Source organism: Pseudomonas reactans (assembly GCF_013387025.1).
GTDB classification, from domain to species: domain Bacteria; phylum Pseudomonadota; class Gammaproteobacteria; order Pseudomonadales; family Pseudomonadaceae; genus Aquipseudomonas; species Aquipseudomonas reactans.
Genome location: NZ_JACAQP010000019.1, coordinates 1 through 111474 on the forward strand (window position 1 = coordinate 1; position 111474 = coordinate 111474).

The 111474-nt window shown below is 60.1% G+C and carries 111 protein-coding genes and 1 pseudogene (1 of these 112 only partly in view); 50 read left to right on the forward strand and 62 right to left on the reverse strand.

Annotated elements, in window-relative coordinates; translation table 11 throughout:
- Positions 1 to 127: 127 nt before the first annotated feature.
- The 3 genes from HX793_RS19850 to HX793_RS19860 all read right to left on the reverse strand — a co-directional run bounded on the left by HX793_RS19850 (position 128) and on the right by HX793_RS19860 (position 4127).
- Entirely contained in the window at positions 128 to 2536 is a 2409-nt protein-coding gene (locus HX793_RS19850; protein ID WP_177096899.1) for a TonB-dependent siderophore receptor, read from the reverse strand.
- A gap of 92 nt (positions 2537 to 2628) precedes the next feature.
- On the reverse strand, positions 2629 to 3594 hold the full coding sequence (locus tag HX793_RS19855; RefSeq protein ID WP_177052246.1) for a FecR domain-containing protein: 966 nt from the start codon (positions 3592 to 3594) through the stop codon (positions 2629 to 2631).
- A complete protein-coding gene (locus HX793_RS19860; protein ID WP_177052247.1) occupies positions 3591 to 4127 on the reverse strand; it encodes a sigma-70 family RNA polymerase sigma factor in 537 nt (178 codons plus the stop codon). Before HX793_RS19860 ends, HX793_RS19855 begins: the two co-directional genes overlap by 4 nt.
- A 177-nt stretch (positions 4128 to 4304) precedes the next feature.
- Between HX793_RS19860 and HX793_RS19865 the strand changes: the two genes are divergently transcribed.
- A complete protein-coding gene (locus HX793_RS19865; protein ID WP_177052248.1) occupies positions 4305 to 4634 on the forward strand; it encodes a hypothetical protein in 330 nt (109 codons plus the stop codon).
- Between the two features lie 8 nt (positions 4635 to 4642).
- Here HX793_RS19865 and HX793_RS19870 read toward each other — a convergent pair whose 3' ends face one another.
- Entirely contained in the window at positions 4643 to 5278 is a 636-nt protein-coding gene (locus HX793_RS19870; protein ID WP_095013466.1) for a LysE family translocator, read from the reverse strand.
- A 127-nt stretch (positions 5279 to 5405) separates the two neighbouring features.
- Here HX793_RS19870 and HX793_RS19875 point away from each other — a divergent pair, with 127 nt between their 5' ends.
- On the forward strand, positions 5406 to 5777 hold the full coding sequence (locus HX793_RS19875; protein WP_177052249.1) for a PH domain-containing protein: 372 nt from the start codon (positions 5406 to 5408) through the stop codon (positions 5775 to 5777).
- Positions 5778 to 5913: 136 nt separating this feature from the next.
- Here HX793_RS19875 and HX793_RS19880 read toward each other — a convergent pair whose 3' ends face one another.
- A complete protein-coding gene (locus tag HX793_RS19880) occupies positions 5914 to 7095 on the reverse strand; it encodes an MFS transporter (protein WP_177096897.1) in 1182 nt (393 codons plus the stop codon).
- Between the two features lie 179 nt (positions 7096 to 7274).
- Positions 7275 to 7571 (reverse strand): ArsR/SmtB family transcription factor, encoded by a 297-nt coding sequence (locus tag HX793_RS19885; RefSeq protein ID WP_177096894.1) that lies wholly within the window; start codon positions 7569 to 7571, stop codon positions 7275 to 7277.
- A 163-nt stretch (positions 7572 to 7734) separates the two neighbouring features.
- Here HX793_RS19885 and HX793_RS19890 point away from each other — a divergent pair, with 163 nt between their 5' ends.
- The 3 genes from HX793_RS19890 to HX793_RS19900 all read left to right on the forward strand — a co-directional run bounded on the left by HX793_RS19890 (position 7735) and on the right by HX793_RS19900 (position 9763).
- Positions 7735 to 8898 (forward strand): S-type pyocin domain-containing protein, encoded by a 1164-nt coding sequence (locus HX793_RS19890; protein ID WP_177096893.1) that lies wholly within the window; start codon positions 7735 to 7737, stop codon positions 8896 to 8898.
- A 15-nt stretch (positions 8899 to 8913) separates the two neighbouring features.
- Positions 8914 to 9201, forward strand: coding sequence for a colicin E3-like toxin immunity protein (locus HX793_RS19895; RefSeq protein WP_177052252.1), 288 nt, complete (start codon positions 8914 to 8916; stop codon positions 9199 to 9201).
- A gap of 145 nt (positions 9202 to 9346) precedes the next feature.
- Positions 9347 to 9763 (forward strand): hypothetical protein, encoded by a 417-nt coding sequence (locus HX793_RS19900; RefSeq protein WP_306790383.1) that lies wholly within the window; start codon positions 9347 to 9349, stop codon positions 9761 to 9763.
- On the opposite strand, the gene HX793_RS19905 is transcribed toward HX793_RS19900, so the two are convergent.
- The 3 genes from HX793_RS19905 to HX793_RS19915 form a co-directional block, all read right to left on the reverse strand.
- Positions 9702 to 10274, reverse strand: coding sequence for a hypothetical protein (locus HX793_RS19905; RefSeq protein ID WP_177052253.1), 573 nt, complete (start codon positions 10272 to 10274; stop codon positions 9702 to 9704). The genes HX793_RS19900 and HX793_RS19905 overlap by 62 nt on opposite strands.
- A 68-nt stretch (positions 10275 to 10342) precedes the next feature.
- Positions 10343 to 11698, reverse strand: coding sequence for a sensor histidine kinase (locus tag HX793_RS19910; RefSeq protein WP_177096890.1), 1356 nt, complete (start codon positions 11696 to 11698; stop codon positions 10343 to 10345).
- Entirely contained in the window at positions 11695 to 12357 is a 663-nt protein-coding gene (locus HX793_RS19915) for a response regulator (RefSeq protein WP_016979618.1), read from the reverse strand. The genes HX793_RS19910 and HX793_RS19915 overlap by 4 nt, the downstream gene beginning before the upstream one ends.
- 146 nt (positions 12358 to 12503) lie before the next feature.
- On the opposite strand from HX793_RS19915, the gene HX793_RS19920 reads away from it, so the two are divergent.
- From HX793_RS19920 to HX793_RS19940, 5 genes are all read left to right on the forward strand, one after another.
- Positions 12504 to 12770 (forward strand): PepSY domain-containing protein, encoded by a 267-nt coding sequence (locus HX793_RS19920; RefSeq protein WP_016979619.1) that lies wholly within the window; start codon positions 12504 to 12506, stop codon positions 12768 to 12770.
- Positions 12770 to 13315 carry a cytochrome b/b6 domain-containing protein gene (locus HX793_RS19925; protein ID WP_177052255.1) on the forward strand — a complete coding sequence of 182 codons (546 nt, stop codon included), beginning with the start codon at positions 12770 to 12772 and terminating at the stop codon, positions 13313 to 13315. Before HX793_RS19920 ends, HX793_RS19925 begins: the two co-directional genes overlap by 1 nt.
- 21 nt (positions 13316 to 13336) lie before the next feature.
- Positions 13337 to 14605 (forward strand): sialidase family protein, encoded by a 1269-nt coding sequence (locus tag HX793_RS19930; protein ID WP_178905533.1) that lies wholly within the window; start codon positions 13337 to 13339, stop codon positions 14603 to 14605.
- Positions 14605 to 15216 carry a hypothetical protein gene (locus tag HX793_RS19935; RefSeq protein ID WP_016979622.1) on the forward strand — a complete coding sequence of 204 codons (612 nt, stop codon included), beginning with the start codon at positions 14605 to 14607 and terminating at the stop codon, positions 15214 to 15216. Before HX793_RS19930 ends, HX793_RS19935 begins: the two co-directional genes overlap by 1 nt.
- A 71-nt stretch (positions 15217 to 15287) precedes the next feature.
- Positions 15288 to 17309: an LTA synthase family protein gene (locus tag HX793_RS19940; protein ID WP_177059953.1), complete on the forward strand. Its 2022-nt coding sequence runs from the start codon at positions 15288 to 15290 to the stop codon at positions 17307 to 17309.
- On the opposite strand, the gene HX793_RS19945 is transcribed toward HX793_RS19940, so the two are convergent.
- Entirely contained in the window at positions 17310 to 17684 is a 375-nt protein-coding gene (locus tag HX793_RS19945) for a c-type cytochrome (protein ID WP_016979624.1), read from the reverse strand.
- 187 nt (positions 17685 to 17871) lie between these two features.
- On the opposite strand from HX793_RS19945, the gene HX793_RS19950 reads away from it, so the two are divergent.
- From HX793_RS19950 to HX793_RS19960, 3 genes are all read left to right on the forward strand, one after another.
- Positions 17872 to 18252, forward strand: a complete 381-nt coding sequence (locus HX793_RS19950; protein ID WP_016979625.1) for a response regulator — start codon at positions 17872 to 17874, stop codon at positions 18250 to 18252.
- Positions 18253 to 18446: 194 nt separating this feature from the next.
- The gene (locus HX793_RS19955) at positions 18447 to 19061 is read left to right on the forward strand and encodes a biliverdin-producing heme oxygenase (protein WP_177052258.1); all 615 of its coding nucleotides are present in this window, start codon (positions 18447 to 18449) and stop codon (positions 19059 to 19061) included.
- Positions 19058 to 21301 (forward strand): ATP-binding protein, encoded by a 2244-nt coding sequence (locus tag HX793_RS19960; protein WP_177059949.1) that lies wholly within the window; start codon positions 19058 to 19060, stop codon positions 21299 to 21301. Before HX793_RS19955 ends, HX793_RS19960 begins: the two co-directional genes overlap by 4 nt.
- Positions 21302 to 21312: 11 nt before the next feature.
- Here the strand turns inward: HX793_RS19960 and HX793_RS19965 are convergent, their stop codons facing one another.
- Both HX793_RS19965 and HX793_RS19970 read right to left on the reverse strand, forming a co-directional pair.
- Entirely contained in the window at positions 21313 to 22629 is a 1317-nt protein-coding gene (locus HX793_RS19965) for a sensor histidine kinase (protein ID WP_177059938.1), read from the reverse strand.
- The gene (locus HX793_RS19970) at positions 22626 to 23336 is read right to left on the reverse strand and encodes a response regulator (RefSeq protein WP_016979629.1); all 711 of its coding nucleotides are present in this window, start codon (positions 23334 to 23336) and stop codon (positions 22626 to 22628) included. The genes HX793_RS19965 and HX793_RS19970 overlap by 4 nt, the downstream gene beginning before the upstream one ends.
- Positions 23337 to 23500: 164 nt before the next feature.
- On the opposite strand from HX793_RS19970, the gene HX793_RS19975 reads away from it, so the two are divergent.
- From HX793_RS19975 to HX793_RS19985, 3 genes are all read left to right on the forward strand, one after another.
- The gene (locus HX793_RS19975; RefSeq protein ID WP_177059936.1) at positions 23501 to 24289 is read left to right on the forward strand and encodes an MlaA family lipoprotein; all 789 of its coding nucleotides are present in this window, start codon (positions 23501 to 23503) and stop codon (positions 24287 to 24289) included.
- 448 nt (positions 24290 to 24737) lie between these two features.
- Positions 24738 to 26627 (forward strand): alkaline phosphatase D family protein, encoded by a 1890-nt coding sequence (locus HX793_RS19980; protein ID WP_177052262.1) that lies wholly within the window; start codon positions 24738 to 24740, stop codon positions 26625 to 26627.
- Positions 26628 to 26768: 141 nt separating this feature from the next.
- The gene (locus HX793_RS19985) at positions 26769 to 27782 is read left to right on the forward strand and encodes a sensor domain-containing diguanylate cyclase (RefSeq protein WP_177059934.1); all 1014 of its coding nucleotides are present in this window, start codon (positions 26769 to 26771) and stop codon (positions 27780 to 27782) included.
- A gap of 12 nt (positions 27783 to 27794) precedes the next feature.
- Here the strand turns inward: HX793_RS19985 and HX793_RS19990 are convergent, their stop codons facing one another.
- The gene (locus HX793_RS19990; protein WP_033896227.1) at positions 27795 to 28823 is read right to left on the reverse strand and encodes an amino acid ABC transporter substrate-binding protein; all 1029 of its coding nucleotides are present in this window, start codon (positions 28821 to 28823) and stop codon (positions 27795 to 27797) included.
- A 144-nt stretch (positions 28824 to 28967) separates the two neighbouring features.
- On the opposite strand from HX793_RS19990, the gene HX793_RS19995 reads away from it, so the two are divergent.
- Positions 28968 to 29867 carry a LysR substrate-binding domain-containing protein gene (locus HX793_RS19995; RefSeq protein WP_177052264.1) on the forward strand — a complete coding sequence of 300 codons (900 nt, stop codon included), beginning with the start codon at positions 28968 to 28970 and terminating at the stop codon, positions 29865 to 29867.
- Positions 29868 to 29950: 83 nt separating this feature from the next.
- Positions 29951 to 31201, forward strand: a complete 1251-nt coding sequence (locus HX793_RS20000) for a 2-aminoadipate transaminase (RefSeq protein WP_177096888.1) — start codon at positions 29951 to 29953, stop codon at positions 31199 to 31201.
- On the opposite strand, the gene HX793_RS20005 is transcribed toward HX793_RS20000, so the two are convergent.
- Complete coding sequence (locus HX793_RS20005) at positions 31198 to 33222, reverse strand: c-type cytochrome (protein WP_177096886.1); 2025 nt, start codon at positions 33220 to 33222, stop codon at positions 31198 to 31200. The two genes, HX793_RS20000 and HX793_RS20005, sit on opposite strands and share 4 nt — an antisense overlap.
- A gap of 64 nt (positions 33223 to 33286) precedes the next feature.
- Here HX793_RS20005 and HX793_RS20010 point away from each other — a divergent pair, with 64 nt between their 5' ends.
- Positions 33287 to 33925 carry a DUF6622 family protein gene (locus HX793_RS20010; protein ID WP_306790384.1) on the forward strand — a complete coding sequence of 213 codons (639 nt, stop codon included), beginning with the start codon at positions 33287 to 33289 and terminating at the stop codon, positions 33923 to 33925.
- A 70-nt stretch (positions 33926 to 33995) separates the two neighbouring features.
- Positions 33996 to 34715: a hypothetical protein gene (locus tag HX793_RS20015; protein ID WP_177096882.1), complete on the forward strand. Its 720-nt coding sequence runs from the start codon at positions 33996 to 33998 to the stop codon at positions 34713 to 34715.
- 57 nt (positions 34716 to 34772) lie between these two features.
- Here the strand turns inward: HX793_RS20015 and ptaA are convergent, their stop codons facing one another.
- The 8 genes from ptaA to hmpA form a co-directional block, all read right to left on the reverse strand.
- The gene (ptaA, locus tag HX793_RS20020; RefSeq protein WP_177052269.1) at positions 34773 to 35858 is read right to left on the reverse strand and encodes a pyoverdine biosynthesis transaminase PtaA; all 1086 of its coding nucleotides are present in this window, start codon (positions 35856 to 35858) and stop codon (positions 34773 to 34775) included.
- Between the two features lie 145 nt (positions 35859 to 36003).
- Positions 36004 to 36891 carry a heme o synthase gene (gene cyoE, locus HX793_RS20025; protein WP_003194050.1) on the reverse strand — a complete coding sequence of 296 codons (888 nt, stop codon included), beginning with the start codon at positions 36889 to 36891 and terminating at the stop codon, positions 36004 to 36006.
- A gap of 11 nt (positions 36892 to 36902) precedes the next feature.
- Positions 36903 to 37244, reverse strand: a complete 342-nt coding sequence (gene cyoD, locus HX793_RS20030; RefSeq protein ID WP_016979640.1) for a cytochrome o ubiquinol oxidase subunit IV — start codon at positions 37242 to 37244, stop codon at positions 36903 to 36905.
- The gene (locus tag HX793_RS20035; RefSeq protein ID WP_016979641.1) at positions 37244 to 37870 is read right to left on the reverse strand and encodes a cytochrome o ubiquinol oxidase subunit III; all 627 of its coding nucleotides are present in this window, start codon (positions 37868 to 37870) and stop codon (positions 37244 to 37246) included. The genes cyoD and HX793_RS20035 overlap by 1 nt, the downstream gene beginning before the upstream one ends.
- 3 nt (positions 37871 to 37873) lie before the next feature.
- Entirely contained in the window at positions 37874 to 39892 is a 2019-nt protein-coding gene (gene cyoB / locus HX793_RS20040) for a cytochrome o ubiquinol oxidase subunit I (RefSeq protein ID WP_016979642.1), read from the reverse strand.
- A 3-nt stretch (positions 39893 to 39895) separates the two neighbouring features.
- Positions 39896 to 40837, reverse strand: a complete 942-nt coding sequence (cyoA, locus tag HX793_RS20045) for a ubiquinol oxidase subunit II (RefSeq protein ID WP_026000009.1) — start codon at positions 40835 to 40837, stop codon at positions 39896 to 39898.
- Positions 40838 to 41629: 792 nt separating this feature from the next.
- Positions 41630 to 42136: a disulfide bond formation protein B gene (locus HX793_RS20050; protein WP_010206438.1), complete on the reverse strand. Its 507-nt coding sequence runs from the start codon at positions 42134 to 42136 to the stop codon at positions 41630 to 41632.
- 209 nt (positions 42137 to 42345) lie between these two features.
- On the reverse strand, positions 42346 to 43527 hold the full coding sequence (gene hmpA / locus HX793_RS20055; protein ID WP_177096880.1) for an NO-inducible flavohemoprotein: 1182 nt from the start codon (positions 43525 to 43527) through the stop codon (positions 42346 to 42348).
- Between the two features lie 147 nt (positions 43528 to 43674).
- Between hmpA and norR the strand changes: the two genes are divergently transcribed.
- Positions 43675 to 45198: a nitric oxide reductase transcriptional regulator NorR gene (norR, locus tag HX793_RS20060; protein ID WP_016976161.1), complete on the forward strand. Its 1524-nt coding sequence runs from the start codon at positions 43675 to 43677 to the stop codon at positions 45196 to 45198.
- On the opposite strand, the gene HX793_RS20065 is transcribed toward norR, so the two are convergent.
- Positions 45184 to 46092 carry a DMT family transporter gene (locus tag HX793_RS20065; RefSeq protein WP_177052272.1) on the reverse strand — a complete coding sequence of 303 codons (909 nt, stop codon included), beginning with the start codon at positions 46090 to 46092 and terminating at the stop codon, positions 45184 to 45186. The genes norR and HX793_RS20065 overlap by 15 nt on opposite strands.
- 138 nt (positions 46093 to 46230) lie before the next feature.
- Here HX793_RS20065 and HX793_RS20070 point away from each other — a divergent pair, with 138 nt between their 5' ends.
- A complete protein-coding gene (locus HX793_RS20070) occupies positions 46231 to 47106 on the forward strand; it encodes a helix-turn-helix domain-containing protein (RefSeq protein WP_177096879.1) in 876 nt (291 codons plus the stop codon).
- On the opposite strand, the gene HX793_RS20075 is transcribed toward HX793_RS20070, so the two are convergent.
- The 8 genes from HX793_RS20075 to HX793_RS20110 form a co-directional block, all read right to left on the reverse strand.
- Positions 47103 to 49604, reverse strand: coding sequence for a LuxR C-terminal-related transcriptional regulator (locus HX793_RS20075; protein ID WP_177059921.1), 2502 nt, complete (start codon positions 49602 to 49604; stop codon positions 47103 to 47105). The genes HX793_RS20070 and HX793_RS20075 overlap by 4 nt on opposite strands.
- Before the next feature lie 241 nt (positions 49605 to 49845).
- Entirely contained in the window at positions 49846 to 51204 is a 1359-nt protein-coding gene (locus HX793_RS20080; RefSeq protein WP_095013493.1) for a DUF1329 domain-containing protein, read from the reverse strand.
- Positions 51205 to 51230: 26 nt separating this feature from the next.
- Positions 51231 to 53012, reverse strand: coding sequence for a DUF1302 domain-containing protein (locus HX793_RS20085; RefSeq protein WP_177052275.1), 1782 nt, complete (start codon positions 53010 to 53012; stop codon positions 51231 to 51233).
- 484 nt (positions 53013 to 53496) lie between these two features.
- Positions 53497 to 54408 (reverse strand): SDR family oxidoreductase, encoded by a 912-nt coding sequence (locus HX793_RS20090; protein WP_016976167.1) that lies wholly within the window; start codon positions 54406 to 54408, stop codon positions 53497 to 53499.
- 188 nt (positions 54409 to 54596) lie between these two features.
- Positions 54597 to 55502, reverse strand: coding sequence for an alpha/beta fold hydrolase (locus HX793_RS20095; protein WP_177052276.1), 906 nt, complete (start codon positions 55500 to 55502; stop codon positions 54597 to 54599).
- A complete protein-coding gene (locus HX793_RS20100) occupies positions 55502 to 56284 on the reverse strand; it encodes a class II aldolase/adducin family protein (RefSeq protein ID WP_177052277.1) in 783 nt (260 codons plus the stop codon). Before HX793_RS20100 ends, HX793_RS20095 begins: the two co-directional genes overlap by 1 nt.
- Before the next feature lie 150 nt (positions 56285 to 56434).
- Positions 56435 to 57121: an LrgB family protein gene (locus tag HX793_RS20105; RefSeq protein ID WP_177052278.1), complete on the reverse strand. Its 687-nt coding sequence runs from the start codon at positions 57119 to 57121 to the stop codon at positions 56435 to 56437.
- Positions 57111 to 57482, reverse strand: coding sequence for a CidA/LrgA family protein (locus HX793_RS20110; protein ID WP_177052279.1), 372 nt, complete (start codon positions 57480 to 57482; stop codon positions 57111 to 57113). The genes HX793_RS20105 and HX793_RS20110 overlap by 11 nt, the downstream gene beginning before the upstream one ends.
- A gap of 98 nt (positions 57483 to 57580) precedes the next feature.
- Between HX793_RS20110 and HX793_RS20115 the strand changes: the two genes are divergently transcribed.
- On the forward strand, positions 57581 to 58477 hold the full coding sequence (locus tag HX793_RS20115) for a LysR family transcriptional regulator (protein WP_177052280.1): 897 nt from the start codon (positions 57581 to 57583) through the stop codon (positions 58475 to 58477).
- Here the strand turns inward: HX793_RS20115 and HX793_RS20120 are convergent.
- Positions 58458 to 58913, reverse strand: coding sequence for a flavodoxin (locus HX793_RS20120; RefSeq protein ID WP_177052281.1), 456 nt, complete (start codon positions 58911 to 58913; stop codon positions 58458 to 58460). The two genes, HX793_RS20115 and HX793_RS20120, sit on opposite strands and share 20 nt — an antisense overlap.
- A gap of 130 nt (positions 58914 to 59043) precedes the next feature.
- On the opposite strand from HX793_RS20120, the gene HX793_RS20125 reads away from it, so the two are divergent.
- Together HX793_RS20125 and HX793_RS20130 are read left to right on the forward strand one after the other, a co-directional pair.
- On the forward strand, positions 59044 to 59511 hold the full coding sequence (locus HX793_RS20125) for a PAS domain-containing protein (RefSeq protein ID WP_177052282.1): 468 nt from the start codon (positions 59044 to 59046) through the stop codon (positions 59509 to 59511).
- Between the two features lie 58 nt (positions 59512 to 59569).
- The gene (locus HX793_RS20130; protein ID WP_016976174.1) at positions 59570 to 60175 is read left to right on the forward strand and encodes a hypothetical protein; all 606 of its coding nucleotides are present in this window, start codon (positions 59570 to 59572) and stop codon (positions 60173 to 60175) included.
- A gap of 2 nt (positions 60176 to 60177) precedes the next feature.
- Here HX793_RS20130 and HX793_RS20135 read toward each other — a convergent pair whose 3' ends face one another.
- Complete coding sequence (locus HX793_RS20135; protein ID WP_438810856.1) at positions 60178 to 61137, reverse strand: MerR family transcriptional regulator; 960 nt, start codon at positions 61135 to 61137, stop codon at positions 60178 to 60180.
- A 215-nt stretch (positions 61138 to 61352) separates the two neighbouring features.
- On the opposite strand from HX793_RS20135, the gene HX793_RS20140 reads away from it, so the two are divergent.
- Genes HX793_RS20140 through HX793_RS20165 form a run of 6 tightly spaced genes read left to right on the forward strand, consistent with a single transcriptional unit; the run spans position 61353 to position 64281 of the window.
- A complete protein-coding gene (locus HX793_RS20140; RefSeq protein WP_177096877.1) occupies positions 61353 to 61913 on the forward strand; it encodes an antibiotic biosynthesis monooxygenase in 561 nt (186 codons plus the stop codon).
- 57 nt (positions 61914 to 61970) lie between these two features.
- The gene (gene folM, locus HX793_RS20145) at positions 61971 to 62681 is read left to right on the forward strand and encodes a dihydromonapterin reductase (protein ID WP_177052284.1); all 711 of its coding nucleotides are present in this window, start codon (positions 61971 to 61973) and stop codon (positions 62679 to 62681) included.
- Positions 62682 to 62701: 20 nt separating this feature from the next.
- Positions 62702 to 63256 (forward strand): GTP cyclohydrolase I FolE, encoded by a 555-nt coding sequence (gene folE, locus HX793_RS20150; RefSeq protein ID WP_016976178.1) that lies wholly within the window; start codon positions 62702 to 62704, stop codon positions 63254 to 63256.
- Positions 63257 to 63258: 2 nt separating this feature from the next.
- The gene (folX, locus tag HX793_RS20155) at positions 63259 to 63630 is read left to right on the forward strand and encodes a dihydroneopterin triphosphate 2'-epimerase (RefSeq protein WP_003176029.1); all 372 of its coding nucleotides are present in this window, start codon (positions 63259 to 63261) and stop codon (positions 63628 to 63630) included.
- A 23-nt stretch (positions 63631 to 63653) separates the two neighbouring features.
- Complete coding sequence (locus HX793_RS20160; protein ID WP_010206472.1) at positions 63654 to 63950, forward strand: DUF1244 domain-containing protein; 297 nt, start codon at positions 63654 to 63656, stop codon at positions 63948 to 63950.
- Complete coding sequence (locus tag HX793_RS20165) at positions 63943 to 64281, forward strand: HopJ type III effector protein (RefSeq protein WP_177052285.1); 339 nt, start codon at positions 63943 to 63945, stop codon at positions 64279 to 64281. The genes HX793_RS20160 and HX793_RS20165 overlap by 8 nt, the downstream gene beginning before the upstream one ends.
- A gap of 186 nt (positions 64282 to 64467) precedes the next feature.
- On the opposite strand, the gene trxB is transcribed toward HX793_RS20165, so the two are convergent.
- Positions 64468 to 65430: a thioredoxin-disulfide reductase gene (gene trxB, locus HX793_RS20170; protein WP_010206474.1), complete on the reverse strand. Its 963-nt coding sequence runs from the start codon at positions 65428 to 65430 to the stop codon at positions 64468 to 64470.
- A 283-nt stretch (positions 65431 to 65713) separates the two neighbouring features.
- Here trxB and cysZ point away from each other — a divergent pair, with 283 nt between their 5' ends.
- Both cysZ and HX793_RS20180 read left to right on the forward strand, forming a co-directional pair.
- Positions 65714 to 66481, forward strand: coding sequence for a sulfate transporter CysZ (gene cysZ / locus HX793_RS20175; protein ID WP_016976181.1), 768 nt, complete (start codon positions 65714 to 65716; stop codon positions 66479 to 66481).
- Positions 66482 to 66535: 54 nt separating this feature from the next.
- A complete protein-coding gene (locus HX793_RS20180; RefSeq protein ID WP_177059969.1) occupies positions 66536 to 67714 on the forward strand; it encodes a glycosyltransferase family 4 protein in 1179 nt (392 codons plus the stop codon).
- Between the two features lie 334 nt (positions 67715 to 68048).
- Here HX793_RS20180 and HX793_RS20185 read toward each other — a convergent pair whose 3' ends face one another.
- The 7 genes from HX793_RS20185 to rplU form a co-directional block, all read right to left on the reverse strand.
- The gene (locus HX793_RS20185) at positions 68049 to 69152 is read right to left on the reverse strand and encodes an NADH:flavin oxidoreductase (protein WP_177096875.1); all 1104 of its coding nucleotides are present in this window, start codon (positions 69150 to 69152) and stop codon (positions 68049 to 68051) included.
- A 221-nt stretch (positions 69153 to 69373) separates the two neighbouring features.
- The gene (locus HX793_RS20190; RefSeq protein ID WP_016976184.1) at positions 69374 to 69856 is read right to left on the reverse strand and encodes a glutathione peroxidase; all 483 of its coding nucleotides are present in this window, start codon (positions 69854 to 69856) and stop codon (positions 69374 to 69376) included.
- A 101-nt stretch (positions 69857 to 69957) separates the two neighbouring features.
- Positions 69958 to 70422, reverse strand: a complete 465-nt coding sequence (locus HX793_RS20195) for a CreA family protein (protein WP_015885841.1) — start codon at positions 70420 to 70422, stop codon at positions 69958 to 69960.
- Between the two features lie 15 nt (positions 70423 to 70437).
- A complete protein-coding gene (proB, locus tag HX793_RS20200; protein ID WP_025999729.1) occupies positions 70438 to 71556 on the reverse strand; it encodes a glutamate 5-kinase in 1119 nt (372 codons plus the stop codon).
- Positions 71557 to 71667: 111 nt separating this feature from the next.
- Complete coding sequence (gene cgtA / locus HX793_RS20205; protein ID WP_016976186.1) at positions 71668 to 72891, reverse strand: Obg family GTPase CgtA; 1224 nt, start codon at positions 72889 to 72891, stop codon at positions 71668 to 71670.
- Between the two features lie 193 nt (positions 72892 to 73084).
- On the reverse strand, positions 73085 to 73342 hold the full coding sequence (gene rpmA / locus HX793_RS20210; RefSeq protein WP_003176049.1) for a 50S ribosomal protein L27: 258 nt from the start codon (positions 73340 to 73342) through the stop codon (positions 73085 to 73087).
- A gap of 34 nt (positions 73343 to 73376) precedes the next feature.
- Entirely contained in the window at positions 73377 to 73691 is a 315-nt protein-coding gene (rplU, locus tag HX793_RS20215; RefSeq protein WP_007950961.1) for a 50S ribosomal protein L21, read from the reverse strand.
- A gap of 239 nt (positions 73692 to 73930) precedes the next feature.
- Between rplU and HX793_RS20220 the strand changes: the two genes are divergently transcribed.
- The 3 genes from HX793_RS20220 to HX793_RS20230 all read left to right on the forward strand — a co-directional run bounded on the left by HX793_RS20220 (position 73931) and on the right by HX793_RS20230 (position 75776).
- Entirely contained in the window at positions 73931 to 74899 is a 969-nt protein-coding gene (locus HX793_RS20220; RefSeq protein WP_057724030.1) for a polyprenyl synthetase family protein, read from the forward strand.
- Between the two features lie 115 nt (positions 74900 to 75014).
- A complete protein-coding gene (locus HX793_RS20225; protein WP_177059909.1) occupies positions 75015 to 75356 on the forward strand; it encodes a zinc ribbon domain-containing protein YjdM in 342 nt (113 codons plus the stop codon).
- Positions 75357 to 75518: 162 nt separating this feature from the next.
- Positions 75519 to 75776: a PA4570 family protein gene (locus HX793_RS20230; protein WP_003194088.1), complete on the forward strand. Its 258-nt coding sequence runs from the start codon at positions 75519 to 75521 to the stop codon at positions 75774 to 75776.
- A 154-nt stretch (positions 75777 to 75930) separates the two neighbouring features.
- Here the strand turns inward: HX793_RS20230 and bamJ are convergent, their stop codons facing one another.
- Positions 75931 to 76548: a BamJ family beta-barrel-assembly machinery protein gene (gene bamJ, locus HX793_RS20235; protein ID WP_016976188.1), complete on the reverse strand. Its 618-nt coding sequence runs from the start codon at positions 76546 to 76548 to the stop codon at positions 75931 to 75933.
- 105 nt (positions 76549 to 76653) lie between these two features.
- Positions 76654 to 77877 carry an OprD family porin gene (locus HX793_RS20240; protein ID WP_177096873.1) on the reverse strand — a complete coding sequence of 408 codons (1224 nt, stop codon included), beginning with the start codon at positions 77875 to 77877 and terminating at the stop codon, positions 76654 to 76656.
- Between the two features lie 184 nt (positions 77878 to 78061).
- Between HX793_RS20240 and HX793_RS20245 the strand changes: the two genes are divergently transcribed.
- The 5 genes and pseudogenes from HX793_RS20245 (at position 78062) to HX793_RS32045 (ending at position 84448) form a co-directional block, all read left to right on the forward strand.
- The gene (locus HX793_RS20245; RefSeq protein WP_177096871.1) at positions 78062 to 78958 is read left to right on the forward strand and encodes a LysR family transcriptional regulator; all 897 of its coding nucleotides are present in this window, start codon (positions 78062 to 78064) and stop codon (positions 78956 to 78958) included.
- A 109-nt stretch (positions 78959 to 79067) separates the two neighbouring features.
- Positions 79068 to 80495, forward strand: a complete 1428-nt coding sequence (locus HX793_RS20250; RefSeq protein WP_177052290.1) for a YfcC family protein — start codon at positions 79068 to 79070, stop codon at positions 80493 to 80495.
- Positions 80496 to 80529: 34 nt separating this feature from the next.
- Positions 80530 to 82359 carry a CocE/NonD family hydrolase gene (locus HX793_RS20255; RefSeq protein WP_177096868.1) on the forward strand — a complete coding sequence of 610 codons (1830 nt, stop codon included), beginning with the start codon at positions 80530 to 80532 and terminating at the stop codon, positions 82357 to 82359.
- Positions 82360 to 82663: 304 nt separating this feature from the next.
- A pseudogene (locus HX793_RS32040) lies at positions 82664 to 83593 on the forward strand (methyl-accepting chemotaxis protein); the annotation flags it as partial.
- Positions 83585 to 84448: a methyl-accepting chemotaxis protein gene (locus tag HX793_RS32045; protein WP_370636473.1), complete on the forward strand. Its 864-nt coding sequence runs from the start codon at positions 83585 to 83587 to the stop codon at positions 84446 to 84448. The pseudogene HX793_RS32040 and the gene HX793_RS32045, both read left to right, overlap by 9 nt.
- A gap of 640 nt (positions 84449 to 85088) precedes the next feature.
- Here the strand turns inward: HX793_RS32045 and HX793_RS20265 are convergent.
- From HX793_RS20265 to HX793_RS20280, 4 genes are read right to left on the reverse strand one after another with little or no spacing between them, the layout of a single operon-like run.
- Positions 85089 to 85457, reverse strand: a complete 369-nt coding sequence (locus HX793_RS20265) for a glyoxalase superfamily protein (RefSeq protein ID WP_177096867.1) — start codon at positions 85455 to 85457, stop codon at positions 85089 to 85091.
- Positions 85458 to 85486: 29 nt separating this feature from the next.
- Positions 85487 to 86950: an N-acyl-D-amino-acid deacylase family protein gene (locus tag HX793_RS20270; RefSeq protein ID WP_177052293.1), complete on the reverse strand. Its 1464-nt coding sequence runs from the start codon at positions 86948 to 86950 to the stop codon at positions 85487 to 85489.
- A 1-nt stretch (position 86951) separates the two neighbouring features.
- Positions 86952 to 87812 carry a MurR/RpiR family transcriptional regulator gene (locus tag HX793_RS20275; protein WP_177096865.1) on the reverse strand — a complete coding sequence of 287 codons (861 nt, stop codon included), beginning with the start codon at positions 87810 to 87812 and terminating at the stop codon, positions 86952 to 86954.
- Positions 87813 to 87824: 12 nt separating this feature from the next.
- Positions 87825 to 89174 (reverse strand): GntT/GntP/DsdX family permease, encoded by a 1350-nt coding sequence (locus HX793_RS20280; RefSeq protein WP_038842258.1) that lies wholly within the window; start codon positions 89172 to 89174, stop codon positions 87825 to 87827.
- Between the two features lie 248 nt (positions 89175 to 89422).
- Between HX793_RS20280 and HX793_RS20285 the strand changes: the two genes are divergently transcribed.
- The gene (locus tag HX793_RS20285) at positions 89423 to 89803 is read left to right on the forward strand and encodes a lysozyme inhibitor LprI family protein (RefSeq protein ID WP_016976197.1); all 381 of its coding nucleotides are present in this window, start codon (positions 89423 to 89425) and stop codon (positions 89801 to 89803) included.
- A gap of 127 nt (positions 89804 to 89930) precedes the next feature.
- Here HX793_RS20285 and HX793_RS20290 read toward each other — a convergent pair whose 3' ends face one another.
- The 5 genes from HX793_RS20290 to HX793_RS20310 all read right to left on the reverse strand — a co-directional run bounded on the left by HX793_RS20290 (position 89931) and on the right by HX793_RS20310 (position 95047).
- Complete coding sequence (locus tag HX793_RS20290) at positions 89931 to 91376, reverse strand: SulP family inorganic anion transporter (protein ID WP_177052295.1); 1446 nt, start codon at positions 91374 to 91376, stop codon at positions 89931 to 89933.
- 271 nt (positions 91377 to 91647) lie between these two features.
- Positions 91648 to 92541: an NAD-dependent epimerase/dehydratase family protein gene (locus tag HX793_RS20295; protein WP_177052296.1), complete on the reverse strand. Its 894-nt coding sequence runs from the start codon at positions 92539 to 92541 to the stop codon at positions 91648 to 91650.
- A 103-nt stretch (positions 92542 to 92644) separates the two neighbouring features.
- Positions 92645 to 93541 carry a LysR family transcriptional regulator gene (locus tag HX793_RS20300; RefSeq protein WP_177052297.1) on the reverse strand — a complete coding sequence of 299 codons (897 nt, stop codon included), beginning with the start codon at positions 93539 to 93541 and terminating at the stop codon, positions 92645 to 92647.
- A 30-nt stretch (positions 93542 to 93571) separates the two neighbouring features.
- Positions 93572 to 94162 carry an NADPH:quinone oxidoreductase MdaB gene (gene mdaB / locus HX793_RS20305; RefSeq protein ID WP_177059889.1) on the reverse strand — a complete coding sequence of 197 codons (591 nt, stop codon included), beginning with the start codon at positions 94160 to 94162 and terminating at the stop codon, positions 93572 to 93574.
- Between the two features lie 120 nt (positions 94163 to 94282).
- A complete protein-coding gene (locus HX793_RS20310) occupies positions 94283 to 95047 on the reverse strand; it encodes a sulfite exporter TauE/SafE family protein (RefSeq protein WP_016974907.1) in 765 nt (254 codons plus the stop codon).
- 183 nt (positions 95048 to 95230) lie between these two features.
- Between HX793_RS20310 and HX793_RS20315 the strand changes: the two genes are divergently transcribed.
- Complete coding sequence (locus HX793_RS20315) at positions 95231 to 96121, forward strand: LysR family transcriptional regulator (protein WP_177059887.1); 891 nt, start codon at positions 95231 to 95233, stop codon at positions 96119 to 96121.
- Here HX793_RS20315 and HX793_RS20320 read toward each other — a convergent pair.
- A complete protein-coding gene (locus HX793_RS20320) occupies positions 96067 to 97473 on the reverse strand; it encodes an amino acid permease (protein WP_016974905.1) in 1407 nt (468 codons plus the stop codon). The genes HX793_RS20315 and HX793_RS20320 overlap by 55 nt on opposite strands.
- Positions 97474 to 97522: 49 nt before the next feature.
- Positions 97523 to 98773, reverse strand: coding sequence for a kynureninase (kynU, locus tag HX793_RS20325; RefSeq protein WP_177096863.1), 1251 nt, complete (start codon positions 98771 to 98773; stop codon positions 97523 to 97525).
- 144 nt (positions 98774 to 98917) lie between these two features.
- Between kynU and HX793_RS20330 the strand changes: the two genes are divergently transcribed.
- On the forward strand, positions 98918 to 99391 hold the full coding sequence (locus HX793_RS20330; RefSeq protein ID WP_016974903.1) for an Lrp/AsnC family transcriptional regulator: 474 nt from the start codon (positions 98918 to 98920) through the stop codon (positions 99389 to 99391).
- Positions 99392 to 99504: 113 nt separating this feature from the next.
- Here HX793_RS20330 and catA read toward each other — a convergent pair whose 3' ends face one another.
- From catA to HX793_RS20345, 3 genes are read right to left on the reverse strand one after another with little or no spacing between them, the layout of a single operon-like run.
- Positions 99505 to 100434: a catechol 1,2-dioxygenase gene (gene catA, locus HX793_RS20335; RefSeq protein ID WP_016974902.1), complete on the reverse strand. Its 930-nt coding sequence runs from the start codon at positions 100432 to 100434 to the stop codon at positions 99505 to 99507.
- 41 nt (positions 100435 to 100475) lie between these two features.
- Entirely contained in the window at positions 100476 to 100766 is a 291-nt protein-coding gene (catC, locus tag HX793_RS20340; RefSeq protein WP_038845065.1) for a muconolactone Delta-isomerase, read from the reverse strand.
- Positions 100767 to 100778: 12 nt separating this feature from the next.
- Positions 100779 to 101906 (reverse strand): muconate cycloisomerase family protein, encoded by a 1128-nt coding sequence (locus tag HX793_RS20345; RefSeq protein ID WP_177096861.1) that lies wholly within the window; start codon positions 101904 to 101906, stop codon positions 100779 to 100781.
- A 114-nt stretch (positions 101907 to 102020) separates the two neighbouring features.
- Between HX793_RS20345 and HX793_RS20350 the strand changes: the two genes are divergently transcribed.
- On the forward strand, positions 102021 to 102896 hold the full coding sequence (locus HX793_RS20350) for a LysR family transcriptional regulator (RefSeq protein WP_177096859.1): 876 nt from the start codon (positions 102021 to 102023) through the stop codon (positions 102894 to 102896).
- 99 nt (positions 102897 to 102995) lie between these two features.
- On the opposite strand, the gene HX793_RS20355 is transcribed toward HX793_RS20350, so the two are convergent.
- On the reverse strand, positions 102996 to 103979 hold the full coding sequence (locus tag HX793_RS20355) for an AraC family transcriptional regulator (protein ID WP_177059878.1): 984 nt from the start codon (positions 103977 to 103979) through the stop codon (positions 102996 to 102998).
- Between the two features lie 312 nt (positions 103980 to 104291).
- Here HX793_RS20355 and antA point away from each other — a divergent pair, with 312 nt between their 5' ends.
- The 4 genes from antA to HX793_RS20375 all read left to right on the forward strand — a co-directional run bounded on the left by antA (position 104292) and on the right by HX793_RS20375 (position 108799).
- Positions 104292 to 105683, forward strand: coding sequence for an anthranilate 1,2-dioxygenase large subunit (gene antA / locus HX793_RS20360; RefSeq protein WP_177096858.1), 1392 nt, complete (start codon positions 104292 to 104294; stop codon positions 105681 to 105683).
- Complete coding sequence (gene antB / locus HX793_RS20365) at positions 105683 to 106174, forward strand: anthranilate 1,2-dioxygenase small subunit (protein WP_016974896.1); 492 nt, start codon at positions 105683 to 105685, stop codon at positions 106172 to 106174. Before antA ends, antB begins: the two co-directional genes overlap by 1 nt.
- Before the next feature lie 148 nt (positions 106175 to 106322).
- Positions 106323 to 107330, forward strand: coding sequence for an anthranilate 1,2-dioxygenase electron transfer component AntC (antC, locus tag HX793_RS20370; protein ID WP_177059874.1), 1008 nt, complete (start codon positions 106323 to 106325; stop codon positions 107328 to 107330).
- A 71-nt stretch (positions 107331 to 107401) separates the two neighbouring features.
- On the forward strand, positions 107402 to 108799 hold the full coding sequence (locus tag HX793_RS20375; RefSeq protein WP_177096856.1) for an amino acid permease: 1398 nt from the start codon (positions 107402 to 107404) through the stop codon (positions 108797 to 108799).
- A 137-nt stretch (positions 108800 to 108936) separates the two neighbouring features.
- Here the strand turns inward: HX793_RS20375 and kynA are convergent, their stop codons facing one another.
- Both kynA and kynB read right to left on the reverse strand, forming a co-directional pair.
- On the reverse strand, positions 108937 to 109794 hold the full coding sequence (gene kynA / locus HX793_RS20380) for a tryptophan 2,3-dioxygenase (RefSeq protein WP_122725634.1): 858 nt from the start codon (positions 109792 to 109794) through the stop codon (positions 108937 to 108939).
- On the reverse strand, positions 109791 to 110441 hold the full coding sequence (kynB, locus tag HX793_RS20385; protein WP_016974892.1) for an arylformamidase: 651 nt from the start codon (positions 110439 to 110441) through the stop codon (positions 109791 to 109793). The genes kynA and kynB overlap by 4 nt, the downstream gene beginning before the upstream one ends.
- A 318-nt stretch (positions 110442 to 110759) precedes the next feature.
- Between kynB and HX793_RS20390 the strand changes: the two genes are divergently transcribed.
- Positions 110760 to 111104: a cupin domain-containing protein gene (locus tag HX793_RS20390; protein WP_010206533.1), complete on the forward strand. Its 345-nt coding sequence runs from the start codon at positions 110760 to 110762 to the stop codon at positions 111102 to 111104.
- Positions 111105 to 111168: 64 nt separating this feature from the next.
- On the opposite strand, the gene HX793_RS20395 is transcribed toward HX793_RS20390, so the two are convergent.
- Together HX793_RS20395 and HX793_RS20400 are read right to left on the reverse strand one after the other, a co-directional pair.
- Complete coding sequence (locus HX793_RS20395) at positions 111169 to 111339, reverse strand: hypothetical protein (protein ID WP_177052306.1); 171 nt, start codon at positions 111337 to 111339, stop codon at positions 111169 to 111171.
- Between the two features lie 40 nt (positions 111340 to 111379).
- Positions 111380 to 111474: the end of an N-acetyltransferase gene (locus HX793_RS20400; RefSeq protein WP_177052307.1), read on the reverse strand. It continues 445 nt past the right edge of the window; only the last 95 of its 540 coding nucleotides appear in the window; the start codon falls outside the window, past its right edge; it ends in the stop codon at positions 111380 to 111382.

Sequence of the window (111474 nt, forward strand, 5' to 3'; positions counted from 1 at the left end):
CAACTTCAACCACTTGCGCTTCAGATCTCTCGTCAGCGGGAGGCGAATAATACAGCTTTAAAATTCGTGGTCAACCCCCGCATGGAAATTCTTTTTCCTTACCGAAGAGCCCGTCCGGGCGGCACCGTCAGAAGGTGTACTTGAAACTCGTCATGAAGTTACGCGGCGCGCCATAAACACTCCAGCTGTCCGCATACGCATAGTAGCTACGATCAAACACGTTGTTCACATTCAGCGTGGCACTCAGGTTCTTGCTGATGTCGTACCGCGCCATCACATTGGTCAGCGCATAACTCCCCTGCTCGAACGTGTGCAGGTCCATCCCCGTCTTGCTCTGCCAGTTCACGCCGCCGCCCACGGTGACCTTGTCGAATACACCCGGCAGCCGGTAAGTGGTGAACGTCTTGAGACTATGCCGCGGGCTGGTCGTGACAATGCGCTGATCGTCCTGATTGGTGCTCACGCTGTACGCATACCCCGCTGACGCCTGCCAGCCCTCACTCAACTCACCGTTAAGCTCCAGCTCGACGCCTTTGGTGGTCGTGCCTTGTTCCAGGCGGTAGATATCCGGCGCTCGCACGTACACCGCCAAGTTGTCCTGGTCGATCTTGAACAGCGCCAGGCTGGCATTGAGTTTGTCGTCGTTGAAACTGCCTTTTACCCCAACCTCGTAGCCGGTACCTTCCTGCGGGTCGAGGGCTTTGTTGTTTTCGTCGTGAACGCCATAGGCCTGCGGGTTGAAGATTTTGGTGTAGCTGGCGTACACCGCCCACGTCTCGCTCAGGTCGTAGACAATTCCGGCGTAGGGCAGGAACACGCCGTTACGGGTTTCCTTGCTTTCGGTGTTCTGGGACGGGTCGGCGTAAACGCTGACTTCGTTGTTGCGCTTCCAGTCGGTGACACGGCTGCCTAGGATGACAGCAGTGTTGTCGGTGACATGGAATCGCGAGGTCAGGTAGGCGGCGTACTGGTTTTCTTCGATGTGCGTCTTGCCCACCGGCGTGGTGTCAGGGCGATTGGCGCCACTGCCATTCCAGTTGAAAATGTTGGGCACAGTGCCGTCGTAGCCGGTCCAGGAGCCGAACCAACCGCCGTGACTTGGGGTATTTTCGTTGTAGCGCGACATCGTGACGCCAGCGATCAACTCATGCTCGCGCCCAAACAGGCTGAAAGGGCCGGTAAAGTAGGCATCAAGGTTGTTCTGGCGCGGCGTGCCTGACCAGCGGTTTGGATATAGATAGGCGCCTTGCCCGGTGACCTGGTCGATATCACCATTCATATAGTTGATCAGTTCGTCGAATTCATTCTGGGTGTGGCTGACTTCCACTTTGCCACTCCAGCCGTTATCGAACTGGTGCTCTATAGATGTGAAGACGTTGGTCTGCTTGCGGTCGTTGTACGCCCAGTCCGGCGCGCTGTTGGCCGAACGGCTGAAGTTTGTGCGATTGCCATTGCTGTAGAACATCTGGAAGCCGGTGCGCAGCGGGTCGTTGACCTGGTTGTTGATGTAGCTGAAGCCCACCGTGAGCATGGTGGCGTCACTCAGGTCGAACTCGGAAATGCCGTACACCAGTTGCGAGTCGGTGTTGACGCGGTCGACCCAGGAGTTCTGCTTCTTATAGTCCACCACCAGGCGCCCACGAATATTGCCGCTGTCGTTCAAGGGCCCGGATACATCAAAACCGGTGCCATAACGGTCCCAACTGCCCGCCTCGCCAGTGATGCTGGCCTGGGCTTCGGCGGTCGGGCGCTTGCGGATCAGGTTGATGGTCGCTGAGGGCGTACCCGAACCGCTGATCAACCCGGTGGCGCCGCGCACCACTTCAACACGGTCGTACATCGCGGTGTTCTGGGTGGTGTTGTCCAACCGCGCCGAGGTGGGGACGCCATCGATTTCGAAGTTGTTGATCTGAAAACCACGGGACCAGTAAGTATCGTTCTCCGCGCCCACGCCGACGCGCAGCACAGTGATGCCCGGCGTCGCTTCCAGCACTTCGGTAAGGTTGGTGAGTTTCTGGTCGTCGAGGCGCTGGCGGGTGATCACCGTGAGCGATTGCGGGGTTTCTTTCTGGGTCAGGTTCAGCCGCGTCGAACTGCTGGACGAATACGTGGTGTACAAACCGGTGCCTTCGGTCGTCGAACCCGGCGCCATGCCGGAGATCGACACCGCGCCCAATTGCAAAGCCCCGCCCGCACCCGGCTGCAGTTGATAGCGCCCCTCGCCGGTCTGCACCACCGTCAGGTCACTCCCCGCCAATAGCGTTTGCAGCGCCTGGTCAACCGTGTAACTGCCGCGCAGCGCCGCACTGGTCTTGCCGGCGGTGAGCGCGGCATTGCCCGCCAGGTAGATGCCGGCCTGGGTGGCGAGTTGGTTGAGTTGGTCGGCCAGGGCACCGGCTGGCAGATCGTAGGTCTGCACGCTCGATTGTTCAGCGGCTACCGCCAGTGACGCCATGCTCAGGCTGGCGGGAATGGCCAAGGCAAACGCGATAGCCAGCGCCAAAGGTTGTGGTGCGTTACGCAGGAATGAGGACATAAAACAGTTCCGGTCGAAGGAGGCATCAAGCCGTTGTCCTTCTCTAATTCGAATGAGCAGCCAAAACCGGAAGCACGAGATGCAAAAAAATGTCAGCGCGCAACCACCGTGGTCCACCAGGCGAAGCGCCGCTCGATGCGCACGGGCAAGACCTGCTCAAGCATGGCCAGCACCTGATCGGTGTCTTGCAGTGGATAAGTACCCATCACCCGAAGGTGGGCGACCTGAGGGTCGATGCCCAGATGGCCATGTCGGTAGCTGGCCAGTTCACCAATGAAGTCCCCCAGCCGCATATCGTTCGCCATCAGCACGCCTTTTGACCAAGCCTCGCGCCCAGGTTGGGCACGTTGCGTTGCGGCCAGACGCTGTCGATCAAATAGAACGCCCTGCCCCGCCGATAGGACGCGGCGTTGATCAGTATCCCCACAGGCAGCCTCTACGCTGCCCTCGAACACACTGAGCAACGTGTGCCCGTCCAGCTCACGCACGCTGAAGCGCGTACCCAACGGACGCAAGCGGCCTTGGGGTGTTTGCACCACAAACGGTCGCCCGTCCTTGCCGGTGTTGATCAGGACTTCGCCACTATAGAGTTTCAACTCGCGCTGGCCCGCGCTGAAATTCACATCCAACGCCGTACCGCTGTTAAGCCAGATACGCGTCCCGTCAGCCAACCGTTGCTCGCCCAACACCGTGGTGCTGGTATGGAAATCCGTGTTCCAGCCCCCCGACAACCAGCGCTGTTGCCAGCCGGCCCAACCCAACAAAGTGCCGCCCATGAGCACCGACAACCCGCGCAACACTTGGCGCCGCGAACGCTGAGAATGCCGCAGACTCTCCAGCGTCTTGCTAACTCCCACGGCATCGTCCTGCAACGGCGCAAAGCGCTGGCCTACACGTGCGACATAGCTCCAGGCCAGCCGGTTGACGTCACTGAGGGCATGCCATTGACGCCAGGCCTCATGCAACGGCAACGCATCGGGCTCGGCACTCAGGCGGGCGAACCAGTCAGCGGCTTGTTGCAGGGTGGCGTGATCGAGGCCACCGGGGTTGGTGCTCATGACAAGGCACCCTCCAGTTCAGCCTCCAGCACCATGCACTGGAACATGGCCTGGCCAATATATTTGGTGACAGTGCGCTCGCTCACGCCAATCCGCAGCGCGATCTCGCGATAGTTCAAGCCCTCGATCTGAGCCAGGCAGAATGCCTCGGACACCTGGGGCGGCAAGCGATCAAGCATCGCCTGCAAATGCACCAGGGCCTCCAGCACCAATGCGCGATGTTCTTCCGAAGGCACACAGTCTTCAGGCCGGCTCGCCAACACCTCAAGCCAGGCCTGCTCTACCTGCTTGCGTCGGAAGAAATCCACACACACATTGCGCGACAACGTGCTGAGATACGCACGCGCATGTCCATCGCTGCCGAATTCACGCGGATGGCTCAACAACCTGACGAAGACATCGTGAGCCAGCTCGGCGGCATCACTGACATTGCCGAGTTTTCGGGCCAGCCAGCGCTGAATCCAGCCGTGATGGGCCGAATACAGGCTGCCAACACTGAAAGGTGCGGCGACGGGCTCGGGAAGCGGGGGCATACAAAGCCCTACGAATAAGAATTGTTCCCAATGGTAATGAGAAAAACTGGCCACTACAACGAGCAAAAGCCACCGCACTGCAACAGCAGGCGTGTAGCCCAGGTCTTTTTTTTCCGTCACAGAACAGGGATCATCGCCCTCCCCTACTCCCCCCAAAGACGCCGAGGAAGCGAAACCATGGAATTGACGCTGGAAGCGGTTGCGCTCTTTGCACTGAAGCTGGCGCACGAGACGGACGGCGGCAGCCCGGTTTTACGGGATGATCCGGTGATGGAGGGGTATGACCGCGAGGTGTTTGGGTTGTTGGTGCGGCAGGGGGATTTGGGCGGGATTCAGATGAAGCTCAATGAATGTCTGACGCTGGCGCTCGATTCCCTGGGTGGCGCCAATACCGTGATGGGCCGCGAACTGCACCGGCTGGCGGTGGATGCACACCAAGCGTCGACATTGGATGAACTCAACGCCCCGCTCGGCGCACTCAAGGACTATCTCAAAGCCGTCCTATAAAGCACAACTCACCGCCGCCCTTCCACCGCCATCCGCACCGCCAACCCCATCAACACCGACCCCATCAACCAACGTTGCACCACCTGCCACCCCGGCCGAGTGACGAAAAACACCGCGATGGAACCCGCCATCGTGGCAATCACCGCATTGACGCTCACACTGATAAAAATCTGCGTAAAACCCAGCACCAGCGATTGCGCCAGTACACTGCCGTGACCGTTGGGGTCGATGAATTGGGGCAGTAACGACAAATACATCACCGCCACCTTGGGGTTCAGCAGGTTGGTGACCAGGCCCATGGTGAACAGCTTGCGCGGGCTGTCCTTGGGCAAATCCCGCACCTGGAACGGTGAGCGCCCGCCCGGTCGGATCGCCTGCCAAGCCATATACGCCAGGTACATCGCCCCGCCGAAGCGCAGCGCGTCGTAGGCAAACGGCACTGCCATCACCAATGCAGTGATCCCCAGCGCCGCGCACAGCATATAAACCAGAAACCCCAGCGCCACGCCGCCCAATGAGATCAACCCGGCCGTGCGCCCCTGGCAGATCGAGCGGGAAATGAGGTAGATCATATTCGGGCCGGGTGTGAGCACCATGCCGAGTGAAATCAGCGCATAGGCCAACCAGTTGGACAGTTCAGGCATGATGGGGCTCCGTTTTTTGAAACATCTGGCCAAGGTTGCAAGGTTGGCCGCCATGGTAGGGCGTTCAAAATGCCCGCGTTAGATACAGATCCGCGAGCAAAACGGCATACACCCAAGAGGCAGGCCCATGATCGACTTCAACAACAAAGGTTTCTTCAAACTCAAGCAAAACAACGAATACGCTGAACGCGTCGCCGACCTGCTGCTGGACGGCGAAGACGTGGTGGATGCGTACAAGGCCATGCGTGATGGGGTGGTGTTTACCACCAAGCGGATTATCGCGGTGAATGTGCAGGGGATTACCGGAAGCAAGAAGGATTTCACGTCGCTTCCGTACAAGAACATCGTCGCGTATTCGGTGGAGACGTCCGGAACGTTTGACCTGGATTCGGAGTTGGAGATTTACTTTTCGTCGCTTGGGAAGGTGAAATTCGAATTTACCGGGAAGACCTCGATCGTCGAAATCTCGCGGTTGATTTCCAAGCACCTCTTGGGCTGATCAACAGGTAAAAAAAGACCTTGGCGTCCCAAGGTCTTCTTTACTGCAAACCCGAATTGAACAGATGCACCCTGCGTGGTTTGTCCGCAACAAATGAAAATCGCAGTCACCAAAATGGATCATCAGGCTGAGCCCATCACCCTTCTTCCGACACACATCCTCCAAGCACTACCTCACCACTCCCTTGCACCACCTTCGCCAGCAACAGCAATGAAACCAGCACACCTATGGCTCCCACCACCGGTAGAGCGCCCAACATCCCGGATTGAATTACCAATCCCCCCACGATTGCACCCGCCGCCATGCCGAACTGGATCATCGACGTGTAGAAACTGAAGATGATGCTGGTTGATTCTGGCGCCAGGCTGATCAGGCGCAATTGCAATGCAGGTCCCGAAGACCATGCGGACAAGGACCAGGTAATCAGCAGGACGCACATGGCCCAGGCGATGTGCCCGAAGAATGCAAACAGCGCCAACGTTGCGCAATGAATCAGCAGCCCGCCCAACAGGGTGAAGACATAGCCCGACTTATCGGTGAACCGGCCACCCAGTTGCGAACCGATGATGCTGGCCACGCCGCACACCAGCAGCATCACACTGATTTCGCCCTCGGCCATGTATGTAATGCCGGACAGGTACGGGGTGATATAGGAATAGATGATGGAAAACGCGCTGATCCAGAACAGCGTCATTACGTAGAGGATGGAAATCTGTTTGTTCTTGAATAGCTTGAGTTGCTGGATGAGTGGAATCGCTGTTTCGCCTTCGGTATTGGGAATCCAGAGTAGTACTGCGACCAACGAGAATAAAGTAAGCGCACCGATACCGACGAAAATGAACCGCCAATCCATGAGGCTGGAGATAACCCGCCCCAACGGGACACCGACCACCAAGGCCGCGCTGAAGCCCATGACGACAGTTGCGATAGCACTGGCCTTTTTACCCGGTGGCGCCAACAGTGCCGCCAGGGTCAACAGCACCACTTCCACCACGCCAGCGCTAAGGCCCGCGACTGCGCGGGCGACGTTGAGCAGGCTGTAGCTACTGAACGCCAGCATGATCACGTTGGACGCTGCGAACATGAGCATGAACAGGACCAACAGTTTTTTACGGTTCATGCGTGCTGTGAGGGTAATCACAATCGGTGTGCCAACGGCAAAGGCGATAGAGAACACCGTGATCATCTGGCCAATCACCGGGATCGGCAGCTTCAAGTCTTGGGAAATCAGCCCCAGGATCCCAGCGATGATGTATTCGGCCGTCCCCAGCAGAAAACTGATAAACGCGAGCAGGAAAATTCTCATGGCGTTAGACATATCAGCGATTTCCCACAGTTGACGAGTGGGAAGGTTTTCTCGAATCGAATGGGTTCTCGGTGTTCATTACGTCACCCTTGTGCCTGCCCCATGGCGGAGCTGATAGGAAATTTATTCAATTACTCAATTAGCTAATACACTAATCTTTTAGGCAAATAAAAACCTTTAAAACCGCGCCTTCATATCGTTTTCACCGCCTCCGCAAACGCGTCCATCACCCATGGAACACGCTTGAAATAGGTGAACTTGCCGACCCGTAGGGAGGTCAGGAAGCCCGCTTGCACCAGGACCTTCAGATGGGCTGACGCTGTGGGCGCGGAGATGCCCAGCTTTTCGGAGATGTACAGGCCGCAAACCCCCTCATGCTCATCAAACTCGCCTACGGCGAAGTGCAGTTTTGGCTCCTTGAGCAATTCAAGGATCTGCAACCGGTTTGGGTTGGCGAGGGCGTTGGTCTGGATCAGGATTGAAGTCATGGCGAAAAGATTAGTTTATTAGCTAATCGTTTGGCAACAAGAAATGGAAGGCCTCCGGAATGATTTCCCGCAGACTTTCCCACACGCCCTATCGAACAAAGCCAATATCTGCCACCGGCTCCCCCTCGTACGCTCACGCCTTCGCACAAGGAAGTGAGCCGAAATGTCAGAACGCGTTTACCCACCCACAGAAGAAGAGTTACGCAAGCGACGGATCCTGACCCCGCAGCCATCGCGTGTGCCGTACTCGCCATCTGTTGATTACTTCCAGGCATCCCCTGCCCCGCCACCCGCGACAGCCAAACCTCCCGGCAGGGTCTTTATCAAGCCCTGCCAACTGTCTGACGGCATCACTCACTACTTCAACCCAGCCGGTTATGTCCCGCTGGAGTTGATCAAGGAGTACAGCCATTTAAGCCTGTTGGGCGGGCGTGAAGTGGACAGCCGGGGGACGGTTGCCTTACGCAAGATCAGTGGTAGCGCTTTGCCTGCCGGGTTGGGGCAATTGGCATTGCGTTCGGCAGTTTTGGAGTCGGCGGCCACTGCAGTCGTGTCCGCTGCTGGTGGATTGTTGACAGGTTTGGTGGCGCTGGCTTGGCCATCGGAATTGGGCGATAGCGCGCTCTACAGCGAAGCGCAATTGCGCTCGATGCAACGGGCGCGTTCGCAGATGCGGCTGCATGTCGAGCAAAAGGAGGACGGCACGCTCAAGGGGTATGTTTTTTACACAGGCAACAACCCTGACTGGCAGATGATTGATGTGGTGCAGTTCCAACACCGTGGCGATCAGTTTGTGGCGGATTTGGGTGAGGGAGCGGAGCTGATCTGGACACCTGCCGTTGATCCAGGCGACGTGTTAGGTACTCCGGCGTTGGAGGCTGCGCCGCAAGCGCCAGTGATATGGATTTACCCGCCGACGGAGAAAGCGGCGCAGATTCTGGTGAACCCGATTTACCCGCCGGAGTATCGGGATTTCATTCTGGTATTTCCGGTGGAGTCAGGGGTTCGGCCGCTGTATGTGGTAATCAATAATCCAAGGAAAGGGCTCAAAAACCCAGACCATGATTACTTCCCTGCGCCCGAAATCGAAAACATAACAGGCTTCCCTGGTCTGATTCCCCAAAAACCTGTGACACCAAGAAGAGGTGGAGCCGGCTTACGTGAACGCTGGATAGACGCAAAAGGAAGAAAGATATTTGAATGGGACTCCAAGAAAGGCGAGCTGGAAGTCTATCGGAACAGTGATCTAGAACACCTTGGCGCGTTTGATCCTTACACCGCCGAACGTCGAGGCCCAGCGGACCCGAAACGTCGAATCTACAGATAACGAGGAACTCGGAAAATGGTGATGAAAATCAAATTACGATGGTACGAAAAGCACAGCAATGACTTAAAAGCGCATGAGTACTCAGCGGACATCGAAGATTCAGACGTCGTTTTTGAGGCGTTGGGTTTAGCTGAAGAAACTGCGATATATGCAGATGTATTCAACGTATTGCCTAAGTGGCTAGTGATTGTTCAACCGTACTTCCAACACATGATTGAACCCGACCACTTCGACTATCAAATCTCCTTCCGCTACCAAGGCGCCTGGCCACCACCTCCCAAGCAACCTAACAAGGAGTTTTGATGCAATGAGACCTGTACTGCAGAAGCACCTCCTCTACCGCTCAGTCAACACCCGAACCCATGGCGTACGCCACGGGAGTTGCGGCGCTTACCGGTGCGAACGCCACAGCAAAAAAGTACAGCGCACCCTATCAACTCGAGGCTCAATGCACAGCCACCATCAACACGGATTTGATTACACCCCACTATTCCGCTTCCTCCTATCCAAAGTCGGTCATCCCTGGGATCTGGTTTTCAGCGAAGCCAACGCCCGCCTGAATCGCCCGGAGCCGGTGTTCTGGATAGTTGCGCAACATGAAAGCGACAAGCATGACTACGTGAGAACAGATGAAAATAGCTACTACAGCGGCTTGTGTATCGACGAAGCCGGCCTGCTGCAAAAGGTCAATCCACAGCTGACGCCCGAGCAGATGAAACCCATTTGCGATGGCTACACCCACACCTTCAACGGTGTGGTATTCGCCCAGCCTTTACCACGCAAACGGAGGCAAACGCCCGCGTTCATCCCTCCTTCACCTCACTCCCCGCCCCCCCGATCAACACCCGACTCCCCGGATCCGTAATATCAAACACCTGCAGCGCACACGCCGCACGGTTGAGCAGGAACTGAAACTCCACCAAATACACCTTGGCCTTCTCCGGGCTGAACGTGCTCATCACCGGCCCGCAGCTGTAATAAGCCCCATTGCCCTGGCTTCTCGCCGAGCTGGACACGGTGAGTTTCTTGCCAGGGTCCGCCTGAATCTCCAACTGTGGAAACCGCTTGAACCCCGCACTCGCCACCGTTTGGTTCAGCTTGGCGATCCAGTTGAAGACCTTGCCTTCACCGGTATCCATCACAGTGCCGAGAGTTTCCAGGCGTTGGTCGGGGTCGCCTTCGCGGCGGATGGCGAACTCGACGGGGTTGGTGCCGCCGCTGGCCTTCATGATGACCTTGGCGTGCTCCGCATCTACGGCCACGGTTTTCTGGCGCAGTTGAATGCCGTCCTTGAGCAGGCTGGGCGATGAGTCGCGTTGGTTGGATTGGCAGGCGCCCAGCGCCAGGGCGAGGGAGAGCAGCGCGATTCGCTTCACGGGGGATGTCCTTATCGAGGTGAGAGTGAGTAATGACTGGACCCGCGTTTAAACAGAATGTTCCGCCACTATGCCGATTCGTTAAACACCAACTGCGCGCACAATCCACCTTGCTCACGGTTATGCAGTGCCAACCGACAGCCGATCTTGCTCACGATCATTTCGACAATCGCCAAGCCCAACCCCGCGCCATTGGCGTTGCCTCGACTGTAGAACCGCTCGAACAGGCGCCCCATTTCTGCCTCGTCAATGCCCGGCCCCTGGTCTTCCACGCTCAGGCAGTTGCTACCAATCACCACTTTCACCTCGCTGCCCGCTGGGGAGAAGTTGAGGGCATTGGTCACCAGATTTTGCAGCGCAATGGCCAGGGCCACGGGCTCGGTCTCGACCCAGCACTCCTCATTGCCTTCCAGCACCAGCTCCACGCCTTTTTCCATGGCCAACGGGGTCAATTCAGCCAACTCTTCGCGCACCAGTTCGGTGAGTTGCACGGAGATGCACTTGGGGTTGTTCAGTTGCGGTTCGATGCGGGCCATGGTCAGCAACTGGCTGCCGATGCGCGTGGCGCGGTCGACGCCGTTGACCAGAAAGTCCAAGGCTTCGCGGCGTTGCTCCGGTGTCTCGGCGCTTTGAGCGTTTTGCGCGTGGATGCGCAAGATCGCCAAGGGCGTGCGCAACTCATGGGCGGCGTCGGCGATGAAGCGGCGTTCACGCTCGAGTAAATCATCCACTTGGACCAGCAATCGGTTCAACGCGGTCTGCATCGGTTCCAGGTCGTTGGGCAACGGTTTGAGGTGCAGCGGCTGCAGCGTGTCAGTGTTACACCCGCGAATCGACAGGGCCATGGCCCGCAAGGGCTTGAGACCCCAGCCGATGACCAGCCAGATCAATAGCGTCAGCAGCGGCACGCCAATCAATGTCGGCCAAAGGGTGTGGCGCATGATGCGTTGGATCACGCCCTGGCGAATGTCATCGCGCTCGCCCACCCAAATCAGCAAGCCTTGCTGCGGGTCGGCGAGGAGGAAAGCGCACCAGTCGTTGCCATTGTCCATCAGGTCATGGGAGCCGAGGGTAGACGGCGGTGCCGACAACACCGGCGCTTCGGCGGAGCGCACCAACAGTTGGCCGTCCGTGCGCCATATCTGGAAGGTCAGCCGTGTTTCATAAGGATGGGCAACGCCCTCCTCGCCCACACGACTCATGGCCTGGTCAAACGCCTCGTGCAACCGGTCCCAGTCGGCGTCGCCGGGGTCGCGCTGGCGCAGTACACCTTGCAGCAGGCGGGCGCTTTGGGCGAGTTGGGCGTCGTAGACTTCTTCGATTTCGTGGTGACTGTCGCGCAGCACCAGCCAACTGATCAGGGCGTCGCCCAACAGGATCAGCACCAGCACCGGAATGAGGATGCGCCCACGCACCGAACTCATGGCGTGAGCACCAGCACATAGCCAACACCACGCACGGTGCGGATCAGCTCGGTGGATAACTTTTTGCGCAGGTTATGGATCAATACTTCCAACGTGTTGCTTTCCACCCGGTCCTGCCAGCCATACAGCGCACGGGACAAGCGCTCGCGGGTCACGACTTTGCCAGGGCGCACCATCAGTTGGTGCAGCAGTTGGTATTCCATCGGCGTCACGATGATTTCCGCGTCTTGGTAGCGCACTTGCTGGCTCGCCGGGTCAAGGCTGATGCCGGCGTGTTCCAGCAGCGGTTGCGCGCGCCCCTGGCTGCGGCGCAACAGAGCACGCACGCGGGCCTTGAGTTCTTCGACGTCGAAGGGTTTGACCAGATAGTCGTCGGCGCCAGCGTCCAGGCCAGCGATGCGCTCGGCAGTGCCGTCACGGGCGGTGAGAATCAGCACCGGTAAGTCGTGCTGCTCGGCACGCAGTTGCTGCAACAGGTCAAGACCATCCAGGCGCGGCAGACCGAGATCAAGCAGCAGTAAATCGAAGGACTCCGTACGCAGTGCATGCAGGGCGGCGACGCCATCTTGCAGCCAATCGAGGGTATAGCCTTCGGCCGCCAAGGCCACGCGAATCCCCTGGCCGAGGGCACGGTCATCTTCGACAAGGAGTAGTCGCATTGCTGATTCTCTGTAGGAAACGGCGAAATCATGCCGGGTTTTGCGGGGGTTACCCTGGCAAAGATGTTACGGCTCGTTGCCAACTAAGGTTGCACTAAGGTTGATTTTGCACTGTGAAACCTCCCACATTTGCTGAGAGCTTTTCCATGCGCAAAATTCTCCTGCTGTCCCTGATTCTCGCCAGCCCACTGGCCATCGCCGGCCCGCAGTGCACCACGGCCGAGCGCTCGCAGTGGCAAGACGAAAAAGCCTTCCAGGACAAGCTCAAGGCCGACGGCTACACCATCAGTAAGTTCAAGGTCACCGATGGCAATTGCTACGAGATCTACGGCTTCGACAAGGACAAGCGCAAGGTCGAGATCTACCACGATCCCGTCACCGGCAAAGCCGTAAAGACTGAGATCAAGGGCTGATGCCAGGCGAATCCCTGCGCCTGTGGGACCCGTTGGTGAGGCTGTTTCATCTGTCTATCGCCGGGGTCTTTGTCGCCAATTACTTCTTAAACGAAGCAGGCGACGACTGGCATGTCTGGCTGGGCTATTACGCCATGGCCTGGCTGCTGGTGCGTGTGGTGTGGGGATTTGTCGGGCCACGCAGTGCGCGTTGGGTGGACTTTTGGCCTACCCCCAAACGCCTGAATGCCCATGTGCGCTCACTGCTCAATGGCCGGCCGCAGCATCGCCTGGGCCACTCGCCGATTGGCGCGCTGGTGATGCTGTTGATGTTGCTGGCACTGCTGAGCATCGGTATCAGCGGTTTCCTGATGCAGGAAGTGGATGCCCTGTGGGGCGCCGACTGGCCGCTGCAAATCCACGAGACCGCTGCCGATGTGCTGCTGGGCCTGGTGTGTATCCACGTGCTGGCCGCGCTGTTTGAAAGTGCCCAGGTGCGCGACAACCTGCCGTTATCCATGCTCACCGGTCGCAGGAAGCGCCTGCCGGATGAACGTGCGCAGTAATCCTTTATCCACAGGTCTCCTATGCGCTCCGCCTTATTGATTTGCAGCCTGTTGGCGGTATTTTTTGCCGCCTGGCAAAGCCATCCGCCCCATGTGTTGGCGCCGTTTGCTCAGGCGACCCCGAATGCCGCTAAAGTGGCGGCAGCCCCGCAATACACCAGCCGGTTTGTGTCCACGCAGCTCACGGACTTTGTGCACTCTTCGTCCGTCACCGCCCTGCCCGGCGGCGACTTGATGGCGGTGTGGTTCGCCGGCTCGCGCGAAGGCGCCGCCGATGTACAAGTACGCACCGCGCGCTTCGATGCCCACAGCGGCGAATGGGGCGCCGAACAGGTACTGGCCACACGGGAAAGCACCCGCGACGGCACCCAGCGTTATATCCGCAAACTCGGCAACCCAGTGATCGCCCTGGCTCCGGATAAACGCCTGTGGATGTTTTATGTGTCGGTGTCCGTCGGTGGCTGGGCCGCCAGTGCGATCAATGTGATGGTCTCGGATGACCTCAGTGTCAACTGGTCGGCGCCAAGGCAATTGGTGACCTCGCCGTTCTTCAATATCAGCACCCTGGTACGCGCCGCGCCGGTGTTCCATGCCGACGGTTCCATCGGCCTGCCGGTGTATCACGAATTCATGGGCAAGTTTGCCGAGTACCTGTACTTGAGCGCCGACGGGGCCGTGATCGACAAGTTCCGTATCAGCCGCGGCAAGCATTCCCTGCAACCGACCATCGTCCCGCTGGACGGCCAGCGCGCCGTCGCGATGTTGCGTTACGCCGGAGACACTCATCACCGCGTATTGGCCAGCCGCACCCTTGATGCCGGGAAGACCTGGAGCGAGCCCTACCCGCTGGAGCCGGCCAACCCCAACTCATCGTTGGCCGCCGTCGGCACACAAGATGACGGTTTGCTGGTGGCGCTGAATGACCTGCAAGACGGCCGCTTCAAACTCAGCCTTTACGGTACCGACGCCCAGCTCAGCCAGTGGCGCACGGTGGTGCAGTTGGACCAGTCACCGGACCCGCTGGGCCAGGCCTTCTCGCCCGAGGCCTACAAGGCAATCATCGGCGAAGGCTTCCGCGCCTCCAGCGGCGCAAAACGCCTGCCCCTGGAACAACGCTTCCTCAGCAGCCTGGACTACCGCGTATGCAAACCCGCTGGCTGCGATTTCGAATACGAATACCCGTATTTCAGCCGCAGCCCAGACGGCACCTACCACTTGGTGTACTCGTGGAATAACACCTTTATCAAACATGTCAGCTTCAACGAAGCCTGGCTGGCGGAGCGTCTGTGATGGTTTCTGTGTGGCAGGCCCATTTGAGTTTTGTGTTGCTGGGGTTCGCGGTGTTGTGCGCATTGCGCTTCACCACGCCATGGCGGCCGTGGTTGCTGCCGGTGCTGGTGGCGGTGAGTTTTATCCCGATCAACGAGCTGCCATTGGCAGCGTATGTGCGCAGCTTTACCGATGACTTGGCGATCAGCACCTTGGTGTTGCTGGCGTGGGTGGGATTGTGCCGGCTGGGCTTGGTGCAGGCGGTCAATCGCCGCCATCAGGTTCAACTGCTCGCGCTGTTTGGGCTGCTGAGCCTGGCGCTGTACCCGGCCACGTTGGGGCTGACGTATTTCGATCCGTATCGCTGGGGGTTCAACCCTCGGCCGATGATTGTGCTGGTAGCGGTTGCGGCGCTGGTGATGCTGTGGCTACGCAATGCGCTAGCGGTGTGGATGTTGGCGCTGGGCACGCTGGCGTTCGCGCTGCGGCTGAAGGCGTCGGAAAACTATTGGGACTATCTGGTGGACCCACTTTTAGCGGGTTACTGCGTAGTAGCGGGATTAATGCAGTTCAAACTGTGGGAGCGGGCTTGCTCGCGAATGCGGTACATCCGTCAGAACAGCTTTGACTGACCGACCGCTTTCGCGAGCAAGCCCGCTCCCACAGTGGACTTGTGTCGTTTGAGAAATAGGGAAAGATCAATATGAGTGCGTTGCAATCACGCCGCTTGCGCTATGGCGTGGGCGCGATCGGGTTGGTGTTCGTGTTGCTGGCGGCTTTGCGCCTGGTGTTTTTAGTGGGTTTTTCCGGCCTGGCATTCAACACCCCGCAACTGTTGGAAACCCTGGGCATCGGCCTGCGCTTCGACCTGCGCCTGGCGGTGCTGATCTTGCTGCCGCTTGCGGTTTTGGCCTGGCTGCCACGTTGGAACCTCATCACACAGCACGCTCTGCGCTGGTTGGCACGCGGGTATCTGGTGGTCGCACTGGCCGTGGTAGGCCTCGTCTACATCATCGACTTTGGCCACTACGCCTACCTCGGCGTCCGCATCAACGCGACAGTGCTGCGCTACCTGCAAGACGCGCAGATATCTCAACAGATGGTGTGGGAAACCTACCCAGTGCTGTGGATAACCGCTTGCTGGCTGGCGGCCGTCGCGCTGTGGGTATGGGCGCTGGTGTGCCTGGAACGCCTGACCCTGGATCGCCCAAGCACCGTCATCGGCAAGTGGACGCTGGCATCGGTCTCGGTGATCGGTATTGTCGCGGTGCTACTTGCCCTGCTAGGCCGCGTCGCCAACCTGAACCTGGAAAACCCGGTGCCCCTGCGTTGGAGCGATGCGTTCTTCTCTGGCAATAGCCAGGTGGCCGCCGTGGGCCTGAACCCGGTGCTGTTCCTGTACGACACCCTCAAGGTCGGCCAGTCGCAATTCGATGAAGCCCAAGTGCGCGAGCATTACCCGCAAATCGCCCGCTACCTGGGGGTTGATCAGCCCGATGCGCAGCAACTGAATTTTATCCGCGAACAAGGCGTGCAACCCTACCGATTGGCCGGTGAGCGCCCGCCCAATGTGGTTTTCGTGATGCTCGAATCCCTCGGCACCAGTGCCGTCGGTGCCTATGGCAACCCGCTGAACCCCACGCCGAACCTGGACAAACTCGCCAGCCAGAGCTGGTTCTTCAAACACTTCTACGTACCCGTCACCGGCACGGCGAAGACTGTCTGGGCGAGCATCAGTGGCGTGCCGGACGTGACACGCCAGGAGACCGCCACCCGCAACCCGCTGATCACCCGGCAACACACGCTGATCAACGCGTTCGAGGGTTACCAGAAGTTCTACATGATCGGCGGCAACGCCGGCTGGGCGAACATCAATGCGCTGATCCGCCAGAGCATCGACGGCGTGCAGTTGTATGAAGAAAGCCACTGGCGTTCGCCTCGGGTAGACGTGTGGGGCATTTCCGACCTGGACCTGTTCAAGGAAGGCGACCAACTGCTGCGCGCCGTGCCCAAGGACCAACCGTTCTTCGCCTACCTGCAAACCTCCGGCAACCATCGTCCGTTCACCATCCCCAAGCAGAACGATGGGTTCCAGATAAAGGATGTGACTCTGGAACAGGTCCAGGCCGCCGGCTCGCGCAGCGTCGAGCAGTACAACGCGGTACGCCTGTTGGACTACAACATCGGCCGCCTGATGGAAATCGCCAAGGCCGGCGGCTGGTATGACAACAGCATTTTTGTGTTCTTTGGTGACCACAACACGCGCATCAGCCAGATCCCGCATATGGCGCCAGCGTTTGAGCAGCTGGGTTTGGAAAGTAACAACGTGCCGCTGCTGATCCACGCCCCCGGCCTGGAACCTCGGGTGGTTGAACAGGCCGTGGGCCTGGCTGACCTGCTACCTACCGTGGCGGGCATGGCCGGTATGCCGTTTCGCAACGGCGCGATGGGACGCGACATCCAGCAGCCCGCGCCTGAGGGCGAGCGCGTGGTGCCGCTGGTGTTGCGCGAAGGGACTTTTCCGATCATTGGCGGCGTAACAAAGGACTTCCTGTTGCAGATGCAGCACGACGGTAGTTCACCGACATTGCATGACCTGGCGTCGCAAACCCCGCGAGACGACGTGGCCGAACAACACCCCGAAGAGTTTCAACGCTTGCAGGGGCTGACCCGAGGACTGCATGAGAGTGCGCGGTTGATGCTGTTCAGAAACGTGCGCGAGTGATCATTTGGGCTGGAAGGTTTCCAAGTACGCCAGGATGTTTTCGATCTTCTCCTGATCACTGATGCCCCAGAAGATCATCCGCGTGCCACTTACCACCTTCTTCGGCGCCTCGATGTAGGCGGCGAGTTTGTCCCGGGTCCAGACCACGCCGGAGTTTTTCATCGCGTCGGAGTACTGATAGTCCGTGGTGGTCCCGGCGGGCCTTCCGATGATGCCGTTGAGCTCTGGCCCGAACCCACCTCGCGCACCTTCGCCGATGCTGTGGCAGCCGCCGCAGGTCTTGGTGAAGAGCTTGCCGCCGGCCTCGGCATCGCCGGCTGCGAAGGCGGGGCTCGCGTTGAGGACCAAGGCGAGGGTGAACACGGCGTACTTCATGGACGGCTCCACAACAGGTAGAGAGAGGATTATGCCTGTTTGTCCGGCCCCAATGGCCACTCAGGTCATGATTCACGTAGCAACGCAGCCCTCTAAACGACCACCCATCGCCTCAAACACATTCAATCGAACCTATATAGACGTGTTCTACTCCACCTTACTGAACCCTGATGGTGGAGTAAGGATCATGGCTCAGCCATCGATTTTAGTGTTGGAAGACGACGAGATCATTCGATCGTTAATGGTGGATGTACTGGAGGATTTCGGCGCGCTGGTGACGTCGTTTCCTTCAGCGGATGAAGGGATGATTTACCTGGAACGGGGCGATGACCCGGTGGACTTGATTGTCAGTGACATTCAGATGCCAGGTTTGCTCAACGGCTACGACTTGAGCCGGGTAGTGGCGCATCGTTGGCCAACCGTACCGGTGCTGCTCACCTCCGGCAACACTAAACTGGCCGCTCAGCTGGGAGGCTCCGTACGGTTTCTACCCAAACCGTGGAGTGCCGAAATTTTGCTGGAGTGTGTGCAAACAGCGCTGACCCAACAGGGGTCGTCCATGCACTGATAGCGTCACGACATCATTTATACCGAACTTCACGACACGCACTGCGGTCATTAATGAGCAAGGAGCGACTTTTCTGATCCGCTGGTCAGCCTTTTCGCCTTGTGCGTACAGAAGAAGGCTTTGAGGTGTGTAGAATCGTCGCCCATTTCCACGCGTCATTCATGGTCGAAAGGCCCACAGTTCGAGCTTATTGAATGCATTCACAGGCCCATGACGTTGGTGCGCCCTCATTGCTGGAAGCGTTGCGCACAGGCACGGCCCTACTGCATGTGGCGCTGGAAAAGCGTCTGCCGTTTTTCACCGAGCACCTGGATGCGGGCTGGTATCGGCGCCTTTTCCAGGCGTATTACGGTTTTTATGGCCCAGTCGAGTCAGCACTGTACGACAGTGGCTTGATTCCTGACGGCTACGACTGCGCGTTGCGTGTGAAAACGCCGACGCTGGTCAGTGATCTCAAGGCCTTGGGCCTGGATGACCGAGCTGTCGACACCCTGCCCCGTTGCCTTGAACTCCCCACGTTCGACACCCCCGCTGCCTGCCTGGGCGCCTTGTATGTACTCGAAGGCGCGACCCTGGGCGGCCAAGTACTGCGCCGGGAAATGACCCAGCGCTTGAACGTGAATGCCGACAACGGCGGTGCGTTTCTCAATATCTACGGGGTAGAGACCGGCCGACGCTGGAAAGACTTTCTTGATTACCTGGGCGACCAGCCACTGGACGCGCCAGCCAAACAGCGCGCAGTGGACGCTGCCCGATCAACATTCAGCTGCTTTGAGCAATGGCTCGACAGCCAGGAGGTACTGCTATGAAACCCGAAGATTTTGAAGAGCTGCTTGCCAACTGTGCCGACGAGCCCATCCGTTTCCCCGGCGCCATCCAACCCCACGGTGTTCTGCTGACGTTGTCGGAGCCGGACCTGAACATCATCCAGGTCAGCGCCAACGTCGCCACTTTGTTCGGCCATGCCGCCGAGGCGTTGCTGGGCCAGCCACTGCACACGCTGGTAGGCGCAGAGCGCGCCAAGGCGGTTGCCGACATGGCGCAAAACAATACGTTTTTCGATGCGCCACCCTTGCATGTCACGTTTAACGGCGCGGAATTCGAAGGCCTGCTGCATCGCCATCAGCAGGTGCTGGTGCTGGAGTTCGAACCGCTGCTCAAGGATTTCCGCCCACGGGCGCTGAATGGTCGCACCAGTGACCTGGGCAAAATGCTGCAGCGTTTGCAGTCGGCGAAAACCCTGCAAGCGCTATACGAAATCAGCGTGAATGAAATCCAGGCCATGACTGGGTACGACCGGGTACTCATCTATCGCTTTGAAGACGAAGGCCATGGCCAAGTGATCGCCGAAGCGTCGGCGCCGTCCATGGAGCTGTTCAACGGGCTGTTCTTCCCTGCGTCCGACATCCCGGAGCAAGCCCGTGAGCTGTATCGCACCAATTGGCTACGCATCATCCCGAACGCGGCCTACGAGCCCGTGCCCCTGCTGCCCAAGCTGCGCCCGGACACCGGTCAACCCCTGGATTTGAGCTTCGCCACCCTGCGCAGCGTGTCGCCGATTCATTGCCAGTACATGCAGAACATGGGCGTGTTGTCGTCCATGAGTATCTCGCTGATGAAGGGCGACAAACTGTGGGGCCTGATCAGTTGCGGCAACCGTGAGCCGCTGCTGGTGCCTAATGATCTGCGTACGGCCTGCCAGACCATCGGCCAGGTGTTGTCGTTGCAGATCAGCGCCATGGAAGCCCTGGATCTGAGCCGTCAGCGTGAAGAGAAAGTCGAGGCCCTGGCCTTGCTCGATCAAGCGATGAAGCGCTCGGAAGCAAACGTGTTCGACGGCCTGGCACAGCAAGGTCAGTTGCTGATGGACCTGACCCTGTCCGGCGGCGTAGCGATCATCGAAGACAAGCAACTGCACCGCTACGGTAACTGCCCGGAGCCGGCGCAGATCCGTGCCTTGCACAAGTGGCTGCAAGAAGGCGGCGAGCCGGTGTTCTCCAGCCATAACCTGTCGTCGGTGTACCCGCCGGCCGCCGAGTTCCAGCAGGTAGCCAGTGGGGTGCTGGCGATGAGCCTGCCCAAGCCTGTGGATAACGGCGTGCTGTGGTTCCGCCCGGAAGTGAAAGAGAACATCAACTGGAGCGGCGACCCGAAAAAGCCGCTGGACCTGGAAAACTCCGACGCAGGCCTGCGCCTTCGCCCACGCACCTCATTTGAAATCTGGAAAGTGGAAATGGCCGGCATCTCCACCAAGTGGAGCCATGGCGATCACTTTGCCGCCAACGATCTGCGCCGCTCGGCCCTGGAAAACGACCTGGCCCGCCAAGTGCTGCGCGAGCAACAAGCCGTGCGCGCCCGCGATGAGCTGGTGGCGGTGGTGTCCCACGACCTGCGCAACCCGATGACGGTGATCTCGATGCTGTGCGGCATGATGCAGAAGGCCTTCAGCTCTGACGGCCCACACACATCGCGACGGATTTCCTCGGCCATCGACACCATGCAGCAGGCCGCCGGGCGCATGAATGTGCTGCTGGAAGACTTGCTCGACACCTCGAAAATCGAGGCCGGGCGTTACGTAGTGCGGCCAGTGATCCTGGACGTGAGCCAGATCTTTGACGAGGCCTACTCGTTGCTGGCGCCCCTGGCGATGGAGAAAGGCATCGATCTGTCGTTCAACGCCGAACCGGGCCTGCAAATCAATGCCGACCCGGAGCGTCTGTTCCAGGTGCTGTCGAACCTGATCGGCAATGCCATCAAGTTCACCCCGCGCCAGGGCAACATCGGTATCAGTGCCATGAGCAATGGCGAAGAAATCGTGTTCTCGGTGCGTGACTCCGGTGAAGGTATTGCACCGGAACAACTGCCTCACGTGTTCGATCGCTACTGGACTCAAGCGGAAAATAATCCGACCGGCAGCGGGTTAGGACTGTACATCACGCAAGGCATCGTCCAGGCCCATGGCGGCAAGATCGTTGCCGAGAGTGAGGTGGGTCGCGGCAGTGAGTTCCGGTTCACGGTGCCAAAGGTGATTGACGACTCGCATACCTGACGGACCTTGGGCTAAACAGGTAACACCACCACCGCCTCCAACCCTCCCCCCTGGCGCTCGGCCAGGGTCAAGGTGCCGCCATGTTCCAGCACAATCGCCCGAGCGGTGGAGAGCCCCAAGCCGACACCGCCCGTGCTTTTGTTGCGTGACCCTTCAAGGCGATAGAACGGCAGAAACACCTGTTCACGATGCTCAACGGGAATGCCTGGCCCGCGATCGAGAACGCGAACCACCACCTCTCCATTCCTCTGCTGCAACTCAATGTCCGGCGCGGTGCCGTAGTGAATCGCGTTGTCCATCAGGTTGGTCATCACACGCTTGAGGCCCAATGGGCGACCGAAATACACCAGGCGCGGCGGGCCGCGAAAGGTCAGGTCAATGGCCTGGTCGCGGTAGTCGTCGATCAGGGTTTGCAGCAATTCCGCGAGGTCCAGTTGGGTGGCTTGTTCCAGGCGAGCATCGTCGCGGAAGAATTCCAGCGCGGTGTTGATCATGGCCTGCATTTCATCCACATCGCGAAACAGCTTTTGCTGCTGATCAGCATCCTCGATGAACTCCCCGCGCAGGCGCAGGCGGGTCAACGGCGCACGCAGGTCGTGGGAAATGGCCGCGAGCATTTGGGTGCGGTCCTGGATGAAATGCCGCAACTGCGCCTGCATGCTGTTGAAGGCGAGGATCGCCTGGCGGATTTCGTGCGGGCCGACCGGCTCGATGGGCGGTGCCCGAAAGTCCGCACCAAAGCGCCGCGCGCCTTGAGTGAAGTGCTGCAGAGGGCGGGCCAGGCGGCGAGTCGCGACCAGGGTGACCAGCGCGGTCGAGATCAGCACCAGCAGCACCACGATCAGGCTACGTGCACCATCGTCCAGCCCCCAACTGCGCGACGGCGCGCTGAACATCAGCCAGGAGCGGTCAGCTAGTTGCACCAGCAGCGCATAGCGGCCGTTGCCGCCAGGCCAGTCAGACGGTTCATAGGCTTCCATCGGACGAGGTGGCCCTTGGAGCAGATGCTTGAACGCCTGCTCGCCCGAGTGAAAATCAGGGTCGGCCAGAACGGGTAACCCCAATGCCTGGCGCTGCGCGGCCCAGGTCACCCTGAACGCTTCGTCACCTACCGCTTGGGCCAGACGTGAACGCTGCGACAGGTCGGAGGCCTCGACCACGCGCACGACCACGGCGATCCTTTCCAACAACCCGATTTCAGTCAGCGGTGGTCGCGCCCACACACCTGCCATTTGCACAAACAACGCGTTGAAAGCCAATGCAGTCAACATCGCAATCAAGATGGTCAGGGCGATCCAGCGCGCCACAGTATCGCGTGGGCGCCTCATGAGCGGGTCACGCTGGCGGTAAATTGGTAGCCACCGTTGCGCACCGTGCGAATCATCGCCGGGCGCTTGGTATCGAATTCCAGCTTGCGCCGCAGGCGGCTCACTTGTACGTCGATGCTGCGGTCGAACGCGTCGTGGCTGTGACCACGCGCCAGGTTCAGCAGTTGTTCGCGACTGAGCACCCGTTGCGGGTGCTCGACAAACACCAGCAGCAGGTCAAACTCGCCGGATGACAATGGGATCATCACCTGATCGGGCGAGCGCAATTCGCGGCGCGTGAGGTCCAGTTGCCAGCCGGCAAAACGGATCAGCGGGCGCGCGGCATCGCCCAAGGGCGGCCGGCTCTCCCCCGCCCGGCGCAACACCGCGCGCACTCGGGCCAGCAATTCGCGCGCGTCGAAAGGCTTGCTCAGGTAATCATCGGCGCCCATTTCCAGGCCCACCACGCGGTCGCTGAGTTCACCCATGGCGGTGAGCATGATCACTGGCGTGGCGTATTGCTGGCGCAAGCGCTGGCACAGCAGCAGGCCGTTGTCGCCGGGGAGCATCAGGTCGAGGATGATCAGGTCGGCGGGCTGGCGCTCCATGGCCGCCCACAGCTCGATGCCACTGGCCACGGTCTCGACCGCATAGCCGTGCTGCAGGAAAAATTTCTTCAGGAGGGCGAGGACTTCAAGGTCATCGTCCACGATCAACAGGTTGCTCACCGACGGTCTTCACTGGGCTGGGACAAGGTGCCATCTAAAACCATTCGGCGCGGCGCGTCATATATTTCAACCGTGCAATAAAGCGTCAACGCCGCAATAAACCAGACATCTTTGCGCAAGACCGCAATGCCAGCATCGGCTTCCTTTTTGCGGAGACTGTACCCATGCGCTCGCTGACGTACCCCCAGCATCTGGCCCGCCAGGCCGTGCTGTTGCTGACCGTGTCTTACCTGACGGGCTGTGCGAGCCCGGCACCCGTAACGCCCACCACGCAGTGCGCACAGGTGAACTACCCGGTGTATGACCCGGCGGAGCCGGTCAACCGTGGCGTGTTTGCATTCAACCGCGCCGTGGACGACTACGCACTGGCTCCTGTGGCTCGCGGCTATCGCTACCTGCCGGATTTTTTCCAGCAGGGTTTGCATAACTTCGCGAGCAACTTCAGCGAGCCAAAGGTGTTTATCAACGACCTGCTGCAAGGCAACCCCCGGCGCTCGGTCAATACCCTGGGGCGTTTCGCAGTGAACACGACGGTGGGCGTGGTAGGGCTGTTCGACGTGTCCGACAGCCTGGGCATCCCGCGCCACACAGCAGACTTCGGCCAGACATTTGGCGTGTGGGGCATGGGCAGCGGCCCCATCGTCGAATTGCCATTGCTGGGCACCAGCAACAGCCGGGACGCTGCGGGGAAGGTCTTGAGCTTCCTGGTTTCGCCACTGGGGGACAGCGACACAGTGCAAACCCTGGGAACCCTCAGCCTGGTCGGCGGTACGGTCGATACACGGGCATCATTGCTGCCGCTCACCGACAGCCTGCAGAAACTGCCGGATTACTACAGCGCGTTGCGTAATGTGGTGGCGGACAATCGTGCGGCGTTTGTGCGGGAGGGCAAGCAAGGCGCTACCTCTCCCGGTCTAGACAGTTGCGCGAACAGCGCCTCGGATGACTTCTGAAAGCGTCAACCCGCCTTAGCCACATCTTGCAGCAGCGCGTTTATAGCTGAGCCGTTTCGTCCTCTATAAGTTTGGCCTCACTTAGCTCCAACAGGCGAAGTAACCCTCTACTCACTAGAAGGAAACATCCATGCTTAGCGCAATTAATCACTCACTGGGCAGCTTTCAATACTCTCCCCTGCAGCAGGATGATGCAGAGCCCCAGCGCAGGAAGCGCAGCATTGACGCAACACATGCGCAACAGAGCGCCGCTGACCTTGAAGGCCCGGCCGCCAATGATCGGTGCCGTAAAACCGGAGGTGGGCTAGACAGCCTCGGTAGAGGCAATTTGCTTTAAACCGCATTAGACGAAGGGCAGTGCACGGCCCTTCGTACTCTCCCTTAACAAAACCATGACATTCACTGGATTAATCTTGCGGGTTCAATCCAGCCTGGAGATCTTGCCTGCATGCCGCTTACCCACACACTGCCCGCCGTACTGGCTGGACCACTGCTGAGACGCCTCGAACCACGGCGCCTGGTGTTGTGGCTGGTGGGGAGTCAAGCACTGGTATTGACCCTGAGGCTCCATCTGCCCTCACGAATCCTGGAGTTCCCCCTTGACCACTGTCAGGTCGTACCGGTGGGGCGCCATGCGTTTATCCACCTGATCGATGTGACACTGGACAACGCACTGCCCCTGGACGTGGAGATCAGCTACGACCTGCTGTTCGACAACACCGGCATCGCCGACTGGGCACCGCACCTGCTGTACGCCAACGCCCAGTTCCCGAGCTTCGTGCTGCACAGTCGCATCCATCAATTGGTTCACGGCTCATGCCGCAAACCCCATCACAGCGCCGACGAGGGTCTGCTGTGTGTCGATCGCCTGTTGGCCGAAGCCCAAACGCCTGCCGACCGCCCGGCGCTGTTGATGATGAGCGGCGACCAAGTCTACGCCGACGATGTAGCCGGGCCGATGCTGCGGGCAATCCATGCATTGATTGCACGCCTGGGTTTGTTCGATGAATACCTGGAGGGCGCTGTGGTAGATGACAGCGCCAGCCTGTATGGACACAGCGCCAGTTACTACCATCGCGCTGACTTGCTGCCGGCGCTGGACAGCAACGAAACCCTGCGCGAACGCTTCTTTGGCGGTGTGAAAAAGCCGATCTTTACCAGCAGCACCGCTGACAATCACCTGGTGACCTTCGCCGAAGTCATCGCAATGTACTTGCTGGTGTGGTCGCCAACACCCTGGACGCTGATCGCGCCTCAACCTCCGCATCTGAACGCAGAACGAAAGCAGCGTTACGCCCGTGAGCAGGTCCAGATAGAGCGATTCCGCGACGGCCTGCCAGGCGTCGCACGGGTCTTTGCGCACCTATCCACCTTGATGATCTTTGATGATCACGACATCACCGATGACTGGAACCTCAGCGCCCAGTGGGAAGAAACCGCCTACGGCCACCCCTTTTCGAAGCGCATCATCGGCAACGCCCTGCTGGCCTACCTATTGTGCCAAGGTTGGGGCAACCAACCGGATGCGTTTGGGGAACTGATCAACCACACCCAAGCGCTCACTGCTCAGCCGCAAGCCAACCACCTTGACGCCACCGCGCAGGATGAACTGCTCGAAACACTGCTGAAATTTCAACGCTGGCACTACGTACTGCCCACCACCCCTGCCTTGGTAGTGCTCGACACCCGCACCCGGCGCTGGCGCAGCGAATTTACGCTCAAGCAACCTTCCGGCCTGCTGGACTGGGAAGCCTTGAGCGAACTGCAACAGGAACTGCTGGACCACCCCTCGGCCATCATCGTCTCACCCGCGCCGATCTTTGGCGTCAAGCTGATCGAGACGGTGCAGAAAGTCTTCAGTTGGTGCGGCCACCCCTTGCTCGTCGATGCGGAAAACTGGATGGCCCATCGTGGCGCCGCCCAGGTGATCCTCAATATCTTCCGCCACTCGCGCACGCCGGGTAACTATGTGATCCTCTCCGGTGACGTGCACTACTCGTTCGTCTACGAAGTGCTGATCCGCCATCGCGACGCCGGTCCCAGGATCTGGCAGATCACCAGCAGCGGTATCAAGAACGAATTCCCACCACGATTACTGGAGTGGTTCGACCGCCTCAACCGCTGGCTCTACTCACCCCGTTCGCCCCTAAATTGGTTTACGCGCCGCCGTACCATGCAGGTGGTGCCACATATTCCTGAGCATGCCGAAGCCGGTGAGCGGCTATGGAATTCGGCGGGGATTGGCCAGGTGTTTTTCAATGAGCGAGGTCAGCCTGAAGCGATTTACCAACACAATGCGGATGGGAAGGTGCCGACGAGGATGGTGGCGCCAAAATAATAGCCTATAGCCATCAATCGTAAGCCGTACATCTGCCCTATTCAAAGCCTCCAGCCCCCGTTGTACATTAGCCCCAGCCACGGAGTATCGGCGACAACCATGGCAGGCTTCAGGTGCCTGCCTACGCAAGGGAATGCGCAGATGAACGATACCTCCGACAATAACCCGTTAAAGCAGGATTTCTCTCACTTCAACGCCGACATGCTGCACACCGTCCTGGAGCTGGTCAGCGACGGGATCTGGGATTGGAACGCCAATACCGGGTTTGTCTACCGCAACCCAGGCTGGTATGAAATGCTCGGCTATCATCGCCATGCACTGGAGAACAGCGTATTCACCTGGGAGAACGTGATCCACCCGGATGACTACCCCCAGGTGATGAAAGTGTTCGACGACTACATCCACCGTCGCGCCCCTCACTACCAGGCCGAGTATCGTTGCCGCAAAAAAGATGACAGCTACCTGTGGATCGAGGACCGCGGCTACGTGATTGCGCGCAATGAGGATGGCTCGGTGGCGCGCATGGTGGGCGCCCACCGCGATATTCATCTAAGGAAATGCTCCGTCGAACAGTTGGAACGGCGCAATCAATCCCTTGAAGCGCTGGTGGCCGAACGCACCCGCGAGCTGTCACGGGTCAATCAACAGTTGCAACTGCAGTTGGATGAAAACCGCGCCTTGGCCGAAAGGGATGCCCTGACTCTGGTCGCCAATCGCTACCGCCTGGAAAAAGTGCTGCTGGAAGAGTGCGACCGCGCCCAGCGCTTTCGCCTGCCGCTGGCGCTGATCGCCATGGACATCGATGATTTCAAGTCGATCAATGATCGATACGGTCACGGTGTGGGCGATCAGACGCTGGTGCAGGTGGTTGAATGCCTGCAAAGCTGTATCCGCCCAGGTGACCTGCTGGCTCGATGGGGTGGCGATGAGTTTGTGCTGATCCTGCCGAAAACCTCGGTGGAAATCGCAAAAACAATGGCGGCGAGTGTGCGTCTGAAGTTGAAGAACAGCCCGCACCGGGACGACTTCAAGGTCACCCTGAGCCTGGGCGTGGCCGAGCGTCAAACGGAGGAACCCCCCGCCGCCTTGATTGCGCGCGCCGATCAGGCGTTGTATCGCGCCAAAGCGGCGGGGAAGGATGGGGTGTCCGAATGACACCCCAGTGTGTCAGCGAACCGGCGGTGCGTACTGGATGCCGCCGTTGTTCCACAGCGCATTAAGCCCGCGCTTGATCTTCAGCACGCTGCCTTGGCCGATGTTGCGCTCGAACACTTCGCCATAGTTACCCACCTGCTTGACGATCTGAACTACCCAATCCTTGCGCAGTTTCAGGTCCTTACCGTATTCGCCGTCCGCCCCCAGCAACCGCGCGACATCCGGGTTCTTGGTGGTCTTGGCCTGCTCTTCGACGTTCTGCGAGGTGATGCCCATTTCCTCGGCGTTGAGCATCGCGAACAGGGTCCATTTGACGATGCTGAACCACTCGTCATCGCCTTTGCGCACCAACGGCCCCAGCGGTTCCTTGGAGATCACTTCCGGCAACACCACGAACTCATCCGGGTGGGCCATCTTGATGCGCTGGGCGTACAGGCCCGACTGGTCGGTGGTCAGCACGTCGCAACGCCCGGCCTCAAGGCCCTTGGCGCTTTCATCAGCGGTATCGAAGGTGATCGGCGTGTATTTCATGCCGTGGGTGCGGAAGTAATCGGACACGTTGAGTTCGGTGGTGGTGCCGGCCTGGATGCACACCGTCGCGCCGTCCAGTTGCTTGGCTGCGGTGACGCCCAGTTTGTTGTTCACCAGGAAGCCAATGCCGTCGTAATAGGTGACGCCGGTGAACACCAGGCCCATGCCCGAGTCGCGGGAACTGGTCCAGGTGGTGTTGCGTGAGATCAGGTCGATTTCACCGGATTGCAGCGCGGTGAAGCGCTCCTTGGCGGTCAACTGGGTGAATTTCACTTTCGACGCATCGCCGAAAACAGCCGCCGCTACCGCGTGGCACACGTCCACATCGATACCGGTCATCTTGCCCTTGCTGTCTGGTACGCCGAAGCCCGGCAGCCCGTCACTGACGCCGCACTGGATAAAGCCTTTTTTCTGGATAGCGTCCAGGGTCGTGCCCGCCTGGGCGGTGCTCGCCAAGCCCAGCACGGCGGTGGCCCCGATGGCGGCCAAAGTAGTTTTGAATGGGTTCATGCAAGGCGCTCCCTGTCATTCCTTATTATTCGGCGCTCCACAGCCCGCGCCGGTTTATAGTGCTGCCAGGCAGTATCAACGGCTTTGCGCCACTGCCACAAACGACCTTTAGGCAAAGGCTCCTTCCGATTTGGAATGAAGTGCATGATTTCAAAACGCTTGACCCCTTCGATGACGGCCCTGCAATGCTTCGAAGCCGCCGCCCGCCATTTGAGTTTCACCCGCGCCGCCGAAGAGCTGCACCTGACCCAGAGTGCGGTGAGCAAGCAGGTGGCACAGTTGGAAGAGATGCTTTGCCACAATCTTTTCGATCGGGTGCGTCAGCGCCTGTACCTGTCGCCGGCGGGCTCGTTGTACCTGGCCGAGGTGCACAAGATCCTCACCCAGGTAGACATCTCCAGCCGCTACATCCTCACCTACGGCGGCGAGACTGAAGTGCTGCGCATCGCCACCCAGCCGACCTTCGGTGACCGTTGGCTGGTGCCCAAGCTCAAGGATTTCGCGGCGAAACATCCGAATATCCATCTGGACGTGCGCAACGAGCTGGAGCCTTTCGACGTGTTGCAGGCCAAGGCCGACATCGCGTTCTTCTTTGGCCAAGGCTCATGGCCGGGGGCGACCTGCATTGAGCTGTTCCGTGAGGCCGTGGTGCCGGTGTGTGCGCCAGGATTCGTCGCTGAAGGCAGCGATGCGTCGTCGCGCCACACCTTGCTGCAATGCACCTCGCGTCCGGAAGCCTGGCACGAATGGTTCCTGGAGCAGGGCCTGCACTCGCAAAACAGCTACCACGGCCCGCGTTTCGACACGTTCTACATGTGCATCCGCGCGGCGCAGTCGGGTTATGGCGTGGCGCTGGTGCCGCAGTATCTGGTGGCGGATGAACTGGCGCAGGGTAGCCTGATGATTCCGTGGGACTACGCGATGCCCAGCAGTGGCGCGCACTTCATCGCCCATGCCGAACATGCCGGCGAGATTCCCAAGGTGAAAGCCTTCCTCAACTGGATGGTGGAGTACGTCGGCACACATCCCGACTTTCAGTCATGACCCGGCGACTTTATTTCGTTTGCGGCAAGGGCGGGTGCCCGGCTTAGATAAAAACAAGCCCGTCACTGCCGAGTCCCCGATTCATGAGCCGCGAAACCATCAGCCAATCGATTTCCATCGTTCACCCCATCAGCCTCAGCCACGGCAAAAACGCTGAGGTCTGGGACACCTCGGGCAAACGCTATATCGATTTTGTCGGCGGCATTGGTGTGCTCAACCTCGGGCATTGCCACCCCGGCGTGGTCGAAGCCATCCGTGACCAGGCGACTAAGTTGACCCACTACGCGTTCAACGCAGCACCTCACGCTCCCTACATCGAGCTGATGAACCGTCTTACCGCGTTTATCCCGGTGGACTACCCCGTCAGCGGCATGCTCACCAACAGCGGCGCGGAGGCGGCGGAAAACGCGCTGAAGATCGTGCGCGGCGCCACCGGTCGCACCGCAGTGATCGCATTTGATGGTGCCTTTCACGGCCGTACCCTGGCCACGCTCAACTTGAATGGCAAGGTCGCCCCCTACAAGCAAAAGGTCGGTGTACTACCCGGCCCGGTGTATCACCTGCCCTACCCCAGTACCGATAACGGCGTGACCTGCGCCGAGGCGCTGAAGGCCATGGACCGCCTGTTCAGCGTGGAAATCGACGTCAACGACGTAGCCTGTTTCATCATTGAGCCGGTGCAGGGCGAAGGGGGGTTCCTCGCGCTGGACATCGAATTCGCCCAGGCGCTGCGACGCTTTTGCGACGCGAACACTATCCTGCTGATTGCCGATGAAATCCAATCAGGCTTTGGCCGTACCGGCGAGCGTTTTGCTTTCTCGCGCCTGGGGATCGAGCCGGACTTGATCCTGCTGGGTAAAAGCATCGCCGGCGGTGTGCCGCTGGGCGCCGTCGTTGGGCGCAAGGCGCTGATGGACAATCTGCCCAAAGGCGGCCTGGGCGGTACCTATTCCGGTAACCCCATCGCCTGTGCGGCAGCATTGGCCACCCTCGACGCCATGACCGATGAACACCTGAAAACCTGGGGTTCACAGCAGCAAGAAGCCATCGTCAGTCGTTATGAGACCTGGCGTGCACAAGGCCTGACACCCTACCTCGGCCGCCTGACCGGCGTCGGTGCCATGCGCGGCATCGAACTGGCCAACGCCGACGGCACACCCGCACCGAAACAGCTGGCCCAGTTGCTCGGCCTGGCGCGGGACGCCGGTTTGTTGCTGATGCCCAGCGGCAAGTCGCGGCATATCATCCGCCTGCTGGCACCGCTGACCATCGAGCCTGCGGTGCTGGAGGAAGGCCTGGATATTCTCGAGGCCTGCCTCAAGCAGTTCGACTAGTAACGCGCATCGACAGGTTTACCGCCGTTCGGCCAGTCCTTGACCTTGTCCGGGAAGTCCGGGCGCGGTTGGCCTGAGAAATACGCCGCCACGTCCACCGCTTCCTGGTCCGACAAACCACCCTGCCCCAACGGGAATTTTTCGTGAAAGCCGATCGGCATGTTGCGTTTGACGAACGCCGCTGCCGTGTAGGTGCGGGCCATGCCGGCACCTATGTTGAACGATTGATCGCCCCACAGCGGCGGGTAGATCAGCTCTCCGTCGGCACGTGCCAGGCCCTGGCCGTTGTCGCCATGGCACACCGCACATTGCTTGGCGTAGACCTGTTTGCCATTGGCCAGGTCCGGCTTGATCGCCGGGTCGACCTTGCCCACGCCGCGCCCGGCCACCTTGTCTTCGGGGCGGGTGTTGTTTTTCATCCAGTCGAAGTAGGCGACCATCGCTTGCATGTCCGCCGATTGCGGCGGCAGGGGTTTGCCATTCATCGAGCGGCGGAAGCAGCCATTGATGCGCTCTTCCAGGGTCACCACCTTGCCCGCCCGCGGCGCATAACTGGGGAAAAACGCAGAGACGCCCACAAACGGCGAGCCGTCCGCCACCGTGCCGGCGTTGAGATGGCAACTGGTGCAATTGAGTGAGTTGCCGACGTTGTTAGGCAGCAACTTCTTGGTTTGCAGGTGCAGGCGCATACCACGAACCACTTGGTCGGCGTTGGGCGCCGCAAGCAACTCGGCCAGACGCGGGGTTTCGAAGGCCGACGAATCGGTGGTGGCCGGGTTGAGTTGGTCGCGCAGTTTCTTCACTTGGGCAGCGCTGATCGGCGTACCTTCGTTGCCCCAACGGGTGCGTACGAAGCTGAGGATCTCGGCGATTTCCTGATCCTTCAAACGGGCGAAACCCGGCATGGTGTAGACCCGTGGATGCGTCGCCGTTTGTGCGGTTTCCCAGCCGGTGAGGGTGATGTGCAGCAGTGACGTCGGGTTGCTGGACGCAATGCTCGGATTGCCGGCCAACGGTGGGAACAGACCTTTCACGCCCGCACCATCGCTGCGATGACAGTCGCTGCAGAACTGCATGTAACCCAGTCCGCCGCGACTGGTGAACAAATCTGCAGGTGGTACGGCAGGGACCTGTGCCACGGACGGCATCGACAAGTCGTCTTTACCAGGCGGTAGGGATTTCAAGTAACTGGCGATAGCCGTCAGGTCGTAGTCGCTGAAGTGCTGGGTGCTGTGGTGAATCACATCGGCCATGTTGCCGGCGACCGTGGCAAAACGGTTCTGTCCGGTCTTGAGCAGTTGCACGGTGTCTTCCACGGTCCACAGGTTGCGCAGGCTCAGGGCACGCCAATGCTCGACGGTTTCACCGGCCAAGTAGTGCTGGCCGCTGGAACCCTCGTCGCTCATGGCTTTTTCCTGGAACGCAATGCCCCGTGGCGTGTGGCAGGAGCCGCAATGGCCCAGCCCCTGGACCAGGTAGGCGCCACGGTTGAGCTGTTCGTCGCGTGACGGATCCGGCTTGAAGGGTTGTTTATCGAGGAAGGCAAAGTTCCACAGTGCCAGCCCCCAGCGCTGGTTGAACGGGAAGCCCATGTCCGCCGCAAGATTGGCCTGCTGCACCGGCTCGACGCCTTGCATCAAATAAGCGAACAAGGCACGCATGTCGGTTTCGCTCATCTTGGCGTAGGACGGGTACGGCATCGCCGGGTACAGGTTCATGCCCGTCGGCGTCACGCCTTCGCGCATGACGCGGTCGAACTGCTCGAAGGTGTAGGCGCCAATCCCTGTCTCACGGTCCGGCGTGATGTTGCTCGAATAGATCGTGCCCATCGGCGTACTCAGCTCCAGGCCGCCGGCCATCACCTTGCCTTGCTTGGCAGTGTGGCAGGCAATGCAGTCGCCCAGTTGCGCGACGTATTTGCCCTGCTCGATCAGCGAAGCGTCGGGAACGTTGGCGTGCAGGGGAAGAGACAGGCAAAGCGTCGCCCCCAGCAAGGCCAGGCGGGAAAGGGAAAGCGCCATCGCATTAGTCCTTTAATAACCTGGCGTGGGGTGGTCCCCTCGGCGCAGGTCAGTGGTCGTTTTTATGGGTTCATCAGGCCTCTGTGTTGTAACGGTTTTGTGGGCGGGGAGTGTTGATGTGGGTCAGGGGCAGATCGCTGGACAAAGGCGTCAGTACTCAACGACTATCCGCCACCTCCCTACTGCACGGACGCACACCATGCTCGACATCCTCCAAGGCACGCCCCTTTGGGTCTATGCCATTTACCTGTGGATTTGCTACTACGGGATCAAGGCCTACCTGGGTGGACGCGAAAATCGTCGCTCGCTGGTGATCCTTCCGGTGGTGCTGGTGGTGTGGTCGTTGATGTCGCTGGCGCCTTCAATCTTGTCGAGCGGCGCCTGGGTCGCCGGCGTGGTGCTGGGCAGCCTGGTGGGGATGGTGCTGTTCAACGCTGAAGGAGCGCGGCTGGATGCCAATGGCGAGACCCTGCTATTGCCGGGCACCTGGAAAACCCTGCTGATCTCGCAACTGTTCTTTGCGGTGAAGTACTACTTCGGTTACCAGCAAGCCGTGCATCCGCTGCTACTGAGCACGCCGACGATGTTGATGGCAGTTGGCGGCGTATCGGGGTTTACCGTAGGTCTGTTTTGCGGACGAGCCGTAAGGTTGCAGCGGGCGCTGACGGCGTTGCGTCGGGATAAGGGCATTGTGTTGCCTTGACCTGACCTCCCTGCCCCCTGAAAATGCCCGACGCTTTTTTGTCCTCGTTTACTGAAGTAGTGAAATTTCAATGTCCGATTCTTACACCGAAAAATCCGCCCCCGAAGAATCCGTAGTCGCCTTGCACGCCAAAGCCGAGTACGAAAACGCCATCAATCTTTCACAGCATGTGCCCGCCGCCAAGATCATCAGCGAAATGGTGCTGGACGCGTTCCACACGTCCAAGGAAAGCGACCAGATCCGCGAACTGCGCGTGGCCATTCGTCAGGCCCATGACGCCTTCGACGACGACAAGGCCTACGACCTGATGGGCCAGCTCAAGCAACTCAAGGACGCCGAAGCCGCCGATAACGCTGCCCTGGAAGACCTGAGCAGCAAGTTTTCGATCAGCCGCATCCTGTCCAGCTTCAAGGACGATCCTGAATTCCAGGAGTTGGTCTACGGCCTGGCGTTGAAAGTGCTGAACCAGAGCCACCAGGCCATCAGCAACCCGAGCGCCGGCAAGAGCAAGGCCTCACGGCCCAAGAAAGAAGCCGAAGTGTTTGTGATCAGTAAGGATGGCATCAGCGTCACCCTGCCGCTGCGCACGCCGCGGTCCAAGCTGAACGTCGACCGTGAGGCGTTCGAGTTCCTGGGTTTCAGCTTCGTGGGTGAAGGGGATGAAGCGGAGTTGGAAGTTGAGAGTTTTGTGGATAACTCCGGCGCCGAGCAGCCGTTGAGCCGCAAGAGCGTGATCACTGCGCTGCAGCAGCAGACTGCGTTTGATGGGTACAGCATCGCGCAGCAGTAACACCGCTAACCCATGTGGGAGCGGGCTGGCTCGCTCCCACAGTTGTTTTGTGTTACTTCAACTGACCTGCGCTGCAAACACCTCGCGAAACCGCGCCATACCCCGTTTGTCCCCCACCGTGACCCGTACCCACTGCGGCCAGCTGTCAAACACCCGACCAATCATCACGCCCTGCGCCGCCAGCTTCTCGATCACCTGCTCCGCCGGTTGCTTCACGTCGATCATAAAGCAGTTGGCCTGTGACGCGGTGCAGGTGAAACCCCGGCTTTTCAACCACGCCACGGTCTCATCACGCAGTTGATTGTTGAGCGCCTTGCGTTGTGGCAACAGCTTTACGTCCTCCAGGCTGGCAAGACCGCCGAGCAAGGTGGTGCCGGCCGGCACGTTGTCGCCGCCAAATACGGCGAGGCGTTCCAGCAACGCCGGATGCCCGACCGCCAAGCCCAGGCGGGCACCGGCCATGCCGTAGATTTTCGAGAACGTGCGCAGCACCAGCAGGTCGTCGTGGTCCTTGACCCAACTGACCACGCTGGGCACGTCGGCGAAGTCGATGTAGGCCTCGTCCACCACCAGCACACTGCCTTTGGGTTTATTCGCCAACGCGTGGCGGATGGCGTCGACGGGCGTAACGGTACCGGTAGGGTTGTTGGGGTTGCACAGGTAAAGCATGCCGGCCTGAGGATCGGCGGCGAGCATGGCCGGGATGTCGTGGGCGTGGTCGGCATCCAGGCTGACCTCCTTCACGGGTGCCTTGTTCGCCTGCGCCGCCTGGCGCGGCACTTCGTAGGATGGCGCGGCCATCACCAGGCCGCGGGTCTCGGTGGTGAACGCCAACACGGCATAGCGCAAGGCTGCCATCGAACCGGCAAAGACCGCGACCTGTTCTTCGGCAATCCCCTGCTGTTGGGCAAACAGTCCCGCCAACGCATACATATGCCCGTAGGGATAAAGCCCAGCGATGGCGATACCTTGCCGCATCGCCTCACGCGCAGCGCTTGAGGGGCCATAGGGGCTTTCGTTGTAATTGAGCCGCACCTTGTCAGGCTTCGCCGGCGGTGGCGTCGCCATGGCCCAATCGAGGCGCCCCAGCAGGGGCAGGGCTGCGCCCAAGGCGAGAAGAGACCGACGACTAACGCTGACCATGTGGCAACTCCTTGTTGGCGAGGGATGGATTCGCACAGCACGTACAGAAGGGTATGACGATAAAAATACCCGGAGATTTAAACCTGCGCCCAAGAAAAAGCCCCGCGCTTCTCTCGAAGGCGGGGCTTTTTCACTGCGGGACCACTCAGTGAGCGTAAGTCAGCAACAGCTCTTTCGGCACTTGGAAATCCAGGGACATCATCACGCTGAGCGCGGTGATGGTGAAGATCGAGAACACGAACAGCTTGCGTGCCCAGACGGTGTCATCCACCGCCTTGTAGCCGGTCCAGGCCATGTACAACCAGTACATGCCCATGGCGGCGGCGACGGCAAGGTAGCTCATGCCGGCGTAGCCACTGAAGGTCAACATCAAGGTCGCCACAAGGAAGGCCAGGATGTACAGCAGGATGTGTTTCTTGGCGACCTGAATGCCACGTTTAACCGGAAGAACCGGAATCGACGCAGCCAGGTAGTCATTGAAGCGGAAAATCGCGATGGCGTAGGAATGCGGCATCTGCCACAGGCTGAACATCACCAGTAGCGTCAGCGCGGCCATGTCGAAGCTATTGGTTACAGCCACATAACCAATCACCGGCGGCATCGCTCCCGACAGACTGCCCACCAGCGTGCCGTGAACCGACTTGCGCTTGAGGTACAGGCTGTAGAGGCCGACGTAGATGACAAACCCGATCACGGCAAACAGCGCCGCCAGCGGGTTGGCCACCTTGTACAACAACGCCACGCCGGCAACACCTAGGACGGTCGCGTAGATCAGTGCCAGCTTCAGGGAGATAAGGCCCTGGACCAGCACGCGATTCTTGGTGCGCTCCATCTTGATATCGATGTCACGGTCGATGCAGTTGTTGAACACGCAACCGGAAGCTACCACCAGGGATGTGCCGATCATTGCAGCCAGGAAGATGGCCAGATCGACATGTCCCTTGGAGGCCAGGAAGAAACCGCCCGCCACAGAAAGCACGTTACCGAAAATGATCCCCGGTTTGGTGATTTGGATAAAGTGCTTAAGCGACATCGGGTCTTACCTCACTTCGCCATCATGAACGTATGGATGCTGAACATGATCCATATCGACAGGCCAACCAGCAGTACGATTACGATCCCTGCGAACACGAACGCAACCACGTTGTCGCGCTGCTCTTTGGAACGGTCCAGGTGCAGGAAGTACACCAGGTGCACCAGTACCTGAATCACCGCGAATGCCAGCACGATCATCAACGTGATCGACTTCGGCAGGGTCGGGTACATCACCAGACCGAACGGGATGAGCGTCAGGATTACCGACAGGATGAAGCCGATGGCGTACGACTTAACGCTGCCGTGGCTCGCATCATGGCTGTCATGGTCATGGGAGTGTGCATTAGCCATTACAGAGTCCCCATCAGGTAAACAACGGTGAAGACGCAGATCCAGACCACGTCCAGGAAGTGCCAGAACAGGCTCAGGCAGGTCAGGCGAGTCTTGTTGGTGTTGGTCAGGCCGTGCTTATTGACCTGATACATCATCACCGCCATCCACAGCAGGCCGGCAGACACGTGCAGACCGTGGGTACCTACCAGCGTGAAGAACGCGGACAGGAAGCCGGAACGGTGCGGGCCGTAGCCTTCGGAGATCAGCAGGTGGAACTCGTTGATCTCCATGCCGATGAAGCCCAGGCCGAACAGGAAGGTCAGTCCCAACCAGCTCAGTACGCCTTTCTTGTTGCCCTTGTAGAAGGCCAACATGGCGAAGCCGTAGGTGATCGAACTGAACAACAGCAAGGCGGTTTCGCCGAGCACGTAAGGCAGTTCGAAGATGTCGTGGCCCGACGGGCCACCCGCTACGTTGTTTACCAGTACCGCGTACACCGCGAAGATCGACGCAAACAAAATGCAGTCGGTCATCAGGTAGAGCCAGAAACCGAAAACGGTCATCGGCCCCGAGTCGTGGTGATGGTCATCGTGCCCATGGTCATCGACATGGGCGTGTCCAGCATTGGTCACTAAGTTCGACATGGTTTAAGCCTGTTCCAACGAGGTTTCTACACGGTTGGCCGGGATTTTCTTCTCGGCGACCAGGCGAGCGTGTTGCTCGGCTTCGATGCGTTCGATCGTCTCGACCGGCACCATGTAGCCTTGATCATCACGTGCAGCGTGGACAATGAAGTAGCCGATGGTGCCCACCAGGCTCGCGATTGCCAGCCACCAGATGTGCCAGATCATCGCGAAGCCGAACACGGTCAACAGCGCGCCCATCACCACGCCAGTGGCGGTGTTGTTTGGCATGTGGATCGGTTCGTAGTGCTTAGGACGCTGGTACGCAGTACCGTCTTCCTTGGCTTCGGTGAACGCATCAATGGTGTTCGCAGTCGGGATCACGGCGAAGTTGTAGAACGGCGGTGGCGACGAAGTCGACCATTCCAGGGTGTGGCCATTCCATGGGTCACCGGAGTCGCAAGCGTTCTGCTTACGGTCACGGACACTCACGTACAGCTGGATCAGCTGGCAAGCGATACCCACGGCGATCATCACCGCACCGAACATGGCGACGTACAGGTACGGCACCCACTCAGGGTTGGTAGTAGCGTTCAGGCGACGGGTCATGCCCATGAAGCCCAGTGCATAGAGCGGCATGAACGCGACGAAGAAGCCCGAGATCCAGAACCAGAATGCAGCCTTGCCCCAGCCTTCGTGCAGCTTGAAGCCGAACGCTTTCGGGAAGTAGAAGCTGAAACCAGCGATGTAACCGAATACCGCGCCGCCGATGATCACGTTGTGGAAGTGAGCGATCACGAACAGGCTGTTGTGCAGCACGAAGTCAGCACCCGGGATGGCCAGCAATACGCCGGTCATGCCGCCGATGGCGAAGGTCACCATGAAGCCCAGGGTCCACAGGACCTGGCTGGTCATGCGCAAACGACCGTGGTAGATGGTGAACAACCAGTTGAATAGCTTCACCCCCGTCGGGATGGAAATCAGCATCGTCGCCAGGCCGAAGAAGGCGTTGACGCTGGCCCCCGAACCCATGGTGAAGAAGTGGTGCAGCCACACCATGAAGCCCAGTACGGAGATTGCGCCCGATGCGTAAACCATCGAGTGGTGACCGAACAGGCGCTTGCCGGTAAAGGTCGAGATCACTTCGGAGAAGATACCGAACGCTGGCAGGATCAGGATGTACACCTCAGGGTGACCCCATGCCCAGAACAGGTTCACGTACATCATTGGATTGCCACCAAGTTCGTTGGTGAAAATGTGGAAATCCAGGTAACGGTCAAGCGACAGCAGCGCCATGGTAGCGGCCAGAATCGGGAACGAAGCCACGATCAGGACGTTGGCCCAGGTGCAGGTCCAGGTGAAGATCGGCATGTCCATCAGTTTCATGCCAGGGGCGCGCATTTTCAGGACGGTGGCCAGGAAGTTGACCCCCGTCAATGTCGTCCCGAGTCCTGATAACTGTAGGGCCCAGATGTAGTAGTCCACACCCACGCCAGGGCTGTATTGCAGGCCCGACAATGGCGGATACGCAACCCAACCGGTCTTGGCGAATTCGCCGACGCCCAGGGACACGTTGATCAGCACCACGCCGGAAACCAGCAGCCAGAAGCTCAGGGAGTTCAGGAACGGGTAGGCAACGTCACGGGCGCCAATCTGCAGCGGCAAGGCAAGGTTCATCAGGCCGGTGAAGAATGGCATCGCCATGAAGATGATCATGATCACACCGTGAGCGGTGAAGATCTGGTCATAGTGTTCAGGTGGCAGGTAGCCAGGCGAACCCTCGGTGGCCATGGCCAACTGGGTACGCATCATGATGGCGTCGGCAAAACCACGCAGCAGCATGACCATGGCAACGATGACGTACATGACGCCGATTTTCTTGTGGTCGACCGAAGTCAGCCACTCGGTCCACAGGTAGGTCCACTTCTTGAAGTACGTGATACCTGCAAACAGTGCCAGACCACCCAGCGCGATCATGGCGATAGTCACCATTACGATCGGCTCGTGGAACGGGACCGCATCCCAACTTAATTTACCAAACATCGTTTACTCCTCTGCCCCAGCAGTTGAATGCGAGCCCGTGTCAGAACCTTCAACCGCGGCCACTTCTTTCTTCTCGTGCTTGACCGGCTTGCCTGGCTTCATACCTTCGTACTTGTCGACGATTTTCTGAAACAGGTCCGGCTCATACGCGGAGTACAGAGCGACGGGGTTGTTCTGGCTTGGTTTGGTCAGGGCGTCGTATTCAGCTTGATCAAGCTGTTTAGGTGCGGCCTTGACTTCGGCTACCCAGGCGTTGAAACCTTCCTGGCTCGTCGAGATCGCTTTGAATTTCATGCCGGTGAAGCCAGCGCCGCTGTAGTTTGCGGAGATGCCTTCCATTTCAGCTTTTTCGTTGGCGATCAGGTGCAGGCGAGTCTGCATGCCTGCCATCGCGTAGATCTGGCCGCCCAGGGCTGGGATGAAGAACGAGTTCATCACGGCGTCGGAGGTGATCCGGAAGTTAAGCGGAGTGTTCTCCGGGAACTGGATTTCGTTAACGGTGGCGATACCCAGGTCCGGGTAGATGAACAGCCACTTCCAGTCCAGCGCGACCACTTCGATGTTGATCGGCTTGACGTCAGATTCCAGCGGACGGTACGGGTCCAGCTCATGGGTCGACTTATAGGTGATGTAACCCAGGGCGATGATGATGAGGATTGGCACCAGCCACACTGCGACTTCAATCTTGGTGGAGTGCGACCACTTCGGCGCGTAGGTCGCGCTGGTGTTCGACGCGCGGTATTTCCAGGCGAAGGCGAAGGTCATGATGATCACAGGCACCACAACCAACAACATCAGCAGGGTGGCGGTGATGATCAGGTTTCGTTGATCCAGACCGATCTGTCCTTTTGGGTCCATCAAGGTCCACTTGCAGCCTCCCAGCATTAACATCATGCCAAGCAGCGGCAAAAAGCCTAGTAATCGGGGGTACCTGTTTTTACTCATCTCACGACCTCTAAAGCAGCTTGCGCAATGCAGTTGGGTTTTGATCGCCAACACTTCACCCTGCCAAGGGTTGGCATTTCTCTTCGATTGAATAAGAGCCTGCCCATCACGCCATTAGGTGGCGTTTCACGGACCTGCGGTGAGTTCTTATTCGATTTCGTGGTTAAAGGCCTTGTTACAGACCAATTCCATTTGGTGCGGATAGTTGAAAGGCTGTCGGAACCTTGGGGTCGCACAGAGCCGTCCATCTGCCCCTCGACCGCTCCAGTGCTCAAATATTGAACAGCACCGGACATTCAGTGCGGGCGATTGTAGTTAGCTAGCGATGTATAAACCATGTCTTATAAAGAAATAATTTTTATCGATTACAGCAATAATCCTTCACCAATATTGCAAAGGTTCGCGATCTTATCGCGTTCGATTCTCAACAAAAACCACAAAAATTGCCGTGTTATAGGGTAATCCGTTGCAGTCCTTACGCGCTGTAAGGGCATGCCAAACCGATGCAAGCCCCCATAAAACAAGGCATTCGGACATCACCCAATTGCTGGCGCGGCGCGAGGTTCGTGGCCTCGCCGGAACCACGAACTGACAGCACATCTTGGCCGTTTTATGCAAATTTAAGCGGCCGTTTGGCGAGTCAGAAACGTCCTGCGGCAGCTTCCGTGTGACAACATGTCGCACACTGCGCGCACCCAAGATTGTCCCGCGTCACGTTCTATTCACAAATCCCTACAAACAAAAACGCCCCGGTCTTCCTTCAAGAAGGACCGGAGCGTTTCAGGGATGGGCTCAGGCTTTGCGCTGGCGATTCCGGTAAATGCCCAACGGCACCAGGATCACGGTCAGTACGAACGCGACCAGCGCCCACTGCGCCAGGGACAGACCCAGCACGGGTGGATACGGGGTGCTGCAGAAGCCATCGACCTGGAACCCCAGGGGGAACACTTTGGCCAGTGGCAGGTCATCGACGATCGGTTGCAGCACATCAATGCCGCAACTGACCTGGGGGAAGAACTGGGTGTACACGTGGTGACCGGCTGCGGCCACACCGCCGAGGGCGCTGAGTATCACCAGCCCTTCGAAAAACGTGAGCGCCCCTTTGGTGCGCATGGCCGCACCGATGAACGCGAAGATCGCGATCAACAGCAAGGCGTAGCGTTGCAGGATGCACAGCGGGCACGGCGCCTCGCCGAGTACCACCTGCATATAAAGCGCACCGCCGATCAGCGCCAGGCAGATGATGCCCAGCAACACCAGAAAGCGCCGCTCCCTGCCTAAACGCAATTCGTCACTCATTTCCGGTTCCCTTTGTTTGGTTGTGCCAATGGCCGCAAGTTTACACACAGGGAGTGGTTTAAACAGAGGGGGGTTAACGGGGGATTAATGCGCCTTTCTGTAGGAGCGAGCTTGCTCGCGAAAAACGCCAGCGCGCCGTATTCATTCTGGACGGGCGCGTTTTCGTTGGCGATCTTCGCGAGCAAGCTCGCCCCTACAGGGGGCTGGAGTTATTCCAGCGCCGCAGCCGGACCGAAGAATTCGTAGCGGCTTTGCTTCTCTGGCACGCCCAAGGCCTTGAGGTGACGCTTGATCGCGCCCATGAAGCCTTTAGGGCCAAGGAAGTAGGCATCGATATCGCGCTGCTCCGGCAACCACGCCGCAAGCTGTTCCTGGCTGAGCAAACCCACCTTGTCCGCCGCCGGGCTCACACCATCATCCTCGGCGTAGCAATAGAAGCGCTTGAGCTGTGGGTGCTTGGCCGCCAGGGCATCGACCCAATCACGGAACGCATGCACCCCGCCGTTACGCGCGCAGTGGATGAAGTGCACCGGGCGCTGGGTAGCCAGGGCGGCTTCGAGCATCGGCAAGGTCGGCGTGATGCCCACTCCACCGCTGATCAGCACCAGCGGTTTGTCGCTGGCTGCCAGGGTGAACTCCCCCGAAGGCGGAAACAGGTCAATAGTCGCACCGACGTGCAATTGGTCGTGCAGGTAGTTGGACACCCGCCCGCCGGCTTCGCGCTTGACGCTGATGCGGTACAGGCCCGAGTCGGTCAGGGCCGACAGCGAATAGTTGCGGCGCACTTCTTCGCCATCCAGCACCAGTTTCATGCCGATGTATTGGCCCGGTGCAGCGGCAAGAATCGGACCGTTGTCCACCGGGGCAAAGTAGAAGGAGATAATCTCGTCACTCTCCACCACGCGCTTAACGATGATGAACGGCCGCGCCCCCCGCCAGCCACCCGGCGCCTGCGCTTTCTCTTCATAGATCGCCGCCTCGGCGCCGATCAGGATATCCGCCAGTTGGCCATAGGCCGCGCCCCAGGCGTTCATCACCTCGGGCGTCGCAATCTCGCTGCCCAGCACTTCGGAAATCGCGCGCAGCAGGCAGGCGCCGACGATCGGGTAATGCTCCGGCAGGATCTGCAGGGCCACATGCTTGTTGATGATCTTGGCCACCAGGTCGCCCAGTTGGTCCAACTGGTCGATATGCCGCGCGTACATCAACACCCCGTTGGCCAGGGCGCGGGGCTGGTCGCCGGTGGCCTGGTGGGCCTGGTTGAATAGCGGGCGAACTTCCGGGTACTCGGAAAGCATCATGCGGTAAAAATGGGTGATCAGCGCTTCGCCGCCGCTTTCCAGCAGGGGCACGGTGGATTTGACGATGGCACGGTCTTGGGCACTAAGCATGGGAGCCTCCTGGGCTTCTTTACTGATTGTCTTTACCTAATCAGTATTCGTGCCAACTAATAAAGCGTTAAATTTCAATAACTTATTTAATACGTAGTCAATACGACTTCCTACGAAGTATAGTCATAAGGACTACAAGGAGTCATTATGACTGCGCAATCGCTGCTCACCACCCTGCTGCCCCTGGTCGCCGACCTGTCGCGTGAACTACCCGAGGGCGAGCGTTATCGCCGTCTGCTACAAGCCATGCGCGCCCTGCTGCCCTGTGACGCCGCCGCGCTGTTGCGCCTGGACGGCGAATGGTTGGTGCCGTTGGCCGTCGACGGCTTGAGCGCCGACACCCTGGGTCGGCGCTTCAAAGTCAGCGAACACCCGCGTTTTGCCGTGTTGCTGAGCAGCCCCGGCCCTACTCGTTTCGACAGTGACAGCGAATTGCCCGACCCCTATGACGGATTGGTGGATGGCCTTCACGGGCACCTGGAAGTTCATGACTGCATGGGTTGCCCGCTGTTCGTCGACGATCAGCCTTGGGGCCTGCTGACCCTGGACGCCCTCGACACCGAGCGCTTCGAGCGCGTGGAACTGGACGCCCTGCAAGCCTTCGCCAGCCTCGCCGCCGCCACCGTCAACGTGGCCGAACGTATCGAACGCCTGACCCTGCGCGCCGAAATCTACCGCGAGGCCAGCGGCCAGCAGCACAAGGAGATGATCGGCCAGAGCAAACCCCACAAGCGCTTGGTAGAAGAAATCAAGCTGGTGGGCGGCAGTGACCTCACCGTGCTGATCACCGGCGAAACCGGGGTAGGCAAGGAATTGGTGGCCCAGGCCATCCACGCCGCTTCGACGCGCGCGGATAAACCGCTGATCAGCCTCAACTGCGCCGCCCTGCCGGAAACCCTGGTGGAAAGCGAACTGTTCGGCCATGTACGCGGGGCCTTTACCGGCGCGTTGAACGAGCGTCGCGGCAAGTTCGAACTGGCCAACGGCGGCACGCTGTTCCTCGACGAAGTGGGTGAATTGTCACTGACCGTGCAGGCCAAGCTGCTGCGGGTGCTGCAAAGCGGCCAGTTGCAGCGCCTGGGCTCGGACAAGGAACACCAGGTGGACGTGCGCCTGATCGCCGCCACCAACCGCGACCTCGCTGACGAAGTACGCAATGGCCGCTACCGCGCCGACTTCTATCACCGCCTCAGCGTCTACCCGCTGCAAGTGCCGGCGTTGCGTGAACGCGGGCGCGATGTGTTGCTACTGGCCGGTTTCTTCCTGGAACAGAACCGCTCACGCATGGGCCTGGGCAGCCTGCGCCTGACCAGCGACGCCCAGGCGGCGCTGCTGGCCTATAACTGGCCAGGCAATGTGCGGGAGCTGGAACATTTGATCGGACGCAGCGCGCTGAAAGCCTTGGGTAACTGTCGCGAACGTCCGAAGATTCTCAGCTTGAATGCCCAGGACCTGGACCTGCCCGATGTCAGTGCGCCGGTGATCGACGAACCGGTCGATGCGGTGCCCAGCGTGACCGGCGACCTGCGCCAGGCCACCGAACACTATCAACGCCAGGTCATCAGCGCCTGCCTGGAGCGCCACCAGCACAACTGGGCCAGCGCAGCCCGTGAACTCGGGCTGGACCGCGCCAACCTCGGACGGATGGCCAAGCGCCTAGGGCTGAAGTAAGGCTTTCTCGGTGGGGACAGGGGCGGGTTTGGGCTTACGAAAAACCAACACATTGCCCAGCATCACCAGCACCAACCCCGCCAACGCCGGCGCGGTCCATTGGTAGCCCTCGGCAAACGCCGACACATTCAACGCCACGACCGGGAACAGCACAGTGCAATACGCCGCGCGCTCCGGCCCCATGCGCCCGACCAGGGTCAGGTAGGCGGTAAAGCCGATCACCGAACCAGGGATCACCAGGTACCACAGGGCGCCGATGTAGCGCGCGCTCCAGTCCATCTCAAACGGAATCCCGCGCACCACACAGTAGGTCGCCAGCATCAACGAACCATACAACATGCCCCAGGCATTGGTCGTCAGCGGCCTCAGGCCGGCCTTCTGTTGCAGACTCGAGAGCATATTGCCCGCCGAGAAACACATGGTCCCCAACAGTGCCAATCCCAAGCCAAGCAAGGTCTGCGGGCTGGCGGTATGCCCCACCAGCTCCGGCCAGAACAACAAGCCCAAGCCCAGCAAACCCAACCCGCCGCCCATCAACACGTTACGCGCCACCCGCTGGCCGAAAAACACCCGTGCGTTCAGCGCATTCCACAGCGTGGCCGTAGAAAACACCACCGCCACCAACCCGCTGGGAATCCATTGGCTGGCCGTCAGGAAACACATGAAGTTCACGCAAAACAGGCACAGCCCCTGGGCCAGGCAGATCAAATGCCCGCGTCGGCTCATCACCTGCAGCTTGCGGCTCAGCAACAACAGCGCAAACAACACCAGCGCCGCCAAGCCGAAGCGATAGACGATGGACACCGGAATCGCCACCACGCCCAGTTGCCATTTGAGGGCGATCCAAGTGGTGCCCCAGATCAGCACGGTGAGTAAATACAGGGAAAGGTTCATAGCGGGCTCCATCGATTGAGCCACAGTGTGGCCCGCGATTCATGGCGCGCTCTTGCACAATCTTGCGCTTTTGTCGGACGGTGGGCGCACAGCACTCACCGCGCGGAGTAGGATGCAAGGCGTCGGAGAGTACGAACCATGCCTGATCTGGAATCCCTGCAAGTCTTTCAAGCCCTTAACCGCTCGCCCAATGCACGCCTCGAAGCCTGCGCCGAGCTCGGTGACGGCTTGTCTGCAGCCTTGTGGAGCAACCATCACGATGCCCAGGATTACCAGGCGCCCAGCCATCACACCTTGTCGTGCTACATCGGCGGCGGCACCGGCACCTTTCGGCGTGACCAGCCGGGCACCAAGGGCGGGCCCGACAAGCTGTGCATCCTGCCCGCCGAGCACCAGTCGGCGTGGGTGATCAACGGCGAAATCCGCCTGGCCCATGTGTACTTCAGCCCGGAGCAATTCGCCCTGGGCTGCGTCACCCTGCTCGACCGCGAACCGCGCACCCTGCAATTGCGCGAAAGCACCTTCCTGGAAGACGCCAGCCAGGCCCGGCGCTTTCACCAGTTGATCGCACTGAACTGGCACGAACCCGCCGAACGCCTGCTGACCAGCAGCCTGGCCCACGAAATGCTCAGCCATACCCTGCTCAGCCAGGTGGGTGCCCGCGAAGGATTACGGTTGAAAGGCGGGCTGGCGGCGCATCAGCGACGGCTGTTGGTGGAGTACATCGACCAGCACCTGGAAGACCCGATCAGCCTGGGCCAATTGGCCGGGATGTGTGCGCTGTCGGAATACCATTTCGCGCGGATGTTCCGCCAAAGCTTCGGCCTGCCGCCGCACCAATACCTGCTGGCGCGTCGCCTCACCCGCGCCCAGGCCCTGCTGCGCAGTGGCGCCCTGCCCTTGAGTGAAATTGCCTTGATGTGCGGTTTCTCCAGCGCCAGCCACTTCACCCATCGCTTCCGCCAAGCCATGGGCGCCACGCCCGGCGAGTACCGGCAGGCGTTCTGCACCTAGGTCATCAACCCCAATGTCTTGGCCTTGGCCACCGCTTGCGTGCGGCGCTCCACGCCGAGCTTGCTGTGGATACGCCGCGCGTGGGTCTTGACCGTATGCAGGGAGATAAACAGCCGGTCGGCGATTTCCAGGTTGGAGTTGCCCAGGGCGATCAACTGCAGCACCTCCAGCTCACGCTGGCTGAGCGGGCTCTCTACCGCACCCGCCACGGGCGCCTGTGGCTCCATGCCCAGCTCACTCAGTAATCCCGGCGAACGCAGCCGCAGTTCACGAATCGCTTGCTGCACTTGGCAGCGTGCCGCCAACACCAGCCCGGTTTGCAGCGAGCGGCGCGCCAGCGTGGAATCACCAATTTGCCAGGCCACTTCGCCCAGCACCAAGTGCAGCTCGGTTTCCAGGCAGAGCATGCCGCGCTGGTGAGCGGTATCCAGTAGGGCCGTGAGTCGCGCCACCGGCTGATCGGCGCACCCCAGTTTCACTTCCGCCAGCACCAGCAGGTACTCCAGGCGCGGCACCAGTTCCAGGGTGGCCGGCGGTGCCTGCCTGGCCTGGGGCCCACGAAAGTGGCGGAGCACGCGGCGAACCGCTTCCACTGTCAATTCGGCACGCCCCTGCTGCAACCAGAAATGCCCGCTGACCAGCAGCAACACCGCGCGGTACACCGTGTCGGGCACCTGACGCTGTTGCATCAGCCGCTCGGCATCGCGCAGTTGCACAAAGGCCTGGGCGTAATCGCCACGGTTGGCGGCCAGCAGAGCCAGTCCAAGAAATCCGTAAAGCACGCGTTTGTCCTGGCTGTGCAGGCACATCTTCAAGCCCGCCTCGAAACACTCGGCAGCCAGGCTGTCCTGCCCTTGCCGCAACGCCAGGTGCCCGCGCCGCAGGGCGATGCGCCCGACCAAAGGCCCGGCCTTGAGGCGCTGCTTGAGCAGCATCGCCTGCACATTTTCCAGCAGGCTTTGCGCCCGATAAGGGGCGCCACGCTGCTCCAGCAGTTGCGCGTGATCCAGCTCCAACAAGGCCTCGAGCAGCAACGAGCCGTGGGCACGGGCCAGGCACAAGGCTTCGCGACTCAGGGCTTGGGCGACATCCAGTTCACCACGCAGCAAGGCTTGCTGGGTGAGGCCCGAAAGGCACATCAACCGCGACGTCCAGGCGCTGTCGGGCAAGGCTTGCAGCGCTTCGAGGAAGTGTTCGCGAGAACGTTCGGCATCGCCACCCAGATGCAGCAACCAGCCCCACTGCGCCTGCCAGCGCGCCAGCAGGTAGCGCTGTTGCGCCGCCGTCGGTTGCGGCGCGAACCGCGCCAGTTGATGGATGCATTGCGCGGCCTGCTCGAAGCGCCCGGCGAACAGCAACGCCGCCGTCAGCAGCCCGACCAATTGCGCCGAACCGAGCATCAGCTCATCGCCCTGCTGTTCATGCAGGCGCAACAGCAGCATCGCGTTCTGCTGGCGGAACAGGTCTTCGAAACTGAAGTGCTGCAACAGGCTCACCGCCACTTCATATTCTTCGGCGAGCAAGGCGTGTTCAAACGCAGCCTGCCAGTCCTGTTCGGCGGTGAACCATTGGCAGGCCCGGCGATGCCATGAACGCTTGGCTGGCCAGGGCTCGTCACGCAGCAAATCGGCGAGGGGTGGAAAGACCTGCAGCCACTCGGTGTCTTCCCAGGGCTGGATAAACGCGCCGAGGGCCTGCAGATCGTGCAGGTACTGATCACCGTCGCCAAAGCCGAACAGGTGCTCGCACAACCCCGCGTTGAAGCGCGGCAGATGCGCCAGCACGCGCCAGGCTTCGGCCAGTTCGGGTGGCAAGGTGCTGAACAGTTCGTGTTGCAGGTAATCGAGCAAGGTCTTTTCCGGGTGGCCGTCCCCCAGCAAGGCGATGCGCGCGCCGGCACACCAACCAGCACTGAACTGCAACACGCTGTCGACGGATTGCCCCGGGGCATGAGTGAGCAAATGCTGGATCTCGCCCGGGCTGAACGCCAGGTCGGCGCCGCACTCCAGCAATTCGTCGTCGAGCAGCAACCGCGGCCAATTGCACAGCGGCCGACGCCGCGCGCCCAGCCACCAGGTCAGGGCTGGACTGCTGGCGGTCAACAGGCGATCAAGCAAAGCGTCGGTGTCCGGCGCGGGCAAGCGGCAGAAGTCATCGAGGAACACCCACGCCGGGGCCTGCCAACGGGCAAGGTCCGACAGTAGCGTGGCTTCATCGGTGAACGGCAAACCCAGGTTCTGCGCCAGGCGCTGGCAAAGATCGACGGGGCTCAGGGCAATACCATTGAGCGGCAACCAGTACACCGGGCAATCCTTGGGTGCCTGCAACGCGCACTCGGCGAACAGCGCGCTCTTGCCACTGCCACCGGGCGCGCACAGCAACTTGACCCTGACCTGCGCCGCCAGCAAGGGTTCGGCCAAGCGTGGGCGCAACAAATGATGGGCGGACAGCCGAGGCATGAATCCAGGACGGTCCAGGCAGCGTGTCATGGCGGTCATTGCTGCATCCTGCTTTTTTATTGTTATGCAACGTGGCGCCTACCCTAGTCCTGTGGTCGGCGGTTGTTGAAGAAGTATTCAGCGGGGTGATTTCCAGCCATAAAATTCAAGGTATCCACAACCCAATGTGGGAGCGGGCTTGCTCGCGAAGGCGGCGGATCAGTCTATGAATTCGGTGACTGACACTCCGCGTTCGCGAGCAAGCCCGCTCCCACATTGGACCTGCATTTTACATCAAGGATCAACGAACCCCTTCGGCCCTCAATGCGGCCGGGGTGTAGTCCGCAGCCTTGGCCGCGAAGCCAAACACAAAGCTGCGCTTCTCCTCGTTCTTCATGCCCAGCGCGATGTAGCGCCCGGCGATGATGTCGTAGAGGGTTTCCACGGTGTAGGCCGGGGTCTGGTGGTCGTAATAGAACTGCGCATGACCTTCAGCGACACGCCACAGTTGGCCGCGGCCGTCGTAGTGATCCACCAGTGCCACCTGCCAACTGTCTTCATCGATGTACATGTGGCGCTTGGCGTAGATGTGCCGCTCACTCGGCTTGACCGTGCCCACCACTTCCCACACGCGGTGCAGCTCATAGCGGGTCAGGTCCTGGTTGATGTGGCCGGCCTTGATGATGTCGTCGTACTTGAGTGTCGGCTGGTCCAGCTTGTAGCTGTTGTAGGGGATGTACATCTCTTTCTTGCCCACCAGCTTCCAGTCGTAGCGGTCCGGGGCGCCGGAGAACATGTCGAAGTTGTCCGAGGTGCGCAGGCCGTCGGAGGCAGTGCCCGGCCCGTCATACGCCACTTGCGGCGCGCGGCGTACGCGGCGTTGGCCGGCGTTGTAGATCCACGCCAGGCGCGGTTCCTTCACTTGGTCGAGGGTTTCATGCACCAGCAGCACGTTGCCCGCCAGGCGCGCCGGGGCCGTCACCGACTGCTTGAAGAAGGTCAGCACGTTGGCCGCCTTCGCTGGGTCCATGTCCGGGATCAGTTGCGGCACCGCCACTTCCTCTTCGAAGCGGATCGGCGTGTAGCTGCCGTTGGTCTGCGGTGTGGCCTGGGTGATGATGCGGCGCAAATTGCCGCCGTGGTAGCGGGTGATGTGGTTCCAAAGCACCTCCACGCCATTCTTCGGAATCGGGAACGCGTAGTAGCGGTTACCGGTGAACCCTTCCAGTCCATTGCCGTCGTTGATCGGCTTGACGTTCAGCGCACTGCGCTTGATCGACTCATAGATCTCCGGCGGCAGGTTGACCGTGCGGTGGGTTGGGTACACCGGGATCTTGTAGGTTTCGGGGTAGCGCTTGAACATCGCCACCTGGCCGTCGGAGAGTTTGTCCTTGTACTTGTCGACGGTGGCTGCGGTGATCACGAACAGCGGTTTTTCACTGGCGAACGGGTCGGCCAGGAAACCCTTGCTGTCCACCGCACCGGCGTTTTTCGGGATGCCACCGGTCCAGGCCGGGATCGAGCCGTCGGCATTGCCGGCTTTTTCGGCGCCCACCGGGGTCAGGGTGGTGCCCAGCTTGGCCGCCTCTTCCGGCGACACCGCTGCCATTACGTGGGTAGCCAACAGGCTCAGGGCCAACACTGCAATTGTCTTACGCATGGATGCTTGTCCTTCTTTAAGCCAGATCAGAAGTTGACGCCGAAGCTGAGCGCGAGGAAGTCGCGGTCGGTCAGGGTGTTGTAGTCGCCGCCGAAAAAGTCGGTGTAACTGAGGCTGGCGGTGTAGGTGTTGCGATAGTCCGCATCCACGCCGACGCTGATCGCCTTGGCGCCTTTGTTGAACAGGCCATTGGGGCCGTAGCCGGCCACATCATGGGACCAGGACAGGTTGGGCTTGAGGTTGATCCCGGCGATCACGTTGTTGTAGTCCAGGATTGCCCGGGCGCGGTAACCCCATGCGGTGGAGGTGACAAAACCGTCGGTGTCACCCTGAAACCCGTAGGCGCCGTACACCGAGTCGCGGCCGTAACGCAGTTTGGATTTATCTTCCAGGCCTGCAACGTGCACGATGGCCGCTTCACCGACGACCGTGAGGCGTTCAGCGCCCAGCACCTGGTCGAAAAATTGGGTCATGGTGCTCTGGATCTGGGTGATTTCCTTGCGGCGGTAGCCTTTGTTGTCGGAGCCGAAGTTGCTGCGAATAGGTGAGGCCGTTTGGCCGGCGATCGGGTTGACCAGGGCCAGGGTCAGGTCGGTGGTGTTGAGTTGTACCGGGGCATTGGGCCGGTAGCTGATTTCTCCGGTCCACGCCGTGCCGGTGGGCAAGGTGGTGGAGAAGCTGGCGCCGAACAGGCGGATATCTTCAGGGTAATCGAGGTAGTACTGGCCGCGACCGAGCATGGTGCTCTGGGCCAGGGCAGAACCAAAACCGGCAGGCGCGGCAGCGGCGATGCCCCCGATAGTCGCGAGATTGGTGTTGGCCGTGATCGTGCCCACCGTCGGCGTGCGGCTGTGGTAATTCATGAAATACAGACCGTACTCGGTGTCATCGCCCAGCCAACGCAAAGCGGCACCGAACTGGCCGGAATCCCGCGCATCACGGTCGCCTGCACGCTGCACCACCACGCCTTCGCGAGTCACCATGAAGCCTTGGCCACGTGCCGCTGCAATCGGCTGCAAGGGCGCAATCGCCGGGTTGCCCACTGTGTAGTTATTGGTGCAACCGTCCGCCGCCACATCGCCACCAAAGAAAGTGCCGCAGTTATCCAGCACCGTCTGGTCCCATTCCAACTGGTAGAAACCTTCGACAGTCAGTTGGTTGGTCAGGCTTTGTGAAGCAAACAGCATATTGACCGGAATCAACCCTTCCTTGATCTCGGCGCCCGGACGACGGAAGGCGGAAACGTCAATCGGGTTGATACTGTTGATGGAGTTGCCGATGAAGGTACTTTCCCCCCAACTGACCACCTGCTTACCGGCGCGCACGGTGCCCGGCAGGTCACCCAGCGAATAGTTGTGGTAGACGAAGGCATCGAGGATCTGCGCACCGCTGGATTTGGCGCCTTCCTTGCGGTTGTGGTCGCTGATCTGTTTGAACTCGCGGTCTTCGTCCTTCAGCTCGAAGTCGTACCAGTACTTGCCGCGCACGAACACGCCTGTGTCGCCGTACTTCAATTCCAAGTCGTGCAGGCCCTTGAAAATCTTGGAGAAGGTCTCGCCCTTCTTGAAGTTCAAGCGACCGTCATCACCGGTAGACGCCTGGCCGGTGCCGCCATTGACGGTGCCCACCAGTTTTTTATCGGCGTCGCGCATGCCCCAGCTCGCGCCCACCGACAGCGAGGAATCGAATTGCCCTTCGATCTCGCCAATGTTGAACGAAACAGCCTGTGCCTGGGCACAGCACCCCAACGCAACCGCAGCGGCCAGCGCCTGTGGCCTGAAGATGGCGCGCATTGTTGTTATTGTCATGCGTCTTCCCCGGTGAGTGACAGAAGGCCCCACCCTACTGCCGCCCATCAGGAGCGATAAGCGCACCAAGGAGGGATTCGTGTTGTCGCTCGAAAGGATGACAAGGCGCTCTGGCCTGGGCTTCGGGCACAGGCATGCATTGGGTGGATGGTGGGTTATCAGGGGAATGTATGGAGGACTGCGCAACTGTTGCTGATTGCGCAACAGTCCTTGTCACGAATCGGCATTACTCATTTTGTTACAAGCGGCTATTCTTACCGGGCTTTCAGGGCAAACGGCCCGCTTCCACTACCGGAAGAAAAGCCAGATTCAAATGGATTGATGCCTGTTTTCAGTCTGTTACCGGTGTTCACTGACGTTGATTTGTCGCTCCTTGATCCAACGTCTTACTTCGGCCGCTGCCTATGCAGCGGCCTTTTTTATGCCTGGAATAAAACGGGGCGCCCTCAGCGCCCCGTAGTATTCAAGCTTTTTCAAGCAACGATCACAGGCTGAATTTCTGCAAATTGGCCATCATCTCCTTCAACGCCTCGATGTTGTCCTTGGGGTGAGCCGCTCCTTCGAAGTCGCAAATCTGCTGCCAATGCGCCGCCACGTCATCCGGCGAGAAGCCGGATTCCGGATCAAAACCCACGCCCAAGCTGCGCTCCCAGCGGGTCTTGCCGATCCAGCCACCGCCCACTTCAAACAGCCCCGAGGTTTCCTGGCATGCTTCGCTGCCCAGGTACACCACCAATGGGCTGACCAACTCCGGCTTGAGGCGCTCGAACACCTGCGGCGGGATCAGGCCCTCAGTCATGCGCGTGCCGCCTGTTGGCGCGATGGCATTGACCAGGATGTTGTTCTTGCGGCCTTCCAGCGCCAAGGTCCGCGTCAGCCCGTACAGACCCAGCTTGGCCATGCCGTAGTTGGACTGGCCGAAGTTACCGTAGATGCCCGAGGTCGACGCGGTGAAGATCACCCGGCCGTAACCCTGCTCGCGCAGATGGGGCCAGGCGGCGCGGGTCACTTTGTAGGCGCCTTCGACATGCACCCGGTAAACCAGGTCCCAGTCGCTGTCGTCCATTTTGTGGAAGGTCTTGTCGCGCAGGATGCCGGCGTTGTTGACCACCACGTCGATACGGCCAAAGGCGTCGAGGGCGTTCTGCACGATCTTGTCACCGTCGGTGACGGAGTCATGGTTGGCTTCGGCGATGCCACCGGCTTCGCGGATCTGCGCCACCACACGGTCGGCAGCCGAAGCATTGGCGCCTTCGCCCTGGGTGGAACCGCCCAGATCGTTGACCAGCACCTTGGCGCCATGTTTGGCGAACAGCAGCGCATGCGCCCGGCCCAACCCGCCGCCGGCACCGGTGACGATCACGACCTTATCCTGGAACTGCACTGACTGACTCATACCGAACTCCAAAGGCGACAATGGGAATGGGTCGAGTGTCAGGCACGGGAGCTTTGGTCACAATAAAGCCGGCCAGGGCTGAATGGTGTTCGATAAGGCTGGGGGATAATCCTGTGGGAGCTGGCTTGTCGGATCGCCGCACCACTGCGATGCGAGCGCCTCGGTCCTTCAGTTAAACCGCAGTGATGCTATCGCAGGCAAGCCAGCTCCCACATCGGTTGCCCAATCCGATCACGAAACGCCAGGTAGTGCTTGAGCACCTGAACCGGCGCCTCGATCTGCGGGTAGTGGCCGATATTGGCCAACAGTACCGTGTCGGCGTGGGGCACCAACTCGCGGTAACGCTCCACCATATGAGCGCCCGAAATCGGGTCGATCTCGCCATCGATCACCCGCAGTGGTACTTCATCCTGCTGCATCGCTGCCACCCAACGCTCACGCATACGCCGGCGCTGAGGGATGTAGGCAATGAGTTTGTGCAGGATGCGCGTGCCGTCATGGCAGTCGATCAGGCTCCAAAAATCATCCAGAGCGCTTTCGCTGGGGCGGGTGTTGGGGCCGAAGATCTGGCTGAAACTGTTCGCCAAGGCATTGCGCCCAAAGGCACGACCGATCATCCAGCCCAGCGGGCTGAGCAAGAGTTTTTGCACCAGCGCCGGGCGATGGGTTTCGGGAAACAACCCGCCGTTGAGAAACACGCAGCTGGCCATCTGAAAGCGCCCTTCGTAGTGCCGGGCCAGCAGTTCCTGGGCGACGCTGTCACCGTAATCGTGGGCCAGCACATGCACCGGCTGCTCCACGCGCAGGTGCTCCAGCAGGGCTTGTTGCAAATCCGCCTGCTCCAACAGGCAGTAACCGTGGTCGAGTGGCTTGGCCGAGTCACCAAAACCGAGCATGTCGCAGGCAATCACCAGGTTGCGCTGGGCCAGGGGCTGCCACAAGTAGTGCCAGTCCCAACTGGCGGTGGGAAAGCCATGGATCAGCAGCAACGGTTCGCCCTGCCCCGCCACCCAATAACGGATGGTGCGGCCGTGGAAGTCGAACGTCTGGCTGCGTTTGCGCCAGGCTCTCAGCGGGATCTCGGCGAGTGGCATCAGCTTCTATACCCAGGGTCTTGAGTGTCCAGCTTACGCAGCAACGCCGGCCAGGCCAGCGCGCCCCCCATACCTTGTGCGCTCTTTGTGACAGCCGCCACCATCGCCTTGGCGCCAGCGAGAATCTGCGGGCCGATGTTGATCAATTCAGCACCACCGTTTTGCGCCAGCACCTGGATGTCGCAGGCGCGCTGAAACGTGAACATCATCAGGAAGGTATCGGCAATGGTGCTGCCGCAGGTCAGCAGGCCATGGTTGTGCAGCATCAGGAAGTTGTTGTCGCCCAGATCGGCCTGCAGGCGGGCCTTCTCTTCGTGATTCAGCGCCACACCTTCGTAGGCGTGATAGGCCAGGCTCGACAGCACGAATATCGATTGCTGGCTGATCGGCAACACGCCTTGCTTCTGCGCCGCCACCGCAACACCGGCAGTGGTGTGGGTGTGCAGCACGCAGGTTACGTCGTGGCGCACTTCGTGGATGGCGCTGTGGATGGTGTAGCCCGCCGGGTTGATCTCGTAGGGGCTGTCCATCAGCTTGTTGCCGGCCTGGTCGACCTTGACCAGGCTCGACGCGGTGATCTCGTGGAACATCAGCCCATAGGGGTTGATCAGGAAGTCATCAGTGCCCGGCACCTTGGCCGAGATATGGGTGAAGATCAGGTCATCCCAACCATGCATCGCCACCAGGCGGTAGCAGGCAGCCAGGTCGACACGGGTCTGCCATTCGGCAGCGCTGACCTGATCTTTGACATTCTGTGACGATAGAACGGGGGCTAGGCTCACGGCAACGACCTCCTTGGCGCATTTTCTTGTTGTTTTTTTGAGTGATGGGCCAGTCTAGTCAGACGTCGTGGCCGCCGTAGTTGCCTTGGCAGCCAGCTTGATGACCGTACGAGTCAGCGTTGAGAATAGTTGAAATCCGTACACGCGACGTCAGAGAAGTGCCGCCAATAAAGGCGCGGCGAACAGGTTGAGCAGGCCCGTCAACACCATCACCAAGCCCGCGACCGAACCCTCTTCACCGCCCACTTCGTGTGCTCGGCTCACGCCCGCGCCGTGAGCGCCCACGCCGAACAGCGCGCCGCGCGCCAAGGGTGTGCGCAATGGCAACCACTTGAGCAGCACACCGCCGAGCATGGCGCCGAACACACCGGTGAACATCACGAACACGGCCGTCAGTTCCGGCACGCCACCCAGGTCGGACGACACGGGCATGGCGAACGGTGTGGTGATGGAGCGCGGCACCAGGGACATCGTCACCGAGGTATCCAACGCCAGCGCTTTGGCCAAGCCGAATGAGGTGGCGATGGACGCCAAGCTGCCGGCGATCATGCCCAGCAACAAGGCCGACCAGTAACGCGCCAGCAACGTGCGTTGCTGCCAGATCGGCACTGCGAAAGCCACGGTCACCGGGCCCAGCACCAGCATCAACCAGTGGGTGTCGGCGGAGTATTCGGCGTAGGCGGTGTTCATCGGCACCGCCACGGCCAGCAAGAGTACCGGCACCAAGATCAGCGGCGACAACAGGTAACGCCCGGTGCGACGGTAGATCCAGCGGCTGAAAATGTACGCACCCAAGGTCAAGGCGAGCCAGAACACCGGCATCAGCTCAAGCTTCATGGCGCAGCCTCCGGCGGCACACCAGTTCGACGGTGAACGCGGTCACCAGCATCACCGCCAAGGTGCTGAGGCCAATCACCAGCAGGATGCGCCAGCCGTCATTGCGCAACAGGACGCCGTAGTCCAGCAGGCTCATCAGCGCGGGAATGAAGAACAACAACATTTCAGCCATCAATACACCGGCGCCCAATTGCAGGGCCGCCGGTTTGACCAGGCCGCTGGCGAAGGTTGCCAACAGCAGGCCCAGGCCCACCACACCGCCGGGGATCGGCCACGCGAGCCACACGGCCAGTTGGCAACCGAGCAGGTAAATGGCCAACAACACGACCAATTCAACTATCAGACGGGTGAAACGTTTCATGGGTTTTGGTTCCTCGCAGGCCGTCATTTTAGAGACGCGCCCCCCATCCCCACAGCGAATTGTTAGACTGCCGACTATTCCAAACAGGAATCCTGATCATGGAATTCAAACAGCTGCGTAGCTTTGTCGAAGTGATCCACCGAGGCGGTTTTACCCAAGCGGGGAAAACCCTGCACATCAGTCAATCCGCCGTCAGTAAACAGGTGGCGCAACTGGAACAAAGCCTGGGCACACCGCTGTTGGAGCGCACCGGCTCACACATCCGCCTGACCGCCGCTGGAGAAGTGGTGCTGCTACGGGCTGAAGCCATGCTGCGCTTGCAGACGGAATTGCTGAGTGAACTGGATGATATGCAGCAACTGGCCCGCGGCGAGTTGCGCCTGGGCCTGCCGTTGTTGGCGGGGGATACGTTGTTTGCGGGACTGTTTGCCGAGTACCGCAGGCGCTACCCGATGGTCACCATCCAACTGCTGGAAGGCGGCAGCCGCACGATCGAACAGGCGATTCTCAATGGTGAACTGGACGTGGGTGGCTGCCTGAATTCCAGTGATCCGGCCTTCGCCCGGCAAGCCTTCTGCGATGAGCCGCTCGACGCCCTGCTGCCGATGGATCACCCGCTGGCGCAGAACGCCCAGGTGCGCCTGGAGGAACTGGCGGACACGCCGTTCCTGATGTACCAACGCAGCTTTGTGCTCAATGATCGGTTGATCCAGGCCTGCCAGCAGGTGGGTTTTACCCCGAGAGAAATCGGCCGCAGCGGTCAGGCTGACTTCCTCGCCGCACTGGTCGCAGCGGGCCAGGGCGTGGTGCTGCTGCCCAGCGTGGTCGCCCGTGGGTTGGTGCGACCGGGCGTGGTGCGCCTGACGCTCAAGGCGCCCGACGACCTGCGCTGGGACATCGCGTTTACCTGGCGTGCGGGCGCATACCTGTCGAAGGCGGCCCAGGCCTGGCTGGCGTTGCTGCGGGAATTTCCGGTCAGTCGCGCAGTGCAGTGACCAGTTCAGCTAACCACGGCTCGGCGTCGGCTTCCGGGGTGACGCTTTCGCTGGCGTCCAGGCGCAGCATCGGCAGCACTTCGCGCAGGCCGAGCTCACCAAACAGCTCACGCATTTGCTCGCCGCCGCCGCAGAAGGTGTCGCCATAGCTGGCGTCACCCAGGCCGATCACCGCACCGGGCAAGCCACGCCAGGCGGCGGGCAGTTGATCGCGAATCATCGAATACAGGGGTTGCAGGTTGTCGGGCAACTCGCCCATGCCGGTGGTGGACGTCACCGCCAGGAAAGCTTGCGGCGCAAAAGCTTGCACATCCGCCAGCGTGGCGCGGGGGTTGTGCCAGGCCTCGAAGCCGGCGGCCTTGAGGATATCGGCAGCGTGGCGGGCGACTTCTTCAGCGGTGCCGTAGACCGAGCCGGAAAGGATGGCGACTTTCATCAATCTGATCCTGTAGTTGAGTGAAAGCCTGGGATATTAACAGCTGGGGCAATTATTTCGGCGCAACCCGTGCAACATTCACCGCTTGCCATAAACTGCAAACTCCAAAATACAAGCCATGGACCGCTCAATGATTAACGCCAAGCTGATGCAACTGGTCGTCAACGCTTCCAACGACGGCATCGTCGTCGCCGAGCGCGAAGGCAAGGACAAGCCGCTGATCTACGTCAACCCGGCATTCGAACGCCTGACCGGCTACACCCTGGATGAAATCCTCTATCAGGATTGTCGTTTCCTGCAATCGGGCGACCGTGACCAGCCTGCGCTGATGGCGATTCGGGAAGCGATGGAAAGTGGCGGGGCCTGTCGGGAAATCCTGCGCAACTACCGCAAGGACGGCAGCCACTTCTGGAATGAGCTGTCGCTGTCGTCGGTGTACAACGAGGCGGACAAACAGACGTATTTTGTCGGTGTACAAAAGGACGTCACCCTGCAAGTCAAAGCCCAGCAGCGCGTCGCCCAACTGGAGACCGAACTGGCGCAGGTCAAGGCTGAACTGGCGGCGCTCAAAGCGACGAGCGGATCTAACAAAATTTAGAAAATGCGATCATTAGGGGGGATAATGGCATTTTAATACCCCCTAATGAGCACGAGCGATGCAGCGTGACGCGCTTCTGACCCAGGATGAACTGGACTTCATTCAGAATATGCAACACAACCCGCAGCTGAACCTGCGGGATGCATCGTCGAGCCTGACCGTTAACGGCGGTGCGCAGATTCGCGACTTGCTGACCCGACTGGCCGCTCATGACCACGTCACCATCCAGGCACAATTCGACAACCAGCAACTGACCTTTCCGCTGCACTTGGTGGAAGATGAGTTTCATGCGGTTCACTTGCGTCTGGGCGTACCGAGTATTTTCGAAGACGGGCCGATGATCCGGCCGTGGCGCCTCGCACTGGAGTCCCCGGTGGCGCTGGAAAATGTCAGGGGTAACCCTGGCGCGCTGTGGGTGCACGAGGTTTCATTCAAGGGCGTACTGCTGGAGATTCGCGGCCGGATCAAGCCGCCCAAGACCTTTTCCCTCTGGTTCAGCCCTTCCGGTTACGAGCGCATTGCGTTGCGCGGAAGCCTGGAACGGGAAACCGCCCGGGGCTTGTTCGCCTACCGCCTGAACCAGAGTGACGCGGATGAAATCGAACGCCTGCGCCAATTCATTCTGCATCAGCACCGCCTGGTGCACCCGCAGGTGCACGCCTGATATCAGGTGTCCAGGTTGCCGCTGAGAAATTGCTGCAAGCGACGTTGCATCAGGTGCCCCTCACTGCCCAGGCAACCGATGGAAGAACCCGCCAACGCATTCTGCGCCAGGTCCGATGCGGCACCGGCAAGGAGCAGCGGGCAATCCAGGGTCAACGCCAGGCGATTGAGACGTTCAGGCAGCTCATGGTTATGGGCGTGGTTGGAGAAAATAATCAGTGCCTGGGGACGCATCTTTTCACAGACCAGCGTCAGCTCATCAAGTGGCTGGCCCATACCCAGCACCTTCACCGCCAAGTCATCCCGGCTGATCAACAGCGCCGCTACCAGCAATTCCAGCTTACGGCACTCGCCAGGCATGGCCGTCAGTAACACACGAGGTGCAGGCGACAGGGTCGAGGTTTGCAGGCGCAGAAACGTGTGTATACGCAGGAAAGAGTCAAAAAACAGCCATTCGCTGGCTTGGCCGAATTGCCCCTGATGACGCAGAAGCTCACTCCAGAGCGGCATCATAATCTCTTCGAACGCCACCCCGAGGGGATAGGTCGCGAAAATCTGACCATACAGGCTCTCCAGTTGGCGGTCGTCAAAGGCACTGACGGCGTCCAACAGGCGAGCCCGCCATTGTGGCAGTTCGCCCTCCTCGACCGTGTCTCGCTCAGCACGGATCGCTTTGGCCTGCTGATCGTCACGCGCAAGAATCTTGCCCACCTTGCTCACCGCCACGCCTCTCTCGATCCATTCGAGGATGCGGTTGACGGTCTCAATATCGGCCTTGGAGTAGAGTCGATGCCCGCTTTCGGTGCGTACGGGCTGGATCAGGCCATAACGTCGCTCCCAGGCACGCAGGGTGACCGGATTGATACCTGTCATTCTCGACACTTCACGAATCGGAAACAGCGCATCTGAATCGGACGACGCTAGATGCAAATTGCTATCACTGCAGGCAGTCATTACGGGCATTGGAGACCAACAGACCAACGAGTTTTGGATCCACATTTAACGCCTTTAGACCTGTCTTATTCAAGGCCTGTGCTTATTCAGACCAACACCTCTGGCGTATTTCTGAAAAACCGGAATAATCCTTGCCTGTTTTTTCTACGTCGCTGCAGCACCCCGCAGCCTCGTCTGTGCGCGGCCTACCCGGCCCAGCGCACTCGCTTATTTGGAGATACACAATGTCTACCTCTCCCGTCACCCTGATGGTCGCACGCCGCGTGGCCAAGGGTCGCTACGAAGAACTGATGGCCTGGCTGCGCGAGGGCGAGCAATTGGCAACGGATTTTCCCGGCTACCTGGGCTCAGGCGTCCTTGCTCCGCCGCCCAACGATGATGAATTCCAGATTATTTTCCGCTTCGCCGATGAAAATACCCTGCATGCCTGGGAGTTTTCAGCGTCCCGCAGTGCCTGGTTGAGCCGTGGCAGCGAACTGTTTGCCAACCCGTCCGAGCACCGCGTACGCGGTATCGATGGCTGGTTCGGCGCGGTCGGCGCGCGCCCTCCGCGCTGGAAGCAGGCGGTGGCGATCTGGCTGGCATTTTTCCCGGTGTCGCTGCTGTTCAACTTTGTCCTGGGCCCCTTGCTCAACAGGCTCGACCTGGCGCCGCGCGTACTGGTCAGCACCATGGCCCTTACGCCGCTGATGGTGTATTGGTTCATCCCGCTGTCGACCCATCTGTTGGCCAATTGGCTGCATCCTGTTCCGACCCCACGCAAGGCCAGCGAAGCCGCTGCTTGAGTACAGGGGCGCCCGGTCGCTGGTATAGTTTCAATCTGCCAGCGACTCGAGCCTCCCATGACTGCAACGAACGCCCCGATCCTGATCACCGGCGCCGGCCAGCGGGTCGGCCTGCATTGCGCCCAGCGCCTGCTGGACGACGGCCATCCGGTGATTTTCAGCTACCGCAGCGAACGGCCCGGCGTACAGGCCCTGCGCGAACGCGGAGCGATCGGGGTGTTTGCCGATTTCTCCAGCGAGGCCGGCATCCTGGCGTTTATCGCTGAACTGAACACCCATACCCAACGCCTGCGCGCGATCATCCACAACGCCTCGGCCTGGATCGCCGAAACGCCCGACGAAGAAAGTCGCGCCTTTACCGACATGTTCAGCGTGCACATGCTTGCGCCGTACTTGATCAACCTGCATTGTTCACCTTTGCTGCAACGCTCTTCTCCCGCCGACATCGTGCACATCAGCGATGACGTGGTGCGCAAGGGCAGCCGCCAGCACATTGCCTATTGCGCCACCAAGGCCGGCCTCGACAGCCTCACGTTGTCGTTTGCCGCGCAGTTCGCGCCGTCGATCAAGGTCAACGGCATCGCCCCGGCAATGGTGATGTTCAACGAAGGCGACAACGCAGCCTACCGCGCCAAGGTATTGGCCAAGTCTGCACTGGGCATCGAACCCGGCCCCGAGGTGATCTACCAGAGCGTGCGCTATTTGCTGGATAACCCCTATGTCACCGGAACCACCCTGACCGTCAACGGCGGGCGGCATATCAAGTAAGCCGTTTGTGAGGATGTTGTATGACCCTGCCCCATCACTACCGCGAGATCCTCAAAGGCCTGGGCGAAGACCCGGAGCGCGAAGGCTTGCTCGACACCCCCAAGCGCGCCGCCAAGGCCATGCAGTACCTGTGTCACGGCTATGAGCAGAGCTTGGACGAGATCGTCAACGGTGCGCTGTTCACCTCCGACAATGACGAGATGGTGATCCTCAAGGACATCGAGTTGTACTCGCTGTGCGAGCACCACCTGCTGCCTTTCATCGGCAAGGCCCATGTGGCCTATATCCCCACCGGCAAGGTGCTGGGCCTGTCGAAACTGGCGCGCATCGTCGACATGTTCGCCCGGCGCCTGCAGATCCAGGAAAACCTCACCCGGCAGATCGCCGACGCGATCCAGGACGTGACCCAGGCTGCCGGCGTGGCCGTGGTGATCGAGGCCCAGCACATGTGCATGATGATGCGCGGCGTGGAAAAACAGAATTCAACCATGAACACCTCGGTGATGCTCGGCGCGTTCCGCGAGTCGAACACCACGCGCATGGAGTTCCTGCAACTGATCGGACGGAGCAAGTAGCAATGCCACAACTTCAACCAGGCATGGCGCGCATCCGGGTCAAGGACCTGTGCCTGCGCACCTATATCGGCATCAACGAGGACGAAATCCTCAACAAGCAGGATGTGCTGATCAACCTGACCATCCTGTATGCCGCCCAGGAAGCCGTGCGCGACAACGACATTGATCATGCGCTGAACTACCGCACCATCACCAAGGCGATCATCGCCCACGTCGAAGGCAACCGTTTTGCCTTGCTGGAGCGCCTGACCCAGGAGCTGCTGGACCTGGTGATGAGCAATGAATCGGTGCTGTACGCCGAAGTCGAAGTGGACAAGCCCCATGCCTTGCGTTTTGCCGAGTCGGTTTCGATTACCCTGGCGGCCAGCCGTTAACCCCTGAATTGTCAGTGAGCCCTATGAACGACCAACAACGCCTCGAACTTGAAGCCGCCGCCTTCCGCCGGCTGGTGGCGCACCTGGACAGCCGCAAGGATGTGCAGAACATCGACCTGATGAACCTCTCGGGCTTCTGCCGCAACTGCTTGTCCAAGTGGTACAAGGCCGAGGCCGACGAGCGCCAGATCGAGCTGAGCCTCGATGACGCCCGTGAAGTGGTGTACGGCATGCCGTACGCCGAGTGGAAAGCCCAATACCAGAAAGAAGCCAGCGCCGACCAACAGGCGGCGTTCGCCAAAGGAAAAACCCATGACTGATTTGAACACTCTGCGCGCCAGCCTCAACAGTGGCGAACATGTTTTTGCCGATACCCTGGCGTTTGTCGCTGCTGGTTACGACTATCAGCCGCAAGCCTTTACCAACGGCGACGTGGAAAACGCTGCCGGGCAGAACGAAGGATCGTGCAAGACCCTGGGCCTGGCGCTACTGGAGGGTCTGAGCGATCAGGAAGCACTGCTGGCGTTTGGTGAGCATTACCGCTCGGTAGTGGCGACGCCTGAGGGCAGTGACCACGGCAACATCCGTGCGCTGATTGCCCATGGGCTGGCTGGTGTGACGTTCACTGCACAGCCGCTGACCCGCCGCTGATTCAATCTGGAAACCCGGCCACTGTGGGAGCCGGGCTTGCCCGCGATGGCGGTGGTGACTGATACGCCGCTATCGCAGGCAAGCCAGCTCCCACAGGGGTTGGGTTAATACTTCATGACCTGGGTGTTAGTTAAATCGCGGACATAAAAAAACCGGCCTCTCAGCCGGTTTTTTTGTTTCAACGATTTAGAACGAAGCGTCCTTCAAACCATCGAGGTAACGCTCGGCATCCAGTGCCGCCATGCAACCGGCGCCAGCCGAGGTGATGGCCTGGCGGTAGACGTGGTCGGCCACGTCACCGGCAGCGAAGATACCTTCAATGTTGGTAGCAGTGGCGTTGCCTTCGCGACCGCCCTGCACCACCAGGTAACCGTCTTTGGCTTCCAGCACGCCTTCGAACAACGAAGTGTTCGGCGTGTGGCCGATGGCGATGAACACGCCGTCGACTTTCAGCTCGTCGAAGCTACCGTCGTTGTTCTTCAGGCGGGCACCGGTCACACCCATGTTGTCGCCCAGGACTTCGTCCAGGGTGGCGTTGAGCTTAAGGATGATCTTGCCTTCAGCCACACGGGCGTGCAGCTTGTCGATCAGGATCTTCTCGGCGCGGAAGGTCTCGCGGCGGTGAACCAGGGTCACGGTGCTGGCGATGTTGGCCAGGTACAGTGCTTCTTCCACCGCGGTGTTGCCGCCACCGACTACGGCGACTGGCTTGTTGCGGTAGAAGAAACCATCGCAGGTCGCGCAGGCGGAAACGCCCTTGCCCATGAACGCCTCTTCCGATGGCAGGCCCAGGTAGCGGGCGCTGGCGCCGGTGGCGATGATCAGCGCATCACAGGTGTACACGCCGCTGTCGCCGGTCAGGCTGTAAGGCTTCTTGGAGAAGTCGACCTGGTTGATGTGATCAAACACGATCTCGGTTTCGAAACGTTCAGCGTGTTCTTTCATGCGCTCCATCAGCACCGGGCCGGTCAGGCCGTGGACGTCGCCGGGCCAGTTGTCGACTTCGGTGGTGGTGGTCAGTTGACCACCCGCCTGCATGCCAGTGATCAGCAGCGGCTTGAGGTTGGCACGGGCAGCGTAGACCGCAGCGCTGTAACCGGCAGGGCCGGAACCCAGGATAATCACTCGCGAATGACGGGTATCAGACATGACTCACTCCTATCGACCGCCCGGACTACAAGGCGGCTGGAATAAAAAAGGGACCACGAAGCACTTGGGGAAGGCTTCAACTCGCAGACCCTGAAAAATAATGGGTGCAGCGTATCGAGGGGGGCAAGATTAAGGAAATACGGAATAACAATCCAGCTCATAGGTGGTCTCTATGCAGTCACCGCTGTTGATCAACACCTTTGTTACCACTGATGTCGCCGCTTTCGCCTGTTAAACAAAGCCGGTAAGGTCGGCGCGTTCGTCACTTTGTTCGGAGTTCTCCATGCCCGCCCCTGCTCTTTCCGGCCCGCAATACCTGCGTGAAGGCCTCAAACTGGTGTTGAGCCCCGGCCTGCGCCTGTTTGTGCTGCTGCCGCTGGCAATCAACCTGGTGCTGTTCGTCGGCTTGATCTATTTCGCCGGGCATCAGTTCAGCCTGTGGGTCGAGCATTTGATGCCGACGCTGCCGAGCTGGCTGGGTTTTCTGAATTACCTGCTCTGGCCTCTGTTTGTCGTGCTGGTGGTGCTGATGGTGTTTTTCACCTTCACCATGCTCGCCAACATTATCGCGGCGCCCTTTAACGGTTTTCTCTCGGAGAAAGTGGAAGTGGTGGTACGCGGCACCGATGACTTCCCTGCCTTCAGCTGGGGCGAGTTGATCGCCATGGTCCCGCGCACCCTGGCCCGGGAGATGCGCAAGCTGGGCTACTTCCTGCCACGGGCGATCGGCTTGTTTATCCTGTCGTTCATTCCGGTGGTCAACCTGATCGCCGCGCCGCTGTGGCTGTTGTTTGGCGTATGGATGATGGCGATCCAATACATCGACTACCCGGCCGACAACCACAAACTTGGCTGGAACGAGATGCTCGCCTGGCTGCGCCAGAAACGCTGGCAGAGCATGAGCTTCGGCGGGATCGTCTATCTGGTACTGCTGGTGCCGGTGGTCAACCTGTTGATGATGCCGGCAGCGGTGGCCGGCGCCACGTTGTTCTGGGTGCGCGAACAAGGTGCCGAGGCAATGGCACAGCCGCAAAAAGTGACCCGGTCATAAATCCATCATCTCGATGACACAATGACGACATGGCCCACGGCGACACTGTGGGTCATGACGACAGCCTCGCTTCACATCACCCTCATTACCGAAACCTTCCCGCCAGAGATCAACGGGGTGGCCAATACCCTTGGTCGCCTGTGCGAGGGTTTGCGCGCTCGCGGCCATCAAGTCGAGCTGGTGCGTCCACGCCAGGGTGTCGACCAGAGCCGCCCCAGCGACGACGCCTTGCTGCTTTGCCGTGGCTGGCCGCTGCCGGGTTATCCGGGCCTGCAATGGGGGCAGTCGTCGATGCACAAATTGCTGCGGCGCTGGACCCGCCAGCGCCCGGACGTGCTGTACATCGCGACGGAAGGACCATTGGGTCTGTCCGCCTTGCGCGCCGCGCGTCGCTTGGGGATCAGCGTGGTCAGCGGCTTTCACACCAACTTCCAGCAGTACTCCAACCAATATGGCATGAGCATGCTGAGCCGGATGGTCACTCACTATCTACGCTGGTTCCACAACCGTTCGACGCTGACCCTGGTACCCAGCGCCAGCCAGCGCCTGGAGCTGGAACGCAAGCATTTCGAACGTTTGGGGATGCTGGCGCGCGGGGTGGACAGCCAGTTGTTCCACCCGGCCAAACGCGACAATGCATTGCGGGAAAGTTGGGCGCTGAACAGTGAGCAAACCGCCGTGCTCTATGTGGGCCGGCTGGCCCAGGAGAAAAACCTGGGGCTACTCAAGCGCTGTTTCGAGACCTTGCAGGACACCTATCCATTGCGCCAGATGAAACTGATCATCGTCGGTGATGGCCCGCAACGGGCGACGATGGAGAAAGAGCTGCCGGAGGCGATTTTCTGCGGCACCTTGCGCGGTGAGGAACTGGCGCGGCACTACGCGTCAGGTGATGTGTTCCTGTTCCCCAGCCTGACCGAAACCTTCGGCAATGTGGTGCTGGAAGCGATGGCGTCGGGGTTGGGTGTGGTGGCCTACGATCAGGCAGCGGCGACCCAGCATATTCGCCATGGCTACAACGGCGTGCTGGCGATGCCCGGGGATGAGAACGCGTTTTGCGAGGCGGCCAATTGGCTGCTGGAGGATGCCGAAAGTTTGCGCCGTATGCGCCTGAATGCGCGTCAGCACGCGAGCCGCCAGGGTTGGCCGGCGATTATCGAACAGTTTGAGAGTCAATTACGGGGTGTATGCGGCGAAAATTTTTCGCTTCCTACACAGCCTTCCGTGCAATGACCCCCTAAGCCTTTCCTTACATTTAAGTCAGGAACTGCTTAATGCCAAAGACCAACTATTGATACCTGCTATCTGAGCAGGGCTTTCAATAATGGAGGTACGGTATATGTCAGTTTACGGAATGGGTGTACGCAATGGCGTCAATATGCCAAACGCCGAATGGACGCGTCAGCAACAATGGTTGGATAAATCTCGAGCAGAACCTCCTGTCTACGGCCAACCGGGGCATAAAGACCCGAACAAAACCGATCACACAAAAGAGCTGTACAAGGGCCCGCAGTATTAACGCCTAACGCCATAAAACTCCCTGTGTAATCACAGGGAGTTCAGCCACTCACACCAGAGTCGTCAACGCCTCACGACTGAACGGCAGGATGTCGCCCTCGCGGCCTTCGCGCACCTTCAACGCCCAATCCGGGTCGACCAGCAGCGCACGCCCTACCGCCACCAAGTCGAACTCATCGTTATTCAGGCGCTCCAGCAGCTTCTCGAGGCTGGCCGGTTGCGCGACCTTGTCGGTGTTGACCATGAATTGAAGGAACTCGCCGTCCAGGCCGACACTGCCCACAGTGATGGTCGGCTTGCCGGTGAGTTGGCGCGTCCAGCCGGCCAGGTTGAGGTCGGAACCTTCGAATTCAGGCTCCCAGAAACGGCGCGTGGAGCAGTGGAAAATATCCACACCCGCTTCAGACAACGGCTTGAGAAACTCGCCCAGCGCCTCGGGGGTTTGCACCAGACGCGCGGTGTAGTCCTGCTGCTTCCACTGAGAGAAGCGGAAGATGATCGGGAAGTCCGGGCCGACGGCGGCGCGGGTGGCCTGGATCAGTTCGATGGCAAAGCGCGAGCGGTTGGCCAGGCTGCCGCCGTATTCGTCGGTACGCTGGTTGCTGCCTTCCCAGAAGAACTGATCGACCAGATAGCCGTGGGCGCCGTGGATTTCAACGCCGTCCATGCCGATGCGCTGGGCGTCCTTGGCGGCTTGGGCGAAGGCGTTGATCACCGCCTTGATGTCTTGATGGGTCATGCCGTGCACGACCACGTTGCCATCCTTGAGTTTTTCCATCGGACCGTAGGCTGGCACGCTGGCATCCGGCTCGGTGCCGATGCGACGAACGCTGCCCACATGCCACAGCTGCGGGACGATCTTGCCGCCTTCGGCATGTACCGCGTCGACGACTTTCTTCCAGCCCGCCAGGGCGGCCTCACCGTAGAAATGCGGGACGTTGGGGTAACCGTTGGAGGCCTGGTGGCCGACCACGGTGCCTTCGGTGATGATCAGGCCCACGCCGGCAGCGGCGCGGCGACGGTAGTATTCGATAACCTTGGAGTTGGGTACGCCGCCTGGGGAGAACGAACGGGTCATCGGTGCCATGACCACACGGGTGGACAGTTGCAGAGCACCGAGCTGGAAGGGTTTGAACAAGGCTTGGACAGGCATGAGTGTACTCCACGTAAGGCGGGTTTATGACGTGGATAATATGGGGCTCGTGCAGGGCTGAACAGCACTATTGATCTGAGTGATTAAAGGGTAAAAGCGCCTTGATCACTGTAGGAGCGAGCTTGCTCACGAAAATCGCCAACGACAACGCGGGACATTCTGGGCGAACGTAGCGCTCTCAGGTTTTTCGCGAGCAAGCTCGCTCCTACAAGGGGAAGGGTTCAGCTCAGGGCTTTTTCGATGGCCTGGACGATCGTCGGATCATCCGGTGCAGTACGCGGGGAAAAGCGTGCGAGCACCCGCCCATCCTTGCCCAGCAGGAACTTCTCGAAATTCCAGGTGATGTCCCCAGGAAACTCGGCACCCTCGCCCGCCAGCAAGCGGTACAACTGATGACGATCAGGCCCGTTGACCTCAAGTTTGCTGCCCAGCGGGAAGCTCACCCCGTAATTCAGGCTACAGAACTCCTGGATTTCTTCCTCGGTGCCCGGTTCCTGACCGGCAAACTGATTGCACGGCAGGCCAAGCACGGTAAATCCCTGGTCCTTGTACTGCTGGTAGAGGTTCTCCAGCGCGGCGTATTGCGGGGTCAAACCACATTTGGAGGCCACGTTGACCACCAGCACAACTTGCCCCTTGAAGGGCGCCAGCGGCAGCTCTTGTCCGTCCAAAGCTTTGAGTTTCAGGTCGTGGAAAGCACTCATGACGAACTCCAGATATCCCATATTCTTCGCATTGCGGCACGTCGAGATTACAACCCGCAAGCCTGCAATCATAGACGCCGATTGCAAAACCCGCCCGCGGGTTACTGAGCGGTAGGCCAGGGCAAAATCGGAATGGCGGTCACGGCGTTTTGCGGGCTACCTTCGATCAGGCGGTCGCTGTACACCAGGTAAACCAAGGTGTTGCGCTTCTTGTCGAGGAAGCGCACCACCTGCATGGTCTTGAACACCAACGAGGTGCGCTCCTTGAACACTTCGTCGCCGTCCTTGAGCTCGCCCTTGAAGCGGATCGGGCCGACCTGACGGCAGGCAATCGAAGCTTCGGCGCGGTCTTCGGCCAGGCCAAGGCCGCCTTTGACACCGCCGGTCTTGGCGCGGGACAGATAGCAGGTTACACCGTCGACCTTGGGGTCATCGAAGGCTTCAACCACGATCCGGTCGTTGGGGCCGACAAACTTGAACACTGTCGACACCTGGCCGATTTCTTCAGCAGAGGCCAACAGTGGCATGGCCAACAGCAGGCCGAGCAATCCCTTCATGACACGCATGGTGTATTCCTTTGGTTAAACCAGGATCAGGTTATCGCGGTGAACCAGCTCTGGTTCGGCCATGTAACCTAGTAGTCCGACAATCGCATCGGAGGATTGTCCAATGATTTTCTGGGCTTCGAGGGCGCTGTAGTTGGCCAGGCCGCGAGCGATCTCACGACCGTCCGGCGCCACGCACACCACCATCTCGCCCCGGCGGAAGCTGCCCTGCACCAACTTGACGCCGACCGGCAGCAGGCTCTTGTTGCCTTGGGACAACGCCGATACGGCGCCATCGTCCAGCACCAGGGTGCCACGGGTTTGTAGATGACCGGCCAGCCATTGTTTGCGCGCCGCCAGCATGCCGCGTTCCGGCGACAACAGCGTACCGATGCGCTCGCCCGCCTTGAGCCGGTCCAGCACGCGCTCGATGCGCCCGCCAATGATGATGGTGTGGGCGCCGGAACGCGCCGCCAGGCGTGCTGCACGCAGCTTGGTCTGCATGCCGCCGCGGCCTAGGGCGCCGCCGACACTGCCGGCCACGGCGTCCAACGCCGGGTCATCGGCGCGAGCTTCGTAGATCAGCTGGGCTTCGGGGTTGTTGCGCGGGTCGGCGTCGAACATGCCGTCGCGGTCGGTGAGGATCACCAGCAGGTCGGCTTCCACCAGGTTGGCCACCAGGGCGGCCAAGGTGTCGTTGTCGCCAAAGCGGATTTCGTCGGTGACTACGGTGTCGTTTTCGTTGATCACCGGGATGACTTTCAGCTCCACCAGCGCACGCAAGGTGCTGCGGGCATTGAGGTAGCGCTTGCGGTCGGACAGGTCGTCGTGGGTCAGCAAGATCTGCGCCGTGTGTCGGCCGTGCTCGGCAAAGCTGGATTCCCAGGCTTGCACCAGGCCCATCTGGCCGATGGCGGCGGCGGCTTGCAGTTCGTGCATCGCGCTGGGTCGCGCGGTCCAGCCGAGGCGGCTCATCCCGGCGGCAACCGCCCCGGACGATACCAGCACCAATTCAACACCGGCCTCATGCAAGGCCACCATCTGCTCGACCCAGACGCTCATGGCTGCGCGATCCAGCCCCTTGCCATCCGCCGTCAGCAACGCACTGCCGATCTTCACGACCCAGCGCTGCGCACCTGTCACTTTGCTCCGCATCATCTTCAACCTTAGATTGAGGGCTGCGCGACCCAGCGCGGCCCATAACGTTAAACCCGGATACTAAAACGCCGCTCTAACAGGAGCGGCGTTCAAGTTTATCGCAACGAATCAGTCACGCACGTAAATGATTTCAGGACCGTCTTCATCATCCACGTCTTCTTCGTCCCAATCATCGTCACCGATGTCATGGACCGACTTCACGCCGCTGCGGCGCAGGGCACGCTGGTCGTCCAGGGCTTGCAGCTGGGCACGGGCTTCGTCTTCGATCTGTTGATCGAGCTCAGCCAGTTCGGCCTTGAACACCGGGTCGGCCGCCAGGCGGTCGGCGCGGTCTTCGAGGTAGCGCATGATGTCGCGGGTCAGGCGCTCGGTGCCTTCTTTGGCGATGGCCGAGATCACGTAGACCGGACCTTCCCACTCCAGGCGGTCAACGATTTCCTTGACGCGCTCTTCGTGCTCTTCTTCCAGGATCTGGTCGCACTTGTTCAGCACCAACCAGCGATCACGCTCGGCCAGGGCCGGGCTGAACTTGGTCAGTTCGCTGACGATCACTTCGGCGGCGTCCGGTGCGCTGGTGTCATCCAGCGGCGCCATGTCGACGAGGTGCAGCAGCAAACGGGTACGCGACAAGTGCTTGAGGAAGCGAATCCCCAAGCCAGCGCCATCGGAGGCACCTTCGATCAAGCCGGGAATGTCGGCGATCACAAAGCTTTTCCAACGGTCGACGCTGACCACACCGAGGTTTGGCACCAGGGTGGTGAACGGGTAGTCGGCGACTTTCGGCTTGGCGGCCGACACCGAGCGAATGAAGGTACTTTTACCAGCGTTCGGCAGGCCCAGCAGGCCCACATCAGCGAGTACTTTCATTTCCAGCTTGAGGTCACGCTGCTCGCCCGGCTTGCCTGGCGTGGTCTGGCGTGGCGCACGGTTGGTACTGGACTTGAATCGGGTGTTACCCAGGCCGTGCCAGCCGCCCTGCACAACCATCAGCTTCTGGCCAGCCTTGGTCAGGTCGCCGATCACTTCCTGGGTCGCAGAATCGATAATCGTGGTACCGACCGGTACGCGCAGTACCAGGTCTTCGCCTTTCTTACCGGTGCAGTCGGTGCTGCCGCCGTTGGAGCCACGCTCGGCATCGAAGTGCCGGGTGTAACGGTAGTCGACCAGGGTGTTGAGGTTTTCGTCGGCCATCATGTAGATGGAACCGCCGTCACCGCCGTCACCGCCGTTGGGGCCACCGTTTTCGATGAATTTTTCGCGACGGAAACTCATGCAACCGTTACCGCCGTCGCCTGCTTTTACTCGGATGGAAACTTCATCAACGAACTTCATAACAAAACGCCTCTCGCCGCACGGACGAGCTTAAGAAACCAAGACATAAGACTCTTGCAAAAATGAGCGCAGCGACCTCAATCAGCGACCGCAGAACCAGCGCCTGAGCCCATTACAAACAGCTTTGCAAGAGACTCACCCCACAAACGAAAAAGCCCCGTCGCAAGACAGGGCTTTTCCAGCGATCTCGCAATTAAGCTGCGACAACGCTCACGTAACGGCGGTTGAACGCGCCTTTTACTTCAAACTTGATCACGCCTTCGATTTTCGCGAAGAGGGTGTGATCTTTACCCATGCCTACACCGTAACCGGCGTGGAATTGGGTGCCGCGCTGACGCACGATGATGTTGCCCGGAATGATTTTCTGGCCGCCATACATCTTCACGCCAAGGCGTTTGGCTTCTGAGTCGCGACCGTTACGGGTACTACCACCAGCTTTTTTGTGTGCCATGAGTCAATTCTCCTAGTGAGGAATTAGGCTGAAATTAAGCCTGAATACCGGTGATTTTGATCTCGGTGTACCACTGGCGGTGGCCCATACGCTTCATGTGGTGCTTACGACGACGGAACTTGATGATGCGGACTTTATCGTGACGACCTTGGGAGATCACTTCAGCCACAACGGTAGCGCCAGCAACAACTGGAGCGCCGATGTTCACGTCATCGCCATTGGCGACCAACAGAACGCGATCAAAAGTAACGGATTCGCCGGTAGCGACTTCCAGTTTTTCGATCTTCAGGTATTCACCTGGGGCGACTTTGTATTGCTTGCCACCAGTAACAATTACTGCGTACGACATGGTATTTCTCCGATAATCCTGCTCACCCAGCGCTTTATAAGAAGAGGTATTGGCTGGCATGGCTGCATGGGATGGACGTCCCGAATGCAATTGCGTAAGGCAGGTGCTGCCCAGGAAGTTCAGGGTGCGCGATTGTACGCAAGGTAAAGAGGTGTTGCAAGGGGCCGTCTATCGCGCCTTGACACTGGGGGGCCTGGGTCCTAGCATGCCGCGCAACCCTTCTGGAGCGACTGTCGCTGATGCAACCCCAAGCTTTCTACCGCGCGGTCGCGGACGATTTTAGCGCCGTCGACGGCATCATCAAGCAGCAGCTGACGTCTAAAGTGCCGCTGGTCTCCAAAATTGGCGACTATATTACGTCGGCGGGCGGTAAGCGCCTGCGTCCTTTATTAGTGCTGCTGTGCGGCAAGGCCCTGGGTCGCGAAGGCGATGACCTGCGCCTGCTGGCGGCCACGATCGAATTCCTGCACACCGCCACCCTGCTGCATGACGACGTCGTCGACATGTCCGGCATGCGCCGTGGCCGTGAGACCGCCAATGCCATGTGGGGCAACGCCCCTAGTGTGCTGGTGGGCGACTTCCTGTACTCGCGCTCGTTCGAAATGATGGTTGAACTCGGCTCGATGCCGGTGATGAAGATTCTTTCACAGGCCACCCGCATCATCGCCGAAGGCGAAGTGCTGCAGTTGTCGAAGGTCCGTGACGCCAGCACCACCGAAGAAACCTACATGGAAGTGATTCGCGGCAAAACTGCGATGCTCTTCGAAGCCTCCACCCACAGCGCCGCTGCGCTGTGTGGCGCAACGGCCGAGCAGGCCGAGGCCTTGCGCACCTTTGGTGATCACCTGGGCGTAGCGTTCCAACTGGTCGACGACCTGCTCGACTACAAGGGCGACGCTGAAACCCTGGGCAAGAACGTCGGTGATGACCTGGCCGAAGGCAAGCCAACCCTGCCACTGATCTACACCATGCGCGAAGGCACGCCGGAACAGGCCGCCCTGGTGCGCAAGGCGATCCAGAAAGGCGGGATCGAAGACCTGGAGGCCATCCGCGCCGCCGTGGAAGCTTCGGGTTCGCTGGAGTACACCGCCCAACTGGCGCGTGACTACGTGGCCCGTGCAATCAAATGCCTGGAAGCCCTTCCCGCCAGCGAATACCGCGACGCCCTGGTCGAGCTGAGTGAGTTCGCGGTCGCGCGTACTCACTAAAACACGGCCTATGTGGGAGGGCCCCCTCCCACATTTAGATTTCATCCAACCTGTAAGACTGCAAAACCCTATATAATGTGCGCCCTTTAGCCATCCTGACTCTCAAGGAGCCTTAGTGAGCACGTTGCCACCCTGCCCGAAATGCAATTCCGAATACACCTACGAAGACGGCGCCCAGCTGATCTGCCCGGAATGCGCCCATGAGTGGTCCGTCAATGGCGAGGCCGAAACGGCCAGCGATGACGCCGTGAAAAAAGACTCCGTCGGCAATGTGCTGCAGGACGGCGACACCATCACCGTGATCAAGGACCTCAAGGTCAAGGGCACTTCCCTGGTCGTGAAGGTCGGCACCAAGGTCAAGAACATCCGCCTGTGCGACGGCGACCACGATATCGACTGCAAGATCGACGGTATCGGCCCGATGAAGCTCAAGTCCGAGTTCGTGCGTAAAGTCTGAATATGCTCCATTCCATCCCGCGCCCGCCGCGGGATGGCGTTTTGCCCTCTTGTTTGATCCCGCGCAATATCCACACAGAAAAAACCACAAACCGCCAATAGGCACTTGCTATTCTATGAATAAGAATTATTCTCATTGAAACCCATCAAGGAGATGAGACCCATGACTTATTTGATAGATGCCTGGCTGGACCGCCCACACCCTTACCTGCGGATCCTGCATCGGGAAACCGGTGAAGTCTGTGCGGTACTGGAAGAGGAAGCGCTGAATGAACTGCAGGACCAGGGCGACCTGGATGTGAATGGCCTGAGTTCCAGTGAGCCCGGAGTTTTGAAGGAAGTGGTGCGCAACCTGTTTCTGTTCTGCTATGCCCGAGCGTTGCGCCCGGCGACGGAACTGAATGGCAAGTTCCATCCATGAGCGACCACGCAAAACTTGTGGATGTGGGCTTTATGTGGGAGCGGGCTTGCTCGCGAAAGCGGAGTGTCAGCTACAGATAAGCAGACTGATCCACCGCATTCGCGAGCAAGCCCGCTCCCACACAAGCCCAGCACCCACAGGTAATCGGCAGGTCTTACAGAACGTCGAGCAGCTCGACGTCGAACACCAAAACGCTGTGCGGCGGGATGCTGCCAACGCCTTGAGCGCCGTAAGCCAGTTCGCTCGGCACGTACAGGCGCCATTTGCTGCCGGCATTCATCAGTTGCAGGGCTTCGGTCCAGCCGGCGATCACGCCGCCCACCGGGAATTCTGCAGGCTGGCCGCGCTCGTAGGAGCTGTCGAACACAGTGCCGTCAATCAGGGTACCGTGGTAGTGAGTGCGCACTTGGTCTTCACGGGTCGGCTTGGCGCCGTCACCTGCGGTCAACACTTCGAATTGCAGGCCGGAGGCCAGAGTGGTGATGCCATCGCGCTTGGCGTTTTCAGCCAGGAAAGCCAGGCCAGCGCCAGCAGCCGCTTCAGCCTTGGCAGCCGCTTCGGCTTGCATGACTTCGCGGATCACTTTGAAGCTGGCGGCCATTTGCTCTTGATCCACACGGCTTGGCTGGCCGGCGAAAGCGTCGGTCAGGCCAGCCAGGATCGCGTCCAGGCTCACGCCCGGTGGCGGGTTGTCGCGCAGTTGGTCGCCCAACTGACGGCCGATACCGTAGCTGACGCGGGTTTCGTCGGTGGACAGATTAACTTCGGACATGAAGAGGCTCCGCTGTAGGACAACACGGTTTCCCGCGCAATCCAGAACTAAAAGGGCCCGCAGACTAGCACACAAGACCGGCCTCTGATCAGCCCCCCGCCCCGTCTACCACAGTGCCAGCTCGTAAGTCAGGTAGAGCCGATAGTTGTCGCGGTCACTGGCATAGGTCGAGCGATAGGTTGCCTTGCGCACCTCCACCCCCAGGCCTTTGAGGGTGCTGCCCTGGATCACGTAACGCAGATTGGTGTCCGATTCCCACTCCCGCGCCTCGCGCCCCTTGTAATCACCGTTTTCGCCTTTGTAATAACGGGTCATGAAACTCAGGCCTGGGAGTACTGCGGCAAAATCATAGTCGTAGCGCAGCATCCAAGTTTGCTCACCCGCTTGGATGAATTTGCCTACACCTGCATTACTGAAGGAATACACCGTCGAGACACTGGCATAAGGCAGTGCTGTGTCGCCGCTGACCTTCTGGTAACCCACGCCCAGCGCCTGTGCACCCAAGCGGTAGGTAAACAGACCGCTGAACATGTCACTGTCCACAACCCCATTGCGTGCTTCCCCCGCGTCGCTGCTGATGAAGTAGCGCAGGTCACTGGTCAACGTGCCACTGCCCAGCGGTTGCTTATGCACAAGACCGAAAAACTGCTGGCGATAGAACTCGCGCATTTCGCCGTAGTACCAAGTGCCACTGAGTGTCGGCGTGAAGGCGTACGTTGCACCGGCAAAATCAAAGTCACTGCCCTTTTTGCCGCTGTAGCCCTGGGGATAGATATCCACACTGTCGGTGGAGTTACGCTGCTTGAATTTATCCAAGTGCCCGACATGCAGGTACAAATTCTGAATACCCTTGTACTCCACTTGGGTGCCTTGGAAAGTCTGCGGCAACAGGCGGCCATCGTTGTGCACCAACACTGGAATCTTCGGCAGCAGCGTGCCGGTTTTCACCTCCGCCTCACCCCAGCGTAACTTGGCGGTAACACCCAAGCTGGAGAACTCACTGGCAGCGTGACCGTCATCGTGTACAGGCAACAAGCCTGTCCCGGCATGGGTCGGGCTGGAGTCGAGGCGTAGCCCCGCCAACCCCAGGGCATCCAGGCCAAACCCCACAGTGCCTTCGGTGTATCCCGATTGAAGGTTGAGCAGAAAACCCTGCGCCCACTCCTTACGGTCTTCGCCGCCATCCCGATAACCGTCGTTGAAGTAGAAATTGCGCAAGGTCAGGCGCCCATGGGAATCCTCCCAAAACCCCTGGGCCATCAGCGTTGGCGACACGCTCGCCAACAACCCCGCACAGACCACTCCTCCCCTCGTGAAAAGCTCACGCATTACGTTTCCCTCAATGCCGTATTGTCGATTTTTTATGGGCAGTTGCACCGTGCGACAGGCTGGACGCGATGTCGCATTGGGGCGGACACTAACGGCTCCTCCACAGCCCCACAACGTTATGCGAGATGCGCATCAGGCTATGCGTGAAGCAGTGCGCGCCCTCGCCACGGACAGGAAAAACACGGTGAATCTCAAGCAACTCGAAGCCTTCAAAGCGATCATGGCCACCGGTTCGACCATCGGCGCAGCGACGCGTATGGGCCTCTCGCAATCGGCGGTCAGCCGCTTGCTTAGCCAACTGGAGGACACGTTGGGTTTCGCGTTGTTTCTGCGTAAAAAAGGCCGCCTGATGGCTACGCCGGAAGCCGAGGAATTGCTGACCGAGGTCGCCGGGCTGGTGGACGGCATGCAGCGTATCCAGCGCCTGGCCGATGAAATGCGTATAGGTCGCTCGCGCAAGAGCCTGCTCAAGGTCGGGGTGCCCACCAGCATGACCCAGGAACTGTTGCCGCAGATCGTCGCAGAGTTTCTCAAGCACCATGAAGACACCGTCGTCGAGTTGCTGACCGGCTCCTACGACATGATCGAGCGCGCCGTGCTGGACCGTTCCGCCGACCTGGGCTTTGTGCGCCTGCCCACCGAAATCCCGGACTTTGACATCGAGCCAGTACTGCAAACCGAAGGCGTGTGTGTCATGCCGGCCGATCACCCATTGACCCGGCATGCGTGTATCGACGTGCAGCACCTGCGTGACGTTCCGCTGGTGATGCTGGGCCGGCAACGGGCGCTGCGGGCGGAGCTGAACCAGGTTTTTCGCGCCGCCAACCTTACCCCCCAGGTACGGGTAGAGGTGCATTCGGTAGGCGCCGCCTGCAGCTTTGTCGCCGAAGGCCTCGGGGTATCGATCGTCAATGGGTTGCTGGCCAGTCACTTCCGACACTTGCCGATTGTCACCCGTCCCTTTCACCCTGTGCTGCCATACACATTCGGCCTGGCCTTTCGCGCCAATGAGCCTAGGTCACAGGTCGTGATCGCGTTTGCCGAGCACCTCAAGCAGCGCTTGGCTGCACAAAACGCATAGCCCAACCCACCGCACGCATAACGTTGTCGCCGTAAAAACTTTGCCCTAGTGTCCGCCCCACAAGCGTCCCCCCCCTACAACAACAACGGCGCACGCCGGGGCTACCAGCATGAGCGAATCGCAGAGCATTCCTACCCACGCGGCGGTGGACAAAACCACGCAACGCAAACAGATCAACCCCGCCATCATCCTGCTGAGCATCGTTTTGCTCGCTATCGCGTTCACCTACGCGGTGAACTCAGGCCAGTTCCAACGCCAGAATGGCTTGGTGGTGCCGGGCTCCTACCAAGTGCTGGAGAAACACGACTCACTTGGCCAGCTATTCGCCCTGGAACCGCGCAAAGCCGGCGACACCGTGGCCCGCCCGGTATCGCTGGTAGAAGGCTTCATGGCGATTCCCCAAGGCATCGAGAAACGTGCGGCGCTGATTTTCATGGTGCTGTTCATTGGTGGCATGTTCGGTGTGCTGAACAAGGCCGGCGTGATCGATGCAGGGTTGGAACGCTTGCTGGGGCTGACTCGCGGCAATATCTACGTGCTGGTGCCGAGCCTGATGCTGGTGTTTTCTGCCGGCAGTACCTTCATGGGCTTGGCCAAGGAATTTATCCTGATTGTGCCGCTGATGGTCGCCATGGCCAATCGGCTGGGGCTGTCGAACCTGATCGGGCTGGCCATCGTCACCATCTCGGTGAAGATCGGCTACCTGGCGTCGATCTCTAATCCGGTGGCATTGTCGGTGGCCCAGCCGATGGTCGGGCTGCCGATTTTCAGTGGTTTGAGCATGCGCGTGCTGGCCTACGGGACCTTTCTGTTGGTGGGGATTGCCTTTGTGCTGTGGAGCATCCGCCGGCACGGTTTTGATGCCAGCGCGCAGATCACATTCGAACGCAAACCCTTGCCCATGCGCCACCTGATCAACCTGAGCGTGCTGCTGACGGGCATCGGTTTCCTGGTGTACGCCTCCAACCGCTGGGGCTGGAAATACCATGAGCTGTCGGCGTTCTACCTGTTGCTGACCGTGGCCTTCAGCGTCATCGCCGGGCTGGGCGCAAGCGTCGCCGCGAGTGCCTTTGTCGACGGCATGAAGAAAGTGCTGATTGCCGGTGTGCTGATCGGTTTGGCCACGGCGGTAGAAATCATCCTCAGCACCGGCCAGGTATTGGACACCATCGTCAACAGCCTGGCCAACCTGGTCGGTGACCACGGCCCGATCGTTTCGGCGTACGGCATGTTCTTCGCGCAACTGGGGTTGGACGTACTGATCCCCTCCACGTCCGGCCAGGCCGCCGTGACCATGCCGATCTTCGGCCCGTTGGGCCAACTCTCCGGCGTGAGCCCGCAAACCACCGTATTTGCCTTTCTGATGGGCAACGGCCTGACCAACATGATCACCCCGACCTCCAGCGGCTTGCTGGTGTTACTGGCCACCGCCAATGTCGGCTGGGGTCAATGGGCGCGCTTCATCCTGCCGTTGTTCTTGATCTATGCCGTGCTGGCCATGGTGTTATTGGCCATTGCGGTCACCAGCGGGTACTGAACCGATGAGCGTTTTCCAAGGAAATGTTTTAGCCATGCAAACCCTGTACGACCAAATGATCCCGATGCGCGACGGCGTCCGGTTGGCCACCGACATCTACTTACCAGCCACCGGTGAAGGTCCCTTTCCCGTGGTGATCGAACGCACGCCCTACGACAAGTGCAAACCTTCGCGCTCGGAAAAACAGCTCGACGGCCAGCACCTCTCACGGGAGCAGATGGCCGCACGGTTTACCGCGCAAGGGTTTGTCGCGATCTTCCAGGACTGCCGTGGGCGCTATGCCTCCGAAGGCGTGTTCACCAAATACATCGCCGAGGGCGAGGATGGTTTCGACACCCTGGCCTGGATCGTCCGCCAGCCCTGGTGCAACGGCAAGATCGGCAGCATGGGCCTGTCCTACGCAGCCCACACACAGTTGGCGATGGCCTGCCTGCACCCGCCTGGGTTGAGCAGCATGGTGCTGGACAGCGGCGGTTTCGCCAACGCTTACCAATGCGGGATTCGCCAGGGCGGTGCCTTCGAACTCAAGCAGGCCACCTGGGCTTTTCGCCAGGCCAAGGAAAGCCCCACGGCCCTGGCCAATCCCGCTATTCGCGAAGCGCTGGAGCAGGAGGATATTCATCAGTGGTTTACGCGCATGCCGTGGCAGCCCGGCCAGTCGCCCTTGCGCCATGTGCCGGAATACGAAGCCTATCTGCTGGAGCAGTGGGCCCAAGGCGATTTCAGTGAGTACTGGCAGAAGGTCGGCCTGTACGCCGAAGGCCATTACCCGCAACTGCCTGATATTCCGGTGCTGTTCATGTCCAGTTGGTACGACGCTTATGTCAGTTCAACCCTGGCCAACTACCGCGCCTTCAACCAGAACGGTACCGCGCCCCAGCGGTTGGTCATGGGCCCATGGCTGCATGGCGATCGCAATATCAGCCACAGCGGCGATGTGGAATTCGGGCCTGACGCCGCATTCGATGGCCAGGTCGATGAAGACTGGCTGAGCTGTCGCCTGGCCTGGTTCGAACAATCCCTCAAGCCATCGCCTCATGCGCAGGCGCGCGTGCAGGTGTTTCTGATGGGCGGAGGCAGCGGCACGCGCGACCACAACGGCCGCCTGCAACACGGCGGACGCTGGATTCAGTCGGCACAATGGCCCTTGCCGGGCAGCCAGGCAATGACCCTGTACCTAAATGCACAGGGCCAATTGAGCCGTACCGCACCGGACGAACCAGACGCCCATTTGAGTTACCTTGCCGACCCCGCCAACCCAGTCCCGACCCTCGGCGGCGCACTGACTTCCGGCGGTCCGGTTTTTGTGGGCGGTGCTTTCGACCAACGCGAACGTGCCGATTTTTTTGGCACCCAAGGTGACAATAGCGCCCTGTCCCAGCGTGAAGACGTACTGAGTTTTCAAACGCCCCCCCTCGACGACGACCTGATCGTCGCGGGTGACGTGCAGATCGAACTGTGGATCGACAGTGACGCGCCCGACACCGACTTCACCGCCAAACTGGTGGACGTGTACCCGCCCAGCGCCGATTACCCCGACGGTTTTGCGATGAACATCACCGACGGCATCCGCCGCTGCCGCTATCGCGACGACTGGGAGCAACCCACGCCTCTCACGCCGGGTGAACGGGTCAAGGTGCTGATCGAACCCTTTGCCACGTGCAATCAATTCAAGCGTGGCCATCGACTGCGCCTGGACATCGCCAGCAGCAACTTCCCACGCTTTGACGTCAACCCCAACAGCGGCGAACCCTCAGGCCAGGCCCGCCAGCCCCAGATCGCGCGAAATACCGTGCATCTGAGCCGCGATGCGGCCTCCTGCCTCAGGCTGACGGTGGTGCCCACCGCCCACTTACCGGTCTGACGAACACTGATACCGGTCGCCATGGCTGCACGGCCTTGGCGACCCTTCGTCGCCCCACAGAACAAAAGCATTTCAGATTCACGCCATGCCGCCGATATACCGCTACACCTTGGCTGGCTCAAACAACAATACCGTCCAGCAGACAGACATCACTTTTGCGGAGCATTCGATGAATAGCTGGTTCGGCAACATCAGCGTCAACCTCAAACTGGGCCTGGGCTTCGGCCTGGTACTGGTCCTCACCTCGATCCTGGCCCTCACCGGCTGGACCAGCCTGGGCGGCCTGATCGACCGCAGCAACTGGATGAGCGACATCACCCAGCTGAATGCGTCGCTGACCAAACTACGCATCGTGCGCCTGCAATATATGCTCGCCAATGGCGACGAAGCCGTGGCCCAGAACGTACAAACCAACCTGGATGCCTTCGCTGCCCAGCAACAGAAACTGCTGGACAGCTTCAAGAGCCCGGAAAACCTCAAGCTGCTCAACGAGCAGAAATCCATCATCACCGCTTACCAACAGTCACTGAACAAAATGCGCGAGGCCTACCGCAACGGCAACGCTTCGCGCCAAGTGATGGGCGACAAGGCGGATATCGCCAATGCACAGATCAACGCATTGGAAACCAGCGTGAAGCAAATGCCTGACAGCTCGGAGCACCTGGCTCAGTTCCAGGCGGTGGCCGATGCCAAGATGCAATTCCAGTTGGCCCGCTATGAAGTGCGTGGCTACACCGGCAACGTCAGCCCGGAAACCGAAGCCCGCGCTGCCGCACAGATTGAAAAAGCCATCGCCGGCTTGAAAGACCTTAGCGCCGCCTTTGGCGCCAGCCAGCAAAGCGCGCTGACCGCATTGGAAACCGCCCTGGGCGCCTATCGCAGCGCTGTGCAGAACTACAAGGCCGCCAACGCCAACATCGTCACCGCCCGTGCCGAAATGACCACCCAGGGCGCTGATATCGTCACGATCAGCGACAAGCTGTATGAAATCCAGCTGACCCGTCGCGACGCCGAAAGCGCCCAGGCCCGCAGCCTGCAACTGATCAGCACCTTGCTGGCGTTGCTGGTGGGCGTCATTGCCGCATGGGTTATCACCCGCCAGATCACCCGCCCGATCCAGGAAACCCTGGCGGTGGTGGAGCGCATTGCCTCCGGCGACTTGAGCCACAACATTCAGGTCACTCGTCGCGATGAGTTGGGCGTGCTGCAACAAGGCATCCAGCGCATGGGCACCACCTTGCGCGAATTGATCAGCGGTATTCGTGACGGCGTGACACAGATCGCCAGCGCCGCCGAAGAACTGTCGGCCGTGACCGAGCAGACCAGTGCCGGTGTAAACAGTCAGAAAATCGAGACCGACCAGGTCGCCACGGCGATGCACGAAATGACTGCCACCGTGCAGGAAGTGGCGCGCAACGCAGAGCAGGCTTCCCTGGCCGCCGCCGATGCCGACGGCCAAGCCCGCGCAGGCGACAAGGTGGTGGCTGAAGCCATCGCCCAGATCGAGCGTCTGGCCGCTGAAGTGGCACGTTCCACTGACGCCATGACCCACCTGCAGCAAGAGAGCAACAAGATCGGCAGCGTGATGGACGTGATCAAGGCCGTCGCGGAACAGACCAACCTGCTGGCGCTCAATGCCGCGATCGAAGCAGCGCGGGCGGGTGAAGCCGGGCGTGGGTTTGCCGTAGTGGCTGACGAAGTACGCGGCCTCGCACAGCGCACGCAAAAATCCACCGAGGAAATCGAAGGCCTGGTCGCCGGTTTGCAGAACGGCACCCAACAAGTGGCCAACGTGATGAACAACAGCCGCAGCCTCACTGACAGCAGTGTCGAGCTGACGCGCAAGGCCGGTGTGTCACTGGAGAACATCACCCGGACGGTGTCGAATATCCAGTCGATGAACCAGCAGATCGCCGCCGCCGCCGAGCAGCAGAGCGCCGTGGCTGAAGAAATCAGCCGCAGCATTGTGAATGTGCGGGATGTGTCGGAGCAGACCGCTACGGCGAGTGATGAGACGGCCAAGTCGAGCGTTGAATTGGCGCGATTGGGTAGCCAGTTGCAGCAGATGGTCAGCCATTTCCGGGTGTAAGAAACCAAAAAGCCGCCTTGGTATACACCGAGGCGGCTCCACTTCTCAGACTTTAACGGTCATCGAAGCTGTCCCGCAGGAACTTCCAGACGTGATAAGCACGCAGGCAGTTCACTACGAGGTTCCACGTACGTCGTGCAAACTTAGACATACTCGGCCCTCCCTAGGTTGGGCCTTACCTCCAGCGCACTTACCGGAACACGTGAGCCTTTGGACGCGGGTCATCGCATCTTTGAGGCGGCCGGGCTAGTGGGCATCTCGCATGAATCCGGCACGGATTACTAGCCCGTGGCGATCAGTCCAAAAATTCGCGCGCGCGTACCCGGCTCACCTAAAAGCAACCAACGCAGAACGGGGTGAAGCCTAACCAAAATCCGCCAAGAAGGTGTGACAGACAGTGGTTAAACACCCGGTATTTGTTTCGAAGATCTATTGCAAACTTTTGCAGCGGAAATCGACAAAATGAAATGCTCAAGATCATCAGTGCCGACCATCGCCTAACCTTGCGCGATAAATTGACTGGCGGTAGTATCCGCCTGCGGGTCAACGCATCTTTGAGATCGCACCCCCAGCCACTAACTGGGTTTGCAAAAAAAAACCGCCCTACTAAGGCGGTTTTTTATTGCCTGCAATTTACCCCTCAGCCCTCGCCTTCCTCAACTAACACCACCCGATTCCCAAACGGATCCTTGATGCTCATCTCCCGCGAGCCCCAAGGCGTTTCCTCAACCTCTGGCTTGGCGTACCGGTAATCCTTGCCAATCAATTGCTGCTGGTAGGCGTCCACACCCGGAGCCTGAATCCGCACCGCTGCGCCTGGAGATGCGTCACCATGATGCTCGGTCAGATGCAACACACACTCGCCCAGCGAAACCTGCAAATACAGCGGAAAATTCGCCTCGAAACGATGCTGCCAATCCACCTTGAACCCCAAAAAGTCGACGTAGAATTCCAGCGCCTTGACCTCGTCGAAAATCCGCAGGATGGGGATGACTTTTCCTAAGTGCATGGCAACCGCTCCGTTTAAATGAGCGCCCACTATAGAGGCGAAAAACCCCGACGCAAATCCCCGCTGCGCGCCAGGAACCGACCCGACCGCTGACCGTTCGCCTGCCCATCGCTGTAGCTCAGCACGCCGTTGACCCACACCCCATCAATGCCTTCCGCCGCGCGCTGCGGTTCCTTGAAGTCCGCCACATCGCGTACGCGCAACGGGTCGAACAGCACCAGGTCGGCCCAATGCCCTTCACGAATTTCACCGCGCTCAGCCAAACCAAACCGCGCCGCCGACAACCCTGTCATCTTGTGCACGGCGGTGTGCAGTGGGAACAACCCCACATCCCGGCTGAAATGCCCCAGCACCCGTGGAAACGCCCCCCACAAACGCGGATGTGGGAACGGATCTTCCGGCAGCCCATCCGAGCCGACCATCGACAACGGATGCGCCAGGATCCGTCGCACATCCGCCTCATCCATCCCGTAATACACCGCGCCTGCCGGTTGTAGCCGACGGGCTGCGTCCATCAACGAAACATCCCACTCAGCGGCAATATCCTGCAAATCACGCCCGCCCACTTCCGGGTGTGGCGTCGACCAGGTGATGGTGATCCGAAACGCGTCGGTCACCTGCTTGAGGTCCAGGGTCGAAGAACTCGCCGCATAGGGATAGCAGTCACAGCCCACCGGATGGGTTTTCGCCGCCAGTTCCAGCGATGCCAACAGCTGCGGACTACGCCCCCAGTTACCGGCGCCGGCACATTTGAGGTGGGAAATGATCACCGGCGCCTTGGCATGCCGGCCGATCAGGAACGCCTCGTCCATCGCCTCCAGCACCGGTTCGAACTCACTGCGCAAATGGGTGGTGTACACCGCACCGAACGCGGTGAGTTCTTCAGTGAGTTGTAGCACCTCGTCGGTCGAGGCATTGAACGCACTGGCGTAGGCCAGGCCTGTGGATAAGCCGAGGGCACCGGCTGCGAGGCTCTCTTGCAGTTGCACGCGCATGGCGGCGATTTCATCCGATGAAGCGGTGCGATGCAGGTCGTCCATATGGTTGCTGCGCAGCGCCGTATGGCCGATCAACGCGGCGACGTTGACCGCTGGATGAGCCTCTTCGACCGCCGCTCGATAGTCGCTGAAACGCGGATAAACAAACGCCGAAGCACTGCCCAACAGGTTCATCGGGTCCGGCGGATCACTGCGCAACGTCACCGGCGACGCACTGATACCACAGTTGCCGACAATCACCGTGGTCACACCCTGGCTGAGCTTGGGCAGCATCTGCGGCTGGCGAATCACCACGGTGTCATCGTGGGTGTGCACGTCGATAAACCCCGGCGCCAACACGCGTCCGTTCGCCTCGATTTCATGCTCGGCCGTCGCGGCCGACAGATCACCAATCGTCTCGATGCGCCCGTCGCGCAGCCCCACATCGGCCACATAGCCGGGGGTGTTGCTGCCATCAATGATCAGCGCCTGGCGGATCAGCGTGTCGTACTTCATATCAGTCTCCAAGCGGCAGGCTGTCGGGGCCGCCGCGATAATCGTCCAGGGCCAGCTTGATCCGGCGCAGGCGTTCCTGGTTGTCGTCCGGCAGGGCCAAGGCCAGCTCGGTGGCGAGCAGGTCGATGGCCAGCAGCATTCCGTAGCGCGCCGCGGTGGGCTTGTAGATAAAACTGGTTTCGGCCGGTTGCAGTGGTAGCAGCACATCGGCCAACTGCGCCAAGGGCGAATCCGCCAGGGTGATGGCGACGATGCGCGCGTCGTAGTTGCGTGCCAGGGTCACTACGTCGAGCAGCTCAGGGGTGAGGCCGGTCAGGGAGCACACAATCAGCGCATGCTCGGGCCCCAGCGTCGCCGCCGTGACGCGCATCATCACCGGGTCGTGGCAAGCGGCAATCGGATAACCCAGGCGCACCAGACGCACCTGCAACTCATCGCTGCACAGGCTCGAAGGGCCGCCCATGCCGAACGCATGGATCATCCGCGCCTTGCCCAGCAGGCTCACTGCATCGACGAAACTCGCCTGGTTGAACCCCGACAAGTGCTGGCGCAAGGTCGCCTCGATATCCCCCAGGATCTGCCGATGAAACGCCGACTGCTCCGGCAACCCCGCAGGGTCGAGGAAGCGGCTGCCGACGCCACTGGCCTGGGCCAATTGCAGGCGCAAATCCCGCAGATCCCGACACCCTACGCTGCGTGCAAAGCGTGACAAGGTGGCCGTACTGACCTCGGCCCGTTGGGACAATTCTTCAAGGCTGGCTGACGCGGCGAAGCCCACGTCATCGAGCATCAGCTTGGCGATACGCCCTTCGCCGGCGCTGAAGGAGTCCTGGCGGGCGCGGATCTGGTAGAGGATGTCCATGGGGGCTCCGGGTTACAAGATGCAGGACAGACCATACGTAAGACCGAAGGCGACCACCGATATCAGAGTCTCCAGTACGGTCCAGGTCTTGAAGGTCTGGATCACCGTCATATTGAAGTATTCCTTGATCAGCCAGAAGCCGCCGTCGTTCACGTGGGAAAAGATCACCGAACCCGCGCCGGTGGCCAACACCAGCAATTCAGGGTGTGGATAACCCAGGCCCATGGCAACCGGCGCTACCACGCCGGACGCGGTGGTCATGGCGACGGTGGCTGAGCCCGTGGCAATACGCATCAGCGCCGCAAACAACCAGCCCATCACCAGCGGCGACAGATGGAAAGCATGGGCCAGGCCGAGAATTTCGTTGGTCACCCCCGCATCCACCAGAATGCGATTCAAACCGCCGCCCGCGCCCACCAACAAAGTGATGCTCGCGGTCGGCGCCAGGCACTCATTGGTGAACTTGAGGATCGATTCGCGGTTGAAGCCCTGCGCAATACCCAAGGTCCAGAAGCTCACCAAGGTCGCCACCAGCAGCGCGATCACCGAGTTACCGATAAACAGCAGGAACTGATTGAAACCGGTGCCCGGCGTGGAAATCACGTTGGCCCAACCGCCGATCATCATCAGCACCACCGGCAACAGGATGGTGCCCATGGTCAGCGCAAAACTCGGCAAGCGGGTACGCGGTTCGCGGTCGATGAACTGGCGTTCCAGTGGGTTTTCCGCCGGCAGATGAATACGCGGCACGATGAATTTGGCGTAGACGGGACCTGCGATGATTGCCGTCGGGATACCAATCAGGATGGCGTAGAGCACGGTCTGCCCCACCGACGCGTTGTACGCCAGCACTGCCATCATCGCCGCCGGGTGCGGCGGCACCAGCGCATGCACCACCGACAAGCCGGCGACCATCGGCAAACCGACCATCAGGATCGACACGCCCACCCGCCGCGCCACGGTAAAGGCAATCGGCACCAGCAGCACAAAACCGACCTCGAAAAACAGCGGCAACCCCACCAGGAAGGCGATGCACACCATCGCCCAGTGCGCGTTGCGCTCGCCAAAGCGGTTGATCAACGTGCGTGCCACCTGCTCGGCGCCGCCGGACTCGGCCATCATCTTGCCGAGCATGGTGCCCAGCGCCACCACCAGGGCGATATGCCCCAAGGTCTTGCCGACGCCCGCTTCATACGAGCCCATGATGGTGTCTGCCGGCATCCCGGCCATCAGCGCCAGGCCAATGGACACCAGGGTGATGACGATAAACGGGTTGAGCCGGTAACGTGCAATCAGCACGATCAAAGCAATGATGGCGATGGCAGCGTATGCCAATAGCCCGAAGCCCGGTGATGCGGCCATGCGGTACTCCTCGGAAAGGGTCACGTCGAATTGGTTGTGAAACTCATAAATCATTACCGAAGATTATTTTCAATTTTTATGAAAGTAATTTTCGCTCACAGGCAAGCGCTGTCGCGTTGGGATATGCCCGACAGGTGTGCATGAAAATTCAAGGGGTGTTCTTACATGAAGATCAGAGGATGCCGGAAACTCAAACGCCGCCATCGAGTCATAGAATGCGCCTCCCCTCATGCCCAGGAAAATCGACCATGATTCGCACCTCCCTCGCCGTCAGCGCTTTGTTTCTCGCCCTGTGCGGCACTGCGTCGGCCGCCGATAACGCGGCGTTGAAAAAATGCATGGACAGCGCCAACACGACCGCGGACATGGTCAATTGCAACGCCAAGGAAGCCAAGGTGCAGGACACGCGACTGAACAAGGCCTACAAGACCGCCCTCGCCGCCCAGGAAGGTGCACGCAAGCAGCAACTGCAAGACGTGCAGCGCCTGTGGATAAAATACCGTGATGCCAATTGCGGCTTCGCCGGCTCCGCGACCGGCGGCACCATCGACCAGGTCAACGGCTCCGCCTGCCTGCTGGACATGACCCAGACCCGCGCCCAGGAGTTGGAAGACCTCGTCGGGCCGTAAGGAATGGCCCCCTCCCCCTGTAGGAGCGAGCTTGCTCGCGAAAATCGTCAACGATAACGCGGGTGACCTGAGTGCATGCGGCGCACTCAAGTCTTTCGCGAGCAAGCTCGCTCCTACAAGTGAGTGTTCAGTCGTGGTGAACCTTGGCGCGCTTGAGCAGTTTCTTGCAGCGCTCCGACAAATGCAGCACCCGCAAGTGCTTGCCGGCCTTGGTGTAACGCTCACGCAGGGTCATCAGCGCCGCAATCGCTGAATAGTCGACAAAGCTCAGGTGACGGCAATCCAGCGTCACCTGGGCGGGGTCGTTGGCCGGGTCGAACTGGTTGAGGAACGGCGTGGTCGAGGCAAAGAACAAGGTGCCATGCAGGCGATAGAGCTTGCTGCCATCGGCCTCCAGGTGTTCATCGGCATACAGCTCGCGCGCCTGTTGCCAGGCGAAGTTCAGCGCCGCAATCACTATCCCGCACAACACGGCCGTGGCCAGGTCGGTGAACACGGTGATCACCGTCACCGCGATAATCACCAGCACGTCATTGAGCGGCACCTTGTTGATCACCCGCAGGGAGGCCCAGGCGAAGGTCTGCTGGGACACCACGAACATCACACCCACCAGCGCCGCCAGCGGAATTCGCTCGATAAACGGCGACAGGAACAGGATGAACAGCAGGATCATCACCCCGGCAAACACACCGGAAAAACGCCCGCGCCCGCCGGAGCTGAGGTTGATCACGGTTTGCCCGATCATCGCGCAGCCGCCCATGCCGCCAAACAGGCCCGAAACCATATTCGCCGCGCCCAGGGCCACGCTTTCGCGGTCCGGGTAGCCACGGGTCTCGGTGATTTCGTCGGTGAGATTCAGGGTGAGCAGGGTTTCCAGCAGGCCGACCATGGCCATCAGGAACGCATAGGGCGCGATGATGCCGAGGGTGTCCAGGGTCCAGGGGATCTGCGGCAGGGCAAAGCTGGGTAGGCCACCAGCAATGTGGGCCATGTCGCCCAGGGTGCGGGTCGGCAGGCCGAGCAGGTACACCGCCAGGCCCACGCCGAGGATCGCCACCAATGCAGGCGGCACCGCGCGGGTGATGCGCGGCAGCAGGTAGACGATGGCCATGGTCACCAGCACCAGGCCGATCATCACGTACAGCGGCGTGCCGCTGAGCCAGTGTTCACCGCTCTTGAAATGCTCCAACTGCGCCAGGGCAATGATGATCGCCAGGCCATTCACGAACCCCAGCATCACCGGATGCGGCACCATGCGCACCAGCTTGCCCAGGCGCAGCAGGCCGAAGGCGACCATGATCAACCCGCCCAGCAACACCGTCGCCAGCAGGTATTCCACGCCGTGTTGCACCACCAACGCCACAATCACCACCGCCATCGAGCCCGCCGCACCGGACACCATGCCGGGGCGCCCACCAAACAACGCGGTCAATGTGCAGATGATAAAGGCGCCATAGAGCCCCATCAGCGGGTTGAGATGGGCCACCAAGGCAAAGGCGATGCATTCGGGCAGCAACGCAAAAGACGTGGTGAGGCCGGCCAGGGCATCGGCGCGCAGACGGGTGAGGTTCATGAAGTACCAGGGTAATGCGGGGGATAAGGCAGGGAATGGTACGGAATTGAGCGGGGCAGAACCAGATTTTTAAGGCGAGCTACACCCTGTGGTTATGTCTGTGGCTGTGTCTGTGGCGAGCGGGCTTGCCCCGCGTTGGGCTGCGTAGCAGCCCCAAAGCCATTCACCGCCTATCTACCGGTATATACGCGTTGGCTGGACAGGGGCCGCTTCGCAGCCCAACGCGGGGTAAGCCCGCTCGCCACAACAAGCCCGCTCGCCACAGGGAGACTTACACCATCTCGTGGCGAATCCACTCCACCACCGACGTACGCTTCGGCACCCAGCCCAGCAACTCACGGGCATGCTTGCCCCGCACCCGGCTGTTGGAACCCAGGCCATAGTTAGCCATTTCATAGCCCCACTCGGCTTCTGCGTCGGCCAATGGCCAATCTTGCGGTTTGCCCAGGTTCAGCGCTTCGGCAATGGCGGTGGTCATGTCGATAAACGCCGCTTCGCTGCTTTCCACAAAGTAGAAGGTGCCCGGTACGTTCTTGGTCAGTGCCAGCAGGTACAGCGCCACCACGTCTTCGATGTGCACGTTGGACCAGATGTTCTGCCCACTGCCCACATGGCGCACCACCCCACTCTTGCGCGCCTGCTTGAGCAGACGCGGCAATTGCACGCTGTCGCGCTTCACGCCCAGGCTGTGACCGTAGATCAGCGTGTTGCAGATCACCGCCGAGTTCACGCCTTCGTTGGCAGCCGCCAGGATCAAGTTGTCGATGGCCACGCGAGCGGCCTTGTCGACGGTCGGCTCCGGCAAGTTGTCTTCGAAGTAGATGACATCGCTGGACTTGCCGCCCGACGCATCCCCCACGATGCTTGAACCGCTGGTGTGCAGAAATGGCTTGTTCGAACCCTTGAGCGCGGCCAGCAAGGTTTCAACGGCGGCGCGATGATCGCTGCTTGCGGCATTGATCACGGCATCAGCCTTTTGCGCTTGCTCGGTCAATACAGTTGCGTCATCCAGGGTGCCGATCACTGGGGTGATACCCAATGCGGTCATCTCGGCCGCCTGCTCGGCGCTGCGCACCAGGCCGGTCACGCTATGGCCTGCCTTGACCAGGCCGGTTGCGATGGAACCCCCGATAAAACCTGCTGCGCCGGTAACGAATACGTTCATGGAGAGTGCTCCTGAGTGGGTAAGTGATGGGACCAGTATCAAGGGCAGATCCCTGACGAATAAGCCCCTATTGCCCAATTCACTCTTGCGCGAAGATCACGAATCAGCAGGCATACCGCGTCAGCTTGGCTTGCATGAAGTCGAGGAAACACTGGATGCGCAAGGCCAGCTGTGAGTTACGGTAAAACACCGCATGGATCGGCTGGCGATAACCGCTGTTGAACGCCTCCAGCACCGGCACCAGGCGCCCGGCCTCGATGTCGTCGATGGTCATGAAGTTCGACAGGCAGCAAATGCCCTGTCCTTCCAGCGCCAAATGGCGCACGGTCTCGCCACTGGACGCGGCCACGCCCGGCTGGATCAGCCAACGGTCGCCCTCCACATGGCGCAGCGGCCAGTGGTTGAGGGTTTCGGTCTGGGTGAACCCCAGCAAGGTGTGGTTCGCCAAGTCGGCAACTGTAGTCGGTGTGCCGTACTGCTTGAGGTAGTCGGGGCTGGCGAGGATATGCAGCGGCGTACACCCGAGCGCGCGCGCATGCAGGGTGGAGTCGGCCAACGCACCGATGCGGATGGCGATGTCGGTACTCTGCTCCAACAGGTCGATGATCAGGTCATCGCTGTTCAGCTCCAGCTGGATATCCGGGTAAAGGCTGCGAAACTCCGCGATGTACGGCACGATCCCATGCAGCATAAAGGGAACCGCCGCATTGATGCGCAGACGCCCCGCCGGTTTCTTCTGGCGTGAGGACAGGCGTTCTTCCAGCTCATCCATCTGCGCCAGGATCACCTTGGCCTGTTCGAAGAAGTACTTGCCCTCCTCGGTCAGGTCCATGCGTCGCGTGGTGCGATTAATCAGCGTGGTATCAAGCTTGGCTTCCAGCCGCGACAAGGTGCGGCTGACCGCCGAGGGCGTTTGCCCGACCTGTTCTGCGGCAGCGGAAATCGAACCGCATTCAATCACGCTGACGAAGATCTGTAGCTCATCGGATCGGGCTTTCACAGGCGCTCCTCGTTATCGGTTCACCGCAGCTTACACCGAGAAATTGAAGATCTGCGCCAGATGCTGCTCGTAGCGCGCCACGTCAGCCTCGATCGCCGGGCGCTTCATCACGTCCACGCACAAGAAGGTCGGCAGGCCGGTCATGCCAAGGAACTCGTTGGCCTTGTGGAACGGAAAGTACACCGCGTCCACCCCCTTGGCTTCGAAGAAGTCGGTCGGATCGTCGAAGGCTTGCTGCGGCGCGTTCCAGGTCAGCGAGAGCATGTATTGCTTGCCCTGGATCAGGCCGCCGCTGCCATATTTCTGCGAGGCATCGGAGCGCGTGCGGCCGTCGCTGGCGTAGAGGCTGCCGTGGCCTTCGGTGAAGACTTCGTCGATGTATTTCTTGACGATCCACGGCGCGCCCATCCACCAGCCGGGCATCTGGTAGATGATCACGTCGGCCCAGAGGAATTTGGCGACCTCTTCGGCCACGTCGTAGCCTTCGTCGATGTGGGTGACTTTCACGTCGATGCCAGCACGGTCCAGCACGGCCACGGCGGCATCATGCAGGGTGGTGTTGTAGCGGCCATCGGAGTGAGCGAATTTTTTGCCGCCGTTGAGCAAGAGGATTTTTTTCATGGGAGGGCATCCAGAAGGGTTAAAAATGTCTGCCGGCAGGCTATCGACATTGGCCCCTCGGAATAAGCGGCGGCACGGCAAAATACATTTGACCGCAAAGCACGAATACACCATCCATTGTTAACCGCTGATCAGCAGATGTGCTCCCAGCAAAGCCATGCCAACGAAGAACACGCGCTTGAACAACACGGCACTGATGCGCTGCCGCACCGCCTGGCCCAGCCACATGCCCAGCAGTGCCGGTACCAGCGCCAACAGCGAGGCGTTGACCTCCCCGCCACCGAGCGTGCCGCGCCAGGCCAGCCCGGCGGCCAACGCCAGGGTGGAAACCGTGAACGACAGCCCCAGCGCCTGTACCAACTGATCACGGTTCAAGCCCAAGGCTTGCAGATAGGGTACGGCGGGAATCACGAACACGCCGGTCGCCGAGGTGATGATCCCGGTGATCACGCCGCACACAGGGCCCAGCCAACGCTCGGTCTCAGGTTTTACCTTGAACGTCGGCAGGAACAATCCGCTCAGCGCATACACCAGCAACGCACCGCCCAACGCATGGCCCACCCAACTTCCCCCGCTCATGCCCAGCCACAGCGTGCCAAACCCGGTGCCGAGGAAGATCAGCAGCAACATCGGCCACAGGCGTTTAAGCAACGCACTCAGATGCCCACCGAACGCCAATTGCCACAGGTTGGTGATCGTCGAAGGGATGATCAGCAAAGCCGCAGCCTGCGCCGGTAACATAGCCAGGCCGAGCAAGCCCATGGAGACCGTCGGTAAGCCCAGGCCGATCACGCCCTTGACGGTGCCGGCCAGCACGAAGGTGCCGATCACCAGCAGCGTCAGGGCGGGGCCAATTTCTTGGTAGAACGCGAGGAAGGTATTCATGGGGGGATTTTGCGGTTTTTCGGTGACGCCGAAAATTCGCCATATACTGAGGCAGCCTCTTCTTTTGTGAGAGGCTGATGCCGCCTTCGCGAGCAAGCCCGCTCCCACATTTGAAATGCATTCCAAAATGTGGGAGCGGGCTTGCTCGCGAAGGGGCCAGTCCAGTCACCCGAGAACCCCGGCATGCACTTTGATTTGATCGACCTGCGCCTTTATCTGCACATCCTCGACACCGGCAACATCACCGCCGGTGCCGGGCGCAGCCATCTGTCCCTCGCCGCCGCGAGTGCGCGTATCAGGGCCATGGAGGCTTCGCTGGGTATCGATTTCCTGGAGCGTAACCGTCGCGGCGTCACACCAACGCCCGCCGGCAAAGCCCTGGCCCGCCACGCACGCTTGTTGCTGCAACAAGCCGAACATCTGCAGCAAGACCTGGCGGAATACGCCAACGGCATCAAAGGCCAGGTTCGCCTGCTGTGCAACACCACCGCCCTCAGCGAATACCTGCCGGAATTGCTGGCAGACTTTCTGTGCGAGCACCCTAACCTCGATATCGACCTGCAGGAGCTGCCGAGCCTGCGCATCACCCAGGCCTTGCGCCAGGGCACGGCGGATATTGGGATCATTTCCGACGCGGTGGACAGCCACGGCCTGCAAACCCTGCCCTTCCGCGACGACCCGCTGGTGCTGATCGCGCCGCTGGATCATCCGTTCACCGCTGGGAGTTTTGTCGATAGTCTGCAACACGACTTTGTCGGCCTCGCCACTCACAGCGCGTTGATGGTTTACCTCGAAGAACAGGCACTGCATGCCGGCTTTCGTATGCAGACGCGCATCCGTGCCGAAGGGTTTGATGGGGTTATTCGCATGGTCGCCCGAGGCGCTGGCCTGGGCATCTTGCCCCAGGCTGCGCTGGAACGTTGGCCGCTGGAACGCCGCTTCAAGGCCCACCCTCTGCAAGAAGCGTGGGCTTGTCGAAAACTGCTGTTATGCGCGCGCTCGTTCGAACAGCTGCCCGGTTATGCCAAGGCCTTGTTCGATGCCTTGGCCCTGCCCTTGCGGAAGAACCCGTAATACACCGCCGACAGGATCAGCAAGAACGGCACGCCAAACACCAGGGTCATCTTGAACGCGTCGGTGAAATACGTAGTGATCATCACCGCGCCCATCAGCACCAGCCCCAGCAACGTGCTGTAGGGAAACAGCCGCAGTTGGAACGACAATTTCGGCCCACCATGACGCTTGCGGTAGCGACGGAAAAACAGGTGCGTGAGGAAGATCATGAACCAGGTGAAGATCGCGCCAAACATCGAGATCGCCATCATCAGCGTGAACGAGCTTTCCGGGTACACCACGTTGAGCAACGTCGCCAGCGCAATGCCCGAACTGGACAGCAGCAACGCATTCAGCGGAATGCCACTCTTGCTCAACGCGCCCATGGATTTGGGGGCAAAGCCGGCGCGGGACAGGCTGAACATCATGCGGGTGGTGATGTAGAGCTGGCTATTCATCGCCGAGAGCGCGGCGATCAGGATCACGAAGTTCATCACGCCGGTCGCACCGGGAATGCCGATGGTCTGCATCACCGTGACGAACGGGCTCTGGGTTTGCCCGGCCTGGTTCCACGGCACGATGGCCAGCATCAGCGCCAGGGTCAGCAGGTAAAACACCACCAGGCGCACGATGGTCGCGCGGAAGGCTTTCTTCACCGCCTGTTCCGGATCGGCGGCTTCACCGGCGGCCACCGCGATCATCTCCACACTCAAATAGCTGAAGATCGACACGATCACCGCCATCCACATGCCGCTCAGGCCATGGGGAAAAAAACCGTCGTGGGCGGTGTAGTTCTGCACGCCGTACTCCGGGTTGCCGGAGCCGAACACCACGTACACGGCAAGGATGATGAAGCCGACAATCGCACTGATCTTGATCGTCGAAAACCAGTATTCGAAGTTGCCAAACGTCTTCACGCTGATCGCATTGAGCAGGATCAATACGCTTGAAAATGACACGATCCACACCCATTCCGGCACGTTGGCGAACCAGTACTTCATGTACATCGCCACCGCCGTGACCTCGGCGCCCACCGCCAACACAATCGCCGCCCAGTAGGCGTAGCGCACCAGGAACCCGGCGAGCGGGCTGATGTAGAACTCGGCGTAGGCACCGAAGGAGCCCGAGGTGGAATGGGCCACCGTCATCTCCGCCAGGCACCCCATCAACAGCAAGGTGATCAATGCGCCAATGGCATAGCTCACCAAGACGCTGGGCCCGGCATAACCGATGGCGTAGGCGCTGCCCATGAACAGCCCGGTGCCAATGGCGCCGCCGATGGCGATCATGCTCATCTGGCCGGAAGTGAGCTGGCGCCGCAGGCCCAGTTCGCGGTGGGTGATCTCTGCAAAGCCGTTGTCTGGCGTGGTCACGTGGTGTGCCCCTTTATTATTGTGATTGCACAGGTGGTCGGTAGGTGTGTCAGGTGACGCTGTTGCGGACTTTGAATTGCGGCTGGTCCCAGGTGTGGTGGTCGAGGATGTCGCCAAGGATTTCCACAGCGTCAAACACCTCGGTAAAGCTCGTGTACAACGGCGTAAAACCAAACCGCATGATGCGCGGCTCACGGTAGTCACCGATCACCCCACGGGCGATCAAGGCCTGGATCACCGCGTAGCCTTCAGGGTGTTCGAAGCTCACATGGCTGCCGCGCTTGGCGTGCTCGCGTGGGGTGATCAACTTCAAGTCATGGGCGGCGCAACGGGCTTCGACCAACGCGATAAACAGGTCGGTCAACGCCAGGGACTTGCTGCGCAAACTTGCCATATCGGTCTGGGCAAAAATCTCCAGGCCACATTCAACCATCGCCAGCGAGGTGATCGGCTGCGTGCCACACAGGTAGCGAGCGATGCCGGCACTCGGTGCATAAGTCGATTCCATGGCGAACTGCCGGGTATGCCCGAACCAGCCTGACAACGGCTGACGCACCACATCCACCAACGCCGGGTTGACCCACACAAACGCCTGGGAACCCGGGCCGCCGTTGAGGTACTTGTAGGTGCAGCCAATCGCATAATCGGCGCCCGCCTGATGCAGGTCGATGGGCACCGCGCCCGCCGAATGCGCCAGGTCCCAGAGGCTCAACGCGCCACACTCATGGCTCAAGGCGGTCAGCGCCTGCATGTCGTACATATAGCCGGTCTTGTAATTGACGTGGGTGAGCATCACCACTGCTACATCCTGATCGATCGCCTGGGGCAGTTCGTCCGGGCTGTTCACCAGGCGCAGGGAATAACCCTGTTGCAGCAGTTCAGCCAAGCCTTCTGCAATGTACAAGTCGGTGGGGAAGTTGCTCGCCTCGCTGACGATCACCTTGCGATGCGGCTGGCGTTGACGCTGCACGGTCAACGCGGCACTCAGCACCTTGAACAGGTTGATCGAGGTGGTATCGGTGATCACCACTTCGTTGTCACGCGCGCCAATCAAGGGTGCCAGGCGATTGCCCAGGCGCTGGGACAAATCCGCCCAGCCGGCGCTGTTCCAACTGCGGATCAGCCCGTTGCCCCACTCTTCGGCAATCACCGCCTGCGCCCGCGCCAACGCCGCCACCGGGCGGGCGCCGAGGGAGTTGCCGTCAAGGTAGATCACGTCCTCCGGCAAGGCGAACTGGCTACGCAACGGTGCCAACGGGTCCTGGGCATCGAGGGCTTGGCAATGGCTTCGAGTGGTCATGGGCGATCCTGGTTTTTATAAGTAAGAATGGACCAAATAATGAACGAAGTTTTAGAGAATTTTCGTGCAAAGTGGTAGGTAACAGGCTAATTAAGCTGTAGGAAATTCGAATTTAACCCCCAAACACGCGGATTTATTCTAACCATGATTCTCGACGCCACCGACCTGCGCCTCCTGCATTTCCTGCAACAGGATGGCCGCATCAGCAACCAGGAACTGGCGGAAAAAGTCGCGCTGTCGCCGTCCGCCTGCCTGCGCCGTTTGCGCTTGCTGGAGAGCGAGGGAATCATCAGCGGCTACCGCGCAGTGCTGAATGCGGAGCAATTGGGGATCGAGCTGGAAGCCATCGTCCACCTGTCCTTGCGCCAGGATGTGGAGGATTGGCACGAGACGTTCATCAAGAAGGTGCAGGGCTGGCCGGAAGTGGCCAGCGCCTATGTGATCACCGGCGCCAGCAACTATGTGCTGCGGGTGCAGGCACGCAACCTCAAGCACTTTTCGGACTTTATCGTGAACCACCTGAACCGCACGGCGGGGGTGATGGATATACGCTCGGAGATTGTGTTGCAGAAGATCAAGGATCGGGATGAGGTGTTGGACCTGGTTATCCGTAAGTAGGCTGAGAATGCCTTCTGTAGGAGCGAGCTTGCTCGCGAAAAAGGTACATCCGCCGCAGCGGTGTGCCTGGAATACCTTCGCGAGCAAGCTCGCTCCTACAGGGGGCGTGGCGTTTAGTCTTCGAGGGCGCGCACGCGCTGCATGCGCTTTTGCTCTACCGGCGCATCAGCGACCTGCAATTCAAAGTCAAAATCAATCTGCGCAAACCGCCCTTCCACGCCAAACTCGCGGGCCAACTGCGGATCTTCACTGAAGCGAATCTCGGCGATCAACTCATCGCGCGTCGCATAGGCAAAATCATCATGCAGGTACGGGTCGTCCGACAGGTTGATCTGCGTGGTCAGGTGCCGATGCCCAGGCGCCGAAATGAAGAAGTGAATATGCGCCGGCCGCTGCCCGTGACGCCCCAGTTGATCGAGCAGTTGCTGGGTCGGCCCGGTCGGCGGGCAGCCGTAGCCCGACGGCACGATACTGCGAAACCGGTAGTTGCCCTGGGCATCGGTCTCGATGCGGCGACGCAGGTTGAACTCGGATTGCGTCGGGTCGAACCACGAATACGTACCGCCGGTATTGGCCTGCCACACGTCCACAATCGCCCCCGCCAGCGGCTTGCCCTCGGTGTCACGCACTTGCCCGCGCATGAACAGCGGCACCGCGTCGTCCTTGCCATCATCCAGTCGCGCCTCATACTTCGACAGCGGCGCACCGGCCACATACAACGGGCCTTCGATGGTGCGCGGCGTACCACCGGATTTGCCGGCCTCCTCGTCGGCCGCGTCCATCAACAGGTCGAGGTAATGCTCCAGGCCCAGCCCGGCGGCGAGCAAGCCGGCTTCCTGGTGCTTGCCCAAGTCGTTCAGATAGTTGACCGCCTTCCAGAATTCTTCCGGGGTCACTTCCAGGTCTTCGATGATGTTCACGGTGTCGCGCAGGATTCGGTAGATCAACGCCTTGGTACGCGGGTTACCGCCGTCATTGAGGTTGCCGCTGGCTTCTTCGAGAAACTGTTGGGCATGGGCAGTCTGGGACAGTCGGATGGACATGGTGCATTCCTCATCTTGTAGTTATTAGGGTGAAAACCGGCTTAGCGGTCATCCTCATGGATCGACGACGGGTGACGGCACAGGGCATTCACTTCGATGGCCATGTAGGGGAAAAGCGGCAGTTGCATCAGCAGGTCGTGCAGGTCCTGCACGCTGTCGACATCGAACACGCTGTAGTTGGCGTAATGCCCGGCGATGCGCCACAGGTGGCGCCATTTGCCTTGCTGTTGCAGGCGCTGCGCCAAGGCTTTTTCTTCGGCCTTGAGCGCAGCGGCGCGCTCGGGATTCATATCGAGGGGCAGGTTCACGGTCATTTTTACGTGGAACAACATGGCAGGTGCCTCTTAGTGTTTGTCACGACGGAAGAACGCCAGGCGCTCTTCATCGATGGCCAGGCCCAGGCCCGGTGCGGTGGAGACATGCAGCTGGAAATCGCGGTACACCGGCGGTTCGGTGAGGATGTCCTCAGTGAGCAACAACGGGCCGAACAGTTCGGTGTCCCACGCCAATTTGTTCAGCGTGAGAAAGGCATGGGCTGACGCCAGGGTGCCGATGCCGCCTTCGAGCATCGTGCCGCCGTACAGGCCGATGCCCGCCGCTTCGGCAATGGCGGCCGTACGCAATACGGCGCGCGGGCCGCCGTTCTTGGCGATCTTCAACGCAAACACCGAGGCCGCACCTTCGCGGGCCAGGTTGAAGGCATCCTCGACACATTCGATGGATTCATCGGCCATGATCGGCGCCGGGCTCGACAGGTTGAGCCGCACCATACCGCCACGGTTGTTACGTGAGATGGGTTGTTCGATCAGGTCGATGCCGTTGTCGCCGAGCACCTTGCAGGCACGCAGTGCCACCGCTTCATCCCAGGCCTGGTTGACGTCGACGCGCACACTGGCGCGGTCGCCCAGGGCTTTTTTGATCGCGATCACATGGGCCAGGTCGTGGCTGACTTCACCGGCGCCGATCTTCAACTTGAAGATGCGGTGGCGGCGCAGGTCGAGCATCTTTTCCGCTTCGGCAATGTCCTTTTCGGTGTTGCCGCTGGCCAGGGTCCAGGCCACCGGCAAGGCATCGCGCACACGGCCGCCGAGCAGTTCGCTGACCGGCAGGTTCAGGCGCTTGCCCAGGGCATCGAGCAAGGCGCTTTCGATCCCGGACTTGGCAAAGGTGTTGCCGCGAATGCTGCGCTCCAGGCGCAACATGGCTGCGTTGATATTGCTCGCGTCTTGGCCGATCAGCAGCGGCGCGAAGTGGCGGTCGATGTTGACCTTGATACTGTCGGGGCTTTCGTTGCCGTAGCTCAGGCCGCCAATGGTGGTGGCCTCGCCAATGCCTTCGATGCCGTCGGCGCAGCGCAGGCGGATGATCACCAAGGTATGGTTTTGCATCGTGTGCATCGCCAGCTTGTGCGGGCGGATGGTGGGGAGGTCGACGATGATCGTTTCGATCGACTCGATGGCGCAAATCGGCATGGCTATACCCGTTGGGTTCTTTATAGATTTGAGCCGATTCTGTGCCGTATCTTTCAAGGGTTCCAATATAGAATGGGTCTCGAACAATACCCTCAAGGTATGAAAGGAGTCATCATGGAACTGCGTCACCTGCGCTATTTCCAGGTGCTGGGGGAGACCCTCAACTTCACCCGCGCTGCCGAACGCCTGCACATCGCCCAGCCGCCGTTGAGCCGGCAGATCCAGCAATTGGAGGATGAACTGGGCGTCATTTTGCTTGAGCGTGGCCGACCGCTGCGGCTGACCGAGGCCGGGAGGTTTTTTTATGAACACGCCAACGTGCTGCTGGAACAACTGAACAAGGTCTGCGACAACACGCGACGCATCGGCCAGGGCGAAAAGACTTGGCTGGGCATCGGCTTTGCGCCCTCGACCCTGTATGGCGTGCTGCCAGAGCTGATCCGCCGGCTGCGCACCCATGAGGCGCTGGAGCTGGAGTTGGGGTTGTCGGAAATGACCACCTTGCAGCAGGTCGAAGCACTCAAGGCCGGGCGCATTGATGTGGGGTTCGGGCGGATTCGCATCGACGACCCAGCCATTGTCCAGCGCGTCTTGGTCGAGGATCGGCTGGTCGCTGTGCTGCCTGCCGGCCACCCGTTGCTCGATGCACCCGCCACCCTCGCCCAACTGGCCGCCGAGCCTTTTGTGCTCTACCCCGGCAACCCACGCCCCAGCTATGCCGACCATGTAATCGCGCTGTTCGACGCCCATGGCTTGAGCCTCAAGGTGGCGCAGTGGACCAACGAATTGCAGACCGCCATCGGCCTGGTCGGCGCCGGGATGGGCGTGACGCTGGTGCCTGCCTCGGTGCAGGTGCTGCACCGCGCGGACATCGGCTACACGCCAGTTGTGGAGGCGACTGCGACCTCGCCGATCATCCTCAGCCGACGGGTGAATGACCAGTCGCCAGGGCTCAGTCATTGCCTGCAACTGGTGGAAGAATTGCTGTAGGAGCGAGCTTGCTCGCGAAAAACGTCAACGATAACGTGGGCCTCCTGGATGAATGTGGTGCTCTCAGGTTTTTCGCGAGCAAGCTCGCTCCTACAGGGGTTAGCGCAGGCGTCGCGCATCATTGCGCTGCAGGGTCTGGCTTGGAGACTCATCGAACAGCTTGCGGTACTCCGCCGAGAACCGCCCCAGATGAGTAAAACCCCAGCCCAGGGCGATCTCGGAGATGGTGCAGGTGGAGCCCTGTTCAAGGATGGCCTGGCGTACCGCAGAAAGCCGATGCTTCTTCAAATAGGCCATCGGCGACAGCGCAAAGTACTTGCGAAAGGCATCAAACAACTTGAACCGCGACACACCGGCGGCGGCTTCCAGGTCTTCCAGATGCACGGCGTCCCGAGCATGGTCGTGGATGTACTGCCGCGCACGGATCAGGTAATGCGGTAGTTTCACACCGAGGACATCGCGCAGCTCTTCGGAGTAATTGTTCGGCTGGGCCAGGATCAGGCCCTTGATCAGCGAGCTTTCCAGGTCACGGGTAAACGCCGGTTGCTCATACAATTCACTGCCGTGTTCCAGCTCGGCGATGAAGTAGCGCGCCATGCGCCACCACGCCGCCGAAGCGCCGTCCACCGCGTCCATCACCGACTCAAAGCGCAGCGGCGCCTCAATCGGCCGTTGCAGCAAACCTTCCAGCGACTCACTCATTGCCGCCCGCGTGATCACCACCTGCAACTTGCGACAGTCGCCGGAAATCGCCAGCACCTGGTGCTCGTTGGGCGAGATGATCACGCCCTGGTCGCGGTTGGAGTTCAGGCGCTCACCGTTCTTGCTCAACTCCTGCTCGCCCACCAACGGCAGGCTCAGGCTGTAGCTGCTGAAGTGCTCGGCGTCTTCGATGTCGATGGTCACGTCGGTGCCGTATTCGATCACACCCAAGGTGGTGGCGCGGGACTTGAACATATTGGCACTGTGGTGGAAACGCAGGCGCTCGGGCGTGGCGGTGGCCAGGCGATGGGGCCCGCAGATGCCGGACATCCAGCTGCGTGCGCCTTCCAGGTCGAAGCGTTGAATCGTTTGGCTGCTCATCAGGGTGCACCCACGGCGGTTAGGCTGTTGCGCGCTCTGGCGGCGCGTCGTTGTTGTTCGACAGCAAGTAATGCGCCACGCCGACGCAATGGCCAGCGGGTGGATAGCAATGGTCGACTAAGTGGATAAGACGCCGACTTTTACGGCCATTGCCCTGCCAGACAGTAGCGCATCCCGTCACCACTGCGCACCGGGTTGGGTATTTGCTGCCCAATTATCCGGCGCAGGTTCCCCCATTAAGCGGATAGCCCGCGCCCTGCCCCGCTGCCTCTAATAAACCACCGATTAGCCCCTATCAAAAAGGTGCCTCCCATGAGTGGTGCAAGAAGCGTCGAGCAGTGGAAAACATTTATCGAAGGTTGCCTGGATTTTCGCCCGGCGGATGAAGTGTTCCGCATCGCCCGTGACATGTTCACCGAGCCGGAGCTGTTCGATCTGGAGATGGAACTGATCTTCGAAAAAAACTGGATCTACGCCTGCCACGAAAGCGAACTGGCGAATAACCACGACTTCGTGACGATGCGCGCCGGGCGCCAGCCAATGATCATCACCCGCGACGGCGAGGGCCAACTCAACGCGCTGATCAACGCCTGCCAGCATCGCGGCACCACTTTGACGCGGGTCGGCAAGGGCAACCAGTCCACTTTCACCTGCCCGTTCCACGCCTGGTGCTACAAGAGCGATGGCCGGCTGGTGAAGGTCAAGGCGCCGGGGGAATACCCGGAGGGTTTCGACAAGGCGACGCGCGGGCTGAAAAAGGCGCGCATCGAGAGCTACAAAGGCTTCGTGTTCATCAGCCTGGATGTGGCAGGCACCGACAGCCTGGAAGACTTCCTGGGCGACGCCAAAGTGTTCTTCGACATGATGGTCGCCCAGTCCGCTACCGGTGAGTTGGAGGTACTGCCGGGCAAATCCGCCTACACCTACGACGGCAACTGGAAGCTGCAAAACGAGAACGGCCTGGACGGTTATCACGTCAGCACCGTGCACTACAACTACGTGGCCACGGTGCAGCATCGCCAGCAAGTGAACACCGAGAACGGCACCGGCGCAGGCAGCACCCTCGATTACAGCAAGCTCGGCGCGGGTGACGCCAACACCGATGACGGCTGGTTTGCCTTCAACAATGGCCACAGTGTGTTGTTCAGCGACATGCCCAACCCCAGCGTACGATCCGGCTACGCCACCATCATGCCGCGCCTGGTGGAAGAACACGGCCAGCCAAAGGCCGAGTGGATGATGCACCGCCTGCGCAACCTGAATATCTACCCGAGCCTGTTTTTCCTCGACCAGATCAGCTCGCAGCTGCGCATCATCCGCCCGGTGGCGTGGAACAAGACCGAGATCATCAGCCAGTGCCTGGGGGTGAAGGGTGAATCCGACGCCGACCGCGAAAACCGTATTCGCCAGTTCGAGGACTTCTTCAACGTCTCCGGCATGGGCACGCCGGACGACCTGGTGGAATTCCGCGAAGCCCAACGTGGTTTCCAGGGCCGCCTGGAACGCTGGAGCGACATCTCCCGCGGCAGCCACCGCTGGGAAACCGGCCCCACGCCGAACAGCGAAGCCATCGGTATCCAACCGACCATGACCGGCACCGAATTCACCCATGAAGGTCTCTACGTGAACCAGCACCGCAACTGGCAGCAGTTCCTGCTCAAGGGTCTCGACAACCAAGCGCTGACACTGCGGGAGGTGAAGTGATGAATGCGCAACTGCAGTACCAGATCGAGCAGTTCTTCTACCGCAAATCCGAGCTGTGCGACGCCCAGGATTGGGACGCCTATGTGCAATTGTTCGACCCGCAGAGTGAGTTCCACCTGCCGCAATGGGACTCGGAACACGTCTACACCCGTGATCCCAAGCGCGAGATGTCGTTGATCTACTACGCCAACCGCTCGGGCCTGGAAGACCGTGTGTTCCGTTTGCGCACCGGCAAAGCCGCGTCGGCGACACCGATGCCGCGCACCCTGCACCTGATCAATAACGTGCGCATTGCCGAGCAGGTGGATGGAACGCTGGAGGTGAAATTGAACTGGCACACGTTGTTCTATCGATTGGCTACGTCGGAGCAGTTCTATGGACAGGCTACCTACAGCCTCAAGCCCCATGACGACAGTTGGTTGATCACCCGCAAGCACGCGCTGCTGCTCAACGACACCATCAACTCGGTGCTGGATTTCTATCACCTTTGACCCAGCACATCACACCCTGTGGCGAGGGAGCTTGCTCCCGCTGGGCTGCGTAGCGGCCCCAAAATCTTGGGAGCGCTGCGCACTCCAGCGGGAGCAAGCTCCCTCGCCACAAGTTATGCGCCAGCAATACATGCGTGGAGTTTCGCGAATGAATCACAAAGTAGCCTTCAGTTTTGCCGACGGCAAGACTCTGTTCTTCCCCGTCGGCGCCCATGAAATCCTCCTGGATGCGGCGCTGCGCAACGGCATCAAGATCCCGCTGGATTGCCGTGAAGGTGTCTGCGGCACCTGCCAGGGCCGTTGCGAGTCCGGCGATTACAGCCAGGACTATGTAGACGAAGAAGCCCTGTCCAGCCTCGACCTGCAACAGCGCAAGATGCTCAGTTGCCAGACGCGGGTGAAGTCTGACGCAACGTTTTACTTCGACTTTGATTCGAGCCTGTGCAACGCGCCGGGGCCGGTTCAGCTCAAGGGCAGCGTGAGCGCGGTGGAACAGGTGTCGGACAGCACGGCGATCCTGTGGGTGCAGCTGGATCAGGCGCTTGATTTTCTGCCGGGCCAATATGCGCGCCTGTCGGTGCCTGGCACGCACAGTTGGCGGTCCTATTCCTTCGCCAACCTGCCGGGCAACCGCCTGCAATTTTTGGTGCGCCTGTTGCCCGACGGGGTGATGAGCAACTACCTGCGCGAGCGCTGCCAGGTGGGCGATGAGCTGTTGATGGAAGCGCCCCTCGGCGCCTTCTACCTGCGCCACGTCACCCAGCCATTGGTACTGGTGGCGGGCGGAACCGGGTTATCGGCCTTGCTGGGCATGCTCGATGAACTGGCCACCAATGGTTGCGACCAACCGGTGCACCTGTATTACGGCGTGCGCGGTGCCGAGGACTTGTGCGAAGCGGCGCGCATCCAGGGTTATGCTGCAAAAATCGCAGGCTTTCGCTACACCGAAGTCCTCAGCGCCCCCTCCGACGATTGGCCCGGCAAGCGCGGCTACCTCACCGAGCATTTCGACCTGGCCGAATTACGGGACAGATCGGCGGATATGTACCTGTGCGGCCCCCCTCCAATGGTCGAATCCATCCAGCAATGGCTGGCGGATCAGGCACTTGATGGCGTTCAGCTGTATTACGAAAAGTTTACGCAGAGTAATATCTGACCCTCAGCAGTTCTGAGGGGCTGATGCGGCGCGCACTCACCCTCAAGAAAAACAAGTAGAAGGGAATGTTAATGGCGGATGACATGGTTAACCCGGTAGGCCTCAAGCGTGGCCTGAAGAACCGGCACATTCAGCTGATCGCCTTGGGAGGGGCGATCGGCACGGGGTTGTTCCTCGGCTCGGCCGGGGTGCTCAAGTCGGCGGGACCGTCGATGATCCTGGGTTACGCGATTGCGGGTTTTATCGCGTTCCTGATCATGCGCCAGCTCGGCGAGATGATCGTCGAAGAGCCGGTGGCCGGTTCCTTCAGCCACTTCGCGCACAAATACTGGGGCGGCTACGCAGGCTTCCTGGCGGGCTGGAACTACTGGGTGCTCTACGTGCTGGTGGGCATGGCCGAACTGACGGCGGTGGGTAAGTACATCCAGTTCTGGTGGCCGGAGATCCCGACCTGGGTCAGTGCACTGGTGTTCTTTGTCGCGGTGAACCTGATCAACACCCTGAACGTGAAGTTCTTTGGTGAGGCCGAGTTCTGGTTTGCGATCATCAAGGTGGTGGCGATTGTCGGCATGATCGTGCTCGGCTGCTACCTGCTGTTCAGCGGCACCGGCGGCCCGCAAGCCACGGTCAGCAACCTGTGGAGCCACGGCGGGTTCTTCCCGAATGGCGGCATGGGGCTGTTGATGTCGATGGCGTTCATCATGTTCTCCTTCGGTGGCCTGGAACTGGTGGGCATCACTGCCGCCGAAGCCAGCGAACCGCGCAAGGTGATTCCCAAAGCGATCAACCAGGTGGTCTACCGAATCCTGATTTTCTACGTCGGCGCCCTGACCGTGCTGCTGTCGCTGTACCCGTGGGACCAGTTGCTGCAAACCCTCGGCGCCTCGGGCGATGCCTACAGTGGTAGCCCGTTCGTGCAGATCTTCTCGCTGATCGGCAACGACACCGCCGCGCACATCCTCAACTTCGTGGTGCTGACCGCGGCGCTGTCGGTGTACAACAGCGGCGTGTACTGCAACAGCCGCATGCTGTTCGGCCTGGCCGAACAAGGTGATGCACCGAAATCGCTGATGAAGCTGAACAAGCAAGGTGTGCCGATCCGCGCCCTGGCGATTTCGGCATTGGTGACGATGCTGTGCGTGGTGGTCAACTACGTGGCACCGCAGAGCGCGCTGGAGCTGCTGTTCGCGCTGGTGGTTGCCTCGCTGATGATCAACTGGGCGCTGATCAGCATCACCCACATCAAGTTCCGCAAAGCCATGGGCGAACAAGGCCTGACGCCGTCGTTCAAGACCTTCTGGTTCCCGTTCAGCAACTACCTGTGCCTGGCGTTCATGGTGATGATCATCAGCGTGATGCTGGCGATTCCGGGCATCAGCGAGTCGGTGTATGCGATGCCGGTGTGGGTGGGGATTATCTACATTGCCTACCGATTGCGGGTGAGAAACGCAAAAGCCGTGACCGCATAAAACCTGTAGGAGTCGGCTTGCCGGCGATAGGCCTCAAGCCCTGCGGTAATTTTGAGGACGCCATCGCCGGCAAGCCGGGCTCCTACAGGAGGCGTGTTTCAGCCAATAAAAAGCCCCGGAATTCCGGGGCTTTTTGTTTAGAGCGTGGAGCGTACCCGCCACAGTTCCGGGAACAGCACCGTGTCGAGCATCTTGCGCAAATACCCCACCCCTTCCGTGCCACCCGTTCCCGGCTGGAAACCAATGATCCGCTCTACCGTCGTCACATGGCGGAAGCGCCACTGACGGAACGAGTCCTCCAGGTCGATAAACTTTTCGGCCAACTGATACAAATCCCAATACCGGCTCGGATCGCGATACACCTCACGCCACGCCGCCTCTACCGATTCATCGTGGACCGTCGCCGCCGTCGGGTCGCGCTCGGCCCGCTTCGGATCAATCGCCAGGCCGGCCTTGATCATCAAGTTGATCGCTTCGTCGTACAGCGACGGCGTGGCAATCGCCACTTTCAACTCGTTCAACAGCTCCGGCCGATGGGCGTGGGGCCGCAACAGCGCCGCGCTTTTATTGCCGAGGATAAATTCGATCTCACGGTACTGGAACGACTGGAACCCCGACGACTGCCCCAGGAACGGGCGAATCGACTTGTACTCCGACGGCGTCATCGTCGCCAGCACCGCCCAGGCATGCACCAGTTGATCGAAGATCCGCGACACCCGCGCCAGCATCTTGAACGCCGGCGGCAGCTCGCCCAAGCGCACGTGTTCGCGGGCGGCCTTGAGTTCGTGGAGCATCAGTTTCATCCACAGCTCGGAGGTCTGGTGCTGGATGATGAAGAGCATTTCGTTGTGGTCCGGCGACAACGGATGCTGGGCGCTGAGGACTTTGCCCAGGTCCAGGTAATCGCCGTAGCTCATGGACTCGGAGAAATTCAGTTCGGCGTTATGCCATTCTTCCGGGGGTTGGTAATCAGCAGAGAAGGGACATTGGCTCATCGCGTGGGCTCCTTGAGCGGACGGAGAATGGCGCGGACCGGGCTCGCGTCCAGGTTGGCAAACCGCAGCGGCAGTGCGATCAATTCATAGTCGCCCTCGGGTACGTCATCGAGCACGATGCCTTCGAGAATCGCCATGCCATGGCGCGCCACGGCGTTGTGAGAATCCATGGTCTTGGACTGCTGCGGGTCCAGGGATGGCGTATCGATGCCGATCAAGCGCACACCCAGGCTGGCGAGCAGCTCGATGGTTTGCGGAGCGATGGCGGTGAAACTCGAATCCCACTCAGTCAGCGGCGCTTGTGGATAAGTGCGCAGCAACACGCGCTCGGGCAAGTTATCCACACGGCCTTCCAACTGATGCGGCTGCACCAGCGCGCCGCTGTCCAGGCAATGCAGCACCCGGCATGGGCCCATGTACACATCCAGCGACACTTCGCCAATCGGCGCGCCGTCCGCGCTGTAATGCAGCGGCGCGTCCACATGGGCGCCGGTGTGTGGGGACAAGGTGATACGCCCGACATTCACCGGACACTCCGGGCCAAACTGCCACACGCGCTCTTCCTGGAATGGAGTATCTCCCGGCCAGGTCGGGGTCGCCGTACTCAAGGGCGGGCTGATATCCCACCACGTTTTTATTGGGTTCATTTCAAGGCTCTCGGCGGTTACTGGGGTGAATGATACGAGGGCCGGCTGCGAATTTTCTTGCGAATTCTGGCGTGAAGCGGGAAATCTTTCGCACTTACTGCGAAGAAATACAGAATTCGTGACTGGATATTCCAAATGTAGGAGCCGGCTTGCCGGCGATGGCGTTCCGACGGGCGCTATCGCCGGCAAGCCGGCTCCTACAGGGTTTTGTCTTGCGCAGGACCTGCGCTTCTGAGCATCCCGATGTCGAGTTCAGACCACTGACGCAACGCCCAAGGCCTTAGGGTGGATCCTTCCATTCCCTGCCCTGGAGACATCATGTCCAAGCCCATCACCGTACTGCGCGACACCCACCCCCTGCCGGTCCTGGACGCCTGCAAATGGGAAAAGCTCGAAGGCGACCCGCACACCGTCAACCTCAACGCCTACACCAGCGAAGACGGCAGCAAGATCATGGGCACCTGGATCTGCACCCCGGGCAAGTGGTACGTGGACTACGTGAAGTGGGAATACTGCCACTTCCAGGAAGGCTACTGCATCATCACCCCAGAAGGTCTGGAGCCGATTCATTTGCGGGCTGGGGATATCTTTGTGGTGGAGCCGGGGATGAAGGGGACGTGGGAAGTGGTCGAGACGGTGCGTAAGTATTTTGTGTTTGCTTGAAGCATTCACATAGGGAAAAAGCATAAAAAAACCGCCCCAATCGGCGGTTTTTTTTGCTCAAAAATCAGCAGCGAGCACCTGCAAGCACTCCTAATGGCTCCATTTCCTTGCCTTTAGTAGCTGCAACATTGAAGAAACGCCGCTGATTGGCAGAGATGCTGCCACCGAGCTTTTTCGCTTCCGCAGAAAAACCAGCAACCAATAATGGTTTCGCTTTTGGGCTAAAATTTTTCATTGAACCAAGCTCCTTTAGGGGCTAGAGACTTACGTTTATCTTAGGCTGGCTGGACTGAAATCACAAGACGGTTAGCTTCATCAAGCACAAAGCCGAGCTTTTCGTACCATGGAACAACCTTTGGCTCAGGATCCT

Excerpts from the sequence above, each read along its gene's own strand:
- HX793_RS19850 (WP_177096899.1), bottom strand. The coding sequence starts at position 2,536 with ATGTCCTCATTCCTGCGTAACGCACCACAACCTTTGGCGCTGGCTATC.
- HX793_RS19855 (WP_177052246.1), bottom strand. The coding sequence starts at position 3,594 with ATGAGCACCAACCCCGGTGGCCTCGATCACGCCACCCTGCAACAAGCC.
- HX793_RS19860 (WP_177052247.1), bottom strand. The coding sequence starts at position 4,127 with ATGCCCCCGCTTCCCGAGCCCGTCGCCGCACCTTTCAGTGTTGGCAGC.
- HX793_RS19865 (WP_177052248.1), top strand. The coding sequence starts at position 4,305 with ATGGAATTGACGCTGGAAGCGGTTGCGCTCTTTGCACTGAAGCTGGCG.
- HX793_RS19870 (WP_095013466.1), bottom strand. The coding sequence starts at position 5,278 with ATGCCTGAACTGTCCAACTGGTTGGCCTATGCGCTGATTTCACTCGGC.
- HX793_RS19875 (WP_177052249.1), top strand. The coding sequence starts at position 5,406 with ATGATCGACTTCAACAACAAAGGTTTCTTCAAACTCAAGCAAAACAAC.
- HX793_RS19880 (WP_177096897.1), bottom strand. The coding sequence starts at position 7,095 with ATGTCTAACGCCATGAGAATTTTCCTGCTCGCGTTTATCAGTTTTCTG.
- HX793_RS19885 (WP_177096894.1), bottom strand. The coding sequence starts at position 7,571 with ATGACTTCAATCCTGATCCAGACCAACGCCCTCGCCAACCCAAACCGG.
- HX793_RS19890 (WP_177096893.1), top strand. The coding sequence starts at position 7,735 with ATGTCAGAACGCGTTTACCCACCCACAGAAGAAGAGTTACGCAAGCGA.
- HX793_RS19895 (WP_177052252.1), top strand. The coding sequence starts at position 8,914 with ATGGTGATGAAAATCAAATTACGATGGTACGAAAAGCACAGCAATGAC.
- HX793_RS19900 (WP_306790383.1), top strand. The coding sequence starts at position 9,347 with ATGCACAGCCACCATCAACACGGATTTGATTACACCCCACTATTCCGC.
- HX793_RS19910 (WP_177096890.1), bottom strand. The coding sequence starts at position 11,698 with ATGAGTTCGGTGCGTGGGCGCATCCTCATTCCGGTGCTGGTGCTGATC.
- HX793_RS19915 (WP_016979618.1), bottom strand. The coding sequence starts at position 12,357 with ATGCGACTACTCCTTGTCGAAGATGACCGTGCCCTCGGCCAGGGGATT.
- HX793_RS19920 (WP_016979619.1), top strand. The coding sequence starts at position 12,504 with ATGCGCAAAATTCTCCTGCTGTCCCTGATTCTCGCCAGCCCACTGGCC.
- HX793_RS19925 (WP_177052255.1), top strand. The coding sequence starts at position 12,770 with ATGCCAGGCGAATCCCTGCGCCTGTGGGACCCGTTGGTGAGGCTGTTT.
- HX793_RS19930 (WP_178905533.1), top strand. The coding sequence starts at position 13,337 with ATGCGCTCCGCCTTATTGATTTGCAGCCTGTTGGCGGTATTTTTTGCC.
- HX793_RS19935 (WP_016979622.1), top strand. The coding sequence starts at position 14,605 with ATGGTTTCTGTGTGGCAGGCCCATTTGAGTTTTGTGTTGCTGGGGTTC.
- HX793_RS19940 (WP_177059953.1), top strand. The coding sequence starts at position 15,288 with ATGAGTGCGTTGCAATCACGCCGCTTGCGCTATGGCGTGGGCGCGATC.
- HX793_RS19945 (WP_016979624.1), bottom strand. The coding sequence starts at position 17,684 with ATGAAGTACGCCGTGTTCACCCTCGCCTTGGTCCTCAACGCGAGCCCC.
- HX793_RS19950 (WP_016979625.1), top strand. The coding sequence starts at position 17,872 with ATGGCTCAGCCATCGATTTTAGTGTTGGAAGACGACGAGATCATTCGA.
- HX793_RS19955 (WP_177052258.1), top strand. The coding sequence starts at position 18,447 with ATGCATTCACAGGCCCATGACGTTGGTGCGCCCTCATTGCTGGAAGCG.
- HX793_RS19960 (WP_177059949.1), top strand. The coding sequence starts at position 19,058 with ATGAAACCCGAAGATTTTGAAGAGCTGCTTGCCAACTGTGCCGACGAG.
- HX793_RS19965 (WP_177059938.1), bottom strand. The coding sequence starts at position 22,629 with ATGAGGCGCCCACGCGATACTGTGGCGCGCTGGATCGCCCTGACCATC.
- HX793_RS19975 (WP_177059936.1), top strand. The coding sequence starts at position 23,501 with ATGCGCTCGCTGACGTACCCCCAGCATCTGGCCCGCCAGGCCGTGCTG.
- HX793_RS19980 (WP_177052262.1), top strand. The coding sequence starts at position 24,738 with ATGCCGCTTACCCACACACTGCCCGCCGTACTGGCTGGACCACTGCTG.
- HX793_RS19985 (WP_177059934.1), top strand. The coding sequence starts at position 26,769 with ATGAACGATACCTCCGACAATAACCCGTTAAAGCAGGATTTCTCTCAC.
- HX793_RS19990 (WP_033896227.1), bottom strand. The coding sequence starts at position 28,823 with ATGAACCCATTCAAAACTACTTTGGCCGCCATCGGGGCCACCGCCGTG.
- HX793_RS19995 (WP_177052264.1), top strand. The coding sequence starts at position 28,968 with ATGATTTCAAAACGCTTGACCCCTTCGATGACGGCCCTGCAATGCTTC.
- HX793_RS20000 (WP_177096888.1), top strand. The coding sequence starts at position 29,951 with ATGAGCCGCGAAACCATCAGCCAATCGATTTCCATCGTTCACCCCATC.
- HX793_RS20005 (WP_177096886.1), bottom strand. The coding sequence starts at position 33,222 with ATGGCGCTTTCCCTTTCCCGCCTGGCCTTGCTGGGGGCGACGCTTTGC.
- HX793_RS20010 (WP_306790384.1), top strand. The coding sequence starts at position 33,287 with ATGGGTTCATCAGGCCTCTGTGTTGTAACGGTTTTGTGGGCGGGGAGT.
- HX793_RS20015 (WP_177096882.1), top strand. The coding sequence starts at position 33,996 with ATGTCCGATTCTTACACCGAAAAATCCGCCCCCGAAGAATCCGTAGTC.
- ptaA (WP_177052269.1), bottom strand. The coding sequence starts at position 35,858 with ATGGTCAGCGTTAGTCGTCGGTCTCTTCTCGCCTTGGGCGCAGCCCTG.
- cyoE (WP_003194050.1), bottom strand. The coding sequence starts at position 36,891 with ATGTCGCTTAAGCACTTTATCCAAATCACCAAACCGGGGATCATTTTC.
- cyoD (WP_016979640.1), bottom strand. The coding sequence starts at position 37,244 with ATGGCTAATGCACACTCCCATGACCATGACAGCCATGATGCGAGCCAC.
- HX793_RS20035 (WP_016979641.1), bottom strand. The coding sequence starts at position 37,870 with ATGTCGAACTTAGTGACCAATGCTGGACACGCCCATGTCGATGACCAT.
- cyoB (WP_016979642.1), bottom strand. The coding sequence starts at position 39,892 with ATGTTTGGTAAATTAAGTTGGGATGCGGTCCCGTTCCACGAGCCGATC.
- cyoA (WP_026000009.1), bottom strand. The coding sequence starts at position 40,837 with ATGAGTAAAAACAGGTACCCCCGATTACTAGGCTTTTTGCCGCTGCTT.
- HX793_RS20050 (WP_010206438.1), bottom strand. The coding sequence starts at position 42,136 with ATGAGTGACGAATTGCGTTTAGGCAGGGAGCGGCGCTTTCTGGTGTTG.
- hmpA (WP_177096880.1), bottom strand. The coding sequence starts at position 43,527 with ATGCTTAGTGCCCAAGACCGTGCCATCGTCAAATCCACCGTGCCCCTG.
- norR (WP_016976161.1), top strand. The coding sequence starts at position 43,675 with ATGACTGCGCAATCGCTGCTCACCACCCTGCTGCCCCTGGTCGCCGAC.
- HX793_RS20065 (WP_177052272.1), bottom strand. The coding sequence starts at position 46,092 with ATGAACCTTTCCCTGTATTTACTCACCGTGCTGATCTGGGGCACCACT.
- HX793_RS20070 (WP_177096879.1), top strand. The coding sequence starts at position 46,231 with ATGCCTGATCTGGAATCCCTGCAAGTCTTTCAAGCCCTTAACCGCTCG.
- HX793_RS20075 (WP_177059921.1), bottom strand. The coding sequence starts at position 49,604 with ATGACCGCCATGACACGCTGCCTGGACCGTCCTGGATTCATGCCTCGG.
- HX793_RS20080 (WP_095013493.1), bottom strand. The coding sequence starts at position 51,204 with ATGCGTAAGACAATTGCAGTGTTGGCCCTGAGCCTGTTGGCTACCCAC.
- HX793_RS20085 (WP_177052275.1), bottom strand. The coding sequence starts at position 53,012 with ATGACAATAACAACAATGCGCGCCATCTTCAGGCCACAGGCGCTGGCC.
- HX793_RS20090 (WP_016976167.1), bottom strand. The coding sequence starts at position 54,408 with ATGAGTCAGTCAGTGCAGTTCCAGGATAAGGTCGTGATCGTCACCGGT.
- HX793_RS20095 (WP_177052276.1), bottom strand. The coding sequence starts at position 55,502 with ATGCCACTCGCCGAGATCCCGCTGAGAGCCTGGCGCAAACGCAGCCAG.
- HX793_RS20105 (WP_177052278.1), bottom strand. The coding sequence starts at position 57,121 with ATGAAGCTTGAGCTGATGCCGGTGTTCTGGCTCGCCTTGACCTTGGGT.
- HX793_RS20110 (WP_177052279.1), bottom strand. The coding sequence starts at position 57,482 with ATGAAACGTTTCACCCGTCTGATAGTTGAATTGGTCGTGTTGTTGGCC.
- HX793_RS20115 (WP_177052280.1), top strand. The coding sequence starts at position 57,581 with ATGGAATTCAAACAGCTGCGTAGCTTTGTCGAAGTGATCCACCGAGGC.
- HX793_RS20120 (WP_177052281.1), bottom strand. The coding sequence starts at position 58,913 with ATGAAAGTCGCCATCCTTTCCGGCTCGGTCTACGGCACCGCTGAAGAA.
- HX793_RS20125 (WP_177052282.1), top strand. The coding sequence starts at position 59,044 with ATGATTAACGCCAAGCTGATGCAACTGGTCGTCAACGCTTCCAACGAC.
- HX793_RS20130 (WP_016976174.1), top strand. The coding sequence starts at position 59,570 with ATGCAGCGTGACGCGCTTCTGACCCAGGATGAACTGGACTTCATTCAG.
- HX793_RS20135 (WP_438810856.1), bottom strand. The coding sequence starts at position 61,137 with ATGCCCGTAATGACTGCCTGCAGTGATAGCAATTTGCATCTAGCGTCG.
- HX793_RS20140 (WP_177096877.1), top strand. The coding sequence starts at position 61,353 with ATGTCTACCTCTCCCGTCACCCTGATGGTCGCACGCCGCGTGGCCAAG.
- folM (WP_177052284.1), top strand. The coding sequence starts at position 61,971 with ATGACTGCAACGAACGCCCCGATCCTGATCACCGGCGCCGGCCAGCGG.
- folE (WP_016976178.1), top strand. The coding sequence starts at position 62,702 with ATGACCCTGCCCCATCACTACCGCGAGATCCTCAAAGGCCTGGGCGAA.
- folX (WP_003176029.1), top strand. The coding sequence starts at position 63,259 with ATGCCACAACTTCAACCAGGCATGGCGCGCATCCGGGTCAAGGACCTG.
- HX793_RS20160 (WP_010206472.1), top strand. The coding sequence starts at position 63,654 with ATGAACGACCAACAACGCCTCGAACTTGAAGCCGCCGCCTTCCGCCGG.
- HX793_RS20165 (WP_177052285.1), top strand. The coding sequence starts at position 63,943 with ATGACTGATTTGAACACTCTGCGCGCCAGCCTCAACAGTGGCGAACAT.
- trxB (WP_010206474.1), bottom strand. The coding sequence starts at position 65,430 with ATGTCTGATACCCGTCATTCGCGAGTGATTATCCTGGGTTCCGGCCCT.
- cysZ (WP_016976181.1), top strand. The coding sequence starts at position 65,714 with ATGCCCGCCCCTGCTCTTTCCGGCCCGCAATACCTGCGTGAAGGCCTC.
- HX793_RS20180 (WP_177059969.1), top strand. The coding sequence starts at position 66,536 with ATGACGACAGCCTCGCTTCACATCACCCTCATTACCGAAACCTTCCCG.
- HX793_RS20185 (WP_177096875.1), bottom strand. The coding sequence starts at position 69,152 with ATGCCTGTCCAAGCCTTGTTCAAACCCTTCCAGCTCGGTGCTCTGCAA.
- HX793_RS20190 (WP_016976184.1), bottom strand. The coding sequence starts at position 69,856 with ATGAGTGCTTTCCACGACCTGAAACTCAAAGCTTTGGACGGACAAGAG.
- HX793_RS20195 (WP_015885841.1), bottom strand. The coding sequence starts at position 70,422 with ATGCGTGTCATGAAGGGATTGCTCGGCCTGCTGTTGGCCATGCCACTG.
- proB (WP_025999729.1), bottom strand. The coding sequence starts at position 71,556 with ATGCGGAGCAAAGTGACAGGTGCGCAGCGCTGGGTCGTGAAGATCGGC.
- cgtA (WP_016976186.1), bottom strand. The coding sequence starts at position 72,891 with ATGAAGTTCGTTGATGAAGTTTCCATCCGAGTAAAAGCAGGCGACGGC.
- rpmA (WP_003176049.1), bottom strand. The coding sequence starts at position 73,342 with ATGGCACACAAAAAAGCTGGTGGTAGTACCCGTAACGGTCGCGACTCA.
- rplU (WP_007950961.1), bottom strand. The coding sequence starts at position 73,691 with ATGTCGTACGCAGTAATTGTTACTGGTGGCAAGCAATACAAAGTCGCC.
- HX793_RS20220 (WP_057724030.1), top strand. The coding sequence starts at position 73,931 with ATGCAACCCCAAGCTTTCTACCGCGCGGTCGCGGACGATTTTAGCGCC.
- HX793_RS20230 (WP_003194088.1), top strand. The coding sequence starts at position 75,519 with ATGACTTATTTGATAGATGCCTGGCTGGACCGCCCACACCCTTACCTG.
- bamJ (WP_016976188.1), bottom strand. The coding sequence starts at position 76,548 with ATGTCCGAAGTTAATCTGTCCACCGACGAAACCCGCGTCAGCTACGGT.
- HX793_RS20240 (WP_177096873.1), bottom strand. The coding sequence starts at position 77,877 with ATGCGTGAGCTTTTCACGAGGGGAGGAGTGGTCTGTGCGGGGTTGTTG.
- HX793_RS20250 (WP_177052290.1), top strand. The coding sequence starts at position 79,068 with ATGAGCGAATCGCAGAGCATTCCTACCCACGCGGCGGTGGACAAAACC.
- HX793_RS20255 (WP_177096868.1), top strand. The coding sequence starts at position 80,530 with ATGCAAACCCTGTACGACCAAATGATCCCGATGCGCGACGGCGTCCGG.
- HX793_RS32045 (WP_370636473.1), top strand. The coding sequence starts at position 83,585 with ATGGGCACCACCTTGCGCGAATTGATCAGCGGTATTCGTGACGGCGTG.
- HX793_RS20265 (WP_177096867.1), bottom strand. The coding sequence starts at position 85,457 with ATGCACTTAGGAAAAGTCATCCCCATCCTGCGGATTTTCGACGAGGTC.
- HX793_RS20270 (WP_177052293.1), bottom strand. The coding sequence starts at position 86,950 with ATGAAGTACGACACGCTGATCCGCCAGGCGCTGATCATTGATGGCAGC.
- HX793_RS20275 (WP_177096865.1), bottom strand. The coding sequence starts at position 87,812 with ATGGACATCCTCTACCAGATCCGCGCCCGCCAGGACTCCTTCAGCGCC.
- HX793_RS20280 (WP_038842258.1), bottom strand. The coding sequence starts at position 89,174 with ATGGCCGCATCACCGGGCTTCGGGCTATTGGCATACGCTGCCATCGCC.
- HX793_RS20285 (WP_016976197.1), top strand. The coding sequence starts at position 89,423 with ATGATTCGCACCTCCCTCGCCGTCAGCGCTTTGTTTCTCGCCCTGTGC.
- HX793_RS20290 (WP_177052295.1), bottom strand. The coding sequence starts at position 91,376 with ATGAACCTCACCCGTCTGCGCGCCGATGCCCTGGCCGGCCTCACCACG.
- HX793_RS20295 (WP_177052296.1), bottom strand. The coding sequence starts at position 92,541 with ATGAACGTATTCGTTACCGGCGCAGCAGGTTTTATCGGGGGTTCCATC.
- mdaB (WP_177059889.1), bottom strand. The coding sequence starts at position 94,162 with ATGAAAAAAATCCTCTTGCTCAACGGCGGCAAAAAATTCGCTCACTCC.
- HX793_RS20310 (WP_016974907.1), bottom strand. The coding sequence starts at position 95,047 with ATGAATACCTTCCTCGCGTTCTACCAAGAAATTGGCCCCGCCCTGACG.
- HX793_RS20315 (WP_177059887.1), top strand. The coding sequence starts at position 95,231 with ATGCACTTTGATTTGATCGACCTGCGCCTTTATCTGCACATCCTCGAC.
- kynU (WP_177096863.1), bottom strand. The coding sequence starts at position 98,773 with ATGACCACTCGAAGCCATTGCCAAGCCCTCGATGCCCAGGACCCGTTG.
- HX793_RS20330 (WP_016974903.1), top strand. The coding sequence starts at position 98,918 with ATGATTCTCGACGCCACCGACCTGCGCCTCCTGCATTTCCTGCAACAG.
- catA (WP_016974902.1), bottom strand. The coding sequence starts at position 100,434 with ATGTCCATCCGACTGTCCCAGACTGCCCATGCCCAACAGTTTCTCGAA.
- catC (WP_038845065.1), bottom strand. The coding sequence starts at position 100,766 with ATGTTGTTCCACGTAAAAATGACCGTGAACCTGCCCCTCGATATGAAT.
- HX793_RS20345 (WP_177096861.1), bottom strand. The coding sequence starts at position 101,906 with ATGCCGATTTGCGCCATCGAGTCGATCGAAACGATCATCGTCGACCTC.
- HX793_RS20350 (WP_177096859.1), top strand. The coding sequence starts at position 102,021 with ATGGAACTGCGTCACCTGCGCTATTTCCAGGTGCTGGGGGAGACCCTC.
- HX793_RS20355 (WP_177059878.1), bottom strand. The coding sequence starts at position 103,979 with ATGAGCAGCCAAACGATTCAACGCTTCGACCTGGAAGGCGCACGCAGC.
- antA (WP_177096858.1), top strand. The coding sequence starts at position 104,292 with ATGAGTGGTGCAAGAAGCGTCGAGCAGTGGAAAACATTTATCGAAGGT.
- antB (WP_016974896.1), top strand. The coding sequence starts at position 105,683 with ATGAATGCGCAACTGCAGTACCAGATCGAGCAGTTCTTCTACCGCAAA.
- antC (WP_177059874.1), top strand. The coding sequence starts at position 106,323 with ATGAATCACAAAGTAGCCTTCAGTTTTGCCGACGGCAAGACTCTGTTC.
- HX793_RS20375 (WP_177096856.1), top strand. The coding sequence starts at position 107,402 with ATGGCGGATGACATGGTTAACCCGGTAGGCCTCAAGCGTGGCCTGAAG.
- kynA (WP_122725634.1), bottom strand. The coding sequence starts at position 109,794 with ATGAGCCAATGTCCCTTCTCTGCTGATTACCAACCCCCGGAAGAATGG.
- kynB (WP_016974892.1), bottom strand. The coding sequence starts at position 110,441 with ATGAACCCAATAAAAACGTGGTGGGATATCAGCCCGCCCTTGAGTACG.
- HX793_RS20390 (WP_010206533.1), top strand. The coding sequence starts at position 110,760 with ATGTCCAAGCCCATCACCGTACTGCGCGACACCCACCCCCTGCCGGTC.
- HX793_RS20395 (WP_177052306.1), bottom strand. The coding sequence starts at position 111,339 with ATGAAAAATTTTAGCCCAAAAGCGAAACCATTATTGGTTGCTGGTTTT.